Source organism: Candidatus Methanoprimaticola sp. MG2, assembly GCF_047501175.1.
Taxonomy (GTDB): domain Archaea; phylum Thermoplasmatota; class Thermoplasmata; order Methanomassiliicoccales; family Methanomethylophilaceae; genus Methanoprimaticola.
Window position 1 is genome coordinate 57,385 of the sequence record NZ_JBEQWH010000003.1, and the last position, 115,343, is coordinate 172,727.

A 115,343-nucleotide genomic window follows, 5' to 3' on the forward strand; every position below is an offset into this window, starting at 1 on the left:
GAAGACCAGCGAGGTGCTTCCCGACGACGGTAAGAGGAAGGTCGTCCTGGTCGGGGCCGGACCCATAAGGATCGGACAGGGGATCGAGTTCGACTACTGCTGCGTCCATGGCGTCATGGCACTGCAGGAGGAGGGTGTCGACGCGGTCATCGTCAACAACAACCCCGAGACAGTCTCCACCGACTACGACATATCCGACCGCCTGTACTTCGAGCCCCTGACCCTCGGGGACGTCCTGAACGTCATCGAGGCCGAGGATGCCGAAGGGGTCATCGTCCAGTACGGAGGACAGACATCCGTCAACCTGGCCGTGGACCTGGAGAAGGCCCTCGAGGGGACCAAGTGCAAGGTCCTGGGCACCAGCCCCGACAGCATGGACGTGGCCGAGGACAGGAGGAGGTTCTCCGCCCTCATGGACCAGCTTGGGATCAAGCAGCCCGCATCCGGGACGGGATACTCGTTCGAGGAGGCGAAGCAGATCGCCGAGAGCATCGGATACCCCGTGCTCGTCAGACCGTCCTACGTCCTCGGAGGGAGGGCGATGGAGATCGTCTACTCCACCGACGAGCTCAAGACCTATGTGGAGACGGCCGTCAAGGTGTCCCGCAACCACCCCATCCTGATCGACAAGTACCTCACCGAGGCGGTCGAGATCGACGTGGACTGCGTCTGCGACGGCACGGACGTCTACATCGGAGGCATCATGGAGCACGTCGAGTACGCCGGATGCCACTCCGGTGACGCGACCATGGTCATGCCCCCGTTCACCCTGAGGCAGGAGACCGTCGACGAGATCGTCGGGATCGCCGAGAAGGTCGCACTCGCCCTGAACATCAAGGGACTTATGAACCTCCAGCTGGCCGTGAAGGACGGACAGGTGTTCATGATCGAGGCCAACCCCAGGGCGTCCAGGACCGTACCGTTCATATCCAAGGCCACCGGGATCCCCCTGGCGAAGATCGGTGTCAAGATCATGCTGGGGAAGACCCTGAAGGACTTCGGCCTCAAAGGATACCGCCCGATAGACCACTTCGCCGTGAAGGCGTCCGTGTTCCCGTTCCTCAAGCTTCCCGGAGTCGACTCCATCCTGACCCCGGAGATGAAGAGCACCGGGGAGGTCATGGGCATAGACGAGGACTTCTACAGGGCATGCTACAAGGCGCTCATCGCGGCGGGGAATAAGCTTCCCACCGAGGGCGGCGTGTACATCACCGTCAACGACAACGACAAGCCCAGGATACTCGGTCCCGCCAAGGAGCTGGCCGACATGGGGTTCACCATCTACGCCACCAAGGGGACGTCCACGTACCTCAGGGAGCACGGGATCGAGAACATCCCCGTGTTCAGGCTGGACGAGAACCAGAAGCCCAACGCCGTCGGCCTCATGAGGGACGGCAAGATCAATCTGGTCATCAACACCCCGACCCAGAGGTCCGGGGCCGTCCGCGACGGATACACCATGAGGAGGCTCGCCGTCGAGCTGGAGATCCCGTTCATGACGACCTGTCAGGGCGCGGAGATCGCCGTCGGGTCCATCAAGGTGGCGAGGTCCGGCGCCCTGGGCGTCAGGAGCATGAAGGAGTTCCACGGTCTCGACTGACGGGACCACAAACCCGCCCCGGACACGGGGCGGGACCCTTTCCGTTTCTCATCCGGCTCTCTTGGACCGCTGATCCGATAATCGCCCGATTATCCTTCTTTCATCTAATCGGATGCCTGACGGCAGTTCATTTGCGTCAGTATGATTCCGATGGATGCGACAAATCTCAGTGCGGAACCGCAACCGACACTTATTCATCTTCATCTCAATCTTACATCACAAATATCTAAATAATATTATAAAATATAGATACTTGAACGAATATAACATAATACAGTACCACATTTATTTAATATATGATGTGAAATCTAGACATCAAGGACACAACAGTCCAAAGGTGTGAATATGGCAATCACCAACAGCTATCTGAAGACCGTCTACGATGGACTCGTGCAGCGCAACCCCGAACAGAAGGAGTTCCTTCAGGCAGTGGAGGAGGTCCTCGAATCCCTCCAGCCGGTCGTCGAGGCAAGGCCCGACATCCAGGCCAACGGTGTCATCGAGAGGCTCGTCGAGCCCGAGAGGGTCATCATGTTCAGGGTCCCCTGGGTGGACGACAGCGGAAAGGTCCAGGTCAACCGCGGATACCGCGTCCAGTTCAACTCCGCGATCGGACCCTACAAGGGCGGTCTCAGGCTTCACCCCTCCGTCAACCTGTCCATCCTCAAGTTCCTCGGATTCGAGCAGATCTTCAAGAACAGCCTCACCACCCTCCCCATAGGCGGAGGAAAGGGAGGGTCCGACTTCGACCCCAAGGGCAAGTCCGACATGGAGGTCATGCGCTTCTGCCAGTCCTTCATGACCGAGCTCGCGAAGCACATCGGACCTGACACCGACGTCCCCGCAGGAGACATCGGAGTGGGCGGAAGGGAGATCGGATACATGTTCGGCCAGTACAAGAGGCTCCAGAACGAGTTCACCGGAGTCCTCACCGGAAAGGCCATCGGGGCCGGAGGATCCCTCGCCAGGACCGAGGCCACCGGATACGGCCTCTGCTACTTCACCGACGAGATGCTCAAGGATGCCGGCAAGTCGTTCGAGGGGAAGAACGTCGTCATCTCCGGATCCGGCAACGTCGCCATCTACGCCACCCAGAAGGCCACCCAGCTGGGAGGCAAGGTCATCGCCCTGTCCGACTCCAACGGATACATCTACGACCCCAACGGGATCGACTACAAGGTCATCAAGGAGATCAAGGAAGTCAAGAGGGCCAGGATAAAGACCTACCTCGACTACGTCCCCAGCGCCAAGTACACCGAGGGATGCTCCGGCATCTGGACCATCCCCTGCGACATCGCCCTGCCCTGCGCGACGCAGAACGAGCTGGACGAGGAGAGCGCGAAGGTCCTCATCAGCAACGGATGCATCGCAGTGGCCGAGGGGGCCAACATGCCCAGCACCCCCGGGGCCATCGCCCAGTTCCAGAAGGCGGGGATCCTCTTCGGTCCCGCGAAGGCGGCCAACGCAGGAGGGGTCGCCACGTCCGCCCTCGAGATGAGCCAGAACAGCGCAAGGCTGTCCTGGTCCTTCGAGGAGGTCGATGCCAAGCTGAAGGGAATCATGCAGACCATCTACAAGAACTCCTCCGAGGCCGCCAAGAGGTACGGCATGGAGGGCAACCTCGTGGCCGGTGCGAACATCGCCGGATTCGAGAAGGTCGCCAACGCCATGATCTGGCAGGGCGTCTCCTACTGATCGCAAAGGGAGGGGCCTCCCCTCTCACCCTTATCTTTATTTCTCCACATACCGTGCCACTCCCGATGAACGACAGGGCGAAGGCGATCCTCATGGCGGTCATGGCCTCCGCGCTCCTCGGAACGATAGGGGTGGTCTCCCGCAGCCTCATGGACCAGGGGATGGGACCCATGCAGATCGCCGCGGCGAGGTTCGCCGTGACGGCCGCCGTGCTCGGTCTCGCCCTCGTGCTGTTCGACAGGGGATCGCTGCGCATACGCCTCAGGGATGCGGCGGTCCTGATGTTCTTCGGGGTGTCGAAGGTGCTCTGCGACATCCTGCTGTTCACCAGCCAGGCGGAGGCGGACCTGTCGGTGTCCGCCCTCCTGCTGAACACCTCCCCGTACTACGTGCTCGCATTCGCGGTCATCATGCACAAGGAGGACCTCACCCGCCCCAAGGTCGCGGCGGTGGTGCTGGGGTTCCTGGGATGCGTGCTGGTGTCAGGGGTGGTCGGAGGGGCGTCGTCCTCCATGGCCGGGATCGCCGCAGGCGCATCCGCCGGACTTCTCTACGCGGTCTACACCATGGGAGGGAGGATAGCGTCCGACAGGGGGATCGGCACGCTGACGTCGGTGTTCTACATGTTCCTGTTCGGTACGGCGTTCGTCATGCCCGTCTCGATCCTGTCGGGATGGGACGTGACCTTGGACGTCGGGATCGTCTCGGACATACTGGTCATAGGTGTGATGATGACCCTGGTCCCGTTCCTCCTGGACATGAAGGCCCTGTCGATGACGGATGCCAGTGCCGTTTCCGTCGCCATGGCGACGGAGATAGTGTTCGCCGCGGTGGTCGGGGCCCTCGCGTTCGGCGAGACCCTGAACGTCATGGACGTCCTGGGCATCGCCCTCATGATGCTGTCCGTGGCGATGATGGGCGGACTGATACGCAGAAGGTCGTCGGGATCGCTCCGAGGGACCCTTCCCGCCCCTGCATATGGTCAGGAGATGTATCGTCACGCAGATGCCGACGATGATCAGGAGAGCTCTGAGCCAGTCCTCCTTCATGAAGAAGACCATGCCTATCGTGAGCGTGGCCCACACTAAGAGGATGCCCTGGACACGGGACCTGAACGGGATCGGACGCTTCTCCTTCCATCCGCGGATGTAATCGCCGAAGAACGGACTGTTGACGATCTTGCTCTGGACACGAGGGTTGGCGGAGAAGCAGAACGCGGCGGCAATGACGAACGGCGTGGTCGGCAGGATGGGCAGGAATATCCCGATTATCCCGAATGCCAGAAGGATGGTGCCCGCCAGCTCCAGCAGTGCGGTGCGGAGGCCGCTCGTCCCAACGGTGGAAGACTCCTCGTCCATGAAGCCGGATGGCGGACGGGATTTATCAAATCTTTCAGATGGGATGGGGTGTGTCCCGGACACTGTCCGGGACCTTTGGTTCAGTCGCACTCGAGACACTTCAGCGTGTTGTTCACGTATGCCTTGATCTCCGCAGGGGTCTTTCCCTCGGCGACCATCCTCAGGACGCTGAGCATGCCGTCGGCATATTCGGCCTCGCTGTTGTTCCTCTTCTTCATCTTCTCGACGATCTCGATCTCCTCTTCTATACTCATCATAGTGGTGGTAGTGTAACCGTTCACATTATAGTATTTTTCGGTATATTTGGATTTCAATTATGTATCAAATATCCTTCCGCCCGAACGAAGCTTCCCGATGGTCGCTTTTATATGATGCCCGGATAGCATCATCCGATGACCCATTTCGACATGCTATGCGAGGTCCTCGAGCAGATGGAACCCACCTCCTTCAACGACATCCTGAACGACAAGGCCTCCAACGTGCTGGAAGGCCTCACCGACATCACACAGGACGGCGTGGATGCGATCTCCATCTTCACCGACTTCCTGATGTGCGCCGTCGCGGCTGACGGGAGGCTCACGGAGGAGGAGTTCGGCCTGATCAAACCGGTCCTGGACATCCTGTACGGGGGCGATGTCGGCTTCGGGGACGCGCAGAAGATCTTCCACGATGCGGGACTCCACAAGCCCGAGGACATCAAGAACGTCATGGACCTGATGGTCGACATGATCGGACAGGTCTCGCCCCAGCTCAAGGACGACATCGTCCTCCTGTGCATGATGGTCTGCGCCGTGGACGGGAAGATATCGGACGACGAGAGGGAATGGATCTCGGAACTCATCGAATGAGTCGAACGGTCGGACATGTCCCCGGACTCCGGCCCGGGGACTTCCGAGACCGCATCTTCCACGTCGGGGGCACCAGACGGAATACTCCTAAGTATCGCGATACCGCGTGATGCGGGACGGCCCCCATCAGAAGCGGTTTTATAGGTCCCCGCCAATCCATACCCCGGAGGGCAAGCGGTCCCGAACTCACACTCGAGAACCCGAGTCTCGACTGGGTCACCGTTCCGATCCCCTTCTCTCCCGTTCTCAGAATCCCTTGAACTCGCGCGTGCCCCTGCAGTTCGGATAGTCGCAGCATCCGTAGAACGTCCTTCCGCCGTACGAGACGATCCTCATCGGTCCGAAGCACTCCCCGCAGAACGGCGTGGACCTCGTTATCATGGCGCCGTTGTCCTCGATCAGCTCGGACATGAACGGGGTCTCCGACGACAGCGCGTAGGACTCGTCGTCCATGCGGTTGACCAGGAAGACCCTCTTCCTCGCACGCGTCATCGCCACGTACAGCACCCTCCTCTCCTCCGGGTACGGGATGCCCTCGTCCCTCGTGCGGAACAGCTCGTCGATGTCCGTGGACAGGGTGGACGGGAAGCCGCCGCGGTCCCTGTCCACCAGGATGAACACGTTGTCCGCCTCCAGGCCCTTGGACGAATGGGCCGTGAGGAACGTCAGGTCGCGCACGTCCCTCCAGTCCGCGCAGTCCTCGTCCCATCTCCTGTACGTCACGTCCACGGTCCCCGAGCCCCTGGCATCGGACTGCCCGAAGCGGAACTGCGAGCTCCCGCCGCCGAACGCGTAGATGTCGTTGCGGGTCCTCCCGATCACGAACACGGACTCCTCCGCGGGTATGTGGTCCAGACGGTTGGCGACCATCCTCGCTATCCCCCTGTCGGAATCGACCGGCAGGAGGATCACGGGAGGGGATTCCGAAGAGGACAGCCCCCTGACGTCCTTCCTCTGTTGCATGGGGTTCTTGGACACGAAGCGACTGGTCATCTCCACGACCTGCTGCGGACAGCGGTATGTGGTCTCGATCCTCCTCACGGACGGTTCCCCCCATCCCTTCCAGACACTGCCGAAGTCGTAGAACTGCCAAACGTCCCCGCCCGAGAACGAGTATATGCTCTGCCAGTCGTCCCCCACGCAAAACAGTCCGAACCCCATCCTCTCGCGCAGCGCCCTGACCAGGTCCACCAGTATGGGGGACACGTCCTGGTACTCGTCGATCAGCACATGGTCGTACCCCTTGCCCGGGTCCCCTCCGGCGCGGACCGACTCGGCGGACTGGATGACCATGTCGTCGTAGTCCGCCATGTCCCCGCCGATGCACTCCAGGGTGTATAGGTCCCATATCCTGTTCAGGAGGTCCAGCTTGTCGGCCACGGTCGCTCTGACGGACGACGGGTTGCAATCGTTCGCCCTGCGCAGGTCGCGGATGGAGGTGCGCGTGCACTTGCACCTGGATATGAGCGCCCCGATGGACTCGGGTATCCTGTCGTTCCATGCCATGAGCACGTTCGACGCGAGGTCGTTGACGTTGATCGGGCTGCAGTCCAGGCCCATCCTGCCGATGAGCTCGTAGCAGGACCCCGGCCTCCTCCCCGCATCGATGACGGCGGGGTCGTCGGAACGGAGCTCGAACCTGACGCCGCCGTGGTCCACGGAGATGTAAGCGGGGGACGTCCCGTCCCTGGACTGGACCGCCTTGGAGTAGCCGCATCCGATACCGCACCTGAACAGCGCGTCGGCCACCGTCCTGAGGCCGCGCTCGCGTATGAACGTCCCGTTGAGGCTGAGGTCCGACGATCCCGCCTGCCTCATGCCGTCTATGTACGCCATCAGCGCCCTGGCGGAGGGGCGGTCCTCCTGGACCAGGTCGTACATGATGCGCTTCAGGATGCCGTTCCTCACGCTGCCGACGCACGGCCTCCTGCCGTAGATCCTGTTCCCGAGGGCATGGATGGTCATGACATCCGCAGGGAAGTCCGGACCGAACTCGGCTTCGACCGCGCCCCTGAGGTCTGCCACGGTGTTGTTGGTCAGCGAGATCATCAGGATGCGGGACGGGTCCTCCCCCTGCTCCACCAGATGCCTGACCTTCCCGATCAGCGTGGTCGTCTTGCCGGTGCCGGCACCGGCGATCACCAGCTGCGTGGGGGAGTCGTCGGTCACCGCGGACATCTGCTGCCCGTCGAGGGCGTGCCCCCTCACGACGTACGGCTCGACGGACCTGCCTGACATGAGACGGGGCTAGACGGGGGTCGGATAATGACTTTGCGCCCGATCCAGTGGTCTCGGGCGATCGTGGCCAGACATCCATGGGAACGTTATTTCTACTATGCCCACTGATTCGTTCGCATGAACGGAAAAGTTCTGATAGGCGTCGTCGCCGTCGTGGCAGTGGTGGCCGTCGTCGCGGCCGCATTCGCCCTGGGAGGCGGTGACAAAGACGACAACGTCACGATAACGGAGGGCGTCCTCTACTACCCCAACGGGGGAACGGGGGAGAAGGACCACTACGAGCTCTCGTCGACCACTGTCATCGACGGCAGCAGATGGTTCTCGTATCCCGACAAGGTGTTCATCAACTGGAACACCAAGGCCGATGGGACCGGAATAGTCTACCTTCCCGGGGACAGCATCGACTACGGTCACAAGACCGTGAAACTCTATGCGCAGTGGGGAGAGAAGACAGTGTACAACGTCACTTCGTTCACCAAGAGCGACCTGGGCATCGGTATGAATGTCGAGCTCAACGGGAAGACGCCCAGCATGTTGGGGATGGATCCCGTCTACAAGACTGCTGGTAACGTGATCGAGATAACCACCTCGGACTATTGTTCCGGATTCGTCTGGAGCGAGGAGGACCAGTGCTTCAAGTTCACAATGACGGACCCGGACGGAAAGAAGTACGACATGACCCTTACCGTGAAGATGACCAATGCCACCGGTGTCATACACCAGGTGCATGAAAACACGATGCTGATCGGATTCAAGGCCACCGGGAACATGGAGATCGACATCGCAGCCCACATTGTGAGGTGATTTGATTTTGAAACAGTGCCTCCTGAGGCGAGGAGGCACGTCTTCCTCTCTTTGATTCATTGGTGTGTGCCCCCGAAGGAATCATATCGGTTTTCTGCTACGTTCGTTGAATCCACTCGGGATTTGGACTTATACTATCGTCAGAATCAGCGGGATAGACGTGAGAGGACCGCGATCTGGAGAGAGAACGGAATTCGAGCGTCGACCGGAGATTCAAACCTTCGGAGGAAATCATATGAAAACGAATAAAATGGAAGTCACGGGGGGGGGGGCAGTGCAAGCTCAAACTCCTCGCGGCTGTCGCCGTTCTGGCGATCGCGTTCGCTGTGTTCGCGGCTGTACCTGCAGTCGCCGAGGACAACGATGCGGCAGCACCTGACCTCCCTGCTGTAAGCGAGGATGTCATCACCATCAATGCTGCTGGAAAATACGTGCTCAAAGCAGATGTCACCAATTCTATCGTGGTGAGTGCATCTGGAGCAGTCGAGATCGATCTTGCCGGATTCAAGATCACCAACACTGACAAAAATCACACCATTACCGTGAACAGCGGTGCAGTTGTCACGATTTCGGATAGTTCTGAGAAGAAGACCGGAACCGTAGACAACATCTCTCACGCAAAGGCCGCACTTCTTGTCAACAACGGTGGAAGTGCCATTCTGAATGGCGGACTCTTCGAGAGATCCGCAGAAGCAGGAACGTACGAACCCTACCTCAACGGCGGGAACTCCTACTACACGATCTTTAACAACGGAATCCTTACAATCAATGCTGGAACATCCGTCGAGAACGATGGCGGATTCAGCTCGATGATTAACAACAAAGGAAGTTCTGATGTAGCTGCAACACTTACCATTAATGGTGGTACATTCTCTGGAGGATGTAACACAATCAAGAACGATGAATATGGGATTTTGACCATCAATGGTGGTACATTCTCGAACACCCCTCAGGCAGTAATTCTGAATTGGAATATAGCCACAATTAACGAAGGGACATTCAACGGAACCGTAGAATGCATCTTGAACGGGACCTACACAGAAACTGGAACACCCACTGGGACTGAAGTTTTGACCATCAATGGTGGAAACTTCACGACTGGAGCGGGTTATACTTTGGTCACGATGTTCTACAACCCCGACTACGTTGACAATGTTGGTCTTGGAAAAATCATAGTCAAAGACACTGTGAAGGATGTTACAATTAGCATTCCTGCCAATGCGAAGGCAAACGGGTCTATCACCATCGGTGAGAACACAGTTTCTCTCACGAATATTGTTGCTGGAACTGGAGGGATTACACTCTCCAAGGGATCTGTGATGATGACCGGAAATATAGTCTCCGGATCTGGGACTGCTGCTGAGATTGAAGCTGTCGGAACCTCCGATGTCGTCTTCAAGAACCTGACCATCACGTCCGGGACCCTGAATGTCTCCAACGTGAAGATCGAGGGAAAGGTCATCGTCAGCGAAGATGCCACGCTCAATGCCACTTCCAATGTAGAGATCACCAGCACAGGAAGCCTCGTCGTCGGAGGAAAAGTCACCGCAACGACCAATGCCCTCACGAACAACGGAACCATCTCCGTGACTACTACTGGCGCAGAGATCCCCCCTGCCATTCCCGGAACCGGATCCGTCGACACGTCTGCCGTCGCTTCCGAGGGAACCCTCAGCGGATCCTACGACACCACCACGACCTTCACCAAGAACCAGATCATCACCGCCACCGGCGACATCACCCTCGTCAGTGGGACGATCTTCACCTTCGAAGGACAGTTCATCATCCCCGAGGGAGTCACCGTCACCATCGAGGACGGGGCACAGCTCATCATCGCGAACGCGACCGGGAAGCTCGTCAACAATGGAACCATCATCGTGGAATCCGATGCTTCCAACACACTCGCTGGAGGGTTCGTGATCAACGGAGGAGATGTCGAGAACAACGGATCGATTATCCTTGACTACTCCGATGACTCAGAAGAACCTGAATTCAAGGCAGTCGCCAACATCATCAGCGGTAAACTCGTCAACAACGGAACGATCGCTGTCGGAGGGGAATCCATGATCTCCCTCAACGGTTCGTCCCTCATTAACGAAGGAACGTTCCAGATGGAGGGGGCCATAACACAGACCGGTGACAACATCAAGAACTCCGGAACCATCGTGATCGATGGGAAGGCTCTCTCCAAGGTGGAGATTACTTCCACTTCCGTCGAGGCTGTTGTCCAGGTCGTCGCACTCGAGAATGACAGCGCAGATGCCATCCAGTTCCTTGTGTCCGACAAAGATGCACTCAGCACTGCGAAGGACTATGAGACTGATAAGTATGACAAGAATAAATCGAAGGTCATCGTCACGATCAAAGCCAACGAGATCCTTTCCGGAATCACCGTTACACTCGAAACCGAGAAGATCGATGGAGTGACCTACAAGTATCTGGCCGCATCCGGAAACGTCACCTCGTCCACCACAACAGACGGTGCTGACGTGCCTTCCATGATCATTGCGTTCGTTGGGGACAATGTGATCTCTGGAGACCTGGTTCTGAACGAGAATGTCGGCATCGCCATCGGTGGAGGAGAGACTGACGAGCTGAGGGTCACAGGGACCATCACTGGAACCAGTGGAAGCAAGATCACATTCGTCGAATCCCAGGATGCTCTGACTGTCGAAGGGAAGGTCACTCTCGCCGAGAAGATCGCCTCCACTGGAGTCGTCAATGCGGCATCCTATGAGATCGCCGCTGTCGGAACCGCTTCCAAGCAGTTCGTCTACACCACCCTCGCGACCGCCGTCGCAGATGGTGCCACCAAGATCTCCATCCTTGGGAATGTCGACATCGAAGAGGATATCACCGTCCCCAGCGGTACCACTGTCACACTCGATGGCTCCACAATGAATGTTGGAGATGATGCGAAGGTCAACTTCGTGTCCGGTGCCATCCTCAAGAACAACGGAACCATCGATGTGGATGGGGTCCTTTCGATCGAGGACAAGAAATCCGGACTCAAGCCTGCAGGAACCATCACCAGCGATGTCATCATCGAGGGTGAGACCAGCAGAGTCTACACGAACGTCGCATATGCCCTGACCATCGCCGAGTCCGGAGAGACCGTGAAGCTCAGCGGTACCGCGAACCCCGTCGTGATCGACAAGAACATGACCATTCCCGACGGAGTCACCCTCGATACCAACGGCGTTGACATCCAGATCGACAAGAACGTCACCCTGGCCGTCGATGGGGCCTTGTTCATCAACGGATCCGCAGTCACACTCGTCACCGCCGCTGAAGGAACCCTTGACAAGGATGCCAAGATCGTCCTCGACGGAATCGTGAAGTCCGATCTCGAGATTCCCGCGGACCTCAAACTCTCCGGAGCATACTACAGCATAACCATCAAGACCGACAAGACGTACTACGTACAGCCCGTCGAGGCAGCCGCTCCCGGAGTGTCCACCTACGATGTCGACGAAGGCTACAGTATGCTCATCGTCAACTACGGGGAGACCGCTCTGAAGATCGGAGACATAACCCTCACTGGAACGGATGCGGAGAACACCGTCGTTGTCGGAGTTAAGGGTGACGTCGTCGCCAAGAGCATCACCCTCGACAATGCATCCATCGGCTTTGCCGATGCATTCTCTGGAACCATCGCCAGCGGTGTCGGGTCCGTCAACGTCAATGCAGACACGGTCAAAGGATTCGGATTCACGGCCGCTACGGACGGGGATGTCGAGGTCTTCGCGATCGCCGGAGATGTCGACAATGTCACCGACGGTTCCAAGTTCGCATTTACCGTCGAAGGAGAGGTATCCATCATATCCGCGAACGTCTACTCCATGACCGTCGATGGAAAGCTCACCGTCGCGGACACCGAAGTTACCATCTCCACACTCACCATCAACGGAGAGGTCTTCGTCGACAACGATGCAGTGCTCTATGCACCCACCGTCGAGGTCTACGGAACCCTTTCAGTCGCCGAGCAGACCTCCACCGACGGAGTGGGAACAGCATCTGTTGACAGACTCCTCGTTGGAATCTCCAAGAAGGCAGCCCTCGGAGCATCCGCCTCCGTCACTGGAAACGTCGATGTCAATATCCTCGCGATCGTTGCTGATGGATCCTCCATCGCAGCCGATATCGTGAAGGACAAGCCCTTCACCGAGTACTACATCGAGGACGCACTCTACGTGACCGCCTATGACTTCACTGCCAACAACAGTACGTTGATAGACCTTGTCGAGTACAAGGTCGAGAACGCAGATGCCAACGGATGGACCGGGACAAACGGACCTATAACCGATGAGGTCATCGGAGAAGTCGACAGAGTGGACGCCAACATCGATTACGATGTCTACGGTGTCAGGATCCTCAGCGCAGAGGGAGTCATCGACATCACCATCGACGGGAACCTGTACGATCCTTACGATGGTATTGTTTTCCTCACTGCAGGGACCCACAAGGTCGAGTACACCCTCGACAACGGATGGACCGGAACCGCCACCCTCGCGGTCAACGGAGCCGTCCCCGAGGGAATGGACTGCACCATCGACGGTACCAACTTCACCATCTCCGGTGATTTCGATGGGACCCTCGTCCTCCAGCTCACCGGAATCGAGAAGTCCGGATTCGTCCCCGACGCACCCGACTCCGGCGACAACGGCGGAATGACCATCACCGACTACCTGCTGATCATCCTCGTCGTCCTCATCGTCGTCATGGCCATCATCGTCGCCATGAGGCTCATGAGGAGTTGATCGGAACCTGATGATTGAGCGGAAGCTATCGACCAATCACCTGAAGAGAAAACACAGGGCCCGAGAGGGCCCGGACTCACAGAACACGCGACTAACCTGAAGAGCAAACGGGTCTCGGAGCGGGGCCTCCCGGACAGGAGGTCCCGGACCCATTACAATCGTCATGGTCCGAGGACAGACCTATTCACAGTACCACGCTCAATGATCATGAGATCACTGAATCACGCTAAACCGGAACATGGTACAGATCATGTGTATTCCTCCGTGTTCCCTCCTTACGCCGGGGCTCTCCCCCCGGCGGTCCGTTCCTAGCAGGACATCGTCCAAATCGACACAGTATGTAATGGCCATGCCGGAGGAGAGGATTATGACGGTGGACCCCATATCCGGTGACAAGGATGACATCCAAGAGAATCAACGTCTGGTCGACCATATCAATGGTCCTGATGGTCTCAATCCTTGCCGTCCCGATACTTTCGGTATGCATCGAAAAAGATCACAGGAGCCTGATCTTCGCGGTGATAGCCGCACTGTCCGCAGCATGCCTCATCTCCATGTACATGAAGTCCAGGGCCGTGGAGGATTCCCTGGACGAGGAGACGGAAAAAGTGAGGAAGATACTGGACAGGATCCCCAAAAGAGGCGACCCGGACGGAAAGACCTCGCGTCTCGACAGGATGGTCTCCACGGAACAGCAGAAGTTCATGGTCCTTGGAGCGGGCGTCGGGATCGTCATCGCATTCGCATCCCTCGTACTCATCGAATTGATCTGGTACAAGGTGCAGATGGATGAGAAGGACATAATCGCATTCAGCTACTCCAGCATCGTGTCCGGGATGGCCTGCTCCGTCGTGACCTTCCTGAGGATGCTGATCCTGTGCGGCAACCGCCTGTTCGTCCCGACGGATAGGAGATGGACGGATCTGGAACACGATGCCGTCGAGGCGAAGGTCCGCTCGTTCCTGCGCCTGGAGGCCGTCAACAAGGACCTGACGGTGGGTCTGGTGACCTCCCTGGTATCCATGGTCATCGGGATGGCCGCCTTCGTGGCATCTTTCATCGAACTGAGATTCCTGAACTCGCCATCGGATGGGGACATCGTCTATACCGGCGCCATGGTCCTATGACCTCCGTACCGCGATATCCCTCCAGATCCGTCCCTGCATGGAGGCCCTGTGATACCCACATATACGTGATACCGCGATTGGCATCCCATGGACGCGAAGACGTTTGCGGGCAAGACCGTCTTTTTCATACTGATCTGCCTGTTCGTCTCCGGGTTCACGGCCCAGTTCGGTCAGGAGAACTCCCTCGTCGGGGTCATCGTCATCGTCCTCGCGCTGACGCTCCTCGGGAGGGACCTCTCCGTCAAACCGGTCCAGAGCCTCGGTATGCTCCTCGCGTCCACCGTGGCCATGGGACTGTTCTCGTTCGTGGCCATCCATTTCGGCAATCCCTTCCTGGGGGCCGTGATGAACTTCACGTTCATCTTCTCGATATGCTTCGTCACCATGCGCGACCTGGTGTCGCCCATGCACTTCCCATTCCTCCTGGGATACACCTTCATGCTCACGTCCCCCGTGTCCACTGACGTGCTCCTCATGAGGATCGTCGCCCTGATGGTCGGGTCGGTGTTCATCGTGGGCCTGAACTACGTGTTCAACCACGGCAACAGGAAGAAGGAGAGGGCGGGGATCGTCGACGTCTGCGACGAGGTCGTATCCTGCTGCGAGGGGGTCGTCGCAGGCGCCAGCGTCAGCCCGGAGAGGCTGGAGAGGCTGTGCATCGAGGTGAACCGCAAGCTGTACTACCATCTGGAGGACCGCTTCAACTCGTCCCCGAACGACAGGGCGCTGCTGGACCTGGTGGTGTCCCTCCAGGTGATCGGGACGGCGGTGTGCGAGAGGGAGAGGGACACCGGCGTCCTGGACGACCTGTCCGGGATAGTCCGCCTCGTGTCCGAGAACCAGGGTGGGACGAGGGACACGGCCGATGTCCTGTCCTCTATAGACGCGTTCCTCAGGGACCGTCCGCAGGCCGACAGGGAGATCGTGTCCGCACTCCGCACGATGCGCGACGAGCTCTGGCGCCTGGACTACCGCACATCCGGGTACGTCCCGGAGAGGCACGGCATCACCAGATCGTTCACGATCAGGACCGTCGTCCGCGAGACGCTCCGCATGGACTCCGTGAGGTTCACGTTCTCGTTCCGCATGGCGGTGATGTTCACGCTGTGCGCGTTCGTGTGGCAGTTCTCCGGGGAGGACGATGCCAGGGCGCTCATGTTCGCGACCATAGCCATGGTCCAACCATATGTGGAGGGCGTCCGCAAAAGGACGGCCATGCGTCTGACCGGGGCGTTCGTGGGGATAGGGGCGACGGTGGCGGCGCTGGTCGTCGCGTCCGGGGACATTATGGTGCTGACCGTCATACTCCTGTTGGCGAACTACGCGTTCACCGTGCTGAACCCCCAGAGGTTCGACGTCATGATGTCCTTCGTCACGTTCTCGTCCCTGCTGACCGCCTCCATGACCGTCCCCGCCGAGACCGTGCTGACCGAGAGGGTCGCGTTCATGCTGATCGGCGTGGCGATCGCGTTCGCGGCGAACCACTTCATAGTCCCGTACCACCTGCGGGACGAGAACGTCCAGCTGGCCGAGAGGTACGCCGGGATATCCGGCGAGCAGATAGACAACATCGGGAAGGCCGCCCGCGGGGAGCCGGACGTGGCCGAGAGCGCCGCCCTTGTCCTGACCGCTGCGACGGTGTCTGCGAAGCTCAGCATGAACCTGGGGAGGGAGGACGACTTCGCGGTGGGACGCTTCCTGGCCTGGCAGGACAGCCTGACCGCGAGATGCCGGCTCGTGTCCAGGTCGCTGGGGACCGTGGGGGCGGAATGCCGCAGGCGCATGGCCGAGCTCATCGCCTCACGCGGTTCCATCGACGGGCCCGTGGACACCGGGCCGCTGACGGAAGGTCTGGAGCAGAGGGAGGCGGACCTCGTCATCGAGATGGCCGGGATAATAGACGGATACCGCCGGGACCTGATGGTCCTCGAGCACATCCGGGGACAGGCCACCGGGTGACTGGGATACCGTTAAGGTCTCGCATTCCATACGCGGACATGTACCGGACGCGGATCCGATATCGGAGGTGTCTAACATGTGCATGGCAGCAACCTACAGGACAAGAGACTCGTACTTCGGTCGCAACCTGGACCTGGAGTACTCGTACGATGAGACGGTCACGGTGACCCCGAGGAACTACGTGTTCCGCTTCAGGGAGATGCCGGACATGACGTCCCACGAGGCCATGATAGGCATGGCCTACGTCGTGGACGGGTATCCGCTGTACTACGATGCGACCAACGAGTCCGGACTGAGCATGGCCGGACTCAACTTCCCCGGGAACGCGGACTACAAGCCGCATGCCGACGGGAAGGACAACGTCACGCCCTTCGAGTTCATACCGTGGGTGCTCGGCCAGTGCGCCACCGTGGACGACGCGAGGAAACTCCTGGAAAGGATCAACCTCGTGAGGATAGACTTCAGCGAGAAGCTTCCCCTGTCCCCCCTGCATTGGATCATAGCCGACAGGGACGGCGCGATAACCGTGGAGTGCGTCAAGGAAGGGCTGAAGGTGTACGACAACCCCGTCGGCGTCCTGACCAACAACCCTCCGTTCGACTATCACATGACCAACCTCAACAACTACATGGGGGTGTCCCCTCACCCTGCGGAGAACAGGTTCTCCGACAGGCTGGACCTCAAAGAGTACTCCCGCGGGATGGGCGGCATGGGCATTCCGGGGGACCTCTCGTCGGCGTCCAGGTTCGTCAAGGCCGCGTTCACGAAGATGAACTCCCTGTCCGGGGACTCCGAATCCGAGAGCATAAGCCAGTTCTTCCACATACTCGGGTCGGTCGCGCAGCAGAGGGGGTGCGCGGAGGTGGCCGAGGGGAAGTACGAGATCACGGTGTACTCGTCGTGCTGCAACGTGGACCGTGGGATATACTACTACACGACGTACGAGAACAGCCAGGTCTCCGGGGTGGACATGCACCGCGAGGACCTGGACGGGGACTCCGTCGTCTCCTACCCGCTCATCAAGGGCCAGAACATCAACATGCAGAACTGACGGGCGGTGACCGGCCCTCTCCCGGAGGGCCGGCCGCAGGGGCCCTCACATCTGGGAGGAGCTTCCCCTGCGCTGTCCGAGGAGGGCGCTCACGCCCTCCTTCATCAGGACCAGTGCCAGGACGAACAGGATCGCCGCCAGCAGCATCTGTGTGAACGCCATGACGTCGAACCCTCCTAGGAGGACCGTCGCCTTGCTCCACACGGTCAGCACCAGCGACGTGAGGGTCGCAACGAGCATGAAAACCATCGGGATGTAGATCATCCTGTTGTTCCTCCCGATGTTGCCGAGCCATGCGCATATGGCCAGCAGGGCCAGCACGGCAAGGAGCTGGTTCGCGGCCCCGAAAAGGCCCCATATGTTCTGATACCCCACCATCGCCAGGGCCATACCCAGGAATACCGTGATGCAGGTCGCGCCGACGGGGCTGGTAAGCACTTTCTTCACGCCCACCGCGTCCTTGGGGGACTCGTCCGACCTGAGGAAGAACTCCTGGAACATGAAGCGGGCCAGACGGGTGGCCGTGTCCAGGGACGTCAATGCGAAGGCGGAGACCGCCAGTATGACCAGGCTGTACGTGACCGTCTCGTAGTTCTCCAGACCTACGGACGAGAGCATGCTCGAGATCCCCTGGGCGAACACCTGGGTCGGGGTACCGGAGGGCATCCCTCCGCTGTACAGCATGCCCACGCAGATCAGCGCTATGATCCCCAGGACGCACTCGATCAGCATCCCGCCGTAGGCGATGGGGAGCATGTGCCTCTCGTTGTCTATCTGCTTGGACGTCGTACCGGACGCGACCAGACTGTGGAACCCGGATATCGCGCCGCATGCGACCGTTATGAACAGTGCGGGGAACAGGTACCCTATGCTGGTCTCGAACGTCGTGAACCCTGGCAGCGAGAGGTTCGGGTTGGCCATGACGATGCCCGCGATGGCCGCGCCTATGACCCCGTACAGAAGGAACGAGCACAGATAGTCGCGGGGCTGCAGCAGGATCCACACCGGCACCACGGATGCCACGAGGATATAGAGTGCCAGCACCCAGATCCAGATCTCGCTGGGGATGTAGATGGGGAAGTTGATCCCCACCGCTACGCACACCGTGAGCATCAGCACCGCGAGCACGGCGCTTACGAGCGATGACATCCTGAACCTGTTCATCAGGAAGCCCAGGATGACGGCGGCCACTATGAACAGCATGGATATCGTGGCGGTGACCCCGTTCGTGAGTACCGTGGAACCGTCGTCCGCGAACCCGTCGAACGTGTCGGCGACGATGGATGCGAAGGCGGCTATGACCAGGATGAGCGTTAGATACGCGAAGATGATGAACAGCCTCTTCGCCCTGGTGCCCATGCTCTCGGAGATTATCTCGCCGATGGAGCGGGCCTTGGTGCGGACGGACGCGAACAGCGAGCCGAAGTCGTGGACCGCCCCGAAGAATATCCCTCCGATAAGGATCCACAGCGTGACGGGTATCCATCCGAACACCGCGGCCTGTATCGGCCCGTTGATGGGGCCGGCACCGGCGATCGACGAGAAGTGGTGTCCAAGGAGGATCGAGGGCTTGGCGGGGACGAAGTCCACGCCGTCGTATTCGGTGTGCGCCGGGGTCGGTCTCTGCGGATCGACGCCCCATTGTTTGGCGAGCCATCTTCCGTAGACGAGATATCCGCAGATCAGACACGCTATCGAGATCAGCAATAGCAAGGCACCATTCATCTTCTGCCACTGTCCATGATGCGACGGACGGTGGAGACGGCATCGCGCGCACGCCTGCCCGACAGGATCCTGTCCGAGCTCAAATCGACAGCCACGACGCGGTGATCCATCCATCCGTCCAACATCAACCTGAATGACTCGTGATGCGAATGATGTTTTATTCTTTTCGCCGCTGAATCGTCTATGGAATCGTAGACGAGGAGCGTCGTGACCGTGGAGCACCTGTGGTCGCGTCCGGGGACGATCCTGGACCTGCCGTCATCCAGGGAGAGCGAGAGCGCGGCATCGAGGCCGGCCTCGTCCAGGGACCCTCCGGAGAACAGGTACACGTACTCGTGGTCCTCCTCCGACCAGAGGTTGACCCTGCGGGTGAGCATGTACTGCTCGCCCCTGAAGTGGAACTCCATCCTGGCAACCAGGTCCCCCTCCGAAACATCCTCTATGTCGTAGTATGCGGAGTAGGATCCCAGCATCCTGTCCACGACGTCCCGACGCCTCTCCGGACACATCGTCCCGACCGATGCCGTACCCGTCTTATCTATTTTCACACGGCCCCGTCCGGACCGGCGGCCTTGGACCCCAGGTCCCTCTCCAGCACCACCCTCATCACGGCGAAGCACAGGACCCCGCTGACGATGTTGGATATGGGCTCCGCGACGAACACCCCGTCGACCCCCAGTCCGAACATGTGCGGGAGCGCCAGGGTCAGGGGTATCACAAGCACGACCTTCCTGAACAGGGTGAAGAACATGGTCTCCCTGGGACGGGCGAGACCGAAGAACGTGCATTGGCCGGCGAACTGGAGCCCCACCGTGAAGTATCCGAAGAAGAAGACCCCGAGCACGGACATCGCCGCCGCGTACATCCCCGGGTCGGATGTGAACAGGCCCACGAACGTACCGGGGAACAGCATGAGCACCGCGTACACGAGTATCGCGAACCCCAGTCCGAAGACGGTGATGGAGTTCACCGCCTGCCTCACGCGGTCCCACTCCCCCTTCCCGTAGTTGTACCCTATGACCGGGGCCGCGCCGGTCATCAGGCCCGTGAGGGGCGTCCCGAACAGCTCCCGTATGGAGTTCATGATCGTCAGGACCCCCACGTAGAGGTCCCCTCCGAACGCCAGGGCCGTCCTGTTGCAGACGGTCTGCACCATGCTGGTGGTGACCATCACCATGAACCCCGACGCACCGAGCGCGCATATCCTGAGGATGCGCGCCCTCTCCAGGGCCATGTGCCCGCGGATCAGCCTCACCTCCGCCCTCCTGAGGACGAACCAGAGGACCAGGGATGCGGACACCGCCTGAGATACGACCGTCCCTGCCGCCGCGCCGACGACCCCGAGGCCCATACCATAGATCAGGACCGGGTCGAGGACCAGGTTCAGGACCGCGCCCGCGGCGACGAACCTCATGGCCGCCACCGTGTACCCCTGGGCGCTGATGAATGAGTTGAGCGTGAGGGACACCAGGACGAACGTGCTACCCAGGACGTACACGGAGAGGTAGTCCGACGCGTATGGCAGGGTGTCGGGGCTGGCCCCGAACATCGTCAGCATCGGTCCGGAGAAAAGCAGGCACACGACGGTCAGGGCGACCCCGGTCAGGACCGCCAGGGACGTGGACGTGCCCATGATCCGGGACGCCTCGTCCGTGTTGCCGGAGCCCTTCTCCAATGCGAACAGCGGGGACCCTCCCGAGGAGCCGTAGAGCATCGCGAAGGAGGAGATCAGGGATATCACCGGCAGGCAGACCCCTATGCCGGTCATCGCCAGCGCGCCGGACCCGGGCATGTGGCCGATGAATATGCGGTCCACTATGCTGTAGAGCAGGTTCACCAGCTGGGCCACCATGAGGGGCGCCACCACCGCCAGCACCGTCCGGGGTATGCTCCCGTTTAGGAAATCGACCTGCCTCGCCACGGTGCACAATGGACGATGACGTAGTTCTAACTGCCGTTGCGCCGTCCGTCCGTCGGGCAGGGGAGGACGATGTCCGTTCAAGACCGACAGAAGGATGTCCATTGCCCGCAGGTACAAAGGGCCACCCAACGGCAACCGACGCTGCGGGTCTTATCTGGATGGCCGTGACAGCCCCTGGACATATTTAGACATTCGGCATGGTGTTTCGGACATCATTGATATACCGGGGAGACCAGGGGCGGCCGACGGGGGGATCGTCGTGCGGACAGTAGGGCCCTGCATCGAAATACGGAGTAAGCAGCGGCGTCATCGATGTTAACAGAACTTGAATCGTGACAAACCTTTATGCTGTGTCCCGTAAGAACGTTACAGCCATCATGTCGTTCACAGACACCAAAGGCAGAACATTCGACCCGTCGGGGATGACGAAGCTGGCCCTCCTGATGGCATCCATGATGGTGCTCATGGGGTCGGCGGCGGTGTCGCCGTCCCTCCACGGCATCGAGGTGGAGCTGGGCGCGAGCAAGTTCCTCGTGTCCATGATCGTATCCCTCCCGTCCCTGACGGTCGCCATACTCGGGTTCCCAATGGGATACCTGGCGGACAGGGCGGGCCTGGCAAGGACCCTGATCGCATCGCTGGCGGTGTTCATAGCGGCCGGCGTGGCGGGATACTTCTGCACGGACATCTACACGCTCCTGGCGACGAGGGTGTTCCTCGGAGTCGGCATAGCGGGGATATCGACGGCGGCCACCGGCCTGATGGGAGTGTACTACGACGGGGACGAGAGGCGCAGGGTCATGGCCGTCCAGTCCGCGTTCATGGGGTTCGGGGGCGTCGTGCTCGAGGCGATCGGCGGGGTGATGGCCGACGTCGCGTGGAACACCCCGTTCCTGATCTACCTCATAGCGCTGCCGATACTCCTGATGGGGCTGGTCGCGGTGAGGGACGTCACGTTCCCGGACAGGACGCAGGGCGCTCCGCAGAGGTTCGCGGAGGGTTCGAGGCCGCACATGGCCGTCATGTACGCGTCGATATTCATGCTGATGTTCGTGATGTTCATCGTCACGGTGAACCTGTCCGACATGCTGACGGCCATGGGGCAGAGCATGACCGTGTGCGGGCTGATCCTGGCGCTCATGGGACTGACGCAGACGGTCACGTCGATGGTGTACTCGAGGATGCACCGCATCCCCAGGTACCCCGTGGTGCTGTTCGCCGCGTTCGTCCTGCAGGCGGTCGCGATGGTGCTGTTCGCCGTGGATGACATAGCGGTCCTGAGCGTGGGCGTGGGGATACTCGGGGTCGGCCTGGGGATAGGGATGCCGACGATAACCAACGGCCTGGCCATGATGTCCCCCGCGTCCGCCCAGGGTAGGACCATGGGGGTGTACGCGTGCCTGATGAACCTGGGGACCTCGCTGTCTGCGGTAATAATGGGCCCGATCATAGCGATGCTCGGGTACGGGCCCGCGTTCCATGTGGCCGGGGCGGCGGTCGCCGTGTTCGGAATAGCTGTCCTCGTGGCCGGGAGGCTGTTGGGAAACGCGGAGGGGCCCGTGACGGCGGAATGATGTGATACGAGGGTGTGAAACAGGCCGTTTTCCTAACACTCCGTTGGAATCTGTGCCGACATCTGATATATCCGAGGGCGTGAATCGGTCACATAGGCGCAGGGACCCCATATCTGGAGAGAGACGGGGACTCAGGCGCCTGTACCGGAGATTCAAACCTTCGGAGGAAATCACATGAAAACGAATAAAATGGAAGTCACGGGGGGGGGGGCAGTGCAAGCTCAAACTCCTCGCGGCTGTCGCCGTCCTCGCAATGGTGTTCTGCGCATTCTGCGCAGTGACGCCTGTTTCTGAGGGCGTTGAGAGTTCCGAAACGGCGGAGAAACACGTCTCCACCGTGAGTGAACTGAAGAATGTGCTGAGTTCCAGCTACACTGGTAACGAGACCACCATCGTTCTCGATTCGGACCTCACGGGTGTTGATGAGAGCATTCCTGTGGACAACACCAAGATCAAAGTGATTAATGGTAACAATCATAAAATCACTGCAATCGAAGGTACCACATTCACAGGCGACTACAAAGAAAATGCACAGGGTGCGATCAATGTCATAAACGTGAGATTGGCCTCCACATTGGAGATCAAGAACCTTGACATTGACTGTGGAACCAAAGCATACGGCGGAGTGAACGTAGCCAGCAAAGATGCTACAGTAACTCTGACCAACATAGACGTATCCAATTACCATGGAAGTGCGTTCACACTTGGATACTGCACCGTATCCATGTCCGGCTGTTCCACCGATGATTCTGGGAACGCTGGAATCAACTACGACAATGGGGTGAAACTGACCATCGACACCATGACTGGAATTAACGGAGCGTATGCCGATAGTTCCACGATCCACGATGCTGCGACAGTGAACGTCCAAGACGGAAACTATGCGGTCGGAACTGGAAATTCGATTGCATTGATCCTAAGTGGCGATAACGCTTGGAAGATGATTCCCCAGGACGCCACGACCAAAGCTCCGTCTACACCTACGTTTACTAACCTTGCACTCAACGGAAAGACCACGATCTATGGTAACGTACCGAGTACACTGACAATTGAGATTGCCAACAATTCCACAGCGACCATTCCCGAGGACAAGGCCCTGAATACTGCCAGTGCCATTCAGATGGAGGGAGAGAAATCAGTCCTTAAAGTCCTCGGAGGGCTCTCTAAAGATGAAAACCTTACTGGTAGCGCGGTCGTCGGTGACAGTAATGCCCCCGTCGGAACCGTCCAGTTCGGACCTGATTCGAAATACGACTCCAAGGTCGTAGACGGAGTCAAGATCGAGGTCGATCCTTCTGCGATGGAGGACGCGTACCTTGGAGGAGTCATCAACAAGACCGAGACTGGGAAGGACCTCTTCTTCGGAAAGGATCAGATTGTCAACGTCACTGACAGCCTCGTAATCAGGAATGGTGCGATTGTCAGGATTGAGGGACAGCTTGTTGTCCCCGAAGGGATGTCCATCACCATCGAGTCCGGCGGAAAGCTCATCCTTGAGGGAGGGTTCGCCAGCGCCGAGATCGACGGATCCGTCGTGATCGAAGACGGAATCGAAGCCACCGGAAATGCTGCGGCAATTCCTGCCGGAGAGTTCAGGATAAACGGAGCGAGCGCCATCGCAACCATCAACGGAGACGTCCAGATCGACGGAGAACTCAACGTTTACAGCGGTAAAGTCATCTTCAACGCCAATGCGGCCGTAGCGGAGAGCGGAGTCGTGACCCTTGGAGCAAATGATGGAACAAGTGGAATCATATCCGTTTCCGAAGACTCCGTGCTCACTGTGAATGGGGCCATTAAGAGAACGAATACGGATCAGAAGAAAGATGTGATAGAGAACAGCGGGTCCGTAGTTTACGATTCCGAAGTTCCTGCACCCACCTTCGTCATAGTTAACACAATGAAATCTGGAGCGATTGTCGACATCCAGAACTTTACCATCGGAAAGTCCGAGAAGAATTTCGTCGTTAACATCGACAAGAATCTCAAGATCAAGGACCTTGAGAACGAGATGGTCCAGAAAGTGACTGTGTCCGTTACCAAGAAGATCGGCGGAACGGATACCAACACATACAGCACCGGCGGTATAACCATCGTTGCCACCGCGAAGGTCGTGAAGACCGGTCAGACCGAGAAGATCGAGACGACCGTGGACGTCTCTGGGATCATCAAGAGCTCTGACACCGTCGAGACGTCTTCCAACGACAAGGACAACGTCACGAGCGGGAACATCGCACTCGATGGAGCGAACTTTACCGTCTCTTCCGAACTCACCCTCGGAAAGAAGGATGCCCTCAAGATGACCGCGGGAACCAATCTGACCGTCACCGGGAAGATCGATGCCCTCGCAGGAACGTTCACCTCCGAGAACACAAATAGCAGCAGTCTCGATTCCCTGAAGGGAGTCAGCCTGAAGGATGCCGGAAGCATCGTTGCCTCCAAGGCGATCAAGACTTCCAACGGTGGTTCCGCGATCGTCAACGGCGCGCTGTACATGACCGTTGATTCGAACAAGGACGATGTGTACAACTACGTCACCACAGATGCAGCACTCGACGTCCTGAATGCTAACGCTGATGTGAAGAAGGTCGAGGTGCTGGGAGCTCAGGAGCTCACCGCCTCCAATGATGTCCCTGCCGACAAGACCCTCGATGTGAAGGGGAAGCTGAACATCGGATGCGCGAAGGACCACAACGGAGTCAAACTGACCATTGATGCCACCGGGAAGCTCAACGGCGGATCCAACATCACTGTCGTGGACGGAACCGTCTACGCGAACAACAAGACCAAGGTGAGCGGAGAGATCGTGAGCGACGTCAAATCCTATGAGATCAAGGATGGAAAGGTCGTCAAGAACGGATGGGCCAAGTGGACCACCCTTGCGATCGCACTCTCAGAGGCAAACCCCGGAGAGACCATCGAGGTCTCCAAGGACGGAGCCCTGACCATAGGCAGCAACCTTACGATTCCCGCCGAGGTCACTGTGAAGGTCGTCGATGCTGACACTACGGAGATCGTCGTGAACGATGGGATCACCCTAACCGTGGACGGAGTCCTCCTGACGGACAAAGAGGTCAGAGCAGAGACCACCTTTGCCAAGGATGCCATCAACCGTGGAACGGATAACGAAGAGAACACTAGCGTGATCGTCGTCAACGGAATCGTCAAGGCGAAGATCGATGCAAAATACGATGCCGAAGGAAAACAGCTCCTGTCCCAGGGAGTTCCCGTGTCCGGAGCGTACTATAAGGATATCGACGGATACTATGTCATATCCCCGCTGTCCGTCGCTCTCGCCAACATCGCAGACATCAATGGCGACATCACCCTGAATGGGACCGTCAATGCCGGAGACATTGTGTTCGATGCGACCGACGACTGCGACATCCTGGTCGTCGACGGGAAGCTCGTGGCATCCTCCGTTACACTTGTCGGTTCCAAGCTCAACATCAACGGTCAGCTCGACGGATCCGTCACAGTCGGGGACGTCACCATCACCGCGAAGAACGTCAAGGACCTCTATGTCGAGGACAAGGATGGAAAGCTCACCTTTGATTCTAACAAGCAGTTCGCCAAGGCAGACGCAAAGATCAAGGGTGCGACGGTCACCCTGTCTGCCGGAACCTTCACTGGAACCACCAGACTTAGCACTGAGACCGTCGACTTCATCGTCGCTTCCGGAGCCACGCTCGCATCCGATGGAGCACAGTTCAACACCCTCGTCATCGAGGGAACTGTCACCGTCGCTTCCGGAAAGATCCTCAACGCTGCCAACGTGAAGATCATGGATGGCGGAGTGGTCTCCGTCGCAGCCCCCACCAGCACCTCCGCACCTGGAAACTTCCTCGTTTCCGAAAAGATCTATGTCGGAGAGGCCACGATGAAGACCGAGAAGGACAACACTGGAGCATCTGCGACCGTCAATGGTCCTGTCAGTGGAGCTCAGATCTTCGTTTCGAACGGAGCTGTGCTCGATGACGCTACTAAGAAGGGCATCGAGGGCTACGAGTCCACCGAGTTCTACGTCGGAGACGACCTCTGGATGACTGTGTACGACAAGACTGCTGACACATACGAGATTGACGAGGTCACCTCCGCTAGCTTCGACATCCCCGTCGAGAATGGAAAGATCGATACTGACAAGCCCTGGACCTCTGACGAGAAGGAGAACTTCACCTACATCGGAGATGTTGCAAAGGTCTCCGCCAACGTGAAGTACGACATCTACACCATCGCCGTCCTCGCCAACGAGGGAATCAATGACGTCTCCATCGACGGCAACCTCATGCAGTACATCTCCATCCTTGGAATGTATGTCAGCAACGTCAACCTCACCGCAGGAACCCACACCATCGAGTACACGCTCGCCAACGGATTCAGCGGAGAGGCGAAGCTGGCCATCAGCGGAGCAGTTGCAGAGGGTGCGACCTGCACCACGTCCGGAATGAGCTTCACCATCTCCGGAGTGCCCGAGGACTCACCTTCTGACAACCCGATGATGCTCAATGCCACTGTGACATTCCAGCTCACCGGTATCGAGAAGTCCGGATTCGTCCCCGCCTCTCCTGACGCACCCGCAGAGTCCGGCATGGGAATCACCGACTACCTGCTGATCATCCTCGTCGTCCTCATCGTCGTCATGGCCATCATCGTCGCCATGAGGCTCATGAGGAGCTGATCGGAACCTGATGATTGAGCGGAAGCTATCGACCAATCACCTGAAGAGCAAACACAGGGTCCGAAAGGACCCGGACTCACAGAACACGCGACGAACCTGAAGAGCAAACGGGTCTCGGAGCGGGACCTCCTGGATGGGAGGTCCCGGACCCATTAGAGTTCACAGGACACGGGAGACCGTACGGAGAACGGCCTCCAATTCAAAGATCACGCTCAGTGGATCACAAGCCTCAGAGATGACGCTAAACCGGGACATCTGGTGAAATGGATGTGTATTCCTCCGTGTCCCTCCTTACGCCGGGGCTCTCCCCCCGGCGGTACCTTCTGACACGGGATACGGTCCTCGGAGAAGACGGGTCACATGACCTTCTCGATGGTCAGCACGTTCCTCCCGTCCGTACGGGAGTACTCGATGCTGTCGACGTTCCTCTTCACCAGGAATATCCCCAGTCCCCCGATGGGACGGTCCTCCATCGGCATGGTGGTATCGGGATCGGGCCTCCGGAGCGGGTCGAACGGAACCCCCCTATCCATGAAACGGACCCTCAGACGCATCCCCTCGTCCAACTCGCAGGCGACGGAGACCTCCCCCTCGCCGGGATGGTACGCGTACTTGGATATGTTGGCGAAGACCTCCTCCACGGCCAGCTCCAGCTGTGCGACGGACCTCCCGGACACCTCATGACCGTCCAGATGGCCCATGATGAAATCGAGGACCCCATACAGGTTCCCCGCATCGGATGATACCGTGATCTCGTCCGTTCGACACACCCCCGACATCGGAAAACGAGGATGGAATCCCATGGTCCGTATTTATAACGGCGACACCGAGGGGACGATTGTCCTCTGACAATGTTTATAAGGAGGGACAATATACACGGTACGAGGTGAGAGCATGGCAACGCAATCGTTCTATCAGGACATCGTGCTGAAGACTCAGGAGGAAGTGGACAGGTTGATCGAAGCTTTCGACGAGGCGGACCGTCGCGGGCCCATAGACACGTCCAATGCCGTCCTCCCCATCAGGGATCCCGAAGAAGCGGTCAAACTGCTTCGCACGGTGAAACTATGAAATCATATCGGACCGCGGCTCTCGGAACACTGATTGATTCCATGGACGAATCGGAACTCCAAACCTATCTCAGATCATTCGTCTGCTCCCGTGATCTCGATAGAGAGGATTTTCTTCACAACAAAGCAATCATCTTCGAAAAGAAAAGTATGGCCAGAACATACTTAGCCATAATGGAAGGGAGAATTGCAGGGTACTATACACTCTCGATCAGATGCCTGCGTGTTCCTGACGATCAGAACGTGGCCAAGTCGCTGAGCAAGAAGATGAACATCGACCCGGACAACAATGTCGCTCAGAGCTATCTCCTCGGTCAGCTAGGAAGAGCCGATTACTCGTACAAGGGGATGGGGGCAGACCTACTGGAGGACGCGGTCGAACTCATCAAACAAGCCAACGGAATCGTAGGGTGCCGCGTGATAAGAGTAGACTGCCCAGACGAACTCATCCCATACTACGAACAACACGATTTCAAGTACCTGTGCATCACGGACCCGACCGAGGACAAACCACCGATCAATCAGATGGTACAGATCATCTGACCGTTCCCATATAAATCGGACCACACAGTCTCAGAAATGTTTTATCCGGAAAATACGGATGCCAAGACCGTTCAAATGGACTGCGGACTGACGAGATTCAAAGGTGCGTTCTCGATAGAGGACGTGAGGGCCCTGGTGCTGTCCATCCTCATCACATCGGTGGTCGCGGTCATAGACCACAGCCTGCCCATAGACCTCATGCCCGACGTGGCCGTCTGTTCCGCAGTCGGCCTGCTCCTCGGACCGTTCGGGTCCCTGGGGGCGACGATCGTCAACTTCGCGATCAACATGTCCAACGGGATCCCCCTGGGACCGTCGATGATGGACCTGGTGACCGTGTTCATGGTGTCGTACATCCCGTACAGGATCTGGTACAGCACGCTCAACCACAGGGGATGCGAGCGCCCACTCCTGAACTCCGCGTACAACGTGTACAAGTTCCTCCTGGTATTGGCGATATCCAGCCTGGCCTACAACGCGGCATACATACTGCTCTACGGCCTGATCTTCGACTCGTTCCAGTTCACGTTCGACGACGTCGTGATCCTGATCAATGTCGTGGCGTTCGCACCGCTCATCGGGTTCGTCCTGGTCATGATCATGAGATACTTCCGCATACCTCTGGGCTCACCGCATGCGGGAGGTACCCCGCAGGACGACATCAGACGCAGGGTGCATCCCGCTCTGTTCGACCTTGCCCTCCTGGGAGGGCTCACAATACCGGTCGTCGCCCTCCTGGCATTCCCTTACACCAACCACGTCCCCCTTGTCGTGGCATTCTCGAACGCGCTGCTCCTGCTGTTCCTCCTGAAGCCGATGGACCCCGTCGCCGACCGCTGCGGGGATGGACATCCGAAAGAGAGGGGCAGGTTCATCGGCAATCTGACGGATCGCATCATCCTGATGTTCCTGATATCCGCGCTGGCGATCGGACTCACCGTCGCCATGCTGACGTATGCCGGAGTGCTCACCGATTTCACCGGCCACGGGAACGTCACCATGATCCCGTTCTACGTCGGAGCGTCGCTCATCGCATTCACCGTCCCCATGCTCGTCGTACTCTGGTATGTGGAGCGCACCGTGTCCGAGCCGCTCGCCCGCATCTCCGGCGCCGCGAGGCACTTCATCTCCAGCGAGGACATGTCCGCCAACACGGGGTCCGTGATGGAGACCTACAGGGAATACCTCTCGGAGGATTCCGAGATCGGGGACCTGGCCGTGTCCCTGTCGAAGATGACGAGTGACATCGAGACCTACGTCGAGGATGTCAGGGACCTAAGCGTCAGACAGGAGAGGCTGGTCACCGAACTGAACATCGCTGGAGCGATCCAGGAGTCGTTCATCCCGAAGGACTTCGACTCCGTGAAGAGTGCCGGTGTGGACGTATACGGCTCCATGTCCGCCGCGAAGTTCATCGGAGGGGACCTCTACGACTTCTTCATGATCGACGACCGCCATCTCGCATTCGCTATAGGAGACGTGTCGGGGAAGGGGGTCCCGGCGGCCCTGGTCATGGCGGTGACCAAGTCCCTGCTGGAAGGGCATGCGACACCCGGGTCCGAACCGGGAGAGATCCTCGGGGCCGTGAACTACGGAGTGTCCAAGGACAACGAAAGATGCATGTTCACCACCGCATGGATGGGCATCCTGGATGTCGGAACCGGGGAGGTCCGCTTCGCCAACGCGGGACACAGCCCCCCGGTCATCAAGCGCAGGGGCGAGGCTGCGGCCCTCCTGAAGACCAGGCCCGGACTCGTTCTGGGCGCGATGGGGGACATCACGTACAAGAGCTACGGTGAAACGCTGCTCCCCGGAGACATGATCCTGCTGTACACCGACGGCGTGACGGAGGCCAACGACGATTACAAGGAGTTCTACGGCGAGGAGAGGCTCCTCGGAAAGGTCGACGAGATGCAGGACAGGCCCGTGGACGAGATCGTGGAGGCCATAAGGTCGGATGTCCTGGACCACATGGGCGGGTCGGAGCAGTTCGACGACATAACCATGCTGCTCCTGAGGTACAGGGGAGCACCCAGGAACCCGTGATGCCCCCCCCCCTAAATCGGTTTCTCTCAGCTCTGGTCCTCGTCCAGGAGGACCATGAAGAAGCGTTTCTGTATGTCGTTCGATATTATCCTGGGCGGCTTCAGCTGCGCGGACGAGGCCCCCTTGGAGATCATCAGGTCCCTGTACAGGAGGTATGTCTCGGGCTGGACGAACTCCAGGCCCGGACGGTCCAGCATGCCCTTCGCGACCTTGTCCCCGTATGACGGGTTCCTCTCACAGAGGTCGCGGTCGAGGGCCGCGGCTATGTCCTCGCGGGACAGCGTCTTCGGTCTCACGGCCTCCATCAGGAACATGTAACGCATAGGCTCATGGTCCGGATCGCTCAGGACGGAGAAGTCCGTGACCGTGAATCCCAGGTCCCTCTCGACCCTATCGACCGCATTCCTGAGGGCCAGCTCCGTCGTCTTCTCCCCGAGCATGCTGATGGTCTGGTCTATCCTGTACTGGAACTGTATGGTCGGGGTGTTGTTGTGCATGCCCATGATCTTCACGGCATCCCTGATGCGATAACGGTAGAATCCGGACAGGTTGGTTATGATGATCTCATACGTCTTCCCGACCTCCACCCCATCCATGGCCACGATGTCGTTCGGATCGTCCGAGTCTATCGGCAGGAACTCGTAGAACATGCTGTCCGGAAGCAGGACGGTGTCCGGGTCGTCGAGGGCTATGGGCAGGGACAGCAACCCTTCGGAAGCGTTCAGACCGACGTAGCACAACCTGACGTTCGGACCGGCATAGCGGTCCGTGAGCTTCTTGTAATAGGAGGCGAAGCCTCCTGTGGCGACCCCGCAGAACAGTGCGATGCGCGGCCATATCCTCGGCATGACCGGCTCGTCGAACCCCTGCTCGAAGATCGCCCTGAGCTCCGCGGCCCTCTCGGGCATAGGCACTATCTTGGACAGGACGCTGCTCCTGACATCGGCGGGCATCTTCACGCTCTCGTCTATCGTCCCGTCACGGATGTCCTCGACCAGCATCTCCCAGTCCCTCTCGATGTACTGCATCAGCTCCAGAAGTATGCTGGAGAAGCTGAACGACACATAGGTGACATCCCTGTTCATCAGGGCGAACCTGGCATGGAGGTAACGTGTGTTGGTCTTCGGATCGGGCACCAGAGCCTCCTCGGGGGAGGTCATGAGCTGTGACAGGACCTCTCCCATCTCCCTGATCACCTTGGCCGATATCGCACCGTACGTCGCACCGCTCTTCAGATACGTCATCTGCGACTCGATGAGGTTGAGGGTGGGCGCGTCCACCCAATCGAATCCCATGTTGTCGCACGTCATGGCGGTGCGGCATTGGATGTTGTACCTGTTCATGATCCCCATCGCCCGGTCGGATACGGGGATCCTCTTCGGATTCCCCATGGTCCCGGAGGTCTTCGCATAGTGGATGACGTTGTAGGATGTGATGAGGTCCCTCTCACCATCCTCTGTCATCCTGTAGATGTATCCGGCATAGTCGTCGTAGGTGGTGATCGGGACGCGTCTCCTGAACTCCTCCACGGACCTTACGTCGGCGAACCCGTGCTCCCTCCCGTACTCGGTGTCCTTGTTGTCATCGAGCAATTTCAGAAGGAACTCGGTATTGTACCTCATAGGGTCCTTGGTCATCTCCTCCAACTCGGAGAGGATGGGCTTCCCCTGAGCGTAGCACCCCATGTTCATCTTCCCGGGAAGGGACAGCTTTTCCATGTCCAAGGGGCACACCTCACTCTATATCCATGACGTCGGTGAACCCTGTGGCCTCGAAGACCTCCATCACCGTGTCACGGACGTTTATGATCCTCATGCCACCCTGTTTGGACATCACCTTGTGGGTCGACAGTATCACCCTGAGCCCTGCGCTGGATATGTACTCCAGCTCGGACATGTCGAATGTCAGGCTGTCCATGCCCGCCATGTTCCTGATCCTGGCATCCAGCTCCGGGGCGGTGTTGGTGTCAAGCCTCCCCGTAAGCTTCAACGTCAGGTCCCTTCCATTCATATTCTCGATTATATCCACTTCAAACACCTCTTCAGGAGGACATACTGCGATACATGTCGGCGTACTCGCCGTCCAGTGCCATGAGCTCGTCGTGCGAACCGACCTCGCGTATGCTCCCGCCCTTCATGAAAATGATTTTGTCCGCGTTCCTTATGGTGAACAGCCTGTGTGCGATGATGAAGGTCGTCTTGCCCTCCATCATGTCCTCCATCGCCTTTGTGACCAGGGCCTCGGTCCTGGTGTCCATGTTGGAGGTCGCCTCGTCCAGTATCAGGATCCTCGGGTCCGACAGGACGGTCCTTGCCAGGACCAGCAGCTGCTTCTCCCCGACGGATATCCCCGAGTTCTCCTCGCTTATCCTCGTATCGTACCCGTCGGGCAAAGTCTCTATGAACGACTCGCACCCGACCGCACGGGCGGCCGCCTTTATCTCGTCCATGGTCGCCCCCTCCTTCCCGTAGCCTATGTTCTCGGCGACGGAACCGCCGAACACCCAGGACTCCTGGAGCACCATGCCGAACGCCTTCCTGAGGTCGTTCCTGTTGATGTCCTTGGTATCCATCCCGTCGAGCGTGATGCTTCCGCCCTGGATCTCGTAGAACCTCATGAGCAGGTTTATGACCGTGGTCTTGCCGGCGCCGGACGGGCCCACTATGGCAGTGACCGTCCCGGGTTCGGCGGTGAACGAGACGCCGTCGAAGAGGGTCCTGTCCGGGGTGTATCCGAAGACCACATCGTCGAACCTCACCTCGCCGCGTATGGACGCGGGATCAATGGAGCCCTTCCCGGACTCGTCAGGCTCCTCCTCGGTGTCCAGGATGTCGAACAGCCTCTCCATGGCGGAGAATCCAAGCTGGATCTGCCCGAGCGAGGTCGCGGTGGATATGAGCGGTCCGCTCAGCATCTGGCCGTACATCAGGTATGCCAGGAACCCCCCTATGGTCAGGTCGCCCTGCATGATCAGGTAGGCCCCGAAGACCGCGGTGCAGATGTAGCCTATGTTGTTTATGATCGTGCTCAGGGGGTTTATCAACCCGGACAGGAACCTGGCCTTCACATACGACCTGTGGGAGCGCATGTTGATCTCGCTGAAGGAATCCTTCGAGAGCCCCTCCATGTTGTAGGACCTCACCAGCGAATGGTTGGAGATCACGTCTCCCATGTACCCGTTCAGCTCCCCGACGGTCTCCTGCTGCACCTTGAAGTTCCTGCGGGTCCTCTTGGCGATGGCCTTGGTGAGCAGGAACGCCACGGGCATCAGTGCGAGGTAGACGAGCGCGAGCATCGGGTTGATCACGACCATCATCAGCAGCACGAAGACCAGAACGATCACGTTGCTGATCAGGGTGGCCAGGTCCGTCTCGACCAGGGACTCCATGGCGGTCATGTCGTTGGTGAGGCATGCGGTGACGTCACCGTGGGGATGGACGTCCATGTAGTTGATCGGAAGGTTGTGGAGCTTCCTGTGAAGCGAACGGCGGAAGTTGTACGTCACATCCCTGGAGACCTTCAGCATGCACCTCCCGGACACTATGCTGAACCCGTGTCCCGCGACGTACAGCCCGGCTATCAGCACCAGGGCCATTGCGACATGAGACAGGTCGATCGGAATCCCGTCGGACATGCATGCACTGAGATAGTCCAGCACATCCCCCGCCTTCATGGGAGCGAAGGTGAGCGCGAAGCTCCCGATGACCATGACGGCCACGGACAGCCATACCAGCTTCCTGTTCTTCCCCATGTATGCGAACAGCCTTCCGAGGAGGTGCATGGACGACTGTTGACTCTGTGCCTTCACTCCATCCCCTCCTTCGACACGTATGACTGTATGGCATGGAACTCCTGATAGAGCCCGCACTCCCGCATGAGGGACTCATGCGTCCCCTGTGCGACTATCCTGCCCTTGTCCATGACTATGATGTTGTCCGCATCGCGGATCGTGCTGATCTTCTGGGCGACCATCAGGACGGTCTTCCCCTTCAGATGCTCCTTGATGTTCCTCCTGGCCGCGGCCTCGGTCTTGGCGTCCAACGCGGAGAAGCAGTCGTCGAACACATAGACGTCTGCATCCTTCGCCACGGCCCTCGCCAACGACAGCCTCTGCCTCTGTCCCCCGGAGACGTTCATCCCTCCCTGGGCCATGACCGTGTCCAGACCGTCGGGCATCCCGTCCAGGGCCTCCGAGAATAGCGACAGCCTGCACGCCTCGTACGCATCCTCGCGTGATATGCCGGACCCCATGGACACGTTTGCGTACACGGTGTCGTTGAGGACCATCGTCCTCTGGCTCGCGACGGACACCGAATCCCTCAGTGCGACGAGATCCATCCGGCGGACATCGACCCCTCCGATCAGGACGCTTCCCGTCGTAGGGTCGCACATGCGATTGACCATGTTCACTATCGTAGTCTTGCCGGAACCCGTGGAGCCTATCAGCGCCGTGGTCGTCCCGGCCTTCACCTTGAAGCTTATCCCGGACACGACGCTCTTGGCACCTGGATATCCGAAGGACACGTCCCTGAACTCTATGTCGCTGCCCGAGGCCACCTGGACATCGTCGGCCGTATCCATGGACGGCTCGGTGCCGAGGACCTCCTCCAGCCTCTCCGATGCCACGATGGTCTTCGGTATGACCCTCACGATGAAAGGCACGATTGCCAGACAGCTGATGAAGTAGGTTATGTATTGGAAGAACAGGATGAGGTCGGAGATCTCCACGATGCCCGACTGCAGCTCCATGGATCCCAGATAATATATCACGAGTATGCACAGGTTCATCGCCAGGAGACCCACGGGCGTGAGGTAGTAGAGCTTCAGCGATGCACGGTACGACGCCTCGTTTAGGTCGTCGTTCATGTCATCGAACCTGCGCATCTCGTGGGACTGCCTTCCGAAGGCGCGGATGGTACGGACCCCGTCCAGCTTCTCCCTGAACAGGTCGTTCAGGACATCCAGCTTCTGCTGGACCTTCATGAACATCGGCAATGTCCTGAAGCTCTTCACGAAGAGGAACGCCATCGTTATCGCGAATGCCACGACCAGGACCGCACACAGGGTCGGGTTTATGAACGCCGCCGCCAGGGTCAGGGCGATTATCAGTACCGGGACCTGCATGGCATCGCGGAGTATGTCGATGAAGAAGATCTGGACGCGCGTGGTGTCGGATGTCACGCGGGTCATCAGGCTGGCTCCGCCGAAACGATTGAAATCGGACTGCGAGAAGGACAGGATCTTGGAGAAGACGTCCTTGCGTATGTCGCAGGTGATGGTCGACGTCAGGCGGGATGCCAGGTACGACACCGCCACCATGCAAAGACCGTACAGGACGGTCAGGGCGATCATCCTGATGCCGGAGGACACCACGAAATCCATGTCGGAGGTCGCGACACCGTCGTCCAGAATGCTCTTGGTGTGGGCCATGACCTGCAGCTGTACGAAGACCTGCAGCAATGTGAGAGCCAGAAGAAGGAGGACCTCCTTCCAATGGGGTTTCAGATAGTCATTCAACAAAGCCTTCATCGATACGTTCCACCCGATCTTCGACATTACGAACAGGGGCCCGGCGAGGTTCTCTCGGATTCCACGGATCTTCACCGGACCCATCCTACGCATGTTATGAGAGATGATGTCTTAAAATGATTCACCTTGTCTGCACATGGACATCTGGATCCATCGACGGATGTACACAGAATATTCAGATGACCTGGGAATTACTAGGCGACTTTGCATTCTGTGGAGAATGGAGGGGCGATGCCCCATTATATGACGTTCAAAGGATGATCCTCCAACCTATGATGATCACTCAAACATTATGGAAAAGAGTTTGATGGCCCAAGTATCCAAAACCTGGGCCATAATGGCTGAGACCTCAAATACGCTTATGTAGAGCCACTACAGCCACAAACACGATAGCGATCACAACGATTGCAACACCGATGTAGACCATCGTATTACTATCATTGGTTAATTCGGGCGCAGGCAATTCATCCACGACAAACAACGAAAAGTGATCCGTCTGGAAGACGAACGACTTCATGGCCTCATCAAACACTGATTCCATGAACTTACGTGTCCCATCCCCGTCGATGTAGAATACTCCAAGGGCCTTGGGATCTGCACCCATGGAATCAGAGTATGGTATCATGACCGTAACAGTCCCACCAAGCAGATGGTACTTGTCAGCTCCAACAGTCGCCGTCAGGATTAACCCGAAACTATCTCCCTTAGAGGATTGCTGAGCCTCCGTAAGATCCGAATCATCGGACTCCGACATCCGGACTGTGACATCCTTTCCTGGTTCGGTAAGGGTACCGATCACATCATAATCAAGATGCATGGACCCAGTCTGACACACGACCTTGAATTCAGCTCCAATATCCATTATGGCGATCATTGACCCAGGACTGAGTGTAATATCCGCAGTCGATTCCGAATCGGTCCCTATCTGGATAACCTTACCAGAGGATTCGGCAGAGACCTTTTCCGATACTGCCTCGGTCAGAACTACAGCCTGACGTATCAAAGCATCGTCCACCGGTCCAGACGAAACGGACACGGTGGTATTAACCTTGGTACTTTCAGAGTCCACCATAGCTTCGGTCCTAACACTACCATCATCGGACTCTGCCTTGACGACCTCCGTGGAGGATGTGACATCCCCTTTGGAATCCATGACCTCGGTGGTTTCTAACATCACGAAACCACCATCTATCTTGGTAGTCTCCGTGACCTTCTCAGTAGAGAACGTGACGTTATCATCCGCATCCTTGACCTCCTCCTTCTCGGTCACGGTCGTTGTCGTACCGCTTATAGTCGTGGTCGTGAAACTGGATGTGGACCCTATCCTGTTCCCTTCGGAATCTTTCTCGATCACAGTAGTTTCTACGATGGTCTCCTTCACATCCCCCTCCGTCTTCTCAGAGGTTGTGGTCTCAGTGATGATGGATCCTGTTACATTACCCTCGGGGTCCTTCTCCACCACAGTCGTCGACTCGGTCTTGGAACCATCGGGATTCTTAATTGTCTCGGTAGTCGTCTCAGTCGTCGATCCGTCTGGATGCTCCTCTACGTCAGTCTTCGGTTCATCAGGCTTTATCGGTGGGGTGATGGTTCCACCGCCTCCCGACGAATCCCTGGCAAGACTGTACGTCTTTACATCACCATTGGTCGATGTCACAATATGGTAGTTGGAGACATTATCAGAGACGCTAGTGACGATTGGACCATTCACTGATAAGGTAGCCCCGGTCGCAGAAAGCAAAACAGATGCAACAGTCCCCGATCCAGTAAAAGTCAATGATCCGGCATTAGTCACAGTTCCAGAGATACTGTATGTGTTGAGATCTATGAGAACCGTTCCAGACGGGAACACAATATTCTGCATCACATCTGTCTCCAATCTCATCTGAGATATTCCAGCAGCAATGGCATCTTCAATTGTGATGTAGTACACCCCATCTGAAAAAACCATAGCTTTTTGAACCTTCCACACTGTCAAACCTTCAAATGTGGACTCTTCAGCCACATAACCGGTTGCAATATACTTCGAATCCCTACTGGAATCAAAGAACGAAACCATACCGCCGGTAATGAATCCTGAGAGGTTCTCGCTGTATATCGGATGTGTGCCACCGTTATCTGTTTTGAACAATCCGTCAGTAATCGAGATCGATACCTTGTCTATGGATGCTTGATCGTTATTCATTGGGTTGCTCTGATACAGTGCAGAGTATCCAACGAGCTTTCCATTATTGACGGTCACGGACAAATTTAGTTTTGTCGTATGCTGAGATATTGCCAATCCCGCACCTTCGGTCGTGGTCCCGCTCCCGTCTGGACGTGTCTCTGTAGGGGAAGATGTAGATGATATGGTCCCATCGTCTATGGTCAGATATCCTGCACGAATCTCGATACCTGAATCCACACCTTCAATTGTAGTCCCCGATCCAGACACTGTCATAATACCCATCTGCGGATGATACACCCCCAGGGCTCCCTTGATTGTTCCACCCTGTATGTCAATCGTGGTTCCATGACGTGAACCATTTCCCGCGATAGCGATGCCCGATACGTCTATCGTCGTACCATCCAGAACGGTGAGCTTCATACCGATGTAATCCTGAGGCACTGCATTTCCATCATCGTAAGCACCAATTATGGCCACGCCTACGACCCCGTACGTATCATATGTATTCTCAAATTCCCTGAGTTCGGTACCAGATCTCAGTTCGACAGAACCCACTGCGGCATCACCGTTTTTCCCACTGGGATTCATATAAATTATGTAGTTATAGTATGGAGAGGACTTATCACTACGGGGATATGCACTGATTGTCACATCCTCAAGAATGAGGTCTACACCGCCGGTTATGTGTATCGTACGGAATTCGACAGCTTTGCCATTCCCACGATTATCGTTTATAGACCCATTGACAATCGTCAGAGTTGTATCTCCTCCTGAGATAGAAATGAAATCACGCTCATCGATTCCATCGGACGAACCTTCGATGTTTATCTTATAACCTCCCAAATCGAGAATGATTTCCATACTCCCTTTTGAAATCTGAATCTTATCAGACGTTGTAACATCACTGAGCAATGTTATTGTCTCTCCATCGGAAACACCGTTAAAAGCATCATTCAATGTCTTGTAAGGCACTACTTTTTGAGTCTCCAGATCAAAGACATATGCCACTACATCCACAGTCTCATTCGTAAGATTCCCACTGCTAAATGACGTGGGATTGCTGACAACACTGTCTCCCTTCGTTATTGTACCTGTATTTTTGAAATTATACAGAATACCATCATTGTATGCATATCCTCCTATGATTCCAATTGTTCCACCAGTCGCAGTTATATTTCCAGTGTTTGAACAATTGATCATAGTTACATATGACGATCTGTCGCTTGGATCGCTCCCCGTACTCGAAGATCCCCAAAATGCACCAACATTGAAGCATCCTGTAACATTCATCTCATTCGTACAATTTACGAAGTTCTGCGTAGTTGGAGTATTGCTGTAGTATCCCAGATACCCAATCCAACCTCCACAGTAGTAGCTTGCATCATTTACATAGTCACCAAAGATTTTGATATTGATGAAATTGCTACTTCCATAAAGTTCCCCAACCAATGCACCCATGACTCCTGACTGAGTGTGGAGATCTGCACCCACAATAGTTAGATCTTGGAAACTGGCACCTTCCGTGACACTGAACAGGCCGATACTCCCGGATGCAAGATCGATTTTCAAATTGGATATTGTATGATTGTTCCCGAATAATGTCCCACCGAAAGCTACCTCTCCATCGTATCCCAGTGGCAAGAACTTGATTCCATTGAGGTCTATGTCGTTATCTAGAACAATGTCATTGGAAAACACACCACGATCATCACAATTGTCAAGCATCACAAAATGCATCAACTGCAGCTCAGTGGCCGTTTTTATGTGGTACGCACCATCATTGAGACCCGGAACACCAATTATTTCCCCGTCTAAGTCTACGTAATGACCCATATCATTGATGTATCCATCAGCGATAGTGGATACATCGATGAGTCCTTTATTGAGGAGATAGCCATTTAGATTCAGTACCCCCCCCCCACCCATGGTCAATGTAATACCAGGTGAGATTTCCATAAACGCATTATTGGGTAAGGTTATTTCCTTGTCAATCGTCAGATCTTCGATGATTGTTATACCGCTGTAGTCTGCAGAGCTCAATGCATTCTCAAGATCATCCATATTTGATACAGAAATCTCATTCTTAGCACCTATAACAATGAAACCAGTGGATTCCTTGGATGTGAAACAATCATATTGAACATAATCACTGGGATCCACATGATATGTCCCACCCGTCAACGTGACAGTTCCACCGCTTCCCTGCACATCCACACCGGAATAGGTTGATTTGAAAGTTCCACCGCTTATCATGGTCGTACTAGGTCCAGAACCTGATCCATACCATACAGGAGCCTGATATTCTGTGGAGAAATTCCCCCCACTGATTGTAAGGATGCCACGATTATGTATTGCAGCAGTACCGTTGTCAAAAGACTTGAACTCACCAGTGGTAAAAACGGTTCCACTTGTTATTGTAGTATCCCCATTCTGATTACGAATGGCATTTCCGCCCTGAGATGATATGATGATATTCTCAATGGTCAGACTTCCACCCTGATTACGTACAGTCGATGTACAACCATATGTTGCAGAAGAACTGATCGTGCCTGGAGAACCGCTAGAGTCGGTAATCTTCAGAACTCCTTCATTACGAATCACCTGAGCATTCCCGTACGTATCTGCATCAGTTTGAAGCTGTGCTGAGATATCGTATGAGTTGAGATCCAAGACTATGGTGCGGCCATTCGGTATTGTCGCTACGGTTTTCAAAACTGAACCGGGATTAATCGTTCCATAGCTAATATCACTCAATAGCTTGATTGTCACATCACCAGTGCTATTATCAATCGCATCCTGTAAGGACATATACTTCTCTGTCCCCACTTCAGCCAAATATACATCTTCTGAAGAACCTGTTCCAACAGGTTCACCAGAAATTGCAGTGTCATTCACAGGGACTGTCATCAACATACCTACAACCAAAACGGTCGCGATTGTTAATAGACAGACTTTAGGTCCATTCATATTACGCCTCCAGTCTAAAAATGAGTCCACATACTCATGTGTGCATTTGAAGCACACTATAATCAATATCAATTATACATAACTTAAAAACTTCGAATGGAAGGTCATACTTCCTTTTCGGATTCCAGAATATAGTCAATGCGACCTTTATTCCATGACCTTTCTAAGATCGAACAACACCCATTGTTCAAAAACACTGAGATATCGACCCAGACAACGTTAGAATCCTTACTGCTTAGGTAGATTCTTTCTCGATTGAACAACGACATATCGATCTGGATTCCCCAATCACAGCAGCATCGCCATATAGAGCGGCAGATGCACTATACCGTCACGGACCATGAGGTCGTTCTGATAGAGTATGTACGGCTGCCCCACGCGCTCCCCGAACCTCGCCCGGTACTTGTCCAGGGAGACATGCCTGGCGAACGATGACGACTTGACCTCGACGGGACAGACCTTCCCGCCTCTGCGAATCAGGAAGTCTATCTCGATACGGTCCTTGGACCCGCTGCCGGACCTCGAGTAGAAGAACAGTCCGATGCCCTGCGAACGGAACGCCTGGGCCACGATGTTCTCCATGAACATGCCCTCGTTCAGCCCTATCCTGTCGAACAGGATCATCCTCTGTATGTCCGGGTCCTCGTTCATGTCCAGTCCCATGGACTGGGTGACCAGGAGTCCCGTGTCCCCCATGTAGCACTTCACCCTGTGGTCGTCCTCGCTCATCACCAGTCCGTATGACGGGTCGGACGCGTTGGCGCACACGTTCACGATCATGGAATCGTACAACCAGAAGAACGCATCGCCGAACTCGCGGAGACGCGCGTTCCTTCCCAGTGCGGACAGGACGAACCTCTTCTCCTTCTTGGCGAGCTGGGAAGGGATCTTGTCGAATATCCCCCGGACCTTGGGGCCGTCTCCCCCTGCGAACTTGGCTATGTCCTTCCGATAGAGGTCCAGGATCCCCCTCTTCACGCGCTCGACATCGTTCAGGTCCCTGGACTCGATGAACTTCAGGACCGCCTGCGGCATGCCTCCCACCATCATGTAGGTCCTGAAGGTCCCCATTATGTTCCTGTGGAACGCCTCCCCTATCGGGGCCAGCCTGTCGAACGAATCCCTGACCACGTCCATCGTGGCGGGATCGCCCATCGCCCACAGGAACTCCTCGAAATCCAAGGGGAACATGTCTATGCCCTCCTCCTCGGAGGGGATCACTATGTCCTTCACGTTCGTCCTTATGGACAACAGCGATCCGGTCTCGATGTAATCGTATCTGCCGTCCGCCACCAGATACTTTATCAGGGCCCTTGCCTTGGGATACATCTGGACCTCGTCGAATACGAATACGGTATCCCTCTCGTGCAGCTTCACCTTGTAGAACGCGGATATCCTGAAGAAGAAGCGGTCCAGGTCGTACGAGTCGTTCTCGAATATGTCCCGTACGACGGGGCTCATGTTGTTGAAGTCTATGATGATGCTGGAAGCGTACTCCGTCCTGGCGAATTCGATGCAGGTGTAGCTCTTGCCCACCCTCCTCGCACCGTTGACCATGAGTGCCGTCGAACCGCGACTCCTCTCCTTCCACTCCAGAAGCCTATCGCGGACCTTACGCTTCAACGAGATGCCAGACACGATGGTAACACCCGTTACAGATATAAAATAATCACGAAATAACGATTCGTTAGAGTATGATTTTTCACGAAATAACGATTTGTATACAACAGATTTATCACGGAATAACGTTTCATCGACAGCCTAGATCTCACGAAAATACAGTTAGACCATTCTCGGATTCTACATTTCTCAGGGATTTACCCCAGGATTTCCCGTCACTCGAGCATTCGACCTCTATCTCCCTATGGACGACCGCTTCGAGGAACCCGACGAGTACTTCCTCGTGAAAATGCACAAAACCTTCGGTGGAACTGCGAGACGATCGTATGATCGTCATCAACGATCACTCATCATCTTCATCGGATTCCGATTCGAGGGTCGCCACGATCCTCTGGCAATACTGCTTCAAGAACGGGAGGTCATCATTCATAGTAGACCACTGGAAACCCAGGTCTACCTCCTCTTACTGGTGCGCCATGAAATCGCGCATCTTGCAGATCTCGTGCCAATCAACTTCCTTGAAGCGGGACGTGACGTCATCGGAGAGCCTCTTGACCCTCTCGCCCATGAGCTCGATGGACTCGGCGGTGGACCTCTGATACGATTCGTCACCTATCAGATCCTCAATGTCGTCACCAAAGCGCGCGATGTCCGATGCTACGTCGTCGCAATACCTGATGATAAGGTTGAGACTCTTGATATCACGCCTCATAGAGGAGTCTCCTGTCCCTGAGGACCTCCTTGCTGAAGTCGTCTCCCATAGCCCTCTCGCTGACGATGTCGATCTCCGTGCCAAGGGCCTCCTCCAGCTTGCCGTAGAATCCACCCATCTTGAAAAGGCCCATGCCCTCGGGTGCGACGATACAGAAGTCATAGTCGCTGTCAGGGCGATTGTCGCCGCGGGCCCTGGAACCGAAGAGGTAAACCTTGAGCATCCCGTACTCGGTGGCGATGGCCCCGACTATCTGACAGAGCTCCTCGAACGTGTACTCCCTCACATCGTTCATGTGCATGGGATGACGTTTTCGCTATATGAACGAAGGTCGGTACCGTATCTGAACCCTCTTCCTATCTCCATCACCTTGTCACGGAAGAAGGATTCCGTATCGGAATCGTACACCACTTGTATGTCGAGAACAGTCTCTGGACATTCTCCTTAACGTACTCGCCGACCAACGCATATACGAACGCACGGACCCCCGACATCCAGCATCTTGTGCTTTCTATCGCCGCGCTTCCACTGAAAGGTTCCGTGGGATTGGCGGCAATCTCCGTGTGTAGATGACCATATCCGGATGGAACGATTCTGTTGCCATGCATTACTGACTCTCATCATGGCACGTCGTCACGGTTCCAGATGAGGATTGGTATATATACAATCCAAAACTATCCCTATGACAGAGGTGTAACGGCTCCCTAGGGAGCCGGATGCGTTAGGCGCATCAGTCCTCGGCGTTCCTTACGGAATGTCGATAACGATCACACCGTGTTCGGTGATGATCGTCAGGCGAAAACCGTGGTGACGGCTTTCAGTGATGATCACGAGGATCCTTTCACCTCCTGCCGGGACGGTCCCGCATATGCCGTGAAAGTGGAGAGTCACGACATATGCGGACTTCCCGCCTTACGGCAATTCTATGTAACTTGCGATTCGAACATAAATCTATCGTTAGCAATCATAATCTGTAGCACTGTCGATAGTTATAAGATAAAACACCATGACGTATTCTAATGTCAGGATGTATAACTCCGACCAACGGAAAAGACTTCGCGATGTCACGGAGAATGCCCATGTCACGCCTCATAGAGGTGCTTTCTGTCACTAAAGACCCGCTCGCTAAGGTCGTCCCGAGGGATTCCTCGCATACGACATCGATCTCCAACCCGAGGGTATCTCTCAGATCGGCGAAGAACCCGCCCACTCCAAAGAGACCATAGTCACCAGGCGTCACAACACAGAAGTCGCTGTCAGGGCGATTGTCACCTCGTGCTCTGGAACCGAAAAAGTACACCTGTCTCATCCATAGGACTCGGCGATGGACCCCGCTATCCTGCAGAGCTCCTCGAACATGTACCTTCTCGTTTCCACCATGCTAGTGCAATCGCATCAGCGCTATATAGACCAGAATCGGACGCCATCGGCACATGAAACGGTAACGATGTAAAGTGAAAAACAGGGGTCTCCGAGGACGTCTGGATAGAAAAATGGTAGACAAGACCATACTCGAACCTCGCACAGCCCTGGAGGATCAGCCCCATCGAACACTCGAGACAGATCATCCAACAAAGCCTGGATTGACTCTACTTCAGAAATAACGGCAGACCTCGTTACGACCATGTCAGGCCAAGATGGTAGTGATCGTACCAAGGGGTTTGTCCGGAGATGTCGGCCCCGGACCTAAACGGTTTGTCGTCGGATAGACCGACCTTTCGATACCTGCTCAGCTACCAGCCGATCCGATGGCGACTCCATCTATCGTGAGCTTTCCCGTAGTTCCTGGGACGAAGCGTCCGTAGAGATCGGACTGACCTGCGGGAGCGGTCTTATCGGTTTGATGGAGTCTGTTGTCCGATTCGGTGATGTCGGAGATGGTGACCTTTCCGACGTTAGCGGTTCCCACGACGACTCCGACCCTCCAATCTCCATCATCGGTGGATTTTAGATTGCAGTTCTTGATCACACAGTCGCTGATGGTGTTGCATGTCCAGTCGCTGGCACCGGCGTGACCAACAATCGCTCCGACGGCTCCCTTTGAGGTGATATTGCATCCCTCGACGCTACATCTGGTAATGGTGACGACGGTCTCCACGGATCCGTCATTCGTATTACTGTATCCGGAGTTCCATCCGATGAGTCCTCCGACACGGGCGCCCGTTCCACTCGTAATCGTGGTATTGACAAGATGACAATTCTCAAGAGTGATCAAAGGCATGGAATCAACAGAGCAGATGAATGCACCGAATCCGGTCGATGCGTATACATACTTACCATCCTCATCCTTATACTCATCTTCGAGTGTAGAATCCGCGATGGTAAGGTCCTTGATCACTATTCCACTGCTTCCTGCAAATCCTCCGGCAAACAGGGGTGCACTGAGGTTGGTGATCTTGTGATCGTTGCCCTCGATGGTCATCACCCCTGCTCCGCTCTGCCCGGTAACATAGATTGGAGTCCAGTTCTTCTCGGTCATGTCGATGTCTGTGAGGATCTGGACAGTGACATTCCCGGTCTTGTAATCGGACATCGTCTCGTTGAACTTGACGAATCCATCCACGGTAGCAATGTTGACCTGGGTCAGAACTTTATTCCCGTCCACTTTCTCATAGACATAGGAGATCCCGGTCTCATGAACAGGATCGTTCTCGGTGTTCCATGTGATCGTGGACTCATCGACGAGGTTGCACTCACAGTAGTATATGGCAGAAGTCTTACCGGTGGTGCCGAGGTCGATTGTGTTGCCGCTTCCGTTGATGATCAGATTGGAGCACCCGTATGTCTCTCCTTCGAGCTGAACGCCGTAGACAGGGTTCGAGGTGGTGTTGCCAGCGACAATACTGTTGCTGTTGAAATTGACGGTGGCGTTCTCCGCAGTCATCGTGGACGCCTTGGAGGTCATCTGCACAGCATACCTGTAAGGATCTTTGAAGGTGCATGATTGGACGGTCACGTTCGCATCCGACCTTATCGGACGATTGCCACCGCAATCGAACGTGCATGACTCGACGATAATGTCCGTACCTTTGCCGGTGGACCACCAGGCAGTGATCGCAGTGCCATTGGTCTGGGTGATGGAGAATATGATATTCTTCGCGGTGAACGAACCGGTGTTCATGAGGGCGACGCCGGTGTACTCGAATTGCGAAATCTCATCTGTAACCTTATGGCTCGTGTTCATCGTGATGTCCCTGATCTCGAGGGCTCCTGTCACTTTGAATCTGCCATCGAACACGACAGCGGCACCATAGGTCGGTCCGATGGTCACATGCTTGCCTGAGGCCACATCGATATTGTAGTCTGTATGGGGGGTGTATGTTCCTCCTGCGAGAGACACGTCCAGCCTTCCGGATGACAGGCTGATCGCTCCCTCAAGGACGTCGACATCGTCCGTGGTCACTGTGCCCTGGACCTTGTTCGAAGCGTCCACGGGGCCGGTGATTATCCTAGTTCCCAGGATGATCCCGGACTGGTTGCCTTGAGAGGGTGCATCTTTGATGACGTTACGGTCATGTATGATCGTCACGTTCTCCACGGTGCATTCCGTCGGATTCTTGTGGCTGGTCCCGACGATCCCCCCGAGGTTCCTATATCCGGTGATCACGGTGTTGCTCACTGAACATCCAATGAGTGTGTGGCTACCCTCTCCGACATATCCTGCGATCCCTCCGACCTTGTCACCGTTGTCGTAACTCCCAGTAAGGTTGTCGGGTGTGGCTTTGAGCTCGACACCCTCCACGGTGCAGCCGGTGATCGAGCCGTAGACGTATCCCGCTATACCGCCGACGTACCTGTTACCTTCGACAGTAGCGTTCTTCACGATCACATTCTCGATGGTTCCAGTGTTATAGATGGATCCGGCAACGACGGCTATTCCGTTGTCTGTGCCTCCATCACTGGAGAGGGCAGAGATGTGTTTGACAGTGGCACCATCGAAGATGAGATTCTTGACGGTTCCGTTGAGGGCACCGAAGAACCCGGCAGCGGTGTACCCTGTCCCGGTATGCACATTCATATTGGAAATCGTGTGGTTCTGTCCGTCGAACGTCCCCTTGAACTTGTCGCCGCCATCTGCGTTGAGCCCTATGGGGGTCCATTCCACTCCTTTGAGGTCTATGTCATTCGTTAGGATCACGTTAGAGTTAATTGACTGTCCAGAATTCACATTACTGGCGAAATCGAGCAGTTCATCGACGCTACCGATCCTCACCGTATCGGGATCGATGATGGTCACACCGGTGGATTCGTTTCCAGAGGCTGTCAACTTATCACTGCTGTTCCTGGTTCCTCCGTAAATCTCTCCGAGATAGTCCCTATCGGGACCCGAGATCACAGCATCTGTCACAGTACAATCGGTAATTGATGAATTGGCATAGTTGCTCACACCACTGAATTCGCCTACAATTCCGCCAACGAACGTTTTGTTTGAGGTCGCGTAGTCTCCTTCAGCGTTAGACATCACGGTACCGGTCGTGAATGACGAATTCTTCACGGTGACCCCGTAGTGCAGGTATCCGATCACCCCTCCGACCTTCCTGGTCCCCTCGACGACGAGTCCGGAAACATCAATGCCGTTATGGGTGAAGTTGCCTTCTCCGGTGTATCCTATGGCACCTCCGACGTTGTCTCCTTCGAAGTGTGCCATTTCATACGTTCCTCTTACGTAGCTTCCCTCGGATGCGGCAATGATACAATTGGTGACATCCCCATAGATGTAACCAACTATGCCTCCGACCTTGTACTTGCCTTCGACCTTCACCAGACCCGTGATATTACAGCCGCTGATGTCTACTGTGCACGATCCAGCGATAACGCCCACCTCTGACTTGCCCTGAACGTTGGCATTCTCAATAGTCAGACCCGTGACAGATCCCCCTATGATCTTACCAAACAACCCCACACTGGTTCCGTCGGGCAAGGTGATGGTCAGGTTACTGATCTTGTTATCGCCTCCGTTGAAGGTTCCTCCGAAGAATGGATCGACAGCGTTTGTACCCGCGAGCGTCACGATCTCTGCCACCGGGTAGCCTATCGGAATCCATTCCTCGTTGTTCAAATCGAAGTCGGCCCCGAGTGTGACCGTCTCTCCACCGTAGCTGGTTCCGGCGTTCACCTTGTCGCGGAAGTACTTCAGCTCGTCGAGGTCCTTTATGACTTTGTCGTAAGTGACATTGACCGGGGTGGTTATGGATCCGTCACTGGCGTAGGCGATCGTGACCGTCCCGTTCGATTGTCTAACTTCGTATTCATTGGTACTCAGGGGTATCTTCACACCTCCATCGTACACTGCGGAGACCACCATCCCCGTAGAATCGAACGCCTGATCATCGAAATAATGGGTCTTGGTGGGCATCTTGGTGACCTCTATTCCCGTCACGATGGAGCTCTCGGATATCACGGTGATGCTGACCGTCGCGGTCTTCCCCTGGTACGTGACGGCTATGTTCGTGTCCGTCACGACCAGCTGCCCGTTCGGTGAGTATGTATAGCCGGCTATCTCCTCGGTAGAGCCGTTGGAGTAGGACGCGGTGACGACCATCCCCGTCGGATCGAATGCCTCCCCCTCCATGTACGATGTCCTGTCGGGCGGTGTGGTCACAGAGATTCCTGTCAGCGTCACAGATGGGGTCGTTCCGCCCCCTCCGCCGCCGATGTACCTGAATGTCACGGAGATGGTGTGGTCCCCTTTCACATCCTCGAAGGTGTAGCTGTTGCCTGTCACCGTGACGGTCTTACCGTCCACGGTGACCTGCGACACCCTGTAGCTGCCGTTGGCCGTGAAGGTGAACGTCTGGTCCGCACCGTCGGCCACCTTCACCTCGCCGGATGGACTTATCCTCCCTCCGGCACCTGCGGACGCGGCTATGGTGTGTTCGACCGGCACAGGTTCGGTCTCCTTGATGAACACGACCTCGACGGCATGGTTGCCGTCCATCTCGACCTTCAATGAGGTCACGGCCCCGACCGATCCACCGTCCAACAGGACGTCGGACACGATGAATCCGGAATCTGGTGTTATCGTGATTGTCTGTGTGGTGCCCTCGGCCAGTTTTGTGGTCCCCGCGGGCGACACGGAGCCTCCATCGTTGGATGACACCGTGAGTTCGAAGAGGACGCCCTCTGGTTCATCGTCCCCTCCGCGATCGTCGTCGCCTGTGAGCACCAGCGCTGCGGCGACTATGGCCACTATGACCACTACGATCGCCGCCACACCGATCAGGCGGTTCTTCTCTTTGTCCATTGGATTGCCTCCATATCGGATGGGCCGTCCTGTTGGCAATGGATGTCCGATGGCCGGCCCCGAAGGCGGAACCGGCTCTGCGTCGGAACGCAAAACCGTGGTGAGGAACACGAAGTGCCCCGCCCCCCCCCCCGATTCATCACAATCGGGGGAGGGGAGGCATTCTCAACAGAGGTTGCCGTTCCCACCTCTTGGATTCGATATGCGTGCCTAAGAACATAAAAATTACCTGCGGATCGGCTTTGTCGGATGATTGGTTTCGAGGATTCGAAGAGACTGACCCCTCAGGACCATGCAAGGTTCAGGTATGGCATGAGGTCCGATACGAACGCATGTTCTCAGGTTCCAGCACATGTTCGGACCACTCATCGGATAGAAGAAGTACAGGAACATGGTGAAGAAGATCGAACGCAAAATCGGCAGGTTCAAAATGCTGAAAAGGTGTGCGATCCAATTATCCGACAAAGCCCGATCGTAAGGGGATGTTCCATACAGGGTCGGTACCCGAGCACCAAATCTATCGATTATAATCACAGCAATCGGACAAGACAGTGTCCCTCGACAGACCAAAGGTATCCGAAAACGTATGGATAGGTAAGGATGGTGGACAAGGCGCGATTTGAACGCGCGACATCTACGTTGCGAACGTAGCGATCTACCGGGCTGATCTACTTGCCCATGAATTGCTCCGGTAATCCCCTGATTCACATCAACCATTTAAACGTAATCCCGCGACCGCCGTCATGACTATAACGATTCCCGAGGATACCGGGGCATGAAGCCCAGTACAGGACGCGGAAACCCCAGGCCGATGGAGGTCTGGAGCGCGGACGTCCCCTTCGACGGCAGCCACGGCTCCAAGGACCGTCCCGTCATAGTGCTGGGCAGGAAGGGGGACACCTACGATGTGCTGATGGTCACGACCCACCCGCACGATCCCGAGAGGTGCATGCGCCCGATGGACCCGTACGACGCCGGACTGGACTCCAGGTCGTACATACGCACGGACAAGGTTTTCAGACTGCCGTCGGCCAGGTTCAACTATCTCATGGGGGAGCTGAGCGACGATGACGCCGCCCTCGCAAGGGCGAAGAGGGAGCGCCTTGGAGGCAGGCGATGGACCGTTCCGAGGCTGCGGAGGAGATCGTCTCGGCGGCGGCCAGCAGGCTCTGCCTGGACATGCGCTTCCTGACCATGGCCGTGCTCTCCCTGGAGAGGAGGGTGCTCCCCGGCGAGGGGAGGCCGGAATGCGACGGCGTCACCGTGACGTTCCATGAAGATACTGTGATCTCCGACTACCGCAACGACCGGAACCTCGTCACTAGGGAGCTGGCTCACTGCGTCCTACACTGCATCCTCGGGCACGACTCCCCCGGGATGTCCGTCCACGGGCACCTGGCCGAGGACATGGTGGTCGAGTACGTCCTCGACACCCTGGACACCCCGCACGTCACGGTTCCCCAGAGGGACGACCGCATGTACGCGTGCGAGAAGATCTTCAGGCGCGCCGGGGCCCCCGCGCCCGATCTCGTGGCGCAGGAGCTCTCCAGCATATCGGAATGGCAGCTGGACCTCTATCTGCGTCTCTTCGACAGGGACAGGGACCAATCCCACGGCACGGGGGATGCCGGGATGTGGAGGGAGCTGGCTCAACAGGCCATGACCGAGGTGGAGGGGTTCGCCAGGAGGACCTCGTCCGGGACGGACGCGTTCCTCTCGATACTCAGGATAAGAAACCGCAGGAGGTACGACTACAGGTCGTTCCTCAGGAAGTTCATGACCCGCCGGAGCGGAGTGCGCGAGAGCATGGACGAGTTCGATCCCATATACTACACCTACGGCCTCTCCCACTACGGGAACATGCCGCTCGTGGACTCCCTGGAGGTGTCCGAATCGCCCGGGGTGGACGAGTTCGTGGTGGCGATAGACACGTCCGGGTCCACCATGCGCGGTCCCGTCATGGCGTTCCTGGAAGAGACGTTCTCCGTCCTCAGGCAGTCCGGCCTGGAAGGCAGGGCGAACATCCACGTCATACAGTGCGACGACGAGGTCCGCTCCGACGACGTGGTGCGGAGCGAGGGGGACATGCGCAGGCTCGCATCCTCCTTCAGGCTGAGGGGAGGCAACGGGACGGACTTCCGCCCGGTCTTCTCCTACGTGGACGAGCTGGTGCGGGACGGGGGGTTCAGGAACCTCCGCGGCCTTATGTACTTCACGGACGGCGTCGGGACGTACCCCGAGAGGCGCCCCCCTTACGATACCGCGTTCGTATTCTGCGACGACCGCTATCTGGAACACGACGTGCCTCCCTGGGCGATGCGCCTGGTGGTGAGGTCTGCGGACCTGACGGCCCGCGAAGGAGCTTGACATGAACATACAGGAAGCGAAAGACTGCGTAAGACAGGCCGTGTCCGCGTATCTGGACAAGGATGCGGCCGGCAACTACCTCATCCCGAGGGCCAGACAGCGGCCGCTGGTGGTCATGGGGGCGCCGGGGCTCGGCAAGACCGCGATCATGTCGCAGGTGGCCGCGGAGCTGGGGATCGGTTACGTCGGATATGCGATGACGCATCACACCCGCCAGTCGGCCATCGGACTGCCGATGATCGAGGAACGCAGGTTCGGGGACATGACGCTGTCGGTCACCAGGTACACCATGAGCGAGATCATCGCCTCGGTGTACGATGCGATCGAGACACAGGGACGCCCCGAAGGGATTCTCTTCATAGACGAGGTGAACTGCGTCTCAGAGACGCTGTCGGCGGCCATGCTCGACCTCCTGCAGAACAAGAAGTTCGGACCACACAGGATCCCCGACGGATGGGTGCTGGTCGCCGCTGGCAACCCTCCGGAGTTCAACTCCTCCGCGAGGGACTTCGACATAGCCACCCTGGACAGGATAAGGATGATCGACGTCGAGCCGGACACCGATGTCTGGCTCAGGTACGCCATGAGCTCCGGCGTCCACGACGCGGTCACATACTACCTCCAGGTGAAGCCCCAGAACCTCCTCACCATAGAGAACACGCCAGAGGGGCCAGTGTTCGCCACGCCGAGGGCGTGGGAGGACCTGTCCACGGTGATCAAGGAGCACGAGAGGCTGGGCATGGAGGTGGACGTCAACCTAGTTTCGCAGTACATACGCGACCCGGACATCGCCGCCGAGTTCAAGAGGTACCTGGACTTCCACAGGAAGTACCGCGAGGAGCACGATGTCGATGCGATCCTGAACGGCACCGCGGAGGACGACGGCTCTCTCGCCCACGCGGACGCGGAGGAAAAGCTGTCCGTGATATCGGTGCTCATCAGCAGACTGAACGCGGTCGCCGAGGAGGGGATGGACCTCAGGGCGCTGACCGATGTCCTCGCATCCCTGGACCCCGACGACCCCGAGGGGTCGCTGGCATCCGCCAGGAGGGAGCTGACCCGCAGGATGGGGGCGAACTCCACCCGCGAGGACTCCAGGAGCGCCGCGTTCTGCCTGTCGTCGATCCACGGGATGCCTCCCACTAATGATGCGGTGTCATCGCTCAAAAGGGAGACCGTTGTCAGGGAGAGGATGGTGCACGAGAGGTTCGACTCCATGGTCGAGAACTCCGTCGGGCACCTCCGCAGGGCGTTCGGCAACGGACAGGAGCCGGTGTCCCTGCTGTCCGGACTGCTGGGATGCTACAGCGTCGTGATGTACTCCGGACCGGACGGTCCGCTGTACAGGTTCAACGACGAGATGCTCTCCGCCGGACACGACCGGCGCATCGCGGATGCACTGGAGGGGATGTCGTGAGCCTGATCGTGGACACCGAGGTCGAGGACGGGATGCTGACGGTCACCAGGGTGGTGAGCACCGACAGGGTCGTGCGCATACCTGAGACGGTGGACGGCCGGATGGTGGAAGCGCTCGGGAGCTCGTTCATGTCCGGATCCTCCGGGAGCAACGGGAGGACGCTGGTCATACCCGCGTCCGTGCGTCGCGTGTCGCCGAACGCCCTCGAGGGGGCCAGCGGCATATCCTCCATAGAGTACGACGGCGAACTGTCCGTGTTCGGAGGGTTCAAGCTGATCCTCGGGAGCGACTGCCTGGTCCGCTGCAGGAACGGGGGCGAGGACTTCGAGTTCGAGTTCATGGGCGGAACACCCATGTGCTTCCCCGAGTTCGACGATGCCATGCTCAGCCTGTGCATGAGGCTCACCCCGGAGATTGCCGTCAGACGCCTGGTGGAGCCCGTGGGCCTGACGGAGTCCAACCGCCGGAGGTACGAGAGGTTCATCTCGGACAGCATAATGCCGAGGGCGACCCAGGCGGTGGCATCCGGGGACGAGAGGGCCGTCACGGACCTGATCGCCACCGGGATGGTCTCCGATGATGATCTGAGGAGGCTCCTGGAGAGGTCCCTGAGGTCCGGCAGGATCGGCATGACCAGCCTGCTGATGTGCGAGATAAGGAGAAGATACGGAGTTTGACGGACCCCGGGAGGCCGGATGGCCTCCGGGACCCGATTGGTTCACTGGGCGGGCTCCCACTTGCACCTTACGGGGGAGACTATGGCGCCCTCGGCCTTCAGCTCCTTGAACGCCTTGTCGATCTCCTTCCTGTCGATGCCTGTCGCCTTCTCGACCTCGCCTGCGCTCATGGGCTTTCCGGCTTCCTTCATTGCATTGATGACGTCATCCTTCACGGACATCTGTATCACCCGTATGCGGAACTCGCATCTCGGAGATAAGACCTGCGAACACAGATATATCGGCCGACGATGGACCGTGCATGGAACGCATCGGGAGGTTCGCGAGGGAGCATGCCCTCCTGGTCGCTTCCGCCGCACTGGCGGCCGTCTCGATGCTGATCGTCCCGCCCTCGGCCGAAACCCTCGACCATATCGATGTCAGGGTGCTTTGCATCCTGTTCTGCTTCATGGCGGCGGTCGCGGGGATGAGGAGGTATGGGGTCTTCGACAGGCTGGCCAGGAGGATGCTGCACGGGGAGAGGAGCATCGGGATGCTCTGTCTGACCCTCGTGATGCTCCCCTTCGTGTGCTCGATGGCGATAACCAACGATGTCGCGCTCATCACCTTCGTCCCGTTCGCCATCATGGTCCTCATGATGGCGGGCAGGAGGGACCTGATCGTCCCCGTCGTGGTCCTCCAGACCCTTGCGGCCAACACCGGATGCATGGCGACCCCTTTCGGGAGCCCCCACAACATCCTGATCTTCTCGGCCTACGACATGGGCCTCGCGGGGTTCGCCGCTACCCTGCTCCCGCTGGTGCTGGCCGGGTTCCTGGTGGTGTCCGTCCTCGCCCTGACGGCGGGCAGGGACCGCGTGCAAGTGGAACTGGACGATGAGCCGGGACTCAGGAAGGGGCCAGGACTCGCGGTTATGGTCGGGCTGTTCGTCCTCTGCACACTGACGGTCCTGGACCTCTTCCCGTTCTGGGCGACATTGGCGGTCACCGTCGCCGCCGTCCTGCTGGTGGACCGCGGTGCGTTCGGGGACGTGGACTACGATCTGCTCCTGACGTTCGTGCTCCTGTTCGTCTTCACCGGAAACATCGCGGACATGGATGCCGTCGGCGATGCCCTTGCGGGCCTCATGGAATGGGACCCGATGCTCACGACGATCGGGATGAGCCAGATCATCAGCAACGTGCCCGCGGCGGTGATGCTGTCGGGGTTCACCGCGGACTGGGAGGGGATACTGGTGGGGGCCAACATAGGCGGGTTCGGCACACCGATAGCGTCCATGGCCAGCGTCATAGCGCTGAGGCTGTACTCCGCATCCGACGGCATCGAGACCCGCAGGTTCCTGGTGCTGTTCACCGCGGCGAACGTGCTGATGCTGATCGTGATGGTCCCAATCGGGCTCCTTCAGCGGAGCATGTGATCCTCAGCGCCTCTTCTTCTTCGCATCCGGCTTGTACGCCTTGAGGTACTTCAGGACCGCCTGGTCGTCCTCGGAATCGGTCCACTCCGGCGTGTATCCGCCCTTCATGTACTCGTCGTACCACTTGACGCAGTCGTCCATGTACCCGTCCATGTCGAGCCTGTCCTTCACGATGACGAAGGTGTTCTCCTTCGTCGGCACCCATTGCTTCGGACGGTCGTAGTCGGACTCCTCCAGGAAGCCCACCAGGAAGACGATCCTGTCCAGGTTGGAAAGCTTCGCGTACAGGGATGCCTGCAGCATGTAGCTCATGGGCACGTTGGTGTATCCGCCGTCCTCGTCCAGCCACTTGGACCTGTCGCTGGAAGTCTTGATCTCCAGTATCGCGGACCTCTTCCCGTCCATGACGATGTATCCGTCCACCATGCCTCCGAACACCCTCTCGTTGTGGAAGTGGTCGTATCCGCACTGCTCCTTGGGCACGGGCTCCTCCACGGCCACGCGGGAGCCGTCCGGGACGGGGAGGGTGTCGCGGAGCATGCCCATGCAGTCCTTCGCGATATGGTCGCGGAGGACCGGCTCAAGTATGTTCCCCGCGTCGATGTACTTGTTCGCCTTGTCCCCGGGGTACAGGCCGGCCATCTCGCAGGCCACCTTGAACGGGGACGCATGCTCGCTGAGGCCCAGGATCGGTGCGACCCTCGTGCCTGTGATCTTCTTGAGCCTGTACGTGTCGAAGACGACGACGCGCTCGTCCTCGTCTATGTCCACTATGCCTGCCCTTCCATCCATCTTCATGACAGGGTGAATGTCGGGAGGGATAATAATGGGTGCCGACCGGCTCAGGACCTCCCCTTGACCAGGATGTGCCTGGACACCGCGAAGAACAGCAGGGACCACAGCATCAGTATGGCGAACGAGGCCCAGGGGAACGGGTCCCCGATCATCACGGCCCTCATGCATTCCGTGGTGTGGGTCAACGGGAGCAGGGAGATCAGGTCCTGTGCCACCCCGCCTATGTTGTCCAGGGAGAATATGGTCCCGCACAGGAAGGTCATCGGGAGGATGACCAGGCTGGTGAACAGGTTCATCGTCAGATGGGAGTTGGCGATCATCCCGGACACCACGCCCAGTATCGAGTACATGACGCACGAGAACACCATCATCATGACAGCGGGCACCGACAGGGCGATGTCCGGTGCCACGACCAGCCCTATGGAGTACAGCACGGTGCAGCTGATCAGCCCCCTGACCACGCCCGCATACGCCTTTCCCAGGATTATCGACGAGGGCCTCATCGAACAGAGGAACAGCTCGTCGAAGCTCTGATAGTACGTCCTCTGCAGCATGACCTTCGTGGCGACCGTGTTGAAGCAGGCCGTCAGGGTGGACATCGCGATTATCCCCGGGATCATGAACGAGAGGTAGTCGTGCCCGTCCACCACCATGCCCTTGCCCAGACCGTACCCGAATGCGAACAGGTAGAGCAGCGGGGCGACCAGGGACGTGACCAGCACGACGGGAAGGTTCCCGCGGATGAAGCGGATGTCTATCCATGCGACCCTTGCGGAATCGGAGAGGACGCTCATACGCGGTACCTCACATCCTCCGTGACCCTGACCTCGCGTCCGGTCAGCTCCAGGAACACGTCCTCGAGGTTCGTCGCCCGGGACACCACACCGGCATCCATCGGGAGGGAGTCCCTGAACCTCCTGGCATCGTCCCAGTCCGAGAAGTAGCTGTATCTCTTCCTCGGCCCCTCGTCGTACTCCACGGCCCATTGGCCGATGAGGCGGCAGAGCTCCTTCGGCGTCCCGACGCGGAGGATCCTCCCCCGGTCTATTATGGCCACGCGGTCGCAGAGCACCTCGGCCTCGTCCATGTAATGGGTGGTGACGAATATCGTCCTCCTCTCCGAGTTCAGCTCCCTGATCAGGTCCCACAGCATGTGCCTGGACTGGGTGTCCAGTCCGGCCGTGGGCTCGTCCAGGAACAGGATCGAGGGATCGTGGACCATGCTGCACACGATGGCCACCCTGCGCTTCCACCCGCCCGACAGGTCGATGACGTTCTTCCTGAGGAAGGGGCGGAGGCCCATGATGTCCACGAGGCGGTCTATCCTGGAGTCCGCCTCCCTGCGCGGTATCTTGTGGAGGATCGCGTGATAGCGGATGTTGTCCAGGACCGTGACGTCCCTGTCCAGCGCTATGTGCTGCTGGACTATGCCTATCCGCTCCTTCACGGCATCGTCGAGCCTGGAGACCTCGCTCCCGAATATCTCCACCGTGCCCTCGGTGGGAGGGGACAGGGTCGTGAGGAGGCGTATGGTGGTGGTCTTCCCCGCACCGTTCGGTCCGAGGAACCCGAAGATCTCCCCCTCCCTTATCTCCAGGTCGATGCCGTCCACCGCCGTGAAATCCCCGAACCTCTTCACGAGTCCCTTGGACCTGACCGCTATGCCGCTCATTGCTCACCCTCGAACCTGGATTCCAGATCCAGATACATATGCTCGAGCCTCTCCCTCACGTCCGGGGCAGGCGACCACATGTCGCGGCCTATGGCCTCCAACAGCCTGGAGACCGTGTCGTGCATGGCATGCGGGTTGGCGTCCTCGAACCATTCGGCGGTCTCCTCGTCGAAGAGGAAGTTGTCCGCTATGGACTGGTACATCCACGGGTCCACGATGTCCGACGTCGCATCCCATCCGAAGACGTACTCGGCCATGTTCGAGATCTCCTCCGCTCCCTTGAACCCGTGCCGTTTCAGGCCCTCGACCCATCTCGGATTGTTTATCTTGCTGCGGAAGACGTAGCGGCCCTCCTCGTCGATGGTCCTCGTCCTCAGGTTGGACGTGTCCGCCGAACAGCCGATGAAGGACATGGGCATCCTCCCGGACACCGCCCTCACCGCCGCGTTCATGCCGCCCAGGTCGTTGTAGACATCGTCGTTGTCGAACATGTCGTACTCCCTGGAGGTGCTGTTCTTGACGGTGACCTCCATGAGCTCCAGCCTGCGCCTGAACGCCTCGGGGGACCTCTTCCCCTTCCTTCCCACACCGTACGCGTACTCCCCGTAGCTGCGGTATATGGCGCCGATGTCCGAGACGTCATGCCAGTCGGACGTGCGGATCAGTATGTTGGTCCCCGAACCGTACGTGCCCGGCGCATCCCCGAATATGCGGATGAGCGCCTCGTCCCTCGCCTCGTCCTCGGGGACGCCCTCCGCGATGGAGCGCGCTATGTCCTGCCTGAGATTGGCCCTCAGGCAGTTCTCGTCGTCGGACTCGTCCAGGTCCGCGATCGTCCTGACACCGCGGTCCAGCAGGTTGACGAGGTTCGGGAAGGTGTCCCTGAACAGGCCGCTGATCCTCAGGGTCACATCGATCCTCGGCCTCCCCAGCTCGGACACCGAGATGACCTCCAGGTCCATCACGCGTCCGGCATACCCCGTCCACACGGGCCTGAGCCCCATCAGCCACAGGATGTATCCGATGTCATCGCCGCCGGTCTTCATGGTGTCCGTGGCCCATACGACCATGCCTATCGCCCTGGGATAGGTCCCATGCTCCAGGACATAGCGGTCCAGCATCTGGTCCGCCATCCTCCTGCCGACCTCCCAGCTGGAGTGCCAGGGGATGGAGTCCGGGTCCAGGGAATAGAAGTTCCTTCCAGTGGGGAGCAGCTGAGCCCTGCCGCGCGTGGGGCATCCGGAGGGACCCGGTTCGATGTACCGCCCGCGGAGGGCGTCCATGACGGAGTCGATCTCGTCCCCCATCCTCAGGATGCTCGGGTAGAGGGTCCCGCATATGAAGGACACGGACTCCAGCAGATCCCCGTTGTCATCGGGATAGCGTCCCTCCGCCAGGGCCCTGCACCCGTCCGGATCGAACCCCAGGGAATGCATGTCGGATATCATCTCGTCCGTGCGTCCCTCGACGTCGTCCAGTATCTGACCCTTCAGCATGCCGGAGACGGGGTCGACGGACGAGACGTCGTTCAGGAGGTCCAGGATCCCGTACCCCATGGATCCCGCGATCGAGCCGCGGAGGGACGGGACCTCGCCGTTGTCCAGCCTCGTCAGGCTGTATATCATCTCGTCCAGCCTGTCCCCCTCGGGGACATCGCCCAGGATGTGCAGGCCGTCCTTGATCAGGTTCTCCTTCACATCCATTATGTAATCGTACAGGTCGTCGACGCGGGCATCGAACTCCTCGTCGGTGCACATCGGCGACAGCTTGAGGTCGTTGTAGAGCTCCATCCGTCCGACGGCCTCCCTGAGCCTGACCCTTATCAGCTCCGCCTTGTCCTGCTGGCCCTGTGTGACGGCGCTCATGTAGTTCTGGACCGCCCCCTCCACCTCCTGGATGTCATCGTAGCTCCCGGAACGCATCATGGAGGGTATCATGTGGTCGATGATCACCGCAGATGCGCGCCTCTTAGCCTGCGTCCCCTCCCCGGGGTTGCCGATTATGTACGGGTAGATGTCCGGAAGCGAGTCCATGACGTAGTCGGGACAGCAGTCGCCCGACATGGCGACGCCCTTCCCCGGAAGCCATTCCAGGGTCCCATGGGTGCCGACGTGGATGACGGCATCGGCTCCGAAGACGTGCCTGAGCCACCTGTAGTACGCGAGATACTGGTGCGGCATGACGGTGTCCGGGTTGTGATAGTCGGACTGTATGTCCCTTCCCCGGTCCGGCTGGAACCCGACCAGGACGTTCCCGAACAGCACCCCGGGGACCACGATCTCCTTCCCCACGGTGTAGAAGTCGCCCGGGGGCCTCCCCCATCCCTCCTCGATCCTCCCCCTGGCGGCCTCCGACAGCCCGGAGTACCATTGACCGTACCGTTCAGGGGATATCAGATCGGCCGCCTTCTGTCTGATGGACTCCTCGGATGACCATTCCATGTCGTTCGTGATCCCTGCGAGGAGGATGTCGACGAGCTCCCGGGAGGTCTCCGGTATGTCATCGCCCACATAGTACCCGTCGTCCCTCATGCGGTGGAGGAGGTCCACGACGCTCTGAAACGTGTCCAGTCCCGAGGCTCCGCCGGCGTTGGCGGTCTTCGGCGGGTACATGTACAGTAGTATGGCGACCCTTCTCTGCTGATCGGACGTCATGCGGAGCCTGGCCCACATCATGGCCGTGTCCACCACCCTCCCGGGACGCTCCTCCAGGGGCTCGGCCATCAGCGACCCCTCGATGTCCCTCTCGGTGGAGGCGCATGCCACCGATACTATCTGGCCGTCGAACTCCGGATGGGCCACGTCGTAGGCTATCTCCGAAGGCAGCAGGCCTCCGGTGTCCTCCCTCCACTCATCGGCCGGACGGCAGCAGGTCATGGTCTGGATCACGGGGACCCCGTACTCCAGGAAGAAGTTGTCCTCGGACACCTGTTCGCCCTCCCCCGGATTGGCGACGAGCGTCTGCGAGAAGCTCATCGTCTCGATGATGGAGTGCAGCACCGGCCCGCCGTCGCGGGTCAGGTGCTCCCTCAGCAGCCTCTTGGTCCCGATGGCGCCGGCCACCTTGTTCTCAGATGCGTACATGAATATCGGGACCGGGTTCCCTCCCTGTCCCTCGATCTCCCGGATCAGCGCGTCGATGTGATGCGTGTTGCCGGTCAGCCACTGCTTCTGATAGAAGAATATCCCGATGTTCGGCCTGTCCCTCGGCAGCGATCCGACGTAGGAGTCTATGTCTATGCTCTCCCTTCCGGGATAGTACAGCCCCTGGGCCGGAGGATGGACGGGATCGGGCACCTCCAGGTCCAGCCCGTCGAAGGTCCTGAGGGACCACAGGACCAGCGACTTGAAGTTGTCGTCCCCTCCGAGGACCATGTATGCGAGACACCTGGCGTAGTCCTCGTCGGGACGCGAGAACATGCCCCGGTACGATGCGGTGACCGATTCGTCGGTGCAGTCCAGGAGGGCGCACACATGGTTCGCATCGATCGCCCCCCTCATCCTCTCGAACTTCTTGAAGTACGACGTGTCCCCATGGACCTTGATGGTGACCAGGTCCGCACCGGAGACGAAGTCCATCGCATCCGCCAGAAGGAGGGGGTCATCGTCCAGGTCGGAGGCGTTGAAACAACGGAAATCCAGATCCAGACCGACCTGGACCAGGGAACGTACGGCGGCGTTCATCATATGACTGTCCTTTGTTCCGATGGAGATGTTGGCAAGTTTCAGAGAATCACGACCTGACATGCAATTGGAATATACATCCAACATATTGTCTGTTTATAAAAATAATCGAATTGTGTGCAATGTGACCATTCCAGCCATGATTTCGATACCCGGTCTGACCTCGGCCCCACACGGGGATCGTAACCCGACACTGTACTGTATGGTTGCATGGTCAAAATATCGAATACTACGACTCGAAACCTCACAAGATACCTCGGTCACAGGCAGATGTGTCCACGCAGAGCGATCCGGGATCCATGCATCTGATGTCGACGCAATCGGGATCCTTCAATATGACATGGGGTGACCCGTCATCATCGATTATTCTCGAATCCACTCCGTACACCTCCCTGATGTTCTCGGAGGTTATCACCTCTGCCGGCGTACCGACATCGAATATGGAACCCTGATGCATCATTATCACGAAATCAGAGTACTTCGCGGCTATGTTGAGATCATGGCTGATCATTATGACCATTATGTCATCCTCGTGCGACAGCCTCCTCAGCAACCTGGAGATCCCGAGCTGGTGCTTGACATCGAGATTGGAGGTCGGCTCATCGAGGAGCAGTATGTCCGGATGCTGCACAAGGCCCCTTGCGAGCATGACCTTCTGATGCTGACCGGCGGATAGCTCGTTGAAATAGCGCATCGCAAGGTCCCCTATGTCCAATCTCTCCAACGTGTCGTATACGATCCGGAGGTCATCGTCCGTGGTCTTCCATCCCGCATGCGGGTGCCGACCGAGGAGCACGGTGTCCACCACGGTCAGAGGAAAGGTGTCTGACGACGAGTACGGCACATACCCTACCTTCCTGGCCATGTCCTTCAACGAATAGTCCGACACATCCATGTCATCCACAAGGACGGTACCTCCCGTGGGCTCGAGTATCTTGTTGATGCAATGGATCAGCGTCGATTTTCCGACTCCGTTCGGACCGAGGATGGAAACGAACTGCGGTCCTTTGAGGTCTATGCATATCCCCTCCAGAACGGGCACGCTGGAATAACTGAATGCCATCTCGTTGATTCTTATCTCCATATGACGACCTCTTTGAAACGATGGGACCGGGTCACCAGGTCCCCTTCTTCTGTTTGACTATGAAATACAGGAAGAACGGCCCTCCGATCAATGCCGTGACGACTCCGACGGACATGCCCGTGGGGCCTATGCATCTGGCCAATGATTCGCTGAAGACCAGCAGAAGGCTGCACACGACCGCGGAACAGGGGATCAGCAGCTTCATGTTGGAACCCACCAGGACACGTGCGATGTGGGGGGCCACCAGCCCTATGAACCCTATCGTCCCGGAGAAGCACACCGCCACCGAGGTCGCGACGGACACCAGCACCAGGCAGAGGACCCTGGTACGGTTCGGGTCCACCCCCAGGCCGATGGCCGCGTTATCCCCGGACGTTATCACGTTGAGCCTGTTGGAAAGGAACATCATGGATGCGGCGATGGCAGTGAAAGCGATCATCAGATAGCCTGCATCCGTCCACCCGATACCGCTTAGGGTCCCGACCGACCATGCGAATATCGTGGTGATCTCATCGTCGGTCGCCGTGTACTTCAGCAACGTCGTCATCGCCGAGAACACGTACATCACGGCGATTCCTATCAGGACCATCATCGTCGGCGTGGTCTTCCTGACCATGGAGAACAGGACTATGAACGCCGCGGGGACGAGTGAGAACACGAAAGCGTTCAACATCATGCCCAGCTCGTACCCGATACCCGTGAATCCCGACCCCAGGACTATGAACACCGTCACTCCGAACAATGCCCCGGACGATATCCCCGTGGTGTAGGGGTCGGCCACAGGGTTGCGGATGATGGTCTGCATGACCGCCCCGCCTATCCCCAGGATCCCGCCGATGAACAGCCCGCCGATGATCATGGGGAGGTAGTTCTCCCAGACTATGTTGTTCTTGAGACCTTCCTCGAATGTGTCGAATGTCCCTCCCGTGAGGTTCTTGACTATGATCCCGATGGCCTCTCCGAACCCTATGTGATACTTCGATATGGAGATCGAGTAGAATGCCACCAGAATCGCGACCGCCGCTATGACCAGGATCAGGGCCGTCCCCTTTCTCCCCATGCGACGGTACTCTGTAACCCCCATCGTATCACCAGACCGCCCTTTTCTGTCTGATGATCAGATACAGGAAGATTGGGGCACCGATGAACGAGAGCATCACGCCCACGGGAATCGCATCTTGCGGGGACAGGAACCTTGCGAACGTGTCCGCCGTTATCATGAACAGCGCTCCGACGGCCGCTGACGCAGGGATCACGAACTTGTTGTCCGAGTCGATGAGTATGCGGACGATATGTGCGGACACCAGCCCCACGAACGAGATTATCCCGGCATAGCAGATCACCGAGGCGACCATGAACGAGATAACCAGCATGCAAACGAGGCGAAGGGCTTCCACGTTTAGTCCCAATGCCTTTGCGCTCTCATCCCCGAGCGCGAGGACGTTGAGCTTCCTCGAGAGGTATATCGCAATGAAGATCCCGGCTATGTTCACGATAGCCATGAGCGGTACCGACGACCAGGATATCTCCGAGAGCGACCCCACCTGCCAACGATAGACCACGGCCAAGGTCTCCTCGTTGGTCATCATCATCAGAACGGTCGTCAATGCGTTGAATATGTACGATATCGCGACCCCGGTCAGGATCAACGTGGCCGGCGAGGCATTGGAACGGGATCCCACGGCAAGGATGAAGGCCACCGGGATCAACGCGAAGATGAACGCGTTCAGCATCACCCCCATGTTGTCCGCCTGGGAGCTCACGGATATCGTCACTCCCAGGATCACCGACACCGCGACCCCGAAACAGGCCCCAGACGATATGCCCGTGGTGTATGGATCCGCCAACGGGTTGTTCATGACGTTCTGCATGATGGCCCCGCCCACGGCCAGTCCGGCACCCGCGACGAGAGCGAAGACGGCCCTCGGTAGCCTGACGTCGCAAACGATGAAATCGCTTATCGCCTCGTAGCTACCAGGAGCGTATTCGACGCCGATGATACGGTTGAATATGAACCCGTAGACATCAAGGAACCCTACATCCCTCGCCCCCACGTATATCGAGAGGCCGAGGGAAAGGAAGGCGAGCGACACGCACACGACGACGAAGAGCACCTTGCGCTTCGTGTAGTGCCTGTATTCGACGAACTTGTCTTCCGTCCGGAACAAAACGTCACTCGCCCCTGTTTGTTCACGCCTTGGGATAGGCCGTGTCGTAGCTGATGATGAAGTGCAGGCTGCTCACATCGATCTTGACATCAGTGAACTTGTCCATGAACTCCTGATTCTTCTCATCGGCCCACTCCTCGGTGAAAAGGTCGGGATACATCACTGCGGCAGCGTAGGCGACCCTTATGGGAATTGGTGCATCCCCTGTGATGACATAGGCGTTCTTGTTCTGATATGCCTTGGTCTGATCGAATATGCTCAGACATTCCTCGTACTTCGCAGTGTCATCGACGGCACCGGAATACCAATCGTTGGTCTTGATGTTGATTATGTAGTCGAAATCATAGTTGTAGAGCCACGTGTCCGACTTGCTGAAGTATGCCCCGGAGGTGTAGTCTGTCAGGACCTTGTCATCGAGCGCGTACTCCCCGCCGGCATGGGTGATAACATCCACGTAGTCCGATGTCCCGGCAGAAACCCAGATACAGTCCTTGGAGATGGATCCGTTGCACGTTATGGCGGACTTCTTCTCCACATTGGCAGTCTTGGAGTCTATCTCGGCCTGCATGGAGAGCCACCACTTCGCGATGTCCTCGCACTGTTCCTCGGTCTGGAAGAGGAATCCGATGAGGAAAAGCTGCTGACAGTACTCCGTCACATCGACCGATGCGGCACCGACCCTGATGACATCCACACCCATCTTCTCGTATTAGGGTTCCACGGTCTTCTTGTCGACGGTAGATTCGGTCTTGTCCGTTATGACCGCGGTCACACCGTACTGGGATATGTAGGTCGAGGCTTTGTCGACGGGCAGCTTTGTGGATGACCCACCTATGGACTCCATCTTGCTGAACTCGGGGAACAGAGTGGGGTCCGGTGCGGACGACATGCTGTACGAGATTCCGTGGACCATGTCCGTGATGCCGGCCATCGTCATGAGCCAGCACTGATTGGCGGAAGCCGTTGCGATTGCGGACTTGACGGGCCATGCGGTGCTCACCACATAGTTCTCGACGTTGCTCGCGTTGTAATGATACACGGTGCAGGGCTCGTCATTAATGATCTTCTTGACGAGATCCGCATCGTCTTGATCGACGTGTCCATCGTTGTTGGCGTCAGCGAGAGGGTTCTCAGAAAGCTTCGCGTCCCTCTTCGACTGATCTTCTTCTTTCAAAATCTCATTTATGATGTCCAGGTCCGCCTGATTGACGGTATAATCGCCGTTGGCATTGCCGAACACGAGGAGTTCCGACTCGATGGCGACATCGGAACCTCCATCAGACCTGTTCATAAGAACCACTGCTGCCGCAGCAACGACTATGATCGCCACTGCGACAACTGCGATCGTCTTGGTTTTATCCATATTGACCAAAGTCCTCAAAGATCTGTTACTATTTAATTAATTGGATGTATAATCCAACTATGATTTTAAACAAATATCAAAATAATCCAGATAAAATGACAACAATTATTCAATAGACATTTTTATGTTATAATAACTAAGTGTTTCATATCTTGGGCCTGTGCCCGACCCTCCCGCACACGGGACATGTACCGCTCTGGTCCAGCTTGGAACCACACCCTCCACAGATTCCGAGATACATCTCCGAGTATTCTTCCGAAGGGGACCTTGTACCGCCATAAAACAATGCGAATATCACCAGGAATGACATGAGTCCGGATGACACCAGTCCCATGGAAACCATTAATGCCGTATCCCCCGGATTGCTCATCGACGCATATACACAGAACCCTAAAAGAGCCAAGAATGCCAATGTAATGGCCACCCCCAATCCCGTCAGCACCTTCCGTTTTGTCGATGTCATATCCATCACTCAAAAGCATAGCATCTGCAGACAGGTCACCCTATAACCGCCCTCACACTCTCCGCAAGACGGTCCGCGTTCAGGTCCTCCAACCTGAAGTACGTCCCCTCCAGGGCCTCGGCCAGCCTCTGTGCGTTGTCGAACCTGACGTAGCCCGTGCTCGCATCGATGACGATCCATTCGACCTGCGGTATCCTCAGGTCGGCGGCCATCTTCCGTACCTCATCGTTCGCATCCGCACCCTCCCTCACGGGGACGTTCGCCCTCCCGTCGGTGATCAGCACGATGTAGCAGGACTCCCCCTGGTGGGACCTCGAGTAGGATGTCATGAAGTCGCTGACGGTGACCAGTGCCTGTCCGAGCGGGGTCTTGCCCCCGGTAGGGAGCTCCTCCAGATGCCTGTAGCTGTACTCCACCGATCTCGTCGGAGGGAGGACCAGCTCCGCGGAGTCCCTGCGGAACGCCATCAGTCCTATCCTGTCGCGCTTGACATAGCTGTCACGGAGCATGGACAGCACGGCACCCTTCACAGCGGCCATCCTCCTGCGGACCCCCAGGGACCCGCTGGCGTCCACCAGGAACATGATCGTGCATCCGGAGCGGCGCTCCCTGACCTTCCTACGTATGTCCTGCTCCTCTATGGAGATCAGGAGGTCCCCATGGGCCCTGCTGGCCTGATACGGCGCAGCGGCGCGTATGGTGGCATCGAACGCGATATCGACGACCCTTCCGTCGGGGATCCGGGAACGCGCGTACCTGCCGGTGGAGTCGTTGCTCTCCGCCATCGACCTGCGGCCCTTGCGGGACGAGGTGGTACGGATGACCCTGCGACCGTCCCCGAGATAGTCTATCACACGGAACTGCTCCCCCACCTCGAACATGATCTCGTCCAGGAGGTCCTGGAGGTCTGGGGGCTGTTCCTCGTCCCTGTCCGGCCGATCGCTGCTCTCGGGCGGGTCGCGACCATCGGTCCCATCGTCAGTCTCCCCGTCACTGTCCGAAGGGTCCTCGTTCCGGTCGTCGTCCTGCCTGTCATCCTCCCCGTCCTGGTCCTGGGGAGGTTCCGGAGGCGGCTGGGAGTGGTTCCTGCGATGGGGGAGGCATATCCTCGCGGCCTCCTCCACATCGCCCCTCAGCACCTCGTCCCTTCCGTCCAGGGCGGCTATCGCCATGGACGTGCGGACCATCGCGATGTCCGCGCGCATCCCGTCCACGGCCATGCGCGTGCACAGGTCCGCGATCACCTCCAAAAGCCCGTCGGAGATGGTCACCAGAGGAAGGATGCGACGAGCTCTGGAGATGCCCGAGCGGACGTCCTCCTCCTCATCGGCATAACCGTCGACGAAACCGCGGGCATCATTCAGGAACTCTGCGTTCCTGCGGAGGATCTCCTCTCTCGCGGCCTCGTCGTCCTCCGGGAAATCCGAGAACGAGCAGACGTCGAACCGGTCGAGGAGATGCGGGCTCGGGCCAGGGGAGTCGGAGCCCATCGTGGCAATGAGCAGCGTGTCGCACCCGTATTCCCCGGAGATGCCTTCCCTCTCGACCCTGACTGTGCCTTCCGATATGCATTCCAGCATCGTGGCCAGGACCCTCGTGTCCAGGAGGTCGACGTCGTCCACGTAGAGGATGTTGCCGTCCGCCCTCGAGAGGAGACCCTCCTGCATGACCGCGCGGCCCTGCCTGACCGTCTCCTCCGCATCCATCCCTCCGAACAGCGCATCCTCCGTGACGTTCAGCGGGACGTTGACGACGCGTCTCCCGGACAGGGCGCCGCTCGCCCGGGCAAGGACCGTCTTCGCGGACCCGTGACCCCCTCTGATCAGCACCGTGCGGATGTTGGGATTGACCAGGGCGCAGAGTATCGAGCGTTTGGCATCGTCCATGCCGCACACTGCGGAGAACGGAAAGCTCAGATCCCCTGCAGACATCTCTCGAGCTCCTCTGCGTCGAACGCCTCCTCCTCGAACGGACGCCTCCTCATGCGGTGGGACAGGACCACGTTCGCCACCTCACGCACGTCGTCCTTCGTAACTACCGTCCTGCCGTCCAGGGCGGCGTTCGCCCTGGCGGCCTTCATCATCGTTATGTCGGCCCTGTGGCCGTCCACCCCGAAATGGGTGGTGATCTTGACGACGGCCTCGAGGATCTCATCGCTGATACCTATCGTCGGAACGATCCGGATGGCCTCCGCCAGCCTGTCCCTGAGCTTCTCGGACTCGCCGCTGACGGAGTCCGTGAATGCCGAGGGATTGAGGTCGAACTCCATCCTCCTGCGGACCACCTCCATCCTCCTCTTCAGATCCCCGTCGCCCTTGACGCTGACGGACAGACCGAACCTGTCCAGGAGCTGGGGCCTCAGCTCGCCCTCCTCGGGGTTCATGGTGCCCACGAGGACGAACCTGGACGGATGGGAGAACGAGACGCCCTCCCTCTCCACGTAGTTCACGCCCATGGCGGCGGAGTCCAGCAGGAGATCGACGATGTGGTCGTCAAGAAGGTTCACCTCGTCCACGTAGAGGAGGTTGCCGTTGGCCTGCGCGAGCACACCGGGCTCGAACTTCTTCTGCCCCGTCTTCAGAACATGCTCTATGTCCAACGTCCCAGACACACGGTCCTCGGTGGCGCTCAAAGGGAGGTCGACTACCTTCATCGGGACCTTGCCGGAAGGTAGCGTGCCCTCCCGATCGAACCTCTCGGAGCAGTAGGGACACATCTGATCGGGACTCGACGGATCGCAGTTGAACGGACAACCCGTTACCACGTCCCTCATGGGAAGTATCTGTGCCAGGGAACGGACCGTTGTGGACTTCGCGGTCCCCTTCTCCCCCTTGATCAGGACCCCGCCGATGCCGGGATCCACCACGTTCATCAGAAGAGCCTTCTTCATCTCCTCCTGACCGATGATCGAGACGAATGGAAACAGGTACCTTTTCATGCGTTATCACTTATTGGATGATATATCCAATTCATGCATTTAATACATGGTATAAGAAATGAATACAGCTCCATGAGTCTTTCAAATATTAGTTGGATGATACATCCTATATGCCTTTGAGAATCGTCTATGTCTCCATACAGAGCATCGAATCCACGACATTCCGCGAGCCCGCAGAGACGGTCTGCAGGGAGAACGGCTGGGACCTCGACCTGTTCTGCGCCAACTCGACAGACATAGATTCCGACCCCTTGCTGTACCACGAGCTCGTTCACAGGAGCAAGGAGGCCGACCTGGTCCTCGTGAGGGTGATGGCCGACCCGACAAGGATGCACCGCTTCGAACAATGGGAGAAGATCCTGAGGGAATGCCCGGGGTTCGTCGACATCCACAGCGGCAACATGGAGGTGTCGCTCGCATACAGGGACCTGTTCAAAGGCACGGACCAGGAGTACATGCAGCTCCGCGAGTACGTCAGTGGCAGAGGTGCGGAGAACGACAGGGCCATCGTGATGTGGCTGAACAGGATGCTGACCGGGAAGGGAAATCTCCCGGATCCGGTCGAACAGCGCCGGAGCGGCATATACCATCCGGATTTCCCGAGGGACGTCTCCCTCGAGGAGTATCTCGAGAGCCTCGACCCCTCGAGACCGACGGTCGGGATCATGTTCACGTCCAACCTCTGGATATACAGGAACCTGGAGCAGATAGACTGCATCATCGGGGAGGTCGAGGGCCAGGGGATGAACGCGATACCCGTGTTCTTCAGCGCGGTCATGGTGAACGACGACGGTCACGGCGGCACCGTGGAATACGTCCGGGAATACTTCATGGACGGTGCCAGGTCGCGCATCGACGCCCTGATAATGTGCACGCAGTTCTCACAGCTGAACAACTCCCGCGACTGCTCCGGCATATACACGCCGGACGAACAGAACTTCTTCCACACCCTCACCGACGTGCCCGTGTTCCAGACGATGGCCGTCGCAGGCCACTTCTCGGATTACGAGGAGTGCTGCGAACGCCCGGCCAAGGACAGCTTCAACGTCAACCTCATATGGCCGGAGGTAGACGGCCAGATAATCACCGTGCCCCATTCCAGCAACGAGAGGGAACCGGGATCCCCCAAGGTGTACACGCCCCTGAGGGAAAGGGTGTCCCGCCTCGTGTCGACCGTCCGCGGATGGGTGATGCTCAGACGCACCCCTCCTTCGGAGAGGAGGGTCGCGATCCTGATGTACCAGTCCCGTCCCGAATCCGGCAGGATCGGAGGAGCGGCGGGGCTCGACACCATACAGAGCGTCCGCGACATGCTCGAGAGGTTGGACATCCTCGGATACACCGTGGACCACGTCCCAGAGACGTCCAGGGACCTCATCGACGAGATACTGGACAACGTGACCAACGACCTGGAATGGTCGTCCGACGGGAGGGTGGTCGAGAAGGCCGCGGACATGGTCACGATGGAGGAGTACTCCGAGGAGTACGACAAGGTCCCAGAGTTCAACAGGAGGCGCATGGAGGAGAGCTGGGGGAAGGCCCCCGGCACCGTCTCCGTAATCGGGGACAGGTTCGTGATACCCGGGATCGTGAACGGGAACGTCTACATCGGATTCCAGCCGCTGAGGTCGTGGACGGACCAGATGGAGTCCGTGTACCACGACCCCGTGGTGCCGATGCCCCACCAGTACCTGGCGTTCTACAGATGGCTGAAGAACGACTTCCGGGCGAACGCCGTTTTCCACATAGGGACACACGGCACGCTGGAATGGCTCCCCGGGAGGGGTGCGGCACTCTCCGGCAAATGCTGTCCGGACATCGTCCTGGACAGCATCCCGAACATCTACCCGTACGTGATAGACGACCCGGGGGAGGGGATACAATGCAAGAGGAGGTCGGAGGCCGTCCTGATCGGACACATGTGCCCGACCATGTCCAGGGCCGGGTCGTACGACGAGCTGGAGGCCATAAACGGCCCGGTCCAGGAGCTGTTCAAGAACACCGCCGCCAAGGGCGGGCAGCGGGAGGCCATGCTCTCGGAGTGCATAGAGGCCTGCAGGAAGGCCGACCTCCTCGAGGAGCTCGGGATCCCCGACGACATCCAGCCCCTAGGATTCGAAGATCACCTCGGAAGGGTGCACGACTACATCACCGAAGTGAAGGACGCCCTGATCAGGGACGGCCTGCACGTGCTCGGAAGGTCCCCGGAAGGGGATATCCTGAAGGAGGACGTCTATTCGCTCACGAGGCTCCGCAACGGGGACGTACCGTCCCTCCGCGGGTCCGTGGCAGAGGCCATGGGATACGATCTGGGGAGCATACTGGACGACCCATCGGGCATGACCGGAGGGGAACTGAACGGGATCGTCCTGGATCGCGTGGACTCCACGGTCATGGACCTGATAGACGGGATGCAATCCGCCGACTACGACAGGACCGAATGCATGAGGATGGCGTCCGAAATCGGGACGTCCGAGGGACTTGCCAGGTCCGTGTCGTTCGTCTGCGACTTCCTGGTGCCGAACCTCCGTCGCATGACCGACGAGATGTCCAACATGATGCACGCCCTCGACGGCGGATACGTGCTCCCCGGCCCATCGGGGGCGCCCACCAGGGGGAACGCGGGACTCCTCCCGATGGGGAGGAACTTCTACGGGATCGATCCTGACATCATCCCGACCAGGGCATCCTGGGAGGTCGGCAGGAGGATGGCCGACCAGATGGTCTCGAGGTACACCGAGCAGAGGGGCACCTACCCCACGGAGGTGGGGTTCATCATCTGGGCGACCGACACCATGAAGAACAACGGCGACGACGTCGCGTACATACTGTGGCTGATGGGCGCCCGTCCGGTGTGGTCATCATCGGGACAGGTCGTCGGACTGGAACCGGTCCCGCTGGAGGAGCTGGGACGTCCCAGGATAGACGTCACGGTCAGGATCACTGGCCTCTTCCGCGATGCGTTCCCGAACCTCATAGACCTCCTGGACGATGCGGCCACCATGATCGGGAACCTCGACGAGTCCGATGACGACAACATCCTCGCCGCCAACCTCCGCAGGGACATCGTGGAGAACATGGCCAAGGGGATCTCGGAGGACGAGGCGAGGCGCATGGCCTCGGTCCGCGTCTTCGGCTGTCCCCCCGGAGCGTACGGGCCCGGGGTGAACCATGCCATCGAGACCGGCGGATGGAAGACCGTCCAGGACATCGCCGACATATACGTCGCATGGGGGAGCTGCGCATACGGTCGCGGCCTGAACGGGAGGCCGATGAGGGACGAGTTCGTCCGCCGGTTCTCCAACGTCAAGGCCACCGTCAAGAACATGCCAGACAGGGAGATCGACCTCCTGGACATCGACGACGTATACGGATACCTGGGTGGACTGAACTCGCTGTGCCGCGCATACGGGAACGGTGATGCGCTGTCGTTCATGGGCGACGGGTCCGACCCTGACCGCGTACGTACGAGGGGCACCAAGGAGGAGCTCCAGTTCACGTACAGGAGCAAGGTACTCAACCCCAGGTTCGTCGAGGGACTGAAGAGGCACGGGTACCGCGGCGTGGCCGAGATAGCCGATCTCACGGAGTACACCTTCGGCTGGGATGCGACATCGGACATAGTCGACGACTGGATGTACGAGAAGCTCACGGAGACCTATCTGTTCGACGACGACACCCGCGAATGGATGGAGGACGAGAACCCGCATGCCATGATGGACATGATGGACCGTCTGTTCGAGGCCGTGGACAGGGGGATGTGGGACGTCGAGCCCGAGACCCTGGACAGACTGAAGCAGATATACCTGGAGCTCGAGGAGAGGGTGGAGGAGGTCCAGGACAGGTGACCCTGTATCCGAAGGACCTCACATCCAGGCGCTCTTCCTCTGCCTGACCAGGATCCAGATGAACAGGGGGCCTCCGATCATCGAGCAGATGACTCCGACCGGAAGACCGTTCGGGCCGCTCACCTTCGCGATCGTGTCGGCGAATATCACGAACGCCGCGCCGAATGCCGCAGAGGCGGGTATGAGATACCTGTTGTTGGAGCCGACGAATATGCGTGCCACATGAGGTCCGACGAGGCCGATGAACCCTATCGTACCGGTGAAGCATATCATCGCAGCGGTCAGGAGGGAGGCCAGGACGAGCGTGAACAGCCTTATCCTTCCCGCGCTCTCCCCCAGCGTCTGGGCCGCCCTGTCCCCCGCGTATATGACGTTCAACCTGCTGGAGAGCAGCCATAGGACGGTTATTATCACCACTGCGGTCCCCAGCATCAGAGGCAGATACTCCCACTTCATCGTGCTGAGGGACCCCACCCTCCACTCGTAAGCGTCCGCAAGGGACTCCGAAGGTGCGGTGACCATTATGATCTGCGTGATAGAGCTGAACAGGAACATCACCGCGATGCCTGTGAGGATCATCGTCGCAGGCGTCATCTTCCTGAACTTGGATATCGCGACGATCATCATCGTGGGGATCAGGGAGAATATGAACGCGTTCATCACCGTCGTGCTTACGCCGCTGACGAACGGGACCAGGGATATCCCCAAGACGATGCTCAGGGTGGCCCCCAGGAATGCTCCGGACGATATGCCCATGGTATATGGGTCCGCCAGAGGGTTCCTGAAATCGTTCTGCATTATCGCCCCGGCGACCGCCAGACCCGCACCGATTATGATCGCACCTATCGCACGGGGGGTGCGCGTGTCCCAGATGTAATGGTCCGCATCCTCATCGACTATGTTGCCGGTGAGGTGGTTGAAGAACGTCTCTATGGCATCGGGCACCGAGATGTCGTATACCCCGAAGCCCAGTGTCAGGAAGAACAATCCCGCCGCCATCAGGGAGAAGACCGCGATCAGAAGGCATTTCCGCCTGTTCTCGGCCCTGTAGGCCATCCTGGCCTCAGAATGCTCGTCGTTCAGTATATCGCCCCCGCCTTCTTGCTCTGGAACAGGATGAGCAGGAAGAACACAGGGCTTCCTATGACGCTCATCACCACTCCGACGGGAATGTCCGAGAACTGGAACGCTATGTAATCGGCGATCAACAGGATCAACGCGCCGGCTGCCATGGAGATCGGTGCCACGAACCTGTTGTCCGACCCGACCACCAACCTCACCAGATGGGGTGCGACGAGCCCTATGAACCCTATGATCCCGGTGAATGACACGATGGCGGCCGTCATCACGGCCATGAGAACGAGGCACAGGGTCCTGAACTTCTGAACGTCCACACCCAGGCTGATCGCGCTGTTGTCGCCCAGGGACATGACGTTGAGCCTGCTGGACAGGAAAAGGACGATTATGGAACCGATGACGGTTACGGCCACCATTATCGGGAGCGAGTCCCAGGTCATGCCATCGAGCGTCCCGACCTGCCACATGTAGGCGCTCTGCAGGGTATCGGCGTCCGTGGTGACCATCAGGTACGTTATCATCGAGTTGAAGAAGTACGATATCGCGGTACCGAGCAATATCAGTGTGGCGGGAGTGACATGAATCCTCTGCGACAGCACGATGATCATCACCGCCGGGACCATCGCCCCGATGAACGCATTCGTGACGATCCCCATTTCCCCGGATATAGAGGACATCGATATCCCCACGACTATCGCGACTATGGCCCCGAAGCATGCTCCGGAGGATATTCCCGTGCTGTACGGGTCCGCGAGAGGATTGGACATCATCGACTGCATCATGGTCCCGCACACGGCGAGCGCGGCGCCCGAGACTATCGCGGCGATCGCATGCGGCAGGGCGGTGTTCCAGATATAGCGGTCCGCCCACCATTCCAATGACTTCACGGGATACTCGTTCCCGCAGAGGTGGTTCCATATGATCTCGTACGTCTCCCTCAGACCGATACCCTCGTAGTTGGATATGGAGAGGATCCCGACGAAGAGGACGATCCCTATAACACATATCGCCAGGAACACCATCTTCCTGAAAAGCGCCAGGCGATATCCTTCCTTCATCTGCTCCTTCGTCAGGTCCATCCGTCTCAGCCCAGAATCTTAAATGAGAAGGAAAGGGGCGAGGCCCCTGTTTGGTTCAGATCGTGGCCACTTTGTATGTGTCGTAGTCGATGTATGCGAGGATCGAATCCAGGGACTGGCCCTCGAAGGGCTTCGACCCTATGTCGATGAAATCCTCGAGGACGCTGTCCGCCCATTCCCTCGAGAAGTCATCACCGTACATCGCGTGTGCCATGTACGCGACCTTGACGGCTCCGGGAAGCAGATTGTTGATGTACACGAGCTTCTCTTCGAATCCTTTGAAATATTCCGTGGACGAAATCCCTTTGTTGTCATGCGTCCAGGTCTCCACGATCAGTTCCTTGATGCCTTCGGCGGTGAGCCCCCAGTCCATGGAACGGTTGTTGATGATGGACCCGACATCCTTGTAATTGGACAGGGCCTCGGTGCTCGCCATCTTGGTGGAACTGTCGCCCTTGTACTTCTCCCTGAACTCGGAATTGATTTTGTAGTATGGGATCCCGCCAGCGGTAGCTGCACTGGAATTGAATGAGGAATCGTTCTCGCAGATGTAGATGAACATGGTGCAACAGATGTAACTGACCCTCTCGCTGTCGCTGAGTGATCCAAGTTTTGCATCAATGGCATCGATCACATCCCAGCTCATCTGGAAATAATCTGCTCCGACCTTCTCGCATTCCTCCCCGAAGAGGAATCCCAATGTAAGCACAGTTACGATCTCAGCCTTTGCATCCGCAGATGCATACACGATCATTGGGATGTTCGCAGCCTCGAGGTCGTTTGCACGCGAATCGGTTATCTGCTCGACTCCGCTGTAATCGACAAGCAATGCCCCGACACCATTGGAAAGTTTCGCATCGAGCTCCGTGAAATTCTTCCATGCGGCATCACTGATCTGCCTCTGGGTTCCGCCCAGATGGGTCGCGTTGGACAGGGACTTCTCAGCAACATCGTAGCTGCTTGCGAAATATCCCGCTATGTACTGTCCACCATTCGCATAGAGGGTAGGCATCTGCATGTTGGTAGCGTAGGTCACCACATCCCTGATCGGATATGTCACAGGAACAGTGGTGTTGTTGCCCTGCCTGTCGAGACAGAGGACATAAACCGTGGTACCAGTCTTTCTGTCGATGAGGTCCTGAAGGAGTTTCTTATCGGTATCATCCACCTTGCCATCAGCATTCACATCAGCAAGCGGGTAGTCGGACAGCTTCTCACTGCCATCCATTATTTTCATAAAAATGTCCATATCTTTATTGTCGATGGTATAGTCATCATTGACGTTACCTCTAATTTGAAGCTGTGACGCTGTTGCCGCATCAGAACTGCTATTAGAATCTCCATTGTTGGTAACGAAGACAACACCAGCGACAACCACGATTGCGGCCACTATGATAGCTGCGATGATCGTCGTGTTCCTGTTCATCATATCACTTTTTGTATTCAATTCTAAGACTTTGGATGTATAATCCAATTATATTTTTAGATAAACCGACTTCTGAATCCATAATCAAAAGATCAGACAGTCTCACCCAGGCTGTCCTGTTTCCCCATTTTGGTCGAGTGTCTTCCAGACAAGGCCATGACCGCGGACGGATTCTCCCTCTCGTCCATCGGCAGGGCATCGCTGAGTATCACATGAGGCCTGTCCCCATCCGAAATCACCTTCGATACCACACCGTAGACAGTACGGAGATTCTCCTCTGTGATCACCTCTTCCGGCGTTCCCACGTCATAGACGCTTCCCTGAAACATCAGAATGATCTTATCGGAATACTTTGCAGCAATATTGATGTCGTGACTGATCATGACGATCAATATGTTCTTCTCTACCGAGAGCCTCTTCAGAAGTTTCGTCACATCGAGCTGATGACGCACATCCAGATTGGATGTGGGCTCATCTAGCAGCAGTATCCGAGGCTCCTGGACGAGCCCTCTGGCGAGCATCACCTTCTGATGCTGCCCTGCGGACAGCTCGTTGAAAGGCCTCATAGCCAGATGGGTTATCCCCAATAGCTTCAGAGTGTCGTACACGACATCCAGGTCGTTATCGAGGGACTTCCATTTGGAGTGCGGATGTCTCCCCATTATCACCGTATCAACGACCGAAAGAGGAAAGGAATCGCTGGCGGAGTAAGGGACGTATCCCATCTCCTTGGACAGTTCCTTGATCGTGATTCCCGAAACGTCCTTCCCATCGATGAAGACAGCACCGGACGTCGGTTGCAGGATCTTGTTGATGCAGTGGATCAGCGTCGACTTCCCAACACCGTTCGGACCCAGGATGGATATGAATCCCGGCCCATCGATATCCAGAGACACATTGTTCAGGACAGGGACGCTGGAATAAGAGAAGCCGATGTTGTCGATTCTGATGTCCATATGACACACCTGGATGTATAATCCAATTAATGCATCAACTACTATTTATGCCTGACTAGATGCGGCCACCAAAATCAATAAAATAAGTAGGATGCATCATCCAATTAAATGAAGTTCCGGGGTTCAAATCATGGACGATATAATCGTGATCGACAATCTTGTCAAGAAGTTCGGCGACAAACTGGCAGTGGACCATCTGGACCTCACGATACATGAGGGCGAGGTGTTCGGGTTCCTCGGACCGAACGGTGCTGGGAAGACCACGACCGTCAGGTGCATAGCCACGCTGACGGACTTCGATTCCGGGACCATAACCGTCGGAGGACACGACCTCAGGCAGGACCCCATAAGGGCGAAGGAGAACATGGGCGTCATCCAGCAGCAGGTGTCCCTGGACAAGGACCTGACCATCCGCGAGAACATGGTCTCCCATGCCATGTACCACATGATGAAAAAGAGGGAGAGGGAAGCGAAGATATCCGAGCTCTCGGACTTCTTCGGTCTCGAGGAATACCTGGACAGACCGGTGGAATCCCTCTCGGGCGGATGGAAGAAGAGGGCCGCCATCGTGTGCGCGATGCTCCACGACCCCAGGATACTCTTTCTCGACGAGCCCACGTCCGGACTCGACATCAACGCCCGCAGGCTCCTGTGGGACGTCGTCAGGAGGCTCAACTCCAACGGCACCACGATCGTCCTGACCACGCACTACATCGAGGAGGCGGAGGCCCTCTGCGACAGGGTCGGGATAATAGACCACGGGAGGATCATAGCCCTGGACACCCCTGAGAACCTGTGCCTAAGCGTGGGCTCCGTCGCCGTGGAGTACATGGGCGGCGAGAGGACCGAGTACAGGTACTTCCGCAGCAGGGACGAGGCTAACGCGTTCGCGTCGTCCATAGAAGGGGACGTCGAGGTGACCATCAGGAAGACCAATCTCGAGGACGTGTTCGTGGAGCTCACCGGCAAATCCGTGGAGGGCCACAGATGACCAACGTCCTCCTTCAAGCGTACTACGTCGCATGGGGCGACCTCAAGTTCATGAGGCACAACTTCTGGAACATCCTCATCATGAGCATCATGAGCCCCATACTCTACCTGATCGCCTTCGGGTTCGGTCTCAGGACCGGGGTCACCGACATCGGGGTGTCGTACGTGTCGTTCGTGATCCCGGGAATAGTCGCCCTCTCGTCGCTGAACTCGTCGTTCTCGTCGACATCCACCAGGATGAACGTCCAGAGACTCTATTACAAGAGCTTCGACGAGATGATGATGTGCCCCCTGAGCCTGCATGCCATCATACTCGGGAAATGCATGCTCGGACTGATCCGCGGACTCATAGGATGCTTCGTCCTCTATGCGCTCGGGCTCGCGCTCGGAGCGGCCGGGATAGGCGGGATGGAGCTCCGGCTGACCCCGCTCTTCATCGCCTGCACGGTCATATCCTGCATAGTGTTCTCGTTCCTCGGGATGGCTGCCGCGCTGATAGCGAAGTCCCATCAGAGCATGGCGACGTTCAACAGCCTGATCATACTGCCGATGACGTTCCTGTGCGGCACGTTCTTCTCTGTCTCCGCCCTGAACCCCGTGTTCCAGGGCCTGCTGTACTGCTTCCCCCTGACGTACTCGAGCGAGATCATCAGAGCGGCCGCCCTCCCGGATTTCCTGGACTTCCCCTGGATATGCATGCTGGGCCTGCTCCTCTGGGGGATCGCGTTCTATTCCCTGGACTACTGGCTCCTGAAGACCCGCAAGGTGTGATGGTTTCCGCATCACGGACCTGCCGCATCCCTGCGGCGGGTCCGGAAAATATCAGACATCGCTATGGGATGCCCGACGGTGACCATCCACCTTCGAGACCGCGTTGGTCCATGTGAAGCCGCTCCCCTCCGACACCCACAATTCGATCGGGACGAAACCGCTGTCACGTAGAAGGCCTTCCAGCACATCGGGCACCATGTCCGTGTAGTGTCTGCCGTCACGCTCACCCTCGAAACCGCCATGTTTGAAGGAACAGTAGAACACCCCTCCATCGCTCAAGGCGGACCTCACGCGGGAGAACACGTCCGGGAGCTCCGCGGACGGCACGTGGAGGAGGGATGCATTGGCCCATACGGCATCGAATCCCTCCAGATCCATCGACGAGAACTCCACCGGCAGCACGTCCACCCCGAGACGCTCCCTGGCCACGCGACGCATCCCTTCGGACGCGTCCGCCGGCACCGCGTCGAAGCCCATGTCCCTGAAGGCCAACGTGTCCCTGCACGACCCGCTCCCGAGGTCCAGGATCCTGGAGCCTTCCCTCAGATGCCTGACGAACCTGCCCATGGACTCCGACATGTCGGCACCGAAGGTCCTATCGACGTACCGTTCCGGATCTGAATCGTAGAAGTCCAGGGTTCCCATGGGACGTCCATCGTCATGACCGTATTTGACGGCACTCCCGGCAAGTGCACACATCGGGTCAATGTTTCCGTGACAGGCATATCCTCTGACGTCTGTCCCTCGGCCGATCCGGATAGAGGTATTCCAGAAGGCCTTCGTCCATCAGTTCCCTCACGCAACGACGGAACGTGTTGTTCACACTGGAATAGCCTATGCGCTGGGACACTATCGCCGAGGATGAACAGCCATTGCGTCTCAGATCCTCCAGGATCATCTCCTTGATCTCATCCGGGGTCCTGTATCTTACCTCCACATGGGAATCGGCCGGAGAATCCAGGAAGTCCCTGTGTATCGGTATGGTCACCCTCATGAACGAACGCTTGTCATCGGTCTCGAAGATCGGAAGGTCGGAACCATTCGCCTTCAGTGCGGCGATGGCGCGCGGTATGCCTGTGTTCCTGGACTCGGCGAGTCCCATCTCCTTCAGGAAATCCCCTATCCTGCTGTTGAGATACATCTCACGCCTGAATCTGTATGCGGCGATATCGGCGTTCGAGATGCTCGGGTCCGGCCCGGGACAGTTGAACACCTCGATCCTGTCAGAATGGATGCGGATCTTGACGGGCTGATCTATCTCATAGTCCTTGTGATAGAATGCGTTGACCACGATCTCCTCGATCGCCTCCAAAGGATAGTTGAAGTAATGCTCTGACTCCGCACGGTCCGAGACCTTGCGTATCCTGTGACTGAGCACCTTGCTCTGGAAATATTCGATCACACGTGAGATCTGAACGTTCAACGGACCGATGTAGCGGATGTCATCCATGAGGTCACCGGCATCGTTCTCCATACGGGTCAGCTCCGAATGAGCTCCTGGGAAGAACTTTTCCGGATCCTTGGAGAAGAACAGAAGTCCCACATTGACCGGCTTCACGAATTCCGGAGGGCCTCTCACGATGCGTATCGAGCGGTACACGTCCAGATAATCATAGGAGGTCAGCTCCATCTTGCTGCCTATATCTGCAAGATATGACTCCACCAGATATCCTTGTATATCCCCGATCCTCGCATTGATGTTGATCTGGTTGTCAAACGGTGTCCTGCTCGTGCGTTTGATGAGTGAAATCTCCTCATCCTGATTCACCCTGACGGTGTTGGACAGCCTCCGAATGAAGTACGCACCTTCCGTCGAACCCTTCCCAAGTGAGATGGGGCACTTATACGGACGTTCATTGCCCGCAGGAACCCATATGACATAGATCTGCGCACCGCGATACGTCTCCTGAGATGCGAGAGGGACGTATCTCGGAGATATCAGGTTACACAACCTCATCAGTTCCCTATCGATGATGGCTATTTCCTCGGACGTCACGCCTGGAAACGAGACTGGGACACCGTCCAGTTCCTCTATACCGATGATTATGTACCCTCCGCCGATGTTGTCATAATCGTTGGCGAATGCACACACCGTATGAAGGATCTTCAGAGGATTCCAGCCCCTCTTGTATTCGATACGACTGTTCTCCACGATCCTTCCGCTCAGGAGCCTATCGATACTTATGGGCAGAATGTCCATTCCCATTGCACATCAAATTCTTATGCACATTCTTACTCATATACTTATGCACATTGATATGCACATTCTTACTCACATTGATGTGCACATCAATCGCATACCGGACATCGGATGCCGTCAGGGCGACCGGTTTATCCGCTCGATCGCAGGACCGATCCAATCCCTCTCGGACAGGGCATGCTGGTGCATGTAGGACCCGATCGAGTTCTTCCTGACCAGCCCGTCCATCCTCCCGGAGATCCCCAGGCCCCTTCTGACATCGAACCCGTAGACGGGATCCGACGAGGGATACACGTCCGAGTAATGGTACTCGTGCCCGCGCACGCTTCCCTTGAAGACGGGGTTGTCCGAGGTGGCATCCGCCATGACGTATGTCGGACCGTGGCGGACCCCCGTCATCCTGGCATCGGCCTCGAATATGCCGGACATGCCGAACCTGACCCCGTCCTTGTCCGTTATGGACGAGCACATGGTCATCAGACCCCCGCATTCGCCTATCACGACCTTCCCGTTGTCGGATTCGGCCTTCAGCCCCTCCAGGAAATCCCTGTTCTCCGACAGCTCGCGCGCGTAGAGCTCCGGGTACCCACCGCCCAGATAGTACATGTCGGCATCTGGCAGCGGGTCGCCGTCGACCGGACGGAATGTTGTGACCTCGAACCCGGACGCCTCCAGGCACTCGATGTTCTCCCTGTAGTAGAAGCAGTACGCATCGTCCATGGGAACGGCGGCCTTCAGTCCGGAATCCCTCTCCACATACGGCGATGACGTGGGCAGGTCCGCCGAAGCGGACTCCGCGACATCCAGGACAGCGTCCAGGTCTATCGGCTCCGTCAGCTCCTGGAGCGGGGTGATCTCCCTCTCGGCGAAGGTCCTAAGGGTCTTCAACCCCAGATATCTCTGCTCGAGGGCCTTCCCCGGACTCTTCGGGATCATGCCTACCACGTCCACACCGGGACAGTATGCCTCGAAGGCTGTGCGCAGCTTCCCCATGTGCTGCTCCCCCGACACGTTGTTCAATATCACGCCGGCGATGCGCACATCGGGATCGAAGGAACGGAAGCCGTTCACGATGGCGCAGGCGCTCCTCGTCAGGGAGCGGGCATCGACGATCAGGACCACCGGGAACCCAAGCAGCTTCGCGACGTAGGCCGTGGACCCGAGGTCGTCGCTCCCGGAGAATCCCTCGAAGAGACCGCGGACGCCTTCGACCACGCAGATGTCCGCATCCCTCGACGCGTATCCCGCCACGTTGCGGATGACATCGTCCGTCATCAGGAAGGAATCCAGGTTCCTGGACTGCCTGCCGGTGGCCGCCGAATGGTACATCGGGTCTATGAAATCCGGTCCGGCCTTGAACGCCTGGACCTTCATGGTCTTCGACAGACGGGACATCAGACCCGTCGTCACGGAGGTCTTGCCGACGCCGCTGCCGGTCCCTGCCAGGACTACCCCCTTCAAAGCAGCTCCCTCAGGGTGTCGGCCGTCTCCAACGGCACTATGGAATGGGCGCCCATGACCATCGAATGGGACGCTATCTCCCCGACGGCCCACTGGCATCCCGTGTTCAGATAGTTGGCCAGCTGCCTGGGCTGGTCGGTGATGAGGATATCATCCGCCCCCATGCCCGGAACCGCGTGGCATATCCCCAGGATTATGGTCAGGTCCGGGGAGAACTCATCCACAGCGGAACGCATCTGCTCACCGACGACGGAATACTCGTCCAGTCCCCCGACGATCCTGTCGATCCCGACGCCCTTGGACTCCAAATCCGCCAGTATGTCCCTGCAATATCCCCTGATCCTCGGCAGACCCTTCCCCGCATCGAGATTGGCCACGAACAGGGTCTCCCCTCCGAGCTTCCTGGATGCGCGGTCCACCGCCTCGAACATGTCCGCGAAACGATATGCCAGCTCCTTCTTCGCATCCATCACCACGGCCACCCTCCCCCCTTCGGAGAGGACCTCGACTATGCGTTTGCACACATGCAGCTTGGTGGGACTGGAGGCGGGCTTGATGTAGTCCTTGGATGCCATCCCGGCATCCTTCTCCAGACGTGTGGCCGCCTTCATCAGCGAGATCTGGCGGGAGCATTCGTCGGAATCGATGATGCCTGCGTCGCGTCCCGCCTCCAGCGCCTTGATGGCCCCGCGGGTGTTGTCGCCCATGCATGCGTGGACGTCGACGGGGAACACGTTCGCGTCCACCTTGGCCTTGCGTATGGCGCTTGCCATGTCCTCGCCTATGATCATGCTGGCACAGGTGCCTATCACGGCGACGGTCTCGGGATGGAAACGCTCCTCCACCTGCTTCAGGGTATTGATAAGGGGCTCCGATGCACCGAATATGAGGTCGTTGTCCCTCATGCTCGTGGTCACCACGCGCACATCGGCGTTCTCCAGAGGACGGGAGGCCATGAAGCTGCACCCCGACGGCCCGTGGACCACGATCACGTCGACGTCCATGTCGCGCAGGGTGTACATCGCCGCCACTATGGGACTGGGGCGGGGATGTATGACCGACCTCACTGGTAGCCCTCCTTGATCAGCTCTATGAGCAGCTTCGTGTCGGAAGGGATCCCGGGACGCTCGCCGTTGCCCTCGGTTATCATGATGGGGACCCCGTATCCGTTCACGACCCTGGTTATCTCGTCCGCATCCATCTTGTCGCAGACCTTCCTGCTCACCGGGTCCAGGAGCACCAGTGCCCCGTCCAGTGCGTGCATGTCATGGAGGCACTGCATCGTCCTCGCGACCGACAGGTGCGATATCCCCGGGTTCCTCTCGCGGACGACCGTCATCCCGTTCTCGTTCAGGATCTCTCCCCTGCCGGGAACCCCTCTGAACGTCTCCAGGGACCTCAGGACGATGTCGCGCGGGATGTCCATGAACGAGCAGATCTCCAGCACCGCATCCATCGCCTGCAGGTACTCCGTGGACACGTAGGAGCCATCGAGGACGATCTCGCTCACCCCGTCGTAATCGACGGAGACCCTCAGGCCCTCGCCGAGCCTGGGCTCGGACAGGGCGCGCACCCTCCGCCTGTAGCCCTTGACGTAGAGGCACTTGGGGATCCAGAACTCCAGCTCGTCCTCCGGGACGATGTTGATCCCGTCCGTGAATATGTCCTTCTTCGCATCGGACGCCTTGAGTGTGTTCTTCGCGATCCCGTAGTCCTCGGCCAGATTGGTGACCATCGCGATGTCCGCCTTGCCGGACCCTCCCAAGGACACCTCCGAGACGATGACATCGAACCTGCCTGCGGGAAGCGTCATCAGATAAGGTGGAGCGATGCTCACCTTGCGGTCGATCCTGTGCCCCTCGTCAGTCCAGGGGCCCTCTCCCCTCGAGGAATGGAGGAGGACGCTCCTGCCCGCATCGTGCAGGATCTTCGATACCAGGTAGCAGACGCTGGTCTTCCCCTTGACCCCGGTCACCTCTATCCTGAACCTGGTGTCCTCGATGAAACGGTTTACAGCCTGGCTGAACGTGATCACCTCGGAGACCTCCGCGTCCCCGATGAAGGAACGGGGGCAGTGCGCGGGCATGACCGCGAGGTCGTATCTCCCGACAGGCGTCGATTCCGCCACCCCGATGTCGAGGTCTGCGAGGTCCTGCCTCCTGTCCGCGGGACAGTTGCGATAGACGTCCACGCAGGTGACATCGTCCCCTTCCGCCGAGAACCTCTTCGCGATCAGGTCCCCGCCATGGGTCATGTCCAGGACGAGGACCCTCATTGTCCGAGCCTCCGGAGCTTCTCCACGAGGACGTCGCACAGTCTCGGATCCGCCCCGATGGGCACCGCGTACTTCACCTCGCATCTGCGACCGTTGCGGGTCACGATGCCGCCGTCGGAGAAGTTCTCTATCCCGAGCTTGGCGGGGACGTCCATCGTCAGGTGCTTCCCCAGTGAGATGAACAGCGGGAGGGCGATAATCTCCTCCGCCCCGTCGTCGATCATCTGCGGTATGACGTCCTCGATCTTCGGATCGTCGAACTCGTTGAACCCCACGTACACCTTCCCATAGCCCATCTCCTCGAGGCGCCTGGCGTTGAGGTGGACCACGTCCCTGTTGTACGAGAGCCTGGACCCGTGCCCCATGATTATCACGCGTGTGTCCTTCCCAGGGGTCATGAGCTCCTCCACCCTCTCCGCGAGGATCTCCGCCAGGAGCGGTTCGTCCCCGAAGGGCTGCTCTATATGGACCCTGACGTTCGTTCCGGAGATCTCCGAATCGCCGTCGACCGCGTTCCTCGGAAGCGAGAAGTGCTTCATCGGTATGTCGCGGGTGACGTGAAGGCCCGATGCGACGAAGAACGGCAAGAGGATGATGTCATCGTATCCGTCGGCCACCATCTCCTCCGCGGCCTCGCGGATCGATGGGAATGAGGTCTCGTTGAACCCCACGTAGACGTTGTCGTAGCCCCTCTCCCTGAGCCTGTCCGCCTGTACGTCGAGGACGCCTTTGTTGAATGACATGGTCGAGCCGTGTCCACCGATTAGAATACCTGTCTTCATAATGAATCACTCCAGCCTCATTCCGCCGTCGACGTCCTCGGAACGGTCGACAAGACGCCTGGCCAGCTCCCTGTAGCAGTCCGCCATGGCGGATCCCGGCTCCCCGTTGATGACGGTCGTTCCCATCTCCTCGCACCTCTGGACCGCCGGGTCGCGGGGTATGCGTATGACGACGTCCGTCCCCATCTCCGAGGCCGCCCTGTCCACCAGGGAGTCCTCGTCCTTCACACCGCGGGAGTTCTGGATCAGCCCGCCCAGCCTGGCATATCCGTCGTTGCGCATGTCGGACACGGCGCCGGCGATATTGCTGGCCGCATAGAGGGACATCATCTCCCCCGATGTCACGACGAAGACGTCGCGGGCATACCCGTTCCTTATGGGCATGGCGAACCCTCCGCAGACGACATCGCCGAGAACGTCGTAGAGTATCACGTCCGGCCTGTAATGGGCGACGGCGTCGAGCTCCTCCAGCTGCTCGAAGGCGGCTATTATCCCGCGTCCTGCGCATCCGACCCCCGGACGGGGACCGCCGCACTCCACGCAGAGGACCCCGTTGTCGCCCTCGTACACGAGGTCGGACAGCTCCGGGTCGGGATTGTCCCTCATGGTCTCCAGTACCGTGGGTATCCTGCGTCCGGCCACGGCACGGGTCGAGTCCGCCTTGGGGTCGCATCCTATCTGCATGACCTTCAGTCCGGAGGCGGCCAACGCCGCCGATACATTGCCGACGGTCGTCGATTTCCCTATTCCGCCCTTCCCATAGACTGCGATCCTGCGCATGTTACGATAATAGGTCTGAGTGTTATTAATATTTTCAGAGATGAAAGTAACACGCAGGTCCGTGACCCGACGAAACGAGGAACCCAAACGAAATATGTCCAATACGGAATCCTCCATGCATGATGAAGGAGTTCACGATACCCTCTTCCCTGGAAGGGAGCGACCTGCACTGTGTGGAATGGCCGGTCGACAGACCTGTGGCGACGCTCCAGATATCCCATGGGATGATCGAGCACATAACCCGCTACGCCGAGTTCGCGGAATACCTCAACACCCTCGGGATCGCGGTGATCGGACATGACCACCTGGGTCACGGGGACACATCCCCGGACAGCCTGGGTCTGATAGCGCCGTCCGACGGGGACGAGCACATGGTGGAGGACCTGTACCTCGTGACCCAGGAGATCGCGAGGATGTTCCCTGACATACCGCACTTCCTCCTCGGGCACAGCATGGGGTCGTTCATCCTGAGAAGGTACATCACCCGCTACGGAGGCATGATCGACGGGGCCCTCATCGTCGGGACGGGCAATCAGTCCGGGATGTCCGTGGCATTCGGGAAGCTCATAGCATCCATGCTCGTGAAGATGAAGGGGCCCGAGTACATCAGCCCGTTCCTGAACAAGACCGTCCTCGAGGGACATGACAGGAAGTTCTCGGAACCGGACCTTCCGAACCGCTGGATCTCCAGGGACCCGGAGATCGTCAAGGCGTACAACGCCGACCCCTACTGCAGCTTCAAGTTCACCGTATCCGGGTTCAGGGACCTGTTCACCCTGATCCAGAAGGACATACGCGGCGACGACTTCGACGGAATACCCAAAGGCCTGCCCGTAATCCTCCTGTCCGGAGCCGATGACCCCATAGGGGAGTTCGGGAAGGGTGTGAGGAAGGCCAAGGAGGGTCTCGAGAAGACCGGTCTCCACCCGGACATGAAGCTCTACGAGGGAGGGAGGCACGAGATCATCAACGAGACGAACCGTGCCGAGGTCTACAGGGACATAGGAGATTGGCTGTTGAAGCACACCGGGTGATCCCCGGAACCTCCCTCGGGATATCGCCCGAGGGATTTATTGCTATAATGCAAGTGGTATTTCGTTAAAATATTTGAAAAACAAAGTGATATTTCGTTAAAAATTCATCATAAATAAGTGAGAATTATTTAAAATTCTACAAAAATAAAGTGGTATTTCGTTAACTATTTCTACTGAGATGATCCTGTATAAAACGATGAGGCGCAAAGTCGAAGAGGTCCTGAGAGAATGGAGAGAATCCAACGACAAGAAGTGCCTGATAGTATCTGGAGCCAGACAGATCGGGAAGACATTCATTGTAGAGGAGTTCGCAAGATCCAACTACGAGTATCACCTCACAGTGAACTTCGATCAGAACCCCGACGCGTGCCAGGCATTCTCTGACAGGCTGGATGTGGACTCCATAATGCTGAAACTGTCTGCGATGTACCCGAATGTGAACCTGGTTCCGAAAAAGACGTTGATATTCCTTGACGAGATCCAGAACTGTCCCGAGGCCAGGACCTCACTCAAATTCTTCGCCATTGACGGACGGTACGATGTGATAGCCTCCGGATCCCTGCTAGGGCTGAGAGACAGCGAGGTCCCATCATACCCTGTCGGCTATGAACACCGGATAAGGATGGAACCGATGGATTTCGAGGAGTTCCTATGGGCGCTCAACATCAAACAGGAGGTCATAGATCATGTGAAGGGGTGTATCAGGAACCGCAGTCCCTTAGGTGATTCACTTCTCAATACCCTGTCCGAGTACTTCAGATGGTACACCGTGATCGGAGGTATGCCGGAAGCGGTGAAGTCGTTCGTCAACAACAGGACGATACGCAAAGTCTCCGAGATACACGCAGACATCTTCGAGGATTACAAGAACGATGTCATACATCATGCGAAGGGATCCCAGAAGAACAATGTGTCATCCTGTCTCGATTCCATAAGCGTCCAATTGTCCAGAGAGAACAAGAAGTTCCAATACAGCCTCATAGCACGCAACGGTACCAATGGAAACGATTCCAAATTCGGATCCAACTACTATGCGTACTCCCTGAACTGGCTGAAGGACGCGGCGATCATCCGGCAATGCTACAACGTCACCGAACCCAGGATGCCACTCGAAGAGAGGAGGATGACCGATCATTTCAAGATCTACATGGTGGACACAGGACTCCTCACCTCATCGTACGAGCCGTCTGTGAGAGTGGAGATCCTCAACGGGAACCTGGACGTCAACCGCGGAGCATTGACGGAGAACGTCGTCGCACAGATGATATCCGCACAGGGCAGGAAACTGCTGTACTTCAGCAGGGACAGAGACCCGGAGTCTAATGCGACCGATCGCATGGAGATCGATTTCCTTCTGATCGTCAATGGAAGACTGACCGCGGTGGAAGTGAAATCGGGAAAGAACAGGAGCTGCAGATCCCTCAACAAGGTCATGGACAGGTACGATATCGATGGTCTGATGTACGAGACGAGGGACATCTTCACGGATGACAAGGGCGTGGTCCATATGCCTCTCTTCGCGGCAGCGTTCATCGACTCGATGGACACACATCATGGTCCGGAATTCGATTTCGACAGCATCGACAGACTGAACGCCCAGTTCTGATGCGTCCGCCCCCGGATCATAGCCTCTTGCGCCACATGGCGCCGAAGCAATCGCACGGGGCCCCGCAGTACGGACACCTGTGCCCGCCCTCCGAAGTGACCCACTGGTTCCAGTACCCGCGGATCTGCAACGGGGTCCTCTCGAATCCGGCCGAGCTCAGGGCCTTCCTTATCGGTTCGACGCCGTCGAAATGGACCCATGCCATGGATACGGCCGAGTCGCATCCGTCCCTCCTGAACGTCTCCAGACACTCGTTGCAGAGCATCCTTCCGATGCCGCGCCCTCCCGCATCCGGGGAGATCGCCACGGAATCTATCAGACCTATCCTCCTGGACGAGAGGACCCAGTCCCTCTCCGGGGACTCGGGCAGCGCCAACTCGTCCCTCTCCCCCTCGGGACCGAACTCCCTGCAGATGGCGAATCCGGACGGTTCACCGTTTATCGTGGCCACCAGGCAGAACTGATCCGGGTCCTCCATCGCCTCGGTGAAATCGTCGTCGGAGATGTAATCGACCCCGAGCTGGAGCATACCGATGACGGTCAGCTTCTGAACGTCCGATCCGATGACCTGCCTTATCTCGATGTCCCCAGTGCCTGCCTGCATAGCTCCTCCCTCTCCTCCTCCGTGAGATCGCGGATGCTTCCGACCGGAAGGCTCCCGAGCTCCACGTTCATTATCCTCACACGGACCAGCTTCTCGACGGTGTATCCCAGGGTCCCGCACATCCTGCGGATCTGCCTGTTGAGACCCTGTCTCAGGACTATGCGGAACTGCCTGTCCGATATGCGCTCCACGACGCACCTCTTGGTCCTGCGACCGAGGATCTCGACGCCCTCGGACATCCTCCTGACGAACTTCTCGGTGATGTCATGGTCCACGGTGACGAGATACTCCTTCTCATGCTCCCCCCTGGAACGCATTATGGCGTTGGCGAGCTCCCCATTGTTGGTGAGGAGGAGCAGCCCCTCCGAATCCTTGTCCAGACGGCCGATCGAGTATATCCTCTCGGGATACCCGATGAACGAGATCACGTTATCGGGGTCCTCGGGACTGGAGGTGCACGTGATCCCACGAGGCTTGTTCAGAGCTATGATCACATCGACCCCGGCCTTCTCGACCCTCTTCCCATCCACACAGACCACATCGCCGTCGGAGACCTTGTCGCCGACCACTGCGACGCGTCCGTTTATCGAGACCCTGCCCTCCTCCACCATCCTGTCCGCTGCACGGCGGGAGGCCACTCCGGCCTCGCTGATGAACTTGTTGAGACGGGTCCCATCGGTCATTGTCCAGGGGATGGGCTGCTCGTATATCTAGAGAACTAATGCAGACACGAGGTCATGAGATTGGGGTACGGACTGGTTCTCAATTGGTTCCGAACTAGTTCCGAACCAATTGAGAACCATTCAGACGATCTCATGGGACGACCCAACGTGCATTGCGGGTGGTTCCATCGTTCCGGATGAGGTTCTTTTCCTTCAAGACAGCGACTTCCTTCTTCACGGTGGATATGCCGATGCCCGTCCTTTCGGCAATGTCAGACAACTTGCAGGAATCGTCATTCAGCAATTCTTCGAGGACCCGCCTTTGCCTCTCTGTCAGATCGCTGGAGTTCCTCTCGGTCGATTTTCTGGATGTCACGAAGCCAGGTTCGAAGGCGAAAGGTATCCTGACGACTATCATGTCAGAGTAGATCTCGAATGCATCCCTCCCATATGCGTCCACCACTGTCGGTACGCCATGTCCGCTTTGTTCGGTCAGATCCAGAAGGGCCATGAGGTCGAATAGTGTCTTGTTTACCGGGTGACTGTGCCCTGTGAAGAACTGTTCAAGGGTCATGTCGACAGGTATGGACCCATACGATTGGATCTCCAGACGATCATCGAAGATGAACACAGAAGGTGCCGTGTCCATCAGCCAATTGTTATGGACACAGGCGTTGATCCATGATTCGGTGAACGATTCCATGTCGAAGAGAGGGATCTGCTTCCTCGGTCTGACCGTGGTGTCGACCTTGGTCTCCATGAGGAGTCCGACCTTGCTTATCATATCCCTCAATGAATCGATCAGACATCTATGGCCCAGATCGGTCCTGTCGGACATCTCAGTCTTGTCTCTTCCGTTGTACCGTATCATCTGAACGACGTAGTTGTTCTGATCCGACATCAGATAGGCAACCAGGTTGAACAGTCCATCCGATGTGAGCATCCCATGGCTTTGATAGAAGGAATCATCGTTTCTCCAATGGACGGCATATTCGGTCATTATCACATTGATACGCGAAAAACTCAGATCCTGTATGGGCGATGGTTGTTCCCTCATCGCATCGAATCCGCGGGATTGGTATATGCGGAACAGCACGTCCACAGGTACGCGTTCGTTCGATGATACGTTCCTGATGTAATATCTGCCGTCAAAACTGAAGACTCCAGAATGGTTGATGGCAGACACGGAGATGTATGTCTTCCCGTCATCCGTCTTAAGTTCTGCGATGTCGGCTATTATCTTGGGTTCTATGTAATCGCTTATCCGTCTTCTGATACGTTCCATCGTATCTTTTCCGGATTCGATACCGACGATGGTCCCATCGTCTGCTACACCGAAATAGACGGTCCCCCTGCCATGTCTGTTCAGCATCGCAGTCAGAGCGATAAGCCCCTTGTCCAATTGGGCCAATCCTGTTTTGAATTCAGTGGTTTCATTCTCGGAGCCTATGTTCATAACCGTCTATAACGGATTGATGACACGGTATAAAACAGTTCTCGATTGGTTCGGAACTAGTTCGGAACCGATTGAGAACCAATCGAGAACCAATCGAATGTGACCGTTCCTGACACGCGTATGACTGCATACGAACATCATCGTCCGGAAAAACATCGGTCGGATGCTCGGACCGGTCCGGATCACCGTCACGGACGATATACATCCGATGGATCGGAACGAACCGGTCCGCGGAGCCGTTAATAGTCAGAAGGGATATCGGCACGACATGGCACTGTTCTCCCCGAAGCCGTTCAAGACATCAGGACTGGGACTCCACTGGGACACCGAGGACCCTTTCTTCTTCGCATCCCATCATGAGGACGACTATCCCAAGGGCAACAGGCAGCAGGCGCCTCCTCTCCCGGAGATCACCGGGAGGAACCTCGGCCGCGACTACGAGAAACGCGTGGGATACAGGATGTACCACGGAAAGGTCGTGCCCGGGTTCCCGATGCACGCCCACTGGGGATATGAGACGGTGACCCTTCCCTAGCTCGGGTTCGTGGACCATTACGACACCGAGAGGATCGAGGGGAGGTTCGGGTTCGGGGATGTCCAATGGGTGTCCGCATCGTCGAAGTACGAGCACTGCGAGATGTACCCTCTGACAGACCAGGAGAACAGGAACCCCAACGACATCACGCAGATCATGGTCAACCTCCCCCTGGAGATGAAGAACAGAGGGAACTCCGTCAGCACGGTCTGGCGCAAGGATGTGCCGGTCATCGAAGGGGACGGATGGGAGGTCAAGCTCCTCTGCGGGGAATTCATGGGACGGTCCATGGAATCGCCGAACGAGGTCTCGTATGCGAGGATCTCCAACGGCGTGAGGATCATGAGGATCGAACTGGGACCGGATGCCTCGATTACGGTGGATCCCGCCGCCGACGGAGCGAACAGGAACCTGTACTTCGTGACCGGCAAGGATGCCAGGGTCGACAGTGTCCTTGTGAAATCGTACCTCAGGATGAAGTTCTCCGACATGGGCGAACTGAGCATAGAGAACGGTGACGAGACGTCCGTCATGTGGCTGCTCGAAGGGAGGCCCATAGGTCAGAAGATGGCCTCGTTCGGACCTGTCGTCCTGGGCGACCTGAAGGATGTCCGCGAAGGTCTGGACGAGATCCGCAGGAACGAGTTCCTCGAGTGGCCATGGGACGTCATCGACAAGGCACAGCCCCTGGGGACCGGAAGGTTCATCCGCTATCCTGACGGGACGGAGAGACGCCCCGACGAATGACTCACGGTCCAAGGCATCCCAGCGGGATCACGTGTACACCGTCCTTGCGGGTGTGTCCGAACTGGGTGCCGGTCAGGATCGCTCTGAATGCGGGGTCTCCCGCCCTCTTCATATCCACAAGATCGTCCAACCTCAGGAGGCTCGATGCTGCCCTCTCGTGATCCGAACTTCCGAGCTTCACCTCCATGGCACCCCATCTGCCGTCGGAAAGCTCCACGATGAGATCCACCTCATAGCCGGAATGCGTACCGAGATAGTACACGTTTCCGCCGAGGCCCTGGATGTACACCCTCAGGTCCCTCAGACACAGGGACTCAAAGAACAGCCTCAATGCCCTCGGGTCGGTCTTCAGCCCTCCCTCTCCCACGCCCAGGGACGCCGCTGCGATCGATGGGTCGGTGAAATGCCACTTCGGTTTCGAATGCAGACGGGATGTGGACCTCACATGAGGACTCCAAGCCTCCAGGCCTTCCAGTATGAACATGCCCCTCATGGATTCCAGATACTTCCTGAAGGTCGGCATGGACACTATGCGCCCCTGTCCGTTCACATCGTCCAGGATCGTGGAGACAGGTGCCGCGGTAGCCAGATTCCGAGATATGGACTGCATGGCTCTGCGTGTGACCGCCCGGACGGCCCTGTCACGTCCAGTCTCCCGTCTCACGTTACCAAGATCGTCCATCTCTTCGAAAAACACGCCCCGGAACATGCGTGGCATGTCCATGTCGACTATTGTGTCCAGATAATCATGGGCGAAGCAAGGGTCCGTGGCATGCCCCCTCATGACAGCCATCGGCCATCCCCCGCGGATGATGGCGTGGACATAAGCATCCAGATCTGCATCGGTATGCGAGTCCACACGGTCCCCCTCGAACAATCCTGCCAGAGAAACGGTCCCATCCGACTCCCCGGACTCGAACAGGCTCATGGTCCTCATGCGTATGTGTGCGAACCTTCCTGCCCCGGAATGGTTGGTCGACAGTTCCGGAGGAACGGACGAACCGGTCAATATGAATCTCCTGTCCCAGTCGTGGTCCACCTCATGGCGCACCAGATCCCATATCTCCGGAACGGTCTGCCATTCATCGATCAGGCGCGGGTCATCACCCACCAGAAACGATGACGAGCCCGTCTCTATAGCCATTCGGATCGAAGATTGCGCAGCAACATCCTTTATAAACAGAGCGCTCCGACTGTGCTCCTCTGCGGTACGTGTCTTCCCGCACCATTTAGGACCCTCTATCAGCGCAGCACCGTACATCTGCATGGCCTTGTCGACCTGTCCATCGATGATCCTCGGGATGTATGCGCCCCTCATATTGTAGACAATGGACTGGGTGCATATAAATTTTATATTTTTCAATATGGAATTTTTATGTTTTTCAATAACGATTTTTTAACAAATGATGTCAATGTTATATTCCCGTAGCACCCTTAACATGACAACCGTATCGCAGTAAACCCACAAATGTTGAAAAAATCTAGATATTAAACTCACAAAAGTTGAAAATTCCCCATTTTATCAACTCACAAAAGTTGAGTACATAGGATTCAAACATAGATCTCCAAATATGTAAACAAATATCGAATTGAATAAAAACCACATATGCGAATCACTCAGCAAGACCATGGAACGTGCGATATCGGTGGAATCATGTTCGAGACACGGAACATCTCCATGGATCAGGAGTTAGGCGGTATCCCTCTTCAAAACGGCACCATAGATTCTGCATACTACATATCATCCAGGATGGACGATTTCATAATAGATTCTCGGTTGGTTATTAAGACTTCCAAACAATAATGCTGAAAAAAGCCCAATAGAAAAAATCCTTGCAGAAAAGGATCGAAGTACTGACATCTTAACTACTGGTACCAAACATATGTATCATGGCATCCGTTACAACGAAAAGCTTTTCCCCCCCCCCTTACAACATCATGAACGGCAAAAGCATCGTTCTAATTCTTGCTGCCATGACCGCTGTCTTTGCGGTCGCTTTCATTTCGTTCTCATCAGAGGACTTGGAAGCTGTTAATAAACCGACATCAGGAAACTGTGGCGACAACATTCAGTGGACTTACGACTCCTCAACCAACACTCTGGACATATCTGGCTACGGTCCTATGTATGACTATAAAGGTGGGAATTGGCCAGGGCTAAATACAATGCCAGGAAATGTCTCATACGATATCGATACCGTTATCATAAGAGGCAATATCACCTCTATTGGCGACAATGCATTTAAGAACTGTTCTATGGACGCCATTACCCTTCCCAACTCACTAGAGTTTATAGGCGCATCCGCGTTCGAAAACTGCTACCATCTAACCGAGATCTCCCTTCCAGACAGTGTTACTACCATCGAAAACTATGCTTTTAAAGGGTGTCGTAACCTCACATCCATCGATCTGTCCAACAATGTATCGACCCTGCCATCTGGCGTCTTCAATGGATGCAATAATCTCAAAAACCTGTCTGTGCCTGAAGAAGCCATCTCATTCGGAATTGATGGCGTACCTAACATCACTCTCGATTTCTCCGACTGTCACAGTCTTGAGTCGATCAATGTCGGTGTCATCGCCAATAAGACTCTAGACGTACCGGACAGCGTTCATCAAGTAATCATCAATCGTAACAACACGACATTGACAACCCTAAACCTTGGATCCGGTGTTAGTGAGATTCAATTGTACGGATCCTCTATAAACAACATATCAGTTGATCGTACAAACCCCGATCTGACTGTAATTGATAACGTAGTTTTCTCGAAAGATATGCATACACTAATATGGTATCCGATGGGTCTTACCTCCAACGCATATGTCATACATGATGATGTCACCGCTGTAGGAACAATCGAGAACGCCAACCTCAAATTATTGACCTTTGGGAAGAATGTTACTGAAGTGTATAGAGTGGATTGTCCCAACCTCGAGATTCTTAACGTTCCAGCTGGGCTCAAATTCGTAGCACCATACCTCCCCTCCAAGATTGCCATTGTCCCAATGGATTACCACACCGAGGATTTTATTGAGGGTGGAATCCTGATCAAATACTATTCTAAATATATCGATTTAGTAACAGCCACGCCATTGAACGATGGCACATACAGAATTCATGTGGAGTTTAACGATGATGTTGACTATTCAAGCATCAGAATTGGATCCCAATACAACCTTGGTGACGTAGCATCATCAGGAACCAATGACTTCGTCCTACCGAAAGATGCTTCAGGATTCATGAAACTGTACCTTTCGTTGGACACCGGGATTGATGAGTTGCCCCCATCTGAATGGGTGAATACATCAGATGATCCTACGATTGGAGATAAGATTAGACAAAGTGCAGCACTAATTTTGCTGGCTATTATTATAATCGTTGCATTCAGCGCCCCTGTCATATATGTTAAAATAATCAGATGAAGAACAAAAACTCAAGAGATTCGTTTGACTGATTTTCAAACGAATCTCGCTTTTCAACAACCAACCCCTAGTAAAGTACGGATTGAAAACTTGAATGGTGCCAGGGTTATGATCATCCAGTACAACGAAATTTCTCACCCATACAATGTCTATACTAATCTACAATAATCTTTTTGGACTTATAAAAATTAAAATTATTTTAAAACTATTTTCCCGATTTTAAAATGAAATTAAACCTTTTAAAATCATTTAAAAGAAATTAATATATAATATTATGTACATTTAATATTATGAAGCTCATTTTTAAAGATAATCTATGTCTTAACAGAGAAGATGAGCACTTTGAGGCTAAATCGGCTCAAAAAGGGATTCCCGAATCCCTCTGGGAAAGCTATTCCGCATTCGCCAACACCGAAGGCGGAACCATAGTACTCGGACTGGACGAGAACGACGACGGCAGTCTCACAATCTCCGGAGTGAAGAATGCGAGTCAGATCGAAAGCGAACTGTGGAATTCCCTGAACAATCCTCAGAAAGTGAACAAGAACGTCCTGAGATCAAAGGACATAAGGGTAGAAAGAGTCGGGGGCAGGGATCTCATCGTAATGGATGTCCCTGCAGCCAAACTGTATGAGAGGCCGATATTCTTCAAGAACATAGGCCATACGTTCAAACGCAACGGTTCAGGGGACTATAGATGCACCAGCGATGAGATCGGTAGCATGTTCAGGGATTCCTCCACGGACTCGTTCGACATGACTCCCGTACGTTTTGCCGTGATGGAGGACCTGGATCAAGACTCGATATCAGAGTATACCAACCTGATGAAACTGTACTATCCCGGTAGCCCGTGGCTGAGATACCCTCAGGATGATTTCCTTCGTACGATCGGGGCCGCCAGGGTGATGGAAGGAAAGCTGTTGCCCACTTTGGCCGGGATACTCATGTTCGGAAGGTTCGATGTCATACGTCTCGAGCTTCCCAACTACTCATTCGATTATTTCGAGTACGAGAGAGGCGATGATGAATGGACCTTCAGAAGGAGCAGCGGATCCCCCATGTGGAGCGGAAACCTGTTCGACTTCTACACCACCGTCATCAACCGCCTCTCGTTGCAGATCAAGAAGGACTTCAAAGTACCGGACGGGATCGCACGTGATGAGGACACCGAACTGAATCGTGCGACACGCGAAGCCGTGACCAATGCGGTCGTCAATGCGGACTACGGCGGACGCAGAGGCGTGAAGGTCCAACTGCACCCGGACAGACTGATCGTGGAGAACCCCGGCCTGTTCCGCATACCGGTCAGGATAGCCGAGGAGGGAGGTGTGAGCGACCCGAGGAACAAGGCACTGATGCAGATGTTCACATACATCTCACGCGCAGAGAGGGCCGGCACAGGCGTCAGAAGGATGATCGAGGCATGCAGGAACACGGGTCTCGAGGAACCAACCTTCGAACAGACCATGGACCCGGAGACCACCGTTGTCACGATAAGGTTCGATCCGGAGCTTCCGACGGCAACCGAGACCGGGGTGCTGATACTGGACCTCATAGAGGAGAATCCGAAGATGACGGCCAGGGCCATGTCGGACAGGCTGGACATCCCCTTCAGCCGCGTGGTGAAGGAGATCGACCTCCTGAAGTCGTCCGGGAGGTTGGAAAGGGTTGGAGGGTCCAGGGGCGTCTGGGTCGTCCCGGACCCTCGGGGCTGACATCAGCCCTTGTAGTAGATCATTGAGTTGCAGATGGTGGCGGCTATGTTGGAACCGCCCTTCCTGCCCTTGGGGACGATGTACGGGATCCCATGCCTGTCCAGGACCTCCATCAGCATCTCCTTGGCCTCCACGACGTTCACGAACCCGACGGGCGCCCCGATGACGAGGGCGGGCCTCATGGAACCGTCCTCGATGAGCTCGCAGATCCTGACCAGGGCCGTGGGGGCGTTGCCGATGGCGAAGACCACGGGCTTCCCCTTGGCGACCTCCGCACCGCGCTCCATGGAGACGGTGGCGCGGGTGGTCCCGCGCTTCTTGGCCTCCGCGACCACGTCGTCGTCGCTGATGTAGCAGTGGACCTGCCCGCCGTACGACCCGAGCTTGGCCTTGTTGATCCCGGCCGCGGCCATCTTGGTGTCCGTCACGATGTCCGCGCCCTCGCGCATGACCCTGACGCCGATCTCCGCCGCGTCCTCGGAGAACACCAGGTTGTCGGCGTAGTCGAAGTCCGCCGACGTGTGGATGCATCTGCGGACCACGGAGAACGTGGGCTCCGGCCAGGTGCGGCCGTCGAGCTCCGACACGATGATCTCCATGCTGCGCGTCTCTATGTCCTCCGGTTTCACTATCGTTATGCTCATTGTGTATCACTCCTCGATTCTGTATCCTCTGGGTGTGATGATGCGGCCGTTGGAGATGTATGTCTGCGAGTTGCCCACGATGACAATGCAGAACATGTCCACGTCCGCAGGATCCAGGTCGCCTAATGTGGTGACCTTGCTCGACTGGTCCACACGGCCGGCGTTCCTTACGATGCCGACCGGCGTGGTCGCCGGGCGCTTCTTCAAAAGGATTTGGCGAGCCTGCTCGAGATATTCCGTGCGAGTCTTGCTCTTAGGGTTGTAGATGCATGTGATGAAGTCCCCCTCGGCGGCCATCTCGACCCTCTTCATGATGAGGTCGAGAGGGGTCATGAGGTCGGAGAGGCTGACGATGACGAGGTCGTGCATCAGGGGCGCCCCGAGTATGGACGCCGCGGACGATGCCGCGGTTATCCCTGGAACGGTATCGATCTCTATGTCCGCGCCCATCTCGTCGGCGAGCTGGTAGATGATCCCCGCCATGCCGTATATCCCGGAGTCCCCGGAGGAGACCATGGCGACGTCCTTCCCGGACATCGCATCCTCGATCGCCATCCTGCAGCGCTCGACCTCCTTCATCATCCCGGTGGCCTTGTACTCCTTGTCGGGGAAGATCGGCTTGAGGAGGTTGATGTACGTCGTGTAGCCGGTGACGATGTCGGCGTTCTCTATCGTGCGTGCGGCGCGGAAGGTCATGTCGTCCTTTCCGCCGGGTCCGAACCCGACCACGTGAAGCTTTCCTGTCATGTCGGTCACTCCTTCCCCTTGCGGAACTCGGTGGTGAAATGCTTGTCGTAGAGCTTGGACAGCTCGTAGTCGTCCCCGAGGCAGTCCCCGACGACGGTCAGGGCGGTCTTCTTGATGCCGTTGTCCTTGACCTTCTGGGCGATGTCCGCCAATGTCCCGCGGAGGATGATCTGGTCGGGCCATGATGCCTTGTACACCACCCCGACGGGGGTGGTGGGCTCGTACCCTCCGGCCTCCAGCTGCTCCACCATCTCCTCCATGAACCCGATGGACAGGAAGATGACCATGGTGGCATGATGCCTCGCCAGGTCAGTGAGCTTCTCGCCCTCGGGCATGGGGGTCCTGCCCTCCATCCTCGTGAATATGACGGTCTGACTCTTGGAGGGCATCGTGTACTCCGCCTTGAGTGCGGCGGCGGTCGCGAACGCGGACGACACCCCCGGGATGACCTCGTACGTGATGCCGAGCTCGTCGAGCCTGTCCATCTGCTCCCTGTGGGCCCCGTAGATCGCAGGGTCCCCGGTGTGCACGCGGACGACCTTCTTCCCCTCGGCCTCGGCCTCGGACATGACCTTTATGACCTCGTCGAGGTCCATCAGGGCGCTGTTGTAGATCGCGGCGCTCTCCTTGTGGCCCTCCAGGACCCCCGGGTTGACCAGCGATCCCGCGTAGATGATCACGTCCGCGCTGTCGATGAGTCTCCTTCCTTTGATGGTGATGAGCTCCGGGTCCCCGGGGCCTGCTCCGATGAACGATATCATATGTCCTTGCCTCCCTTGTTCTTCTTGATTATGACAGTGGTGAAGTACCCGTACCTGCGGTCGACGTCCATCGGACCGATGTACTGGTCCTCCATGCCGACGTTGCTGACGACCGTGGCCCCGTCCCTGGGGACGCCCAGCGCATCCATCTCCTCCGCTATGAGGGGCATGGACTTGAACGCCTTCATGACCACGATGTTGTCGAAGTTCTCCAGCGCGTTGTGGAGGAGCTTCGAGTTCTCCTTGGCGACGGGCACGACGGCCAGGCCCTCGTTCCCGATCATGAGCGGGATCTCCGCCAGGGCCGCACCGTGGCAGAAGGACGGGATCCCGGGGATGACCTCGGTCTCGTAACCGCGGGAGGCGATCTCGCTGTCGATGTACATGTAGGTGCTGTATACCCCGACATCGCCGAGGGTGACCATCGCGATGTCCTCCCCGTTGTCGAGGAGCATGCACATCTTGTCCATGGCCTCGGCCCTGCACCTCTCCCTGACGGAATCGTCCGGGTCCATGCTGAACAGGAACTCCTCGATGCTCTTCTCAGATACGTCGACGACCTGCCTGATGATGTCGAATGCCGTGCTTCCCTCTCCGGCCTTGCGGACAGGATATGCGATTATCCCGCATTTGTCGAGGATCTCCTTCGCCTTCAGGGTCAGAAGTCCCGGGTCCCCGGGACCGACCCCGATGCCGTACAGCTTGCCTGCCATTATCGAACACGCTTCCTATGGTTCCGCGTTATGGACGAAATATAATTTAATGGATTGGTTTATCCATCCAACAGTGAGGAGACAGAATGAGCCAAGATGCCGGACCCGACGAGATGTTCATCTTCGTGAACAACAGACGCCTGAGACGCGGACACACGACGGGGACGTGCGCTGCCGCGGCATCCAAGGGCGCCGCCCTGGCCCTGTTGGGGGAGGCGGTCCCCTCGGTGAGGATAACCACTCCGAAGGGCATCACCCTGGACCTGCCGATAGAGGACCTGAGGGTCACCGATGACGAGGCGTCCTGCGCCGTCAGGAAGGACGGAGGGGACGACATCGATGCGACCAGCGGGACGCTGGTCTACTCCACCGTGTCCAGGATCGAGTCCGGCATAGAGGTGGACGGCGGGACCGGCGTCGGGAGGGTCACCAGGAAGGGGCTCGACCAGCCGCCCGGGAACGCCGCGATCAACCGCGTCCCCAGGTCGATGATCAGGGAGGCCCTCGAGGACGTCTCCGCCTCGCTTGGGTACACCGGGGGGCTGAGGGCGGTCATATCCGTCCCCGAGGGGATGGAGATCGCGAGGAAGACGTTCAACCCACGCCTGGGGATCGTGGACGGCATCTCCATCCTTGGCACCAGCGGGATAGTCGAGCCCATGAGCGAGACCGCGCTCATCGACACCGTGAGGACCGAGATGAGGATGAGGGTCGCCAACGGGGCCGGGACCCTGCTCGTGGTCCCCGGGAACTACGGGAAGGACTTCTCCGAGGGGATCGACGGCATAGACCCGGAGTTCGCCGTCAAGTGCAGCAACTTCGTGGGCGAGATGCTCGACTGCGCGGTGGAGCTCGGGGTGGACATCGTGCTGGTGTCCAACCTGGGGAAGATGGTGAAGCTCGCCGGGGGCATAATGAACACGCATTCCAGGAACGCCGATGCGAGGATGGAGATCCTGGCATCCAACGGGGCCATGGCCGGCGCCTCCCTGGACTGCATCAAAGAGGTCATGGGCTGCATATCGACGGACGATGCGCTGGAGGTGCTGGACCGCGAGGGGCTCATACCGAAGGTCTCCGAGATCATGATGGGGAAGATAGAGTTCCACATGAACCACCGCACCGGGGGAGCGATCCGCGTCGGGGCGGTGATGTTCTCGTCGGTCTACGGGCTGCTGGGGAAGACGTCGCTGGCGGACGAGCTCCTCGACAGGGTCAGGGAGGAGTCCCAATGAGGATCAGGGCGGTGGCGTTCTCCGCCAACGGGTGCTCCACGGCGCTGAGGCTGAGGGAGTCGCTGGACGAGGACGTGGAGCTGTTCTGCAAGACGTCCTCGGACACCATGGGCATCAGAAGGGTAGAGGGTCCCATGAAGGAGTGGGTCAAGGCGGCGTTCACCGAATGCGACGCCATCGTCTTCGTAGGCGCCCTGGGGATAGCGGTCCGCTACATCGCGCCCTTCATAAAGAGCAAGACCACCGACCCCGCGGTGGTCGTGATGGACGAGCACGCGAGATGGACCATCGCCCTGCTGTCCGGACACATCGGCGGCTGCAACGAGCTGACCGAGAGGATCGCGGAGCGCATGGGGTCCGAGGCGGTGGTGACCACCGCGACGGACCTGAACGGGAAGTTCTCGGTGGACACGTTCGCGGAGCACAACGGGATGAGGATATCCAGCATGAAGGTGGCCAAGGACGTGTCCGCACGCGTCCTGGACGGGAGGTTCGTGGGGTTCTGCTCCGACATCCCGATATCCGGGGAGCTCCCGGAGGGCATAGTCCTCGCTGACGATGGGGCGTTCGGGGTGTGCGTATCCGCGGACCCCGGGAAGAGGCCGTTCGACACCACGCTCAACCTGGTGCCCATGGACATCATCCTGGGCATCGGGTGCAGGCGCGACACCGACCCTGACAAGATGGAGTCGTTCATAGAGTGGACGCTGAGGGAGAACGGGATCGCCAGGGAGAGGGTACTCGCGATAGCCAGCATCGACCTGAAGAAGGACGAGCAGGCCATACTGAGGCTCGCAAAGAAGCTGGAGGTTCAGGCGCTGTTCTACACCGCGGACGAGCTGAACTCTGTCAAGGGGGAGTTCTCCAAGTCCGATTTCGTCACGAAGATAACCACGGTGGACTGCGTCTGCGAACGCTCGGCGGTCAAGGCCGGCGGCGAACGGTTCATAAAGCGCAAGACCGCGGAGGACGGCATGACCGTCGCGATCTGCTCCAAAGATGTGGGGGCGAGGTTCCTTTGACCGGGGTTTTCGTGTTCTCCGGCACGACCGAGGGGCGTGCCATATCCGGATACCTGCACTCCCGCGGGATCCCCGTCCATGTTCGCGTCGCGACGGAGTACGGCGCGGTGGTTATGGAGGACGACGACGTGGACGTCCAGGTCGGCAGCTGCGGAGGCGCCGACGGCATCGCCGACACCGTATCGAGGAACGGATACTCGCTGGTCATAGATGCCACCCACCCGTACGCCAGGAGGATCTCCGAGCACATCCGCGAGGGATGCGCCAAGGCGGGGGTCGAATGCATCCGCCTCCTGAGGGACGGCGGAAGGGTGCCGGACGACGTGGTCGAGGTGCGTTCCGTGAAGGACGCGGTCGACTTCCTGAAGGGGACCGAGGGCAACATCCTCGCCTCCACGGGGTCCAACGAGCTCCCCCTCTACGCGGGGATTCCGGGCGACCGCGTGACCGCGCGCGTCCTCTCCACCAGGGCGTCCATGGACAAGGCCCTGGACCTCGGGTTCGAGGGAAGGAACCTGATCTGCGCCCAGGGCCCGTTCACCGAGGAGGAGAACTACGCCGCGCTGGTCCGTTCCGACGCGAAGTGGCTGGTCACCAAGGACTCCGGCACCATCGGCGGGTTCCAGGAGAAGGTGAGCGCCGCGCGCCGTGCAGGCGCGAGGATAGTATTGATAAGCAAACCCGAGGAATCAGGGTACAGCTTCGATGAGGTAGTGAAGATGGTCGACGACAGGCTCGGATTGGAACACATTGGCACGGACGCACCCGCAGGCAGGAGGAAGGTGACCCTCATAGGCATCGGGATGGGCCCGGGGGACCTGACCCAGCGCGCGCTGGGGGCGCTGAACGGTGCGGACCTGGTCATCGGAGCGAAGAGGATGCTGGAGTCGGTGGACTGTTCCGGGAAGGAGACCCTGACCGAATACAGGGCCGACAGGATCGCGGAGTACCTGGACGGGGACACGTGTGCCCGGAACATCGCCTGCCTCATGTCCGGCGACACCGGCTTCTACAGCGGGGCCAAACAGATACTGGCTCGCCTGGACGGGTCCAAGTACGACATCCAGGTGGAGTGCGGGATCTCGTCCATCGTGTACCTGGCGTCGAAGCTGGGGGACACCTGGCAGGACGCGTACCTCACCAGCGCCCACGGCAGGGACTCCAACCTCGTCGGTCTCGCGAACACCCATGCTAAGGTCTTCACGCTGCTGTCCGGACAGGACACGGTTCACGGGATGTGCTCCCTATTCAAGGATTACGGCATGGACGTCACCATCGCCGTCGGTCAGGACTTCGGGTACCCCACCGAGAGGGTCGTGAAGGGGACCCCCGATGAGCTCCTGGGGATGGAGTTCGGGGACCTCTGCGTGGCCATGATATTCAACCCCGCCCCCGATAGGCGCAACCCCATCGGGATACCCGACGAATGCTTCACCCGCGGGGACGCGCCCATGACGAAATCCGAGGTCCGCGCGCTGTCCGTGGCGAAGCTGAAGCTGACGGACGATTCCGTCGTGTACGACATCGGGGCCGGCACCGGCTCCGTGTCCATAGAGATGGCCCTCACCGCCGTGAACGGGAAGGTGTACGCCATCGAGAAGGAGGACGTCGCCGCGGACCTCATCGAGGTCAACAAGCGCACGTTCAAGACACCCAACGTGGAGGTCGTGAGGGGACTGGCCCCCGAAGCCATGAGAGACCTCCCGCTTCCGACGCACGCGTTCATAGGCGGGTCGTCCGGGAACCTGAAGGAGATCGTGAAGTGCCTCCTGTCCAAGAACCCGGACGTCAGGATCGCCATCAACTCGGTCACCATCGAGACCATGGCGGAGACCGCCCAGACGATCAAGGAGCTGGACCTCGTGGAGGAGGAGATCGTGAGCGTCAGCGTCGCCAGGTCCAAGAGGATCGGCGGATACCACCTGATGTTCGGGCAGAACCCCGTGTACATCGCGGTGGTGAGGGGGAGATGAGCCTTCCGAGGTTCATGATTGCCGCTCCCGCCAGCGGCAGCGGGAAGACGCTGGTCACCTGCGGGCTCCTGCAGGCGCTCGTGAACAGGGGCCTGAAGGTCGCCTCGTTCAAGTGCGGGCCGGACTACATAGACCCGATGTTCCACTCCCGCGTGATCGGCACCAGGTCGAAGAACCTGGACGCGTACTTCGTCGAGGAGGACACCCTCAGGTACCTGTTCGGCCGCACCGCCGAGCAGTGCGACATATCCGTCGTCGAGGGGGTCATGGGATTCTACGACGGGGTGTCGTTCGACGGGACGGACGCCAGCTCCTATGACGTCTCGAACAAGCTGGGCATCCCGGTGGTGCTCCTGGTGAACTGCCGCGGCGCGTCGATATCATCGCTCGCCGTGCTCAAGGGGTTCAAGGAGTTCAGGGAGAACAACATCCGCGGCGTGATATTCAACCAGATGTCCAAGAAGGTCTACGATGCGGTCGCCCCCCTGGTGAGGGAGATGGGCATCGAACCGTTCGGGTACGTGCCGAAGGTCACCGACCTCGTGCTGGAGAGCAGGCACCTGGGGCTCGTGCTCCCCGGGGAGATAGATGCCCTGAAGGAGAAGCTCAACAGGCTGGCCGAGGTCCTGGAGGACTCGCTGGACATAAGTTCCATCATATCCATGGCGGACGGCGCCCCGGACCTGCACTACGAGGCCCCGGACGTGGGTCGCATCGAGGGTAATGTGAGGATCGGCCTGGCCGACGACGACGCCTTCTGCTTCACGTACGAGGACAACGTGGAGCTCCTGGAGAGATGCGGCGCGGAGATCGTGAGGTTCTCGCCGATGCGCGACGAGAGGCTCCCGGACGTGGACGGCATCGTGCTGTCCGGAGGCTACCCCGAGCTCCACGGTGCGGAGCTGGAGGCGAACGTCTCCATGCTGGACGACATCAGACGGAAGGTGACCGACGGCCTCCCATGCGTCGCGGAGTGCGGCGGGTTCATGTACCTCCACGAGAGGATGGAGGACAGGGACGGCGTCGAGAGGAGGATGTGCGGCGTGATCCCCGGGAGGACATGGAACTCCGGGAAGCTGTGCAGGTTCGGGTACGTCACGCTCAGCCCGGTGACCTCCGAGGGGGTTACGCGGGGACCGCTGACCGTCAAGGGCCACGAGTTCCACTACTGGGACAGCGAGTGCAACGGCGACGACTGGGAGGCGACGAAGCGCGGGAACTCATACAGGTGCATCAACGACAACGGCACGATGATCGCCGGATACCCGCACCTCTACTACTACTCAAACCCGGAGATGGCGCTGAGGTTCGTCGAGAGGTGCAGGGAGCACAGAGACTCGCGGCAGGACCGACCGTGAAGACCGGGCATGCGCCCGGCATCGGTCTCATTTCTTTTACTCGATCATCATTCGACGCGATCCCATACAACGGTCGTTTCCGGTCAGGGACCGAGGCACGTTATCGGTACGACCCAGACGCCATCGTCCCTTCTATACGCGGTGCCGACGGATGTCAGCACCATCAGGAAGGACGGCTCCCCGAGTGCCTCGGTATTGACGCGGTCCCTGAGTCTCAACAGGTTCCTGGCCCCGCTCTCGATGCCGTCCACTCCGAGCTTGACCTCCACGGGAGCCCACCTGCCGTCCTTCAGATGGATGACGGCATCCGCCTCTAGGCCGGAGCTGTCCCTATAATGGAACAGTTCCCCACCGATCGGTTGGGAGTATATGCGCAGGTCCCTGTCGCAAAGGGACTCGAAGTAGAACCCGGCGGTCCTGAGGTCTGAGAGCAGTCCATCCACATCGAGGCCCATGGCGGCGATGGCGAGTGACGGGTCGGAGAACTGCTTCTTCGCTGATGTACGAATGGCTGTGGCCGAACGCACAGAGGGGTTCCATGCCTCGATGTCCTCGGTGACGAATATCTTGGAGAGGGCACCCAGATAGCTCTTGACGGTCTTGTCCGATATCGAACCGCTGTCCCCGATGACATCTGCCACGATGGTGGAGATCTTCACAGGAGTGGAGATGTTGCGGGCGAGGGACCTCAGGACCTTCCGTACCGAGGAAGAATCGTATTTAACACCATCTGCACGAGATACTTCGCTTTCTACTATCGCATCCACGTAACCCTCTGCGTACGTACCATCATCGATATCGTTGATGATAGCAAAAGGCCACCCTCCACGGACCATTGCCCGAAAAATATCCCTGACAGTGAGATCCGATGATGCGAACCCCGATACTTTTCCATCAAATAAATCCTTCATTGACACTTTTCCATTGGACTCTCCTGATTCGAATAGGCTCATTGGCCTCATAGTCACACGTGCAATTCTCCCAACACCCGTATGATGGTATGTCTCCTCAGGAGGTACAGACGATCCCGTTAGTATAAACTGTCCCGTGATTCCTCTCTCATCTATCACATCCCTTACAGCATCCCAAATCTGAGGAGCGGCCTGCCACTCATCGATAAGGCGGGGACTCTCTCCAGGAAGGATATCACGCGGAGATGTACGAGCCAACTCTAGGGTTCCAGGGTTTCTGGTATCGATAATATGAACCATGCTATTGGAAAATCTCTTTGCAGTACTAGTTTTTCCACAACCTTTAGCACCTTGGATTAATATTGCTCCAAACGACTTCATCCGCTTTTCAACATACGAATCTATGACGCGAGGACGATACTCAGAACCCATAGATGGTCATCACCGAAGATGAATATGAATATTTCCAATATTAGTGGATGTTTATTTCCGATAATATTAGAACTTTATTTCCGATATTATTGGAAATTGATTTCTGATATTATTGGAATATGAGGAACAAAAATAGTGAATGTACTCACCATTAACAGATACAGATCATTTTCGACCTCATCTATGATGATAAGATATCGTGTCCTGCCTTGACCTCCCCCAATAAAGATGAACAGTCAGGAGTGATTTTCATCACTGTTTCGTTATTGATATCTTGATAATAACCATAATATCGTCGATATCGCATCCTTCATCATGCTCCGCAGGAAGGTCCTGAAGAGACTACGGCAATGGAGACATGACAAAGACGGCAAATGTCTCCTGATAAAAGGTCCCCGTCAGATCGGGAAGACCTTCATAGTGGAGCAGTTCGGGAAGGAATACGAGAGTTTCGTGAAGATCGACTTCATCACAAACCCTTCCTACAAGAGGGTCTTCGAAGGTGATCTCGATGTGGACACGATCGTCAGGATGATCTCCGCATTTGACAAGGATGTGAGATTCATCCCCGGGAGGACCCTGCTCTTCTTCGACGAGGTGCAGGAGTGTCCCCGCGCCCGCACATCCCTGAAGCCTTTCGCCATCGACGGTAGATACGATGTCATAGCGGCCGGATCCTTCACAGGGGTGCACATCAAAGGTTCCCTGAACGCCCCAGTCCCCGTGGGGTACGAGAGGGAGCTCCGCATGAACTCACTGGACTTCGAGGAGTACCTATGGGCAATCGGGATGGATCCCGCATTCATCGATGACGTCCGTCGCCGCATACGCGACCTTGACGGACTGGGTCCCGCCGTGTATGACCTCATGTCCGCACACTTCAGGGACTACATGGTGGTCGGAGGGATGCCCAGAGCCGTGTCCAAGTTCGTGTCCGATGGCATCTACAGCACGGCATGGGAAGAGAACAGGAACATCCTGAGAAGCTGCATCGATGACATCGAGAGGTACGTCACCGGTCCGAACATGAGCAAGACGAAGGCATGCTTCGAATCCGTCCCCCGGCAGCTTGCGAAACCGAACAGGAGGTTCGTATATGCCGACCTGGACCCCGATGACCCGAATGCCGCCAGGAAGTATGAGGGAAACCTACTATGGCTAAGGGATGCCAACGTAGTGACGTACTGCAACAGGCTGAACCAACCCCTGGTCCCTCTGAGTGCGAACGTCGACGAGAAGGCGTTCAAGGTCTATATGCACGACATCGGACTGCTGACCGCTTCATACGAATACGACCTGGTGTCCAGGATCGTCGCTCCGGAGTCCGATGCATACATCGGAGCGATAGTGGAGAATTGCATCTCGGCATGCATCGAGAGGCTGGGACGCACCCCATACTATTTCGAGAAGAAGGGAAAGTTCGAGATCGATTTCGTCACGATGGTCCATGGCGATGTCGCGGCCATAGAGGTGAAGTCCGGGAACAACAGGACGTCCCTGTCACTGGACAGGCTGGAATCTTACGGGCACCATGTGGACAGGAGGATCAAACTGGAGAACTCCGACATCATGCTGGACGATGACGGCGTGGAGCACTATCCTCTGTTCTGCGCGGGATTCCTGGACGACATGCATCCATGAGGTTCGGATTTTCTATTTCTAGTAAACTCACTACTTTTAGAATTCTATTTCTAGTAAATACACTACTTTTAGAATTCTAAAAGTAGTTAAACCTCTAGGAGGATGACAGCTCCATGGAAAGGAAGATGATGCAGACCCTCCTGGAATGGAAAGCGGATCCTCTGAGGAAGGCACTCCTCATCAAGGGTGCGCGCCAGGTCGGCAAGACGTACATCGTCACCGAGTTCGGGAAGAGGCACTACAGGAACTTCCTGAGACTGGACCTACTGAAGGAGAGGAACCGGTCCATCTTCGACGTCCCCTCTGTTGACAGGATCATGATGCTCATAACCACCGCATATCCCGACTTCGTGCCGGAGAAGGGGGAGACCCTGCTGTTCCTGGACGAGATACAGCAGTGTCCCAATGCGGAGATGGCCATGAAGGACCTCGTCCTAGACGGCAGGATGGACGTCATCGGATCGGGATCTCTGCTCGGACTGCACTACAATCCGCCCGAGTCCTACCCGGTAGGGTCCGTCCGCGAGGTGATGATGCATCCGATGGACTTCGAAGAATACCTATGGGCGTTGGGGGTGTCCAAGGACAACACGGACATCATAAGGGACCACGTGTCCCGCAAAGAGCCCTTCGACCCTGTGTTCTACAGGATAATGCACGACTACTTCCGTCAGTACCTTGTGGTCGGGGGGATGCCCGAACCCGTCAAGGTCTCCGTGGAGACCGGCGTCATGGGCAAGGTGATCGAGGCGCAGGAGATGCTGATAAGCGGATACCGGAACGACATCTACTCGTACTCGGAGGACGACATAAAGAACGAGGTCCGCAGGATATTCGACCTGGTGCCGTACGAGCTGTCGAGGTCCAACAAGCGCCTGATGTTCACAAACATAGAGGACAAGGGGAACGTGGGGCTCCGCGAGTACAGGGAGCCGATAGACTGGCTGGAGGGTTCGTGGTTCGTCAACACGGTCCCCAGGCTGAGGGCGGTGGCGAGGCCCCTGAGGAAGAACATCAATCCCTCCATGTTCAAGATGTACCTCCTGGACACGGGGATACTGGTGCAGATGCTCGGGGACGAGACGAGGAACGCCATGATGGACGACGACCTCTCGGTGAACGAGGGGGCGGTGGCGGAGAACGTGGTCTGCTCCATGCTCGTGAAGAACGGGATCTCCCCATACTACTACGAGAAGAACAAGGAGATGGAGATCGACTTCATCGCCGTCGTGGGTGCGGACCTGTGCGCCATAGAGGTGAAGTCCGGTAAGAACAGGAAGGCCGCGTCCCTGAAGAAGCTGATGACCTCGGACGAGGGGAAGCAGATACAGAGGTGGATCAAGTTCGAGTACGGGAACATCATGGTCTCGCAGGACGGTGTGGAGCACTATCCCCTGTTCTGCGCATCGTTCGTGGATGCCATCTGTCCGAAGAGGGGGATCGGGCTGAGGAATGCAGGGAAGGACGGGCTCTGAACCCGACGTATATCGAACAGTGTAAGGGGCCTCCCCGGATGATCGCCGGGGAGGCCGTGTTTCTCTGACTTCAGGTTGTTGGATGGTGGTCTCCTCTCGGAGGGCGGAGGCCCTTGCGGACCTCCTGTGTTTCCTGTTCAGGTGATTGGTTGGATCTCTCGCTCGATCGTTCGTTTACGATCAGCTCCTCATGAGCCTCATGGCAACGATGATGGCCATGACGACGATGAGGACGACGAGGATGATCAGCAGGTAGTCGGTGATTCCCATGCCGGACTCTGCGGGTGCATCGGGGGAGTCGGGAACGTATCCGGACTTCTCGAGACCACTGATCTGGACGTTGTACACGATCGGATCGAAGGAATCTTCAGAATCCTTGGGGGTTCCGGATGTGGTGAACGCGTTGCCGGAGATGGTATCGCCGTTAACCTTGAAGGCAGCGGTTCCGGTCCATCCGTTGGTGAGGTCGTAGGTGATCTTGTGCTCGCCGGCGGCGACCATCAGGAAGTATCCCTGAACAAACTGTTCGCTCACATCCCCAATGGTTCCCTTCTGCATCAGGTTTCCATCGATATAGACGTTGGCGATTCCCTCGTTGGCGTAGACAAAGACCTTGTAAACATCGGTCTTGATAATCGCATCGACGACCTTCCAGTCATCCGCTCCGACGTGTGCAACACCGGTGGCCTTGTCTCCCTTGGCGTTCTCCCATCCTCCGAACCATGCGTTCTCGACGGGTGCCTTCTTGACAGCGTCAACATCGACTGCGTTGGACTGCGCATAGACGGTCATCCAGAGTGCTCCGTCGACATTGTACTGGGTGCTGTACATCTTGTCGAGGACGGTCTGGGTCTCAGTACTGACGTTGGAACCAGCAACAACGAATGCCTTGGAGGTCACGTTGACAGGACCGTTGATAGTGGCGACTGCACCAGTGGTGGTCTCCTTCCTGCTGTCCATTCCGACGTCGAGGGTGATGACGTTGACGGTTCCCTGTGCGGTGGTGTCGGTCGCTGCTGCGACATCGAGGACTCCGCCCTCGAGAATGGAAAGGACCGCATCGGTCACGTTAACGTTCAGGACCTTGTTGGATTCTACGGAAACGGTTCCGGCGACCTTCAGGGTCTTGAAGGTAGCTCCCTCAGCGACGAGGGTCGCTCCGGAGGCGACGGTGAAGGGCGTGGTCGTGCTAAGGGTGGAGGGAGCGACAAGGCTTCCAGCGGCGAGGGTGACGGCAGCGTCAACCTCTCCGACACCCTCTGAAAGGGAACCAGTGACGATAGGCTCGTCATCGGTGTTGAATCCGGCAGTGAAGCCAGACACGTCGACGAAAGTGACGGTAGCTCCGCCAACCACGACAGACCCGTTGAAGGTTCCGATGACATCGAAAGTGGCGTCAACGATCGTCACACTGTTGGCAGTGACGACGGTGTCTATGGCGACTCCGCCTGCAGGGACATTGTTGACCTGCTTGTTGCTGACCTCGATCTCATCGCAGTCATCGGTTCCGGTGAATGCGATGTCTCCGAGTGTGATGGGTCCGTTGAGGACGATCTTGTCAGAGATCTTGTCGATGACGGCAATCGCCTTGTCGACAGGAGAGACAGCTGCCCAATCGGTATCATAGGTGTAGTATGCACCATAGATAGGTGCTCCGGCGATGAGGCTGGAGTAACCGTCACCGGCGACAGCGGTGCTGTTGTCGTACTTGAGGCCACTCGTAGCTACATCAAGACTGACGAGCATGTAGCCGTTGACGACGATCGCACTGGACCTCTTCGCATCCGCTCCTCCCTCGACTGCATCGAGATCCATGGCGGAGGTTCCGAACATGGTCTCGGCGAGCACATCGAGCTCGGTCATGAGGGTTCCGTCGATGGTCAGGGTGACTCCGTCATCGAGGACGATGGAGACGGCATCGGCGGGAACGTACAGGGTGACTCCCTCGGGGATGGTCAGACTCTGGGTGATCTCGACGTTTCCAGTCTCCTTGGTGACGGTGATCGTCTGTCCGGCAGAGGAGTTCTGGATTGCGGTGAAGATGTTGGTGTATGTCCTCTTCCCGTTCTCGGCCTCATCCTCGACGGTGACGTCGGAGACGGTGTCCCTGGTCAGGTCGTTGGTCTTGTCCTCGAAGGTGAGGGTTCCGTTGACGATGACCTGCTCGGACGCGGACCTCATGGTCGCGGTCTTGGCGAAGGTGACGGTGACGGCCCTCCCCTCCTCGGTGGTGGTTCCGACGGTGAGGGTGTTGGTGTCAGCGCTGCTGTCGAAGATGACGGCGACACCTGCGGGAACGGTAACGTTCTCCTTGATGGTGATCTTGCCCATGACCTCGACAATCTTGTCCGCGGTGTTGCCCTCGACAGTGACGGCGTCCACAGCGGATGCGAATGCGGAATAGTTCTTGGTCGTGGACTCGTTGTCACCGGTTCCGGTGGTAATCTCGTAATAGGCTGCGTTGACGACCCCTCCGGTGATTCCGTTGAGAGTGGTGATAAGTCCAGTGACGGTGATCTCTCCGCCGTTAGCAATCGTAGCGGATCCCTTGACGAGGTTGGACACGGTTCCGGAGACATCGATAACTCCTGCGGTAACCATGCGGAGATACTTCCCAATGGTGAGCTCATCAGTGATCTCGACTCCGCCTACAAACTTATACTTGGAGTCGGAACTGGTGCTGGTCACACCTCCCATCATTCCCATATCGGCACCGACCACGCT

At 57.5% G+C, this 115,343-nt stretch carries 84 protein-coding genes, 1 tRNA gene and 2 pseudogenes (2 of these 87 only partly in view); 34 read left to right on the plus strand and 53 right to left on the minus strand.

Annotated features, from left to right (window positions below):
• The 3 genes from carB to V5D86_RS02940 all read left to right on the plus strand — a co-directional run.
• Window positions 1-1,600 carry the 3' portion of a carbamoyl-phosphate synthase large subunit gene (gene carB, locus V5D86_RS02930; RefSeq protein WP_414595204.1) on the plus strand. 1,607 nt of this gene lie to the left of the window's left edge, so the window shows 1,600 of its 3,207 coding nt (coding positions 1,608-3,207); the start codon falls outside the window, past its left edge; it ends in the stop codon at window positions 1,598-1,600.
• A gap of 345 nt (window positions 1,601-1,945) precedes the next feature.
• Window positions 1,946-3,295, plus strand: a complete 1,350-nt coding sequence (gdhA, locus tag V5D86_RS02935) for an NADP-specific glutamate dehydrogenase (protein WP_414595205.1) — start codon at window positions 1,946-1,948, stop codon at window positions 3,293-3,295.
• 92 nt (window positions 3,296-3,387) lie between these two features.
• Complete coding sequence (locus tag V5D86_RS02940; protein WP_414595354.1) at window positions 3,388-4,383, plus strand: DMT family transporter; 996 nt, start codon at window positions 3,388-3,390, stop codon at window positions 4,381-4,383.
• Here the strand turns inward: V5D86_RS02940 and V5D86_RS02945 are convergent.
• Together V5D86_RS02945 and V5D86_RS02950 are read right to left on the minus strand one after the other, a co-directional pair.
• Window positions 4,333-4,653 (minus strand): annotated as a pseudogene (locus tag V5D86_RS02945) (YbaN family protein); the annotation flags it as partial. The gene V5D86_RS02940 and the pseudogene V5D86_RS02945 overlap by 51 nt on opposite strands.
• Before the next feature lie 80 nt (window positions 4,654-4,733).
• Window positions 4,734-4,907 carry a hypothetical protein gene (locus tag V5D86_RS02950; protein WP_414595206.1) on the minus strand — a complete coding sequence of 58 codons (174 nt, stop codon included), beginning with the start codon at window positions 4,905-4,907 and terminating at the stop codon, window positions 4,734-4,736.
• Window positions 4,908-5,045: 138 nt separating this feature from the next.
• On the opposite strand from V5D86_RS02950, the gene V5D86_RS02955 reads away from it, so the two are divergent.
• Entirely contained in the window at window positions 5,046-5,501 is a 456-nt protein-coding gene (locus V5D86_RS02955; RefSeq protein ID WP_414595207.1) for a TerB family tellurite resistance protein, read from the plus strand.
• Window positions 5,502-5,747: 246 nt separating this feature from the next.
• Here V5D86_RS02955 and V5D86_RS02960 read toward each other — a convergent pair whose 3' ends face one another.
• Window positions 5,748-7,739, minus strand: a complete 1,992-nt coding sequence (locus tag V5D86_RS02960; RefSeq protein WP_414595208.1) for a UvrD-helicase domain-containing protein — start codon at window positions 7,737-7,739, stop codon at window positions 5,748-5,750.
• 117 nt (window positions 7,740-7,856) lie between these two features.
• Here V5D86_RS02960 and V5D86_RS02965 point away from each other — a divergent pair, with 117 nt between their 5' ends.
• The 5 genes from V5D86_RS02965 (at window position 7,857) to bsh (ending at window position 17,440) form a co-directional block, all read left to right on the plus strand.
• The gene (locus V5D86_RS02965) at window positions 7,857-8,543 is read left to right on the plus strand and encodes a hypothetical protein (RefSeq protein ID WP_414595209.1); all 687 of its coding nucleotides are present in this window, start codon (window positions 7,857-7,859) and stop codon (window positions 8,541-8,543) included.
• A gap of 326 nt (window positions 8,544-8,869) precedes the next feature.
• Window positions 8,870-13,303 carry a beta strand repeat-containing protein gene (locus tag V5D86_RS02970; RefSeq protein WP_414595210.1) on the plus strand — a complete coding sequence of 1,478 codons (4,434 nt, stop codon included), beginning with the start codon at window positions 8,870-8,872 and terminating at the stop codon, window positions 13,301-13,303.
• 398 nt (window positions 13,304-13,701) lie between these two features.
• Window positions 13,702-14,430 (plus strand): hypothetical protein, encoded by a 729-nt coding sequence (locus V5D86_RS02975; RefSeq protein ID WP_414595211.1) that lies wholly within the window; start codon window positions 13,702-13,704, stop codon window positions 14,428-14,430.
• Window positions 14,431-14,517: 87 nt separating this feature from the next.
• Complete coding sequence (locus V5D86_RS02980) at window positions 14,518-16,389, plus strand: FUSC family protein (protein WP_414595212.1); 1,872 nt, start codon at window positions 14,518-14,520, stop codon at window positions 16,387-16,389.
• A gap of 76 nt (window positions 16,390-16,465) precedes the next feature.
• Entirely contained in the window at window positions 16,466-17,440 is a 975-nt protein-coding gene (gene bsh, locus V5D86_RS02985) for a choloylglycine hydrolase (RefSeq protein ID WP_414595213.1), read from the plus strand.
• 45 nt (window positions 17,441-17,485) lie between these two features.
• Here bsh and V5D86_RS02990 read toward each other — a convergent pair whose 3' ends face one another.
• The 3 genes from V5D86_RS02990 to V5D86_RS03000 are packed head-to-tail and all read right to left on the minus strand — an operon-like array spanning window position 17,486 to window position 21,086.
• Window positions 17,486-19,165: a carbon starvation protein A gene (locus V5D86_RS02990; RefSeq protein ID WP_414595214.1), complete on the minus strand. Its 1,680-nt coding sequence runs from the start codon at window positions 19,163-19,165 to the stop codon at window positions 17,486-17,488.
• Window positions 19,162-19,713 (minus strand): hypothetical protein, encoded by a 552-nt coding sequence (locus V5D86_RS02995; RefSeq protein ID WP_414595215.1) that lies wholly within the window; start codon window positions 19,711-19,713, stop codon window positions 19,162-19,164. Before V5D86_RS02995 ends, V5D86_RS02990 begins: the two co-directional genes overlap by 4 nt.
• Window positions 19,710-21,086, minus strand: coding sequence for an MATE family efflux transporter (locus tag V5D86_RS03000; RefSeq protein WP_414595216.1), 1,377 nt, complete (start codon window positions 21,084-21,086; stop codon window positions 19,710-19,712). The genes V5D86_RS02995 and V5D86_RS03000 overlap by 4 nt, the downstream gene beginning before the upstream one ends.
• A gap of 377 nt (window positions 21,087-21,463) precedes the next feature.
• Here V5D86_RS03000 and V5D86_RS03005 point away from each other — a divergent pair, with 377 nt between their 5' ends.
• On the plus strand, window positions 21,464-22,660 hold the full coding sequence (locus tag V5D86_RS03005; RefSeq protein WP_414595217.1) for an MFS transporter: 1,197 nt from the start codon (window positions 21,464-21,466) through the stop codon (window positions 22,658-22,660).
• 253 nt (window positions 22,661-22,913) lie between these two features.
• Window positions 22,914-27,338: a hypothetical protein gene (locus V5D86_RS03010; protein WP_414595218.1), complete on the plus strand. Its 4,425-nt coding sequence runs from the start codon at window positions 22,914-22,916 to the stop codon at window positions 27,336-27,338.
• Window positions 27,339-27,694: 356 nt separating this feature from the next.
• Here the strand turns inward: V5D86_RS03010 and V5D86_RS03015 are convergent, their stop codons facing one another.
• Complete coding sequence (locus tag V5D86_RS03015; RefSeq protein WP_414595219.1) at window positions 27,695-28,141, minus strand: ATP-binding protein; 447 nt, start codon at window positions 28,139-28,141, stop codon at window positions 27,695-27,697.
• 91 nt (window positions 28,142-28,232) lie between these two features.
• On the opposite strand from V5D86_RS03015, the gene V5D86_RS03020 reads away from it, so the two are divergent.
• The 3 genes from V5D86_RS03020 to V5D86_RS03030 all read left to right on the plus strand — a co-directional run bounded on the left by V5D86_RS03020 (window position 28,233) and on the right by V5D86_RS03030 (window position 30,997).
• Window positions 28,233-28,409, plus strand: coding sequence for a hypothetical protein (locus tag V5D86_RS03020; RefSeq protein WP_414595220.1), 177 nt, complete (start codon window positions 28,233-28,235; stop codon window positions 28,407-28,409).
• A 41-nt stretch (window positions 28,410-28,450) separates the two neighbouring features.
• A complete protein-coding gene (locus V5D86_RS03025; protein WP_414595221.1) occupies window positions 28,451-28,951 on the plus strand; it encodes a hypothetical protein in 501 nt (166 codons plus the stop codon).
• A gap of 75 nt (window positions 28,952-29,026) precedes the next feature.
• Window positions 29,027-30,997, plus strand: coding sequence for a PP2C family protein-serine/threonine phosphatase (locus V5D86_RS03030; protein WP_414595222.1), 1,971 nt, complete (start codon window positions 29,027-29,029; stop codon window positions 30,995-30,997).
• Between the two features lie 26 nt (window positions 30,998-31,023).
• Here the strand turns inward: V5D86_RS03030 and V5D86_RS03035 are convergent, their stop codons facing one another.
• The 11 genes from V5D86_RS03035 to V5D86_RS03085 form a co-directional block, all read right to left on the minus strand.
• Window positions 31,024-32,715 (minus strand): GH3 auxin-responsive promoter family protein, encoded by a 1,692-nt coding sequence (locus V5D86_RS03035; protein ID WP_414595355.1) that lies wholly within the window; start codon window positions 32,713-32,715, stop codon window positions 31,024-31,026.
• Window positions 32,716-32,731: 16 nt separating this feature from the next.
• Window positions 32,732-33,025, minus strand: a complete 294-nt coding sequence (locus tag V5D86_RS03040) for an STAS domain-containing protein (RefSeq protein WP_414595223.1) — start codon at window positions 33,023-33,025, stop codon at window positions 32,732-32,734.
• Between the two features lie 13 nt (window positions 33,026-33,038).
• Complete coding sequence (locus V5D86_RS03045; protein ID WP_414595224.1) at window positions 33,039-34,805, minus strand: ABC transporter ATP-binding protein; 1,767 nt, start codon at window positions 34,803-34,805, stop codon at window positions 33,039-33,041.
• Window positions 34,802-36,526, minus strand: coding sequence for an ABC transporter ATP-binding protein (locus V5D86_RS03050; protein ID WP_414595225.1), 1,725 nt, complete (start codon window positions 36,524-36,526; stop codon window positions 34,802-34,804). The genes V5D86_RS03045 and V5D86_RS03050 overlap by 4 nt, the downstream gene beginning before the upstream one ends.
• Before the next feature lie 349 nt (window positions 36,527-36,875).
• Window positions 36,876-41,600, minus strand: coding sequence for a hypothetical protein (locus V5D86_RS03055; RefSeq protein WP_414595226.1), 4,725 nt, complete (start codon window positions 41,598-41,600; stop codon window positions 36,876-36,878).
• Between the two features lie 348 nt (window positions 41,601-41,948).
• Entirely contained in the window at window positions 41,949-43,298 is a 1,350-nt protein-coding gene (locus V5D86_RS03060) for an ATP-binding protein (RefSeq protein WP_414595227.1), read from the minus strand.
• Between the two features lie 445 nt (window positions 43,299-43,743).
• On the minus strand, window positions 43,744-43,992 hold the full coding sequence (locus V5D86_RS03065; RefSeq protein WP_414595228.1) for a DUF86 domain-containing protein: 249 nt from the start codon (window positions 43,990-43,992) through the stop codon (window positions 43,744-43,746).
• Window positions 43,982-44,287, minus strand: a complete 306-nt coding sequence (locus V5D86_RS03070) for a nucleotidyltransferase family protein (protein WP_414595229.1) — start codon at window positions 44,285-44,287, stop codon at window positions 43,982-43,984. The genes V5D86_RS03065 and V5D86_RS03070 overlap by 11 nt, the downstream gene beginning before the upstream one ends.
• 669 nt (window positions 44,288-44,956) lie before the next feature.
• Window positions 44,957-45,301 (minus strand): nucleotidyltransferase family protein, encoded by a 345-nt coding sequence (locus tag V5D86_RS03075; RefSeq protein ID WP_414595230.1) that lies wholly within the window; start codon window positions 45,299-45,301, stop codon window positions 44,957-44,959.
• A gap of 420 nt (window positions 45,302-45,721) precedes the next feature.
• Window positions 45,722-50,236, minus strand: coding sequence for an InlB B-repeat-containing protein (locus tag V5D86_RS03080; RefSeq protein WP_414595231.1), 4,515 nt, complete (start codon window positions 50,234-50,236; stop codon window positions 45,722-45,724).
• Window positions 50,237-50,837: 601 nt separating this feature from the next.
• A tRNA-Ala gene (locus V5D86_RS03085) sits at window positions 50,838-50,914 on the minus strand.
• Between the two features lie 97 nt (window positions 50,915-51,011).
• Between V5D86_RS03085 and V5D86_RS03090 the strand changes: the two genes are divergently transcribed.
• Genes V5D86_RS03090 through V5D86_RS03105 form a run of 4 tightly spaced genes read left to right on the plus strand, consistent with a single transcriptional unit; the run spans window position 51,012 to window position 54,697 of the window.
• The gene (locus V5D86_RS03090; protein WP_414595232.1) at window positions 51,012-51,428 is read left to right on the plus strand and encodes a type II toxin-antitoxin system PemK/MazF family toxin; all 417 of its coding nucleotides are present in this window, start codon (window positions 51,012-51,014) and stop codon (window positions 51,426-51,428) included.
• Window positions 51,353-52,603, plus strand: a complete 1,251-nt coding sequence (locus V5D86_RS03095) for a VWA-like domain-containing protein (protein ID WP_414595233.1) — start codon at window positions 51,353-51,355, stop codon at window positions 52,601-52,603. The genes V5D86_RS03090 and V5D86_RS03095 overlap by 76 nt, the downstream gene beginning before the upstream one ends.
• 1 nt (window position 52,604) lies before the next feature.
• Window positions 52,605-54,020 carry an ATP-binding protein gene (locus tag V5D86_RS03100; protein WP_414595234.1) on the plus strand — a complete coding sequence of 472 codons (1,416 nt, stop codon included), beginning with the start codon at window positions 52,605-52,607 and terminating at the stop codon, window positions 54,018-54,020.
• Window positions 54,017-54,697 (plus strand): hypothetical protein, encoded by a 681-nt coding sequence (locus V5D86_RS03105; RefSeq protein ID WP_414595235.1) that lies wholly within the window; start codon window positions 54,017-54,019, stop codon window positions 54,695-54,697. Before V5D86_RS03100 ends, V5D86_RS03105 begins: the two co-directional genes overlap by 4 nt.
• Before the next feature lie 41 nt (window positions 54,698-54,738).
• On the opposite strand, the gene V5D86_RS03110 is transcribed toward V5D86_RS03105, so the two are convergent.
• A complete protein-coding gene (locus V5D86_RS03110; protein WP_414595236.1) occupies window positions 54,739-54,918 on the minus strand; it encodes a transcriptional regulator in 180 nt (59 codons plus the stop codon).
• 80 nt (window positions 54,919-54,998) lie between these two features.
• On the opposite strand from V5D86_RS03110, the gene V5D86_RS03115 reads away from it, so the two are divergent.
• Window positions 54,999-56,114: an SLC13 family permease gene (locus V5D86_RS03115; protein ID WP_414595237.1), complete on the plus strand. Its 1,116-nt coding sequence runs from the start codon at window positions 54,999-55,001 to the stop codon at window positions 56,112-56,114.
• A gap of 3 nt (window positions 56,115-56,117) precedes the next feature.
• Here the strand turns inward: V5D86_RS03115 and V5D86_RS03120 are convergent, their stop codons facing one another.
• From V5D86_RS03120 to V5D86_RS03175, 12 genes are all read right to left on the minus strand, one after another.
• The gene (locus V5D86_RS03120; protein WP_414595238.1) at window positions 56,118-56,912 is read right to left on the minus strand and encodes a YqaJ viral recombinase family protein; all 795 of its coding nucleotides are present in this window, start codon (window positions 56,910-56,912) and stop codon (window positions 56,118-56,120) included.
• A gap of 44 nt (window positions 56,913-56,956) precedes the next feature.
• Window positions 56,957-57,703, minus strand: a complete 747-nt coding sequence (locus V5D86_RS03125) for an ABC transporter permease (RefSeq protein ID WP_414595239.1) — start codon at window positions 57,701-57,703, stop codon at window positions 56,957-56,959.
• Window positions 57,700-58,581, minus strand: coding sequence for an ABC transporter ATP-binding protein (locus V5D86_RS03130; protein WP_414595240.1), 882 nt, complete (start codon window positions 58,579-58,581; stop codon window positions 57,700-57,702). Before V5D86_RS03130 ends, V5D86_RS03125 begins: the two co-directional genes overlap by 4 nt.
• Window positions 58,578-62,327 carry a cobaltochelatase subunit CobN gene (gene cobN / locus V5D86_RS03135; RefSeq protein WP_414595241.1) on the minus strand — a complete coding sequence of 1,250 codons (3,750 nt, stop codon included), beginning with the start codon at window positions 62,325-62,327 and terminating at the stop codon, window positions 58,578-58,580. Before cobN (V5D86_RS03135) ends, V5D86_RS03130 begins: the two co-directional genes overlap by 4 nt.
• Before the next feature lie 181 nt (window positions 62,328-62,508).
• Window positions 62,509-63,348, minus strand: a complete 840-nt coding sequence (locus V5D86_RS03140) for an ABC transporter ATP-binding protein (RefSeq protein ID WP_414595242.1) — start codon at window positions 63,346-63,348, stop codon at window positions 62,509-62,511.
• A 31-nt stretch (window positions 63,349-63,379) separates the two neighbouring features.
• Complete coding sequence (locus V5D86_RS03145; RefSeq protein WP_414595243.1) at window positions 63,380-64,408, minus strand: FecCD family ABC transporter permease; 1,029 nt, start codon at window positions 64,406-64,408, stop codon at window positions 63,380-63,382.
• A gap of 28 nt (window positions 64,409-64,436) precedes the next feature.
• Entirely contained in the window at window positions 64,437-65,516 is a 1,080-nt protein-coding gene (locus V5D86_RS03150) for a FecCD family ABC transporter permease (RefSeq protein WP_414595244.1), read from the minus strand.
• Window positions 65,517-65,538: 22 nt separating this feature from the next.
• A complete protein-coding gene (locus tag V5D86_RS03155; protein ID WP_414595245.1) occupies window positions 65,539-66,210 on the minus strand; it encodes a hypothetical protein in 672 nt (223 codons plus the stop codon).
• 15 nt (window positions 66,211-66,225) lie between these two features.
• On the minus strand, window positions 66,226-66,879 hold the full coding sequence (locus V5D86_RS03160) for a hypothetical protein (RefSeq protein ID WP_414595246.1): 654 nt from the start codon (window positions 66,877-66,879) through the stop codon (window positions 66,226-66,228).
• Between the two features lie 145 nt (window positions 66,880-67,024).
• Complete coding sequence (locus V5D86_RS03165) at window positions 67,025-67,222, minus strand: hypothetical protein (protein WP_414595247.1); 198 nt, start codon at window positions 67,220-67,222, stop codon at window positions 67,025-67,027.
• A gap of 155 nt (window positions 67,223-67,377) precedes the next feature.
• Window positions 67,378-69,273 (minus strand): VWA domain-containing protein, encoded by a 1,896-nt coding sequence (locus V5D86_RS03170; protein WP_414595248.1) that lies wholly within the window; start codon window positions 69,271-69,273, stop codon window positions 67,378-67,380.
• Window positions 69,255-70,280 carry an ATP-binding protein gene (locus tag V5D86_RS03175; RefSeq protein WP_414595249.1) on the minus strand — a complete coding sequence of 342 codons (1,026 nt, stop codon included), beginning with the start codon at window positions 70,278-70,280 and terminating at the stop codon, window positions 69,255-69,257. The genes V5D86_RS03170 and V5D86_RS03175 overlap by 19 nt, the downstream gene beginning before the upstream one ends.
• A 110-nt stretch (window positions 70,281-70,390) precedes the next feature.
• Here V5D86_RS03175 and cobN (V5D86_RS03180) point away from each other — a divergent pair, with 110 nt between their 5' ends.
• Window positions 70,391-74,128: a cobaltochelatase subunit CobN gene (cobN, locus tag V5D86_RS03180; protein ID WP_414595250.1), complete on the plus strand. Its 3,738-nt coding sequence runs from the start codon at window positions 70,391-70,393 to the stop codon at window positions 74,126-74,128.
• Window positions 74,129-74,146: 18 nt separating this feature from the next.
• Here the strand turns inward: cobN (V5D86_RS03180) and V5D86_RS03185 are convergent, their stop codons facing one another.
• From V5D86_RS03185 to V5D86_RS03200, 4 genes are all read right to left on the minus strand, one after another.
• Window positions 74,147-75,184, minus strand: coding sequence for a FecCD family ABC transporter permease (locus V5D86_RS03185; RefSeq protein ID WP_414595251.1), 1,038 nt, complete (start codon window positions 75,182-75,184; stop codon window positions 74,147-74,149).
• A gap of 23 nt (window positions 75,185-75,207) precedes the next feature.
• Window positions 75,208-76,284, minus strand: a complete 1,077-nt coding sequence (locus tag V5D86_RS03190) for a FecCD family ABC transporter permease (protein ID WP_414595252.1) — start codon at window positions 76,282-76,284, stop codon at window positions 75,208-75,210.
• 55 nt (window positions 76,285-76,339) lie between these two features.
• Complete coding sequence (locus V5D86_RS03195) at window positions 76,340-77,521, minus strand: hypothetical protein (RefSeq protein WP_414595253.1); 1,182 nt, start codon at window positions 77,519-77,521, stop codon at window positions 76,340-76,342.
• A 281-nt stretch (window positions 77,522-77,802) separates the two neighbouring features.
• Window positions 77,803-78,666: an ABC transporter ATP-binding protein gene (locus V5D86_RS03200; RefSeq protein WP_414595254.1), complete on the minus strand. Its 864-nt coding sequence runs from the start codon at window positions 78,664-78,666 to the stop codon at window positions 77,803-77,805.
• Window positions 78,667-78,796: 130 nt separating this feature from the next.
• On the opposite strand from V5D86_RS03200, the gene V5D86_RS03205 reads away from it, so the two are divergent.
• Both V5D86_RS03205 and V5D86_RS03210 read left to right on the plus strand, forming a co-directional pair.
• Entirely contained in the window at window positions 78,797-79,657 is an 861-nt protein-coding gene (locus V5D86_RS03205; protein ID WP_414595255.1) for an ABC transporter ATP-binding protein, read from the plus strand.
• On the plus strand, window positions 79,654-80,427 hold the full coding sequence (locus V5D86_RS03210) for an ABC transporter permease (protein ID WP_414595256.1): 774 nt from the start codon (window positions 79,654-79,656) through the stop codon (window positions 80,425-80,427). Before V5D86_RS03205 ends, V5D86_RS03210 begins: the two co-directional genes overlap by 4 nt.
• Window positions 80,428-80,478: 51 nt before the next feature.
• Here the strand turns inward: V5D86_RS03210 and V5D86_RS03215 are convergent, their stop codons facing one another.
• From V5D86_RS03215 to V5D86_RS03245, 7 genes are all read right to left on the minus strand, one after another.
• Window positions 80,479-81,126, minus strand: a complete 648-nt coding sequence (locus tag V5D86_RS03215; protein WP_414595257.1) for a class I SAM-dependent methyltransferase — start codon at window positions 81,124-81,126, stop codon at window positions 80,479-80,481.
• 4 nt (window positions 81,127-81,130) lie between these two features.
• Entirely contained in the window at window positions 81,131-82,633 is a 1,503-nt protein-coding gene (locus V5D86_RS03220) for an RNA-binding domain-containing protein (protein WP_414595258.1), read from the minus strand.
• 111 nt (window positions 82,634-82,744) lie between these two features.
• Complete coding sequence (locus V5D86_RS03225) at window positions 82,745-84,088, minus strand: cobyrinate a,c-diamide synthase (RefSeq protein WP_414595259.1); 1,344 nt, start codon at window positions 84,086-84,088, stop codon at window positions 82,745-82,747.
• Entirely contained in the window at window positions 84,085-85,155 is a 1,071-nt protein-coding gene (gene cfbD / locus V5D86_RS03230) for a Ni-sirohydrochlorin a,c-diamide reductive cyclase catalytic subunit (protein ID WP_414595260.1), read from the minus strand. The genes V5D86_RS03225 and cfbD overlap by 4 nt, the downstream gene beginning before the upstream one ends.
• Window positions 85,152-86,363, minus strand: coding sequence for a coenzyme F430 synthase (cfbE, locus tag V5D86_RS03235; protein WP_414595261.1), 1,212 nt, complete (start codon window positions 86,361-86,363; stop codon window positions 85,152-85,154). The genes cfbD and cfbE overlap by 4 nt, the downstream gene beginning before the upstream one ends.
• On the minus strand, window positions 86,360-87,145 hold the full coding sequence (locus V5D86_RS03240) for a sirohydrochlorin chelatase (RefSeq protein WP_414595262.1): 786 nt from the start codon (window positions 87,143-87,145) through the stop codon (window positions 86,360-86,362). Before V5D86_RS03240 ends, cfbE begins: the two co-directional genes overlap by 4 nt.
• A gap of 6 nt (window positions 87,146-87,151) precedes the next feature.
• Entirely contained in the window at window positions 87,152-87,925 is a 774-nt protein-coding gene (locus tag V5D86_RS03245; RefSeq protein WP_414595263.1) for an AAA family ATPase, read from the minus strand.
• Window positions 87,926-88,044: 119 nt separating this feature from the next.
• Here V5D86_RS03245 and V5D86_RS03250 point away from each other — a divergent pair, with 119 nt between their 5' ends.
• Entirely contained in the window at window positions 88,045-88,959 is a 915-nt protein-coding gene (locus V5D86_RS03250; protein WP_414595264.1) for an alpha/beta fold hydrolase, read from the plus strand.
• Window positions 88,960-89,155: 196 nt separating this feature from the next.
• A complete protein-coding gene (locus V5D86_RS03255) occupies window positions 89,156-90,565 on the plus strand; it encodes an ATP-binding protein (RefSeq protein WP_414595265.1) in 1,410 nt (469 codons plus the stop codon).
• 16 nt (window positions 90,566-90,581) lie between these two features.
• On the opposite strand, the gene V5D86_RS03260 is transcribed toward V5D86_RS03255, so the two are convergent.
• The 3 genes from V5D86_RS03260 to V5D86_RS03270 form a co-directional block, all read right to left on the minus strand.
• Window positions 90,582-91,169: an N-acetyltransferase family protein gene (locus V5D86_RS03260; protein WP_414595266.1), complete on the minus strand. Its 588-nt coding sequence runs from the start codon at window positions 91,167-91,169 to the stop codon at window positions 90,582-90,584.
• Complete coding sequence (locus V5D86_RS03265; protein WP_414595267.1) at window positions 91,139-91,852, minus strand: pseudouridine synthase; 714 nt, start codon at window positions 91,850-91,852, stop codon at window positions 91,139-91,141. Before V5D86_RS03265 ends, V5D86_RS03260 begins: the two co-directional genes overlap by 31 nt.
• A 130-nt stretch (window positions 91,853-91,982) precedes the next feature.
• Window positions 91,983-93,287 carry an RNA-binding domain-containing protein gene (locus V5D86_RS03270; RefSeq protein ID WP_414595268.1) on the minus strand — a complete coding sequence of 435 codons (1,305 nt, stop codon included), beginning with the start codon at window positions 93,285-93,287 and terminating at the stop codon, window positions 91,983-91,985.
• 268 nt (window positions 93,288-93,555) lie between these two features.
• Between V5D86_RS03270 and V5D86_RS03275 the strand changes: the two genes are divergently transcribed.
• Together V5D86_RS03275 and V5D86_RS03280 are read left to right on the plus strand one after the other, a co-directional pair.
• Window positions 93,556-93,822: a hypothetical protein gene (locus tag V5D86_RS03275; RefSeq protein WP_414595269.1), complete on the plus strand. Its 267-nt coding sequence runs from the start codon at window positions 93,556-93,558 to the stop codon at window positions 93,820-93,822.
• Window positions 93,823-93,831: 9 nt separating this feature from the next.
• The gene (locus tag V5D86_RS03280) at window positions 93,832-94,569 is read left to right on the plus strand and encodes a pirin-like C-terminal cupin domain-containing protein (RefSeq protein WP_414595270.1); all 738 of its coding nucleotides are present in this window, start codon (window positions 93,832-93,834) and stop codon (window positions 94,567-94,569) included.
• 1 nt (window position 94,570) lies between these two features.
• Here the strand turns inward: V5D86_RS03280 and V5D86_RS03285 are convergent, their stop codons facing one another.
• On the minus strand, window positions 94,571-95,887 hold the full coding sequence (locus V5D86_RS03285; RefSeq protein ID WP_414595271.1) for an ATP-binding protein: 1,317 nt from the start codon (window positions 95,885-95,887) through the stop codon (window positions 94,571-94,573).
• 572 nt (window positions 95,888-96,459) lie between these two features.
• On the opposite strand from V5D86_RS03285, the gene V5D86_RS03290 reads away from it, so the two are divergent.
• Window positions 96,460-97,992, plus strand: a complete 1,533-nt coding sequence (locus V5D86_RS03290; RefSeq protein WP_414595272.1) for a leucine-rich repeat domain-containing protein — start codon at window positions 96,460-96,462, stop codon at window positions 97,990-97,992.
• Window positions 97,993-98,282: 290 nt separating this feature from the next.
• Window positions 98,283-99,707 carry an ATP-binding protein gene (locus V5D86_RS03295; protein ID WP_414595273.1) on the plus strand — a complete coding sequence of 475 codons (1,425 nt, stop codon included), beginning with the start codon at window positions 98,283-98,285 and terminating at the stop codon, window positions 99,705-99,707.
• 2 nt (window positions 99,708-99,709) lie between these two features.
• On the opposite strand, the gene V5D86_RS03300 is transcribed toward V5D86_RS03295, so the two are convergent.
• Genes V5D86_RS03300 through cobI form a run of 4 tightly spaced genes read right to left on the minus strand, consistent with a single transcriptional unit; the run spans window position 99,710 to window position 102,572 of the window.
• Window positions 99,710-100,351, minus strand: a complete 642-nt coding sequence (locus tag V5D86_RS03300; protein WP_414595274.1) for a precorrin-8X methylmutase — start codon at window positions 100,349-100,351, stop codon at window positions 99,710-99,712.
• Window positions 100,352-100,357: 6 nt separating this feature from the next.
• On the minus strand, window positions 100,358-101,098 hold the full coding sequence (cobJ, locus tag V5D86_RS03305) for a precorrin-3B C(17)-methyltransferase (protein ID WP_414595275.1): 741 nt from the start codon (window positions 101,096-101,098) through the stop codon (window positions 100,358-100,360).
• Window positions 101,099-101,103: 5 nt separating this feature from the next.
• Entirely contained in the window at window positions 101,104-101,859 is a 756-nt protein-coding gene (gene cobM, locus V5D86_RS03310) for a precorrin-4 C(11)-methyltransferase (protein ID WP_414595276.1), read from the minus strand.
• Window positions 101,856-102,572: a precorrin-2 C(20)-methyltransferase gene (cobI, locus tag V5D86_RS03315; protein ID WP_414595277.1), complete on the minus strand. Its 717-nt coding sequence runs from the start codon at window positions 102,570-102,572 to the stop codon at window positions 101,856-101,858. Before cobI ends, cobM begins: the two co-directional genes overlap by 4 nt.
• A gap of 86 nt (window positions 102,573-102,658) precedes the next feature.
• On the opposite strand from cobI, the gene cbiD reads away from it, so the two are divergent.
• The 4 genes from cbiD to V5D86_RS03335 are packed head-to-tail and all read left to right on the plus strand — an operon-like array spanning window position 102,659 to window position 108,160.
• Entirely contained in the window at window positions 102,659-103,807 is a 1,149-nt protein-coding gene (cbiD, locus tag V5D86_RS03320; RefSeq protein ID WP_414595278.1) for a cobalt-precorrin-5B (C(1))-methyltransferase CbiD, read from the plus strand.
• A complete protein-coding gene (locus V5D86_RS03325) occupies window positions 103,804-104,829 on the plus strand; it encodes a cobalt-precorrin 5A hydrolase (RefSeq protein ID WP_414595279.1) in 1,026 nt (341 codons plus the stop codon). Before cbiD ends, V5D86_RS03325 begins: the two co-directional genes overlap by 4 nt.
• Window positions 104,826-106,802, plus strand: coding sequence for a precorrin-6y C5,15-methyltransferase (decarboxylating) subunit CbiE (cbiE, locus tag V5D86_RS03330; RefSeq protein WP_414595280.1), 1,977 nt, complete (start codon window positions 104,826-104,828; stop codon window positions 106,800-106,802). Before V5D86_RS03325 ends, cbiE begins: the two co-directional genes overlap by 4 nt.
• Window positions 106,799-108,160: a cobyrinate a,c-diamide synthase gene (locus V5D86_RS03335; protein ID WP_414595281.1), complete on the plus strand. Its 1,362-nt coding sequence runs from the start codon at window positions 106,799-106,801 to the stop codon at window positions 108,158-108,160. Before cbiE ends, V5D86_RS03335 begins: the two co-directional genes overlap by 4 nt.
• 83 nt (window positions 108,161-108,243) lie before the next feature.
• Here the strand turns inward: V5D86_RS03335 and V5D86_RS03340 are convergent, their stop codons facing one another.
• Window positions 108,244-108,927: an ATP-binding protein gene (locus tag V5D86_RS03340; protein ID WP_414595356.1), complete on the minus strand. Its 684-nt coding sequence runs from the start codon at window positions 108,925-108,927 to the stop codon at window positions 108,244-108,246.
• Between the two features lie 183 nt (window positions 108,928-109,110).
• Window positions 109,111-109,503, minus strand: a pseudogene (locus V5D86_RS03345) (AAA family ATPase); the annotation flags it as partial.
• A 315-nt stretch (window positions 109,504-109,818) separates the two neighbouring features.
• Here V5D86_RS03345 and V5D86_RS03350 point away from each other — a divergent pair.
• Both V5D86_RS03350 and V5D86_RS03355 read left to right on the plus strand, forming a co-directional pair.
• Window positions 109,819-111,144: an ATP-binding protein gene (locus tag V5D86_RS03350; protein WP_414595282.1), complete on the plus strand. Its 1,326-nt coding sequence runs from the start codon at window positions 109,819-109,821 to the stop codon at window positions 111,142-111,144.
• 113 nt (window positions 111,145-111,257) lie between these two features.
• Entirely contained in the window at window positions 111,258-112,619 is a 1,362-nt protein-coding gene (locus tag V5D86_RS03355) for an ATP-binding protein (protein WP_414595283.1), read from the plus strand.
• A 180-nt stretch (window positions 112,620-112,799) separates the two neighbouring features.
• Here the strand turns inward: V5D86_RS03355 and V5D86_RS03360 are convergent, their stop codons facing one another.
• On the minus strand, window positions 112,800-115,343 hold the 3' portion of the coding sequence (locus V5D86_RS03360; protein ID WP_414595284.1) for a beta strand repeat-containing protein. 1,353 nt of this gene lie beyond the right edge of the window; 2,544 of the gene's 3,897 nt are visible here — the last part of the coding sequence; its start codon lies beyond the right edge, outside the window; it ends in the stop codon at window positions 112,800-112,802.

Excerpts from the sequence above, each read along its gene's own strand:
- V5D86_RS03005 (WP_414595217.1), top strand. The coding sequence starts at position 21,464 with ATGTCGTTCACAGACACCAAAGGCAGAACATTCGACCCGTCGGGGATG.
- V5D86_RS03170 (WP_414595248.1), bottom strand. The coding sequence starts at position 69,273 with ATGTCTGCAGGGGATCTGAGCTTTCCGTTCTCCGCAGTGTGCGGCATG.
- V5D86_RS03240 (WP_414595262.1), bottom strand. The coding sequence starts at position 87,145 with ATGAAGACAGGTATTCTAATCGGTGGACACGGCTCGACCATGTCATTC.
- V5D86_RS03210 (WP_414595256.1), top strand. The coding sequence starts at position 79,654 with ATGACCAACGTCCTCCTTCAAGCGTACTACGTCGCATGGGGCGACCTC.
- V5D86_RS03335 (WP_414595281.1), top strand. The coding sequence starts at position 106,799 with ATGAGCCTTCCGAGGTTCATGATTGCCGCTCCCGCCAGCGGCAGCGGG.
- V5D86_RS03250 (WP_414595264.1), top strand. The coding sequence starts at position 88,045 with ATGATGAAGGAGTTCACGATACCCTCTTCCCTGGAAGGGAGCGACCTG.
- V5D86_RS03265 (WP_414595267.1), bottom strand. The coding sequence starts at position 91,852 with ATGACCGATGGGACCCGTCTCAACAAGTTCATCAGCGAGGCCGGAGTG.
- V5D86_RS03115 (WP_414595237.1), top strand. The coding sequence starts at position 54,999 with ATGGAACGCATCGGGAGGTTCGCGAGGGAGCATGCCCTCCTGGTCGCT.
- V5D86_RS02960 (WP_414595208.1), bottom strand. The coding sequence starts at position 7,739 with ATGTCAGGCAGGTCCGTCGAGCCGTACGTCGTGAGGGGGCACGCCCTC.
- V5D86_RS03090 (WP_414595232.1), top strand. The coding sequence starts at position 51,012 with ATGAAGCCCAGTACAGGACGCGGAAACCCCAGGCCGATGGAGGTCTGG.
- V5D86_RS03055 (WP_414595226.1), bottom strand. The coding sequence starts at position 41,600 with ATGACAGTCCCTGTGAATGACACTGCAATTTCTGGTGAACCTGTTGGA.
- V5D86_RS03215 (WP_414595257.1), bottom strand. The coding sequence starts at position 81,126 with ATGTGTGCACTTGCCGGGAGTGCCGTCAAATACGGTCATGACGATGGA.
- V5D86_RS03350 (WP_414595282.1), top strand. The coding sequence starts at position 109,819 with ATGCTCCGCAGGAAGGTCCTGAAGAGACTACGGCAATGGAGACATGAC.
- V5D86_RS03285 (WP_414595271.1), bottom strand. The coding sequence starts at position 95,887 with ATGAGGGGCGCATACATCCCGAGGATCATCGATGGACAGGTCGACAAG.
- V5D86_RS03075 (WP_414595230.1), bottom strand. The coding sequence starts at position 45,301 with ATGAGACAGGTGTACTTTTTCGGTTCCAGAGCACGAGGTGACAATCGC.
- V5D86_RS03095 (WP_414595233.1), top strand. The coding sequence starts at position 51,353 with ATGGACCGTTCCGAGGCTGCGGAGGAGATCGTCTCGGCGGCGGCCAGC.
- cobN (WP_414595241.1), bottom strand. The coding sequence starts at position 62,327 with ATGTCAGGTCGTGATTCTCTGAAACTTGCCAACATCTCCATCGGAACA.
- V5D86_RS03290 (WP_414595272.1), top strand. The coding sequence starts at position 96,460 with ATGGCATCCGTTACAACGAAAAGCTTTTCCCCCCCCCCTTACAACATC.
- V5D86_RS03015 (WP_414595219.1), bottom strand. The coding sequence starts at position 28,141 with ATGGGATTCCATCCTCGTTTTCCGATGTCGGGGGTGTGTCGAACGGAC.
- V5D86_RS03010 (WP_414595218.1), top strand. The coding sequence starts at position 22,914 with ATGGTGTTCTGCGCATTCTGCGCAGTGACGCCTGTTTCTGAGGGCGTT.
- V5D86_RS03260 (WP_414595266.1), bottom strand. The coding sequence starts at position 91,169 with ATGCAGGCAGGCACTGGGGACATCGAGATAAGGCAGGTCATCGGATCG.
- V5D86_RS03355 (WP_414595283.1), top strand. The coding sequence starts at position 111,258 with ATGGAAAGGAAGATGATGCAGACCCTCCTGGAATGGAAAGCGGATCCT.
- gdhA (WP_414595205.1), top strand. The coding sequence starts at position 1,946 with ATGGCAATCACCAACAGCTATCTGAAGACCGTCTACGATGGACTCGTG.
- V5D86_RS03020 (WP_414595220.1), top strand. The coding sequence starts at position 28,233 with ATGGCAACGCAATCGTTCTATCAGGACATCGTGCTGAAGACTCAGGAG.
- V5D86_RS03200 (WP_414595254.1), bottom strand. The coding sequence starts at position 78,666 with ATGGACATCAGAATCGACAACATCGGCTTCTCTTATTCCAGCGTCCCT.
- V5D86_RS03120 (WP_414595238.1), bottom strand. The coding sequence starts at position 56,912 with ATGAAGATGGATGGAAGGGCAGGCATAGTGGACATAGACGAGGACGAG.
- V5D86_RS03065 (WP_414595228.1), bottom strand. The coding sequence starts at position 43,992 with ATGAGGCGTGATATCAAGAGTCTCAACCTTATCATCAGGTATTGCGAC.
- cbiD (WP_414595278.1), top strand. The coding sequence starts at position 102,659 with ATGAGCCAAGATGCCGGACCCGACGAGATGTTCATCTTCGTGAACAAC.
- V5D86_RS03220 (WP_414595258.1), bottom strand. The coding sequence starts at position 82,633 with ATGGGAATGGACATTCTGCCCATAAGTATCGATAGGCTCCTGAGCGGA.
- V5D86_RS02955 (WP_414595207.1), top strand. The coding sequence starts at position 5,046 with ATGACCCATTTCGACATGCTATGCGAGGTCCTCGAGCAGATGGAACCC.
- V5D86_RS03030 (WP_414595222.1), top strand. The coding sequence starts at position 29,027 with ATGGACTGCGGACTGACGAGATTCAAAGGTGCGTTCTCGATAGAGGAC.
- cobI (WP_414595277.1), bottom strand. The coding sequence starts at position 102,572 with ATGGCAGGCAAGCTGTACGGCATCGGGGTCGGTCCCGGGGACCCGGGA.
- V5D86_RS03325 (WP_414595279.1), top strand. The coding sequence starts at position 103,804 with ATGAGGATCAGGGCGGTGGCGTTCTCCGCCAACGGGTGCTCCACGGCG.
- V5D86_RS03140 (WP_414595242.1), bottom strand. The coding sequence starts at position 63,348 with ATGGAGATAAGAATCAACGAGATGGCATTCAGTTATTCCAGCGTGCCC.
- cobM (WP_414595276.1), bottom strand. The coding sequence starts at position 101,859 with ATGATATCGTTCATCGGAGCAGGCCCCGGGGACCCGGAGCTCATCACC.
- cobJ (WP_414595275.1), bottom strand. The coding sequence starts at position 101,098 with ATGACAGGAAAGCTTCACGTGGTCGGGTTCGGACCCGGCGGAAAGGAC.
- cfbE (WP_414595261.1), bottom strand. The coding sequence starts at position 86,363 with ATGAGGGTCCTCGTCCTGGACATGACCCATGGCGGGGACCTGATCGCG.
- V5D86_RS02940 (WP_414595354.1), top strand. The coding sequence starts at position 3,388 with ATGGCGGTCATGGCCTCCGCGCTCCTCGGAACGATAGGGGTGGTCTCC.
- V5D86_RS03245 (WP_414595263.1), bottom strand. The coding sequence starts at position 87,925 with ATGCGCAGGATCGCAGTCTATGGGAAGGGCGGAATAGGGAAATCGACG.
- V5D86_RS03125 (WP_414595239.1), bottom strand. The coding sequence starts at position 57,703 with ATGAGCGTCCTCTCCGATTCCGCAAGGGTCGCATGGATAGACATCCGC.
- V5D86_RS03270 (WP_414595268.1), bottom strand. The coding sequence starts at position 93,287 with ATGAACATAGGCTCCGAGAATGAAACCACTGAATTCAAAACAGGATTG.
- bsh (WP_414595213.1), top strand. The coding sequence starts at position 16,466 with ATGTGCATGGCAGCAACCTACAGGACAAGAGACTCGTACTTCGGTCGC.
- V5D86_RS02990 (WP_414595214.1), bottom strand. The coding sequence starts at position 19,165 with ATGAATGGTGCCTTGCTATTGCTGATCTCGATAGCGTGTCTGATCTGC.
- V5D86_RS03195 (WP_414595253.1), bottom strand. The coding sequence starts at position 77,521 with ATGAAAATAATGGATGGCAGTGAGAAGCTGTCCGACTACCCGCTTGCT.
- V5D86_RS03300 (WP_414595274.1), bottom strand. The coding sequence starts at position 100,351 with ATGAGCATAACGATAGTGAAACCGGAGGACATAGAGACGCGCAGCATG.
- V5D86_RS03070 (WP_414595229.1), bottom strand. The coding sequence starts at position 44,287 with ATGAACGATGTGAGGGAGTACACGTTCGAGGAGCTCTGTCAGATAGTC.
- V5D86_RS03110 (WP_414595236.1), bottom strand. The coding sequence starts at position 54,918 with ATGTCCGTGAAGGATGACGTCATCAATGCAATGAAGGAAGCCGGAAAG.
- V5D86_RS03190 (WP_414595252.1), bottom strand. The coding sequence starts at position 76,284 with ATGGACCTGACGAAGGAGCAGATGAAGGAAGGATATCGCCTGGCGCTT.
- V5D86_RS03080 (WP_414595231.1), bottom strand. The coding sequence starts at position 50,236 with ATGGACAAAGAGAAGAACCGCCTGATCGGTGTGGCGGCGATCGTAGTG.
- V5D86_RS03185 (WP_414595251.1), bottom strand. The coding sequence starts at position 75,184 with ATGGCCTACAGGGCCGAGAACAGGCGGAAATGCCTTCTGATCGCGGTC.
- V5D86_RS03165 (WP_414595247.1), bottom strand. The coding sequence starts at position 67,222 with ATGGTTTCCATGGGACTGGTGTCATCCGGACTCATGTCATTCCTGGTG.
- V5D86_RS03175 (WP_414595249.1), bottom strand. The coding sequence starts at position 70,280 with ATGAAAAGGTACCTGTTTCCATTCGTCTCGATCATCGGTCAGGAGGAG.
- V5D86_RS02975 (WP_414595211.1), top strand. The coding sequence starts at position 13,702 with ATGACATCCAAGAGAATCAACGTCTGGTCGACCATATCAATGGTCCTG.
- V5D86_RS03205 (WP_414595255.1), top strand. The coding sequence starts at position 78,797 with ATGGACGATATAATCGTGATCGACAATCTTGTCAAGAAGTTCGGCGAC.
- V5D86_RS03295 (WP_414595273.1), top strand. The coding sequence starts at position 98,283 with ATGAAGCTCATTTTTAAAGATAATCTATGTCTTAACAGAGAAGATGAG.
- V5D86_RS03035 (WP_414595355.1), bottom strand. The coding sequence starts at position 32,715 with ATGGAAAAGCTGTCCCTTCCCGGGAAGATGAACATGGGGTGCTACGCT.
- V5D86_RS03145 (WP_414595243.1), bottom strand. The coding sequence starts at position 64,408 with ATGGGGAGAAAGGGGACGGCCCTGATCCTGGTCATAGCGGCGGTCGCG.
- V5D86_RS03100 (WP_414595234.1), top strand. The coding sequence starts at position 52,605 with ATGAACATACAGGAAGCGAAAGACTGCGTAAGACAGGCCGTGTCCGCG.
- V5D86_RS03050 (WP_414595225.1), bottom strand. The coding sequence starts at position 36,526 with ATGAAGGCTTTGTTGAATGACTATCTGAAACCCCATTGGAAGGAGGTC.
- V5D86_RS03275 (WP_414595269.1), top strand. The coding sequence starts at position 93,556 with ATGGCACTGTTCTCCCCGAAGCCGTTCAAGACATCAGGACTGGGACTC.
- V5D86_RS03025 (WP_414595221.1), top strand. The coding sequence starts at position 28,451 with ATGGACGAATCGGAACTCCAAACCTATCTCAGATCATTCGTCTGCTCC.
- cobN (WP_414595250.1), top strand. The coding sequence starts at position 70,391 with ATGCCTTTGAGAATCGTCTATGTCTCCATACAGAGCATCGAATCCACG.
- V5D86_RS02965 (WP_414595209.1), top strand. The coding sequence starts at position 7,857 with ATGAACGGAAAAGTTCTGATAGGCGTCGTCGCCGTCGTGGCAGTGGTG.
- V5D86_RS02980 (WP_414595212.1), top strand. The coding sequence starts at position 14,518 with ATGGACGCGAAGACGTTTGCGGGCAAGACCGTCTTTTTCATACTGATC.
- V5D86_RS02950 (WP_414595206.1), bottom strand. The coding sequence starts at position 4,907 with ATGAGTATAGAAGAGGAGATCGAGATCGTCGAGAAGATGAAGAAGAGG.
- V5D86_RS03160 (WP_414595246.1), bottom strand. The coding sequence starts at position 66,879 with ATGGATAAAACCAAGACGATCGCAGTTGTCGCAGTGGCGATCATAGTC.
- V5D86_RS03255 (WP_414595265.1), top strand. The coding sequence starts at position 89,156 with ATGAGGCGCAAAGTCGAAGAGGTCCTGAGAGAATGGAGAGAATCCAAC.
- V5D86_RS03130 (WP_414595240.1), bottom strand. The coding sequence starts at position 58,581 with ATGAGCGGCATAGCGGTCAGGTCCAAGGGACTCGTGAAGAGGTTCGGG.